The sequence below is a fragment of the Acinetobacter sp. AOR14_HL genome (assembly GCF_027855175.1).
GTDB classification, from domain to species: domain Bacteria; phylum Pseudomonadota; class Gammaproteobacteria; order Pseudomonadales; family Moraxellaceae; genus Acinetobacter; species Acinetobacter calcoaceticus.
This window is the reverse complement of the sequence record NZ_JAKTII010000003.1, coordinates 57,672-173,014: the sequence shown is the minus strand read 5'-3', so window position 1 is coordinate 173,014 and position 115,343 is coordinate 57,672. Positions and strand designations below refer to the sequence as shown.

At 39.0% G+C, this 115,343-nt stretch carries 114 protein-coding genes and 2 pseudogenes (2 of these 116 cut by a window edge); 55 read left to right on the top strand and 61 right to left on the bottom strand.

What is annotated here, in order from left to right:
• From MKL38_RS01795 to ychF, 6 genes are all read left to right on the top strand, one after another.
• Positions 1-131, top strand: the 3' portion of a protein-coding gene (locus tag MKL38_RS01795) for an LLM class flavin-dependent oxidoreductase (RefSeq protein WP_270902325.1). It extends 1,282 nt beyond the left edge of the window; the window shows 131 of its 1,413 coding nt (coding positions 1,283-1,413); the start codon falls outside the window, past its left edge; it ends in the stop codon at positions 129-131.
• Between the two features lie 14 nt (positions 132-145).
• Positions 146-976 carry a MetQ/NlpA family ABC transporter substrate-binding protein gene (locus MKL38_RS01790; RefSeq protein ID WP_005041242.1) on the top strand — a complete coding sequence of 277 codons (831 nt, stop codon included), beginning with the start codon at positions 146-148 and terminating at the stop codon, positions 974-976.
• 13 nt (positions 977-989) lie between these two features.
• Positions 990-1,823, top strand: coding sequence for a MetQ/NlpA family ABC transporter substrate-binding protein (locus tag MKL38_RS01785; RefSeq protein WP_270902578.1), 834 nt, complete (start codon positions 990-992; stop codon positions 1,821-1,823).
• 5 nt (positions 1,824-1,828) lie between these two features.
• A complete protein-coding gene (locus MKL38_RS01780; protein WP_270902324.1) occupies positions 1,829-2,905 on the top strand; it encodes a methionine ABC transporter ATP-binding protein in 1,077 nt (358 codons plus the stop codon).
• Positions 2,886-3,545, top strand: coding sequence for a methionine ABC transporter permease (locus tag MKL38_RS01775; protein WP_056479479.1), 660 nt, complete (start codon positions 2,886-2,888; stop codon positions 3,543-3,545). Before MKL38_RS01780 ends, MKL38_RS01775 begins: the two co-directional genes overlap by 20 nt.
• A 93-nt stretch (positions 3,546-3,638) precedes the next feature.
• A complete protein-coding gene (gene ychF, locus MKL38_RS01770) occupies positions 3,639-4,730 on the top strand; it encodes a redox-regulated ATPase YchF (protein WP_017390507.1) in 1,092 nt (363 codons plus the stop codon).
• A gap of 47 nt (positions 4,731-4,777) precedes the next feature.
• Here ychF and MKL38_RS01765 read toward each other — a convergent pair whose 3' ends face one another.
• Positions 4,778-5,299 carry an Mpo1 family 2-hydroxy fatty acid dioxygenase gene (locus MKL38_RS01765; protein ID WP_270902323.1) on the bottom strand — a complete coding sequence of 174 codons (522 nt, stop codon included), beginning with the start codon at positions 5,297-5,299 and terminating at the stop codon, positions 4,778-4,780.
• Between the two features lie 96 nt (positions 5,300-5,395).
• On the opposite strand from MKL38_RS01765, the gene MKL38_RS01760 reads away from it, so the two are divergent.
• Complete coding sequence (locus MKL38_RS01760) at positions 5,396-6,100, top strand: Crp/Fnr family transcriptional regulator (RefSeq protein WP_270902322.1); 705 nt, start codon at positions 5,396-5,398, stop codon at positions 6,098-6,100.
• 171 nt (positions 6,101-6,271) lie between these two features.
• Positions 6,272-6,568, top strand: coding sequence for a hypothetical protein (locus MKL38_RS01755; protein ID WP_003651320.1), 297 nt, complete (start codon positions 6,272-6,274; stop codon positions 6,566-6,568).
• Between the two features lie 72 nt (positions 6,569-6,640).
• Here MKL38_RS01755 and MKL38_RS01750 read toward each other — a convergent pair whose 3' ends face one another.
• Complete coding sequence (locus MKL38_RS01750) at positions 6,641-7,111, bottom strand: hypothetical protein (protein WP_026056091.1); 471 nt, start codon at positions 7,109-7,111, stop codon at positions 6,641-6,643.
• Positions 7,112-7,232: 121 nt separating this feature from the next.
• Here MKL38_RS01750 and MKL38_RS01745 point away from each other — a divergent pair, with 121 nt between their 5' ends.
• The 6 genes from MKL38_RS01745 (at position 7,233) to dapC (ending at position 14,025) form a co-directional block, all read left to right on the top strand.
• On the top strand, positions 7,233-7,955 hold the full coding sequence (locus MKL38_RS01745; protein WP_017390503.1) for an AzlC family ABC transporter permease: 723 nt from the start codon (positions 7,233-7,235) through the stop codon (positions 7,953-7,955).
• A gap of 1 nt (position 7,956) precedes the next feature.
• Positions 7,957-8,298, top strand: a complete 342-nt coding sequence (gene ygaH, locus MKL38_RS01740) for an L-valine transporter subunit YgaH (protein ID WP_003651314.1) — start codon at positions 7,957-7,959, stop codon at positions 8,296-8,298.
• A 130-nt stretch (positions 8,299-8,428) separates the two neighbouring features.
• Complete coding sequence (locus MKL38_RS01735) at positions 8,429-8,818, top strand: tautomerase family protein (protein WP_005041253.1); 390 nt, start codon at positions 8,429-8,431, stop codon at positions 8,816-8,818.
• Positions 8,819-8,921: 103 nt separating this feature from the next.
• Entirely contained in the window at positions 8,922-10,139 is a 1,218-nt protein-coding gene (gene purT, locus MKL38_RS01730; RefSeq protein ID WP_270902321.1) for a formate-dependent phosphoribosylglycinamide formyltransferase, read from the top strand.
• Positions 10,140-10,166: 27 nt separating this feature from the next.
• A complete protein-coding gene (gene glnD, locus MKL38_RS01725) occupies positions 10,167-12,830 on the top strand; it encodes a [protein-PII] uridylyltransferase (protein ID WP_270902320.1) in 2,664 nt (887 codons plus the stop codon).
• A gap of 25 nt (positions 12,831-12,855) precedes the next feature.
• A complete protein-coding gene (gene dapC / locus MKL38_RS01720) occupies positions 12,856-14,025 on the top strand; it encodes a succinyldiaminopimelate transaminase (RefSeq protein ID WP_270902577.1) in 1,170 nt (389 codons plus the stop codon).
• A gap of 50 nt (positions 14,026-14,075) precedes the next feature.
• Here the strand turns inward: dapC and MKL38_RS01715 are convergent, their stop codons facing one another.
• The 4 genes from MKL38_RS01715 to msrB all read right to left on the bottom strand — a co-directional run bounded on the left by MKL38_RS01715 (position 14,076) and on the right by msrB (position 16,519).
• Positions 14,076-14,708, bottom strand: coding sequence for a LysE family translocator (locus MKL38_RS01715; protein ID WP_270902319.1), 633 nt, complete (start codon positions 14,706-14,708; stop codon positions 14,076-14,078).
• 64 nt (positions 14,709-14,772) lie between these two features.
• Positions 14,773-15,618: an AraC family transcriptional regulator gene (locus tag MKL38_RS01710; protein ID WP_270902318.1), complete on the bottom strand. Its 846-nt coding sequence runs from the start codon at positions 15,616-15,618 to the stop codon at positions 14,773-14,775.
• Positions 15,618-16,103, bottom strand: a complete 486-nt coding sequence (locus tag MKL38_RS01705; protein WP_003651303.1) for a glutathione peroxidase — start codon at positions 16,101-16,103, stop codon at positions 15,618-15,620. The genes MKL38_RS01710 and MKL38_RS01705 overlap by 1 nt, the downstream gene beginning before the upstream one ends.
• The gene (gene msrB / locus MKL38_RS01700) at positions 16,100-16,519 is read right to left on the bottom strand and encodes a peptide-methionine (R)-S-oxide reductase MsrB (RefSeq protein ID WP_004792889.1); all 420 of its coding nucleotides are present in this window, start codon (positions 16,517-16,519) and stop codon (positions 16,100-16,102) included. The genes MKL38_RS01705 and msrB overlap by 4 nt, the downstream gene beginning before the upstream one ends.
• 239 nt (positions 16,520-16,758) lie before the next feature.
• Here msrB and MKL38_RS01695 point away from each other — a divergent pair, with 239 nt between their 5' ends.
• The 8 genes from MKL38_RS01695 to MKL38_RS01660 all read left to right on the top strand — a co-directional run bounded on the left by MKL38_RS01695 (position 16,759) and on the right by MKL38_RS01660 (position 30,315).
• Complete coding sequence (locus tag MKL38_RS01695) at positions 16,759-18,189, top strand: pyridoxal phosphate-dependent aminotransferase (protein ID WP_005047543.1); 1,431 nt, start codon at positions 16,759-16,761, stop codon at positions 18,187-18,189.
• Positions 18,190-18,664: 475 nt separating this feature from the next.
• Positions 18,665-19,972 carry a dicarboxylate/amino acid:cation symporter gene (locus MKL38_RS01690; RefSeq protein WP_127491509.1) on the top strand — a complete coding sequence of 436 codons (1,308 nt, stop codon included), beginning with the start codon at positions 18,665-18,667 and terminating at the stop codon, positions 19,970-19,972.
• Positions 19,973-20,659: 687 nt separating this feature from the next.
• Complete coding sequence (locus MKL38_RS01685) at positions 20,660-21,727, top strand: type II asparaginase (protein WP_003651299.1); 1,068 nt, start codon at positions 20,660-20,662, stop codon at positions 21,725-21,727.
• A gap of 199 nt (positions 21,728-21,926) precedes the next feature.
• Positions 21,927-25,490 carry a DNA polymerase III subunit alpha gene (dnaE, locus tag MKL38_RS01680; RefSeq protein ID WP_270902317.1) on the top strand — a complete coding sequence of 1,188 codons (3,564 nt, stop codon included), beginning with the start codon at positions 21,927-21,929 and terminating at the stop codon, positions 25,488-25,490.
• 14 nt (positions 25,491-25,504) lie between these two features.
• Positions 25,505-26,344 (top strand): RNA methyltransferase, encoded by an 840-nt coding sequence (locus MKL38_RS01675; protein WP_045432883.1) that lies wholly within the window; start codon positions 25,505-25,507, stop codon positions 26,342-26,344.
• On the top strand, positions 26,337-27,146 hold the full coding sequence (gene cysE, locus MKL38_RS01670; protein WP_209830618.1) for a serine O-acetyltransferase: 810 nt from the start codon (positions 26,337-26,339) through the stop codon (positions 27,144-27,146). Before MKL38_RS01675 ends, cysE begins: the two co-directional genes overlap by 8 nt.
• A gap of 105 nt (positions 27,147-27,251) precedes the next feature.
• A complete protein-coding gene (locus tag MKL38_RS01665; protein ID WP_270902316.1) occupies positions 27,252-28,193 on the top strand; it encodes an ABUW_2363 family tetratricopeptide repeat lipoprotein in 942 nt (313 codons plus the stop codon).
• Positions 28,194-28,308: 115 nt separating this feature from the next.
• Positions 28,309-30,315, top strand: coding sequence for an esterase/lipase family protein (locus MKL38_RS01660; protein WP_270902315.1), 2,007 nt, complete (start codon positions 28,309-28,311; stop codon positions 30,313-30,315).
• 56 nt (positions 30,316-30,371) lie between these two features.
• Here MKL38_RS01660 and ahpF read toward each other — a convergent pair whose 3' ends face one another.
• From ahpF to MKL38_RS01645, 3 genes are all read right to left on the bottom strand, one after another.
• A complete protein-coding gene (ahpF, locus tag MKL38_RS01655) occupies positions 30,372-31,937 on the bottom strand; it encodes an alkyl hydroperoxide reductase subunit F (protein ID WP_270902314.1) in 1,566 nt (521 codons plus the stop codon).
• Between the two features lie 179 nt (positions 31,938-32,116).
• Entirely contained in the window at positions 32,117-32,638 is a 522-nt protein-coding gene (locus tag MKL38_RS01650; protein ID WP_003651290.1) for a chromate transporter, read from the bottom strand.
• A complete protein-coding gene (locus MKL38_RS01645) occupies positions 32,638-33,198 on the bottom strand; it encodes a chromate transporter (RefSeq protein WP_270902313.1) in 561 nt (186 codons plus the stop codon). Before MKL38_RS01645 ends, MKL38_RS01650 begins: the two co-directional genes overlap by 1 nt.
• 101 nt (positions 33,199-33,299) lie before the next feature.
• On the opposite strand from MKL38_RS01645, the gene MKL38_RS01640 reads away from it, so the two are divergent.
• Positions 33,300-34,199, top strand: a complete 900-nt coding sequence (locus MKL38_RS01640; RefSeq protein ID WP_198495984.1) for a LysR family transcriptional regulator — start codon at positions 33,300-33,302, stop codon at positions 34,197-34,199.
• 62 nt (positions 34,200-34,261) lie between these two features.
• Here the strand turns inward: MKL38_RS01640 and arsH are convergent, their stop codons facing one another.
• From arsH to MKL38_RS01620, 4 genes are read right to left on the bottom strand one after another with little or no spacing between them, the layout of a single operon-like run.
• Positions 34,262-34,975 carry an arsenical resistance protein ArsH gene (gene arsH, locus MKL38_RS01635; protein ID WP_270902312.1) on the bottom strand — a complete coding sequence of 238 codons (714 nt, stop codon included), beginning with the start codon at positions 34,973-34,975 and terminating at the stop codon, positions 34,262-34,264.
• Positions 34,962-36,008, bottom strand: coding sequence for an ACR3 family arsenite efflux transporter (arsB, locus tag MKL38_RS01630; protein WP_270902311.1), 1,047 nt, complete (start codon positions 36,006-36,008; stop codon positions 34,962-34,964). Before arsB ends, arsH begins: the two co-directional genes overlap by 14 nt.
• Before the next feature lie 10 nt (positions 36,009-36,018).
• Positions 36,019-36,492, bottom strand: coding sequence for an arsenate reductase ArsC (locus tag MKL38_RS01625; RefSeq protein ID WP_231761325.1), 474 nt, complete (start codon positions 36,490-36,492; stop codon positions 36,019-36,021).
• Positions 36,493-36,496: 4 nt separating this feature from the next.
• Positions 36,497-36,826, bottom strand: coding sequence for a metalloregulator ArsR/SmtB family transcription factor (locus tag MKL38_RS01620; protein ID WP_270902310.1), 330 nt, complete (start codon positions 36,824-36,826; stop codon positions 36,497-36,499).
• A gap of 84 nt (positions 36,827-36,910) precedes the next feature.
• Between MKL38_RS01620 and arsC the strand changes: the two genes are divergently transcribed.
• Entirely contained in the window at positions 36,911-37,339 is a 429-nt protein-coding gene (arsC, locus tag MKL38_RS01615; protein WP_270902309.1) for an arsenate reductase (glutaredoxin), read from the top strand.
• A gap of 69 nt (positions 37,340-37,408) precedes the next feature.
• On the opposite strand, the gene MKL38_RS01610 is transcribed toward arsC, so the two are convergent.
• The 3 genes from MKL38_RS01610 to MKL38_RS01600 form a co-directional block, all read right to left on the bottom strand.
• A complete protein-coding gene (locus MKL38_RS01610; RefSeq protein ID WP_000784879.1) occupies positions 37,409-37,570 on the bottom strand; it encodes a DUF1427 family protein in 162 nt (53 codons plus the stop codon).
• A gap of 57 nt (positions 37,571-37,627) precedes the next feature.
• Entirely contained in the window at positions 37,628-39,502 is a 1,875-nt protein-coding gene (locus MKL38_RS01605) for an amidohydrolase (RefSeq protein ID WP_270902308.1), read from the bottom strand.
• A 109-nt stretch (positions 39,503-39,611) separates the two neighbouring features.
• Entirely contained in the window at positions 39,612-40,298 is a 687-nt protein-coding gene (locus tag MKL38_RS01600) for a hydrolase (RefSeq protein ID WP_001043290.1), read from the bottom strand.
• Between the two features lie 198 nt (positions 40,299-40,496).
• Between MKL38_RS01600 and MKL38_RS01595 the strand changes: the two genes are divergently transcribed.
• Entirely contained in the window at positions 40,497-41,387 is an 891-nt protein-coding gene (locus MKL38_RS01595) for a LysR family transcriptional regulator (protein ID WP_270902307.1), read from the top strand.
• Between the two features lie 38 nt (positions 41,388-41,425).
• On the opposite strand, the gene MKL38_RS01590 is transcribed toward MKL38_RS01595, so the two are convergent.
• A complete protein-coding gene (locus tag MKL38_RS01590; RefSeq protein WP_270902306.1) occupies positions 41,426-42,175 on the bottom strand; it encodes a GntR family transcriptional regulator in 750 nt (249 codons plus the stop codon).
• A gap of 396 nt (positions 42,176-42,571) precedes the next feature.
• Here MKL38_RS01590 and MKL38_RS01585 point away from each other — a divergent pair, with 396 nt between their 5' ends.
• Entirely contained in the window at positions 42,572-44,032 is a 1,461-nt protein-coding gene (locus MKL38_RS01585; protein ID WP_270902305.1) for an NCS1 family nucleobase:cation symporter-1, read from the top strand.
• A 5-nt stretch (positions 44,033-44,037) separates the two neighbouring features.
• Positions 44,038-44,772 (top strand): aspartate/glutamate racemase family protein, encoded by a 735-nt coding sequence (locus tag MKL38_RS01580; protein WP_270902304.1) that lies wholly within the window; start codon positions 44,038-44,040, stop codon positions 44,770-44,772.
• A 70-nt stretch (positions 44,773-44,842) separates the two neighbouring features.
• Here MKL38_RS01580 and tauD read toward each other — a convergent pair whose 3' ends face one another.
• Genes tauD through tauA form a run of 4 tightly spaced genes read right to left on the bottom strand, consistent with a single transcriptional unit; the run spans position 44,843 to position 48,443 of the window.
• Complete coding sequence (tauD, locus tag MKL38_RS01575) at positions 44,843-45,724, bottom strand: taurine dioxygenase (RefSeq protein ID WP_270902303.1); 882 nt, start codon at positions 45,722-45,724, stop codon at positions 44,843-44,845.
• 8 nt (positions 45,725-45,732) lie between these two features.
• The gene (gene tauC, locus MKL38_RS01570) at positions 45,733-46,602 is read right to left on the bottom strand and encodes a taurine ABC transporter permease TauC (protein ID WP_270902302.1); all 870 of its coding nucleotides are present in this window, start codon (positions 46,600-46,602) and stop codon (positions 45,733-45,735) included.
• Positions 46,599-47,393: a taurine ABC transporter ATP-binding protein gene (locus MKL38_RS01565; RefSeq protein WP_198495992.1), complete on the bottom strand. Its 795-nt coding sequence runs from the start codon at positions 47,391-47,393 to the stop codon at positions 46,599-46,601. The genes tauC and MKL38_RS01565 overlap by 4 nt, the downstream gene beginning before the upstream one ends.
• Positions 47,394-47,402: 9 nt before the next feature.
• On the bottom strand, positions 47,403-48,443 hold the full coding sequence (gene tauA / locus MKL38_RS01560; protein WP_270902301.1) for a taurine ABC transporter substrate-binding protein: 1,041 nt from the start codon (positions 48,441-48,443) through the stop codon (positions 47,403-47,405).
• Positions 48,444-48,884: 441 nt separating this feature from the next.
• On the opposite strand from tauA, the gene MKL38_RS01555 reads away from it, so the two are divergent.
• Positions 48,885-50,069 (top strand): hypothetical protein, encoded by a 1,185-nt coding sequence (locus MKL38_RS01555; protein ID WP_270902300.1) that lies wholly within the window; start codon positions 48,885-48,887, stop codon positions 50,067-50,069.
• A gap of 60 nt (positions 50,070-50,129) precedes the next feature.
• Here MKL38_RS01555 and MKL38_RS01550 read toward each other — a convergent pair whose 3' ends face one another.
• The 4 genes from MKL38_RS01550 to MKL38_RS01535 form a co-directional block, all read right to left on the bottom strand.
• Complete coding sequence (locus MKL38_RS01550; RefSeq protein WP_270902299.1) at positions 50,130-51,596, bottom strand: MFS transporter; 1,467 nt, start codon at positions 51,594-51,596, stop codon at positions 50,130-50,132.
• Positions 51,597-51,788: 192 nt separating this feature from the next.
• Complete coding sequence (locus tag MKL38_RS01545) at positions 51,789-53,180, bottom strand: LLM class flavin-dependent oxidoreductase (RefSeq protein ID WP_000162425.1); 1,392 nt, start codon at positions 53,178-53,180, stop codon at positions 51,789-51,791.
• Between the two features lie 176 nt (positions 53,181-53,356).
• On the bottom strand, positions 53,357-54,652 hold the full coding sequence (locus tag MKL38_RS01540) for an acyl-CoA dehydrogenase family protein (RefSeq protein ID WP_270902298.1): 1,296 nt from the start codon (positions 54,650-54,652) through the stop codon (positions 53,357-53,359).
• 117 nt (positions 54,653-54,769) lie between these two features.
• Positions 54,770-55,588 carry a hypothetical protein gene (locus MKL38_RS01535; protein ID WP_270902297.1) on the bottom strand — a complete coding sequence of 273 codons (819 nt, stop codon included), beginning with the start codon at positions 55,586-55,588 and terminating at the stop codon, positions 54,770-54,772.
• A gap of 653 nt (positions 55,589-56,241) precedes the next feature.
• Between MKL38_RS01535 and MKL38_RS01530 the strand changes: the two genes are divergently transcribed.
• From MKL38_RS01530 to MKL38_RS01510, 5 genes are all read left to right on the top strand, one after another.
• On the top strand, positions 56,242-57,687 hold the full coding sequence (locus MKL38_RS01530) for a cytochrome ubiquinol oxidase subunit I (protein ID WP_045436368.1): 1,446 nt from the start codon (positions 56,242-56,244) through the stop codon (positions 57,685-57,687).
• The gene (gene cydB / locus MKL38_RS01525; protein WP_017389422.1) at positions 57,680-58,687 is read left to right on the top strand and encodes a cytochrome d ubiquinol oxidase subunit II; all 1,008 of its coding nucleotides are present in this window, start codon (positions 57,680-57,682) and stop codon (positions 58,685-58,687) included. Before MKL38_RS01530 ends, cydB begins: the two co-directional genes overlap by 8 nt.
• 15 nt (positions 58,688-58,702) lie before the next feature.
• Positions 58,703-58,837 (top strand): hypothetical protein, encoded by a 135-nt coding sequence (locus tag MKL38_RS01520; protein WP_003651253.1) that lies wholly within the window; start codon positions 58,703-58,705, stop codon positions 58,835-58,837.
• A 98-nt stretch (positions 58,838-58,935) separates the two neighbouring features.
• A complete protein-coding gene (locus tag MKL38_RS01515; protein ID WP_270902296.1) occupies positions 58,936-60,354 on the top strand; it encodes an aminotransferase-like domain-containing protein in 1,419 nt (472 codons plus the stop codon).
• A 101-nt stretch (positions 60,355-60,455) separates the two neighbouring features.
• Positions 60,456-61,373 carry a LysR family transcriptional regulator gene (locus tag MKL38_RS01510; RefSeq protein WP_003651250.1) on the top strand — a complete coding sequence of 306 codons (918 nt, stop codon included), beginning with the start codon at positions 60,456-60,458 and terminating at the stop codon, positions 61,371-61,373.
• 53 nt (positions 61,374-61,426) lie between these two features.
• Here the strand turns inward: MKL38_RS01510 and madM are convergent, their stop codons facing one another.
• From madM to MKL38_RS01445, 13 genes and pseudogenes are all read right to left on the bottom strand, one after another.
• Positions 61,427-62,188: a malonate transporter subunit MadM gene (gene madM, locus MKL38_RS01505; RefSeq protein ID WP_016801884.1), complete on the bottom strand. Its 762-nt coding sequence runs from the start codon at positions 62,186-62,188 to the stop codon at positions 61,427-61,429.
• Positions 62,189-62,232: 44 nt separating this feature from the next.
• On the bottom strand, positions 62,233-62,634 hold the full coding sequence (madL, locus tag MKL38_RS01500) for a malonate transporter subunit MadL (RefSeq protein WP_231761344.1): 402 nt from the start codon (positions 62,632-62,634) through the stop codon (positions 62,233-62,235).
• A 48-nt stretch (positions 62,635-62,682) separates the two neighbouring features.
• Positions 62,683-63,621: a malonate decarboxylase subunit epsilon gene (mdcH, locus tag MKL38_RS01495; RefSeq protein WP_270902295.1), complete on the bottom strand. Its 939-nt coding sequence runs from the start codon at positions 63,619-63,621 to the stop codon at positions 62,683-62,685.
• A 12-nt stretch (positions 63,622-63,633) separates the two neighbouring features.
• On the bottom strand, positions 63,634-64,242 hold the full coding sequence (locus tag MKL38_RS01490; protein ID WP_270902294.1) for a malonate decarboxylase holo-ACP synthase: 609 nt from the start codon (positions 64,240-64,242) through the stop codon (positions 63,634-63,636).
• Entirely contained in the window at positions 64,233-65,837 is a 1,605-nt protein-coding gene (locus tag MKL38_RS01485) for a biotin-independent malonate decarboxylase subunit beta (protein WP_270902293.1), read from the bottom strand. Before MKL38_RS01485 ends, MKL38_RS01490 begins: the two co-directional genes overlap by 10 nt.
• Positions 65,830-66,129, bottom strand: coding sequence for a malonate decarboxylase subunit delta (locus MKL38_RS01480; RefSeq protein WP_004642485.1), 300 nt, complete (start codon positions 66,127-66,129; stop codon positions 65,830-65,832). The genes MKL38_RS01485 and MKL38_RS01480 overlap by 8 nt, the downstream gene beginning before the upstream one ends.
• Before the next feature lie 2 nt (positions 66,130-66,131).
• Positions 66,132-67,016 carry a triphosphoribosyl-dephospho-CoA synthase gene (locus tag MKL38_RS01475; protein WP_270902292.1) on the bottom strand — a complete coding sequence of 295 codons (885 nt, stop codon included), beginning with the start codon at positions 67,014-67,016 and terminating at the stop codon, positions 66,132-66,134.
• Entirely contained in the window at positions 67,016-68,695 is a 1,680-nt protein-coding gene (gene mdcA, locus MKL38_RS01470) for a malonate decarboxylase subunit alpha (RefSeq protein ID WP_270902291.1), read from the bottom strand. Before mdcA ends, MKL38_RS01475 begins: the two co-directional genes overlap by 1 nt.
• 152 nt (positions 68,696-68,847) lie before the next feature.
• Positions 68,848-68,969 (bottom strand): annotated as a pseudogene (locus tag MKL38_RS01465) (GNAT family N-acetyltransferase); the annotation flags it as partial.
• Positions 68,970-69,002: 33 nt separating this feature from the next.
• Positions 69,003-69,623: a LysE family translocator gene (locus tag MKL38_RS01460; protein WP_270902290.1), complete on the bottom strand. Its 621-nt coding sequence runs from the start codon at positions 69,621-69,623 to the stop codon at positions 69,003-69,005.
• An 80-nt stretch (positions 69,624-69,703) separates the two neighbouring features.
• Complete coding sequence (locus tag MKL38_RS01455; RefSeq protein ID WP_270902289.1) at positions 69,704-70,519, bottom strand: helix-turn-helix transcriptional regulator; 816 nt, start codon at positions 70,517-70,519, stop codon at positions 69,704-69,706.
• Between the two features lie 142 nt (positions 70,520-70,661).
• Positions 70,662-71,261: a GNAT family N-acetyltransferase gene (locus MKL38_RS01450; protein ID WP_003651233.1), complete on the bottom strand. Its 600-nt coding sequence runs from the start codon at positions 71,259-71,261 to the stop codon at positions 70,662-70,664.
• Between the two features lie 42 nt (positions 71,262-71,303).
• On the bottom strand, positions 71,304-71,939 hold the full coding sequence (locus MKL38_RS01445; protein ID WP_127491446.1) for an FMN-binding negative transcriptional regulator: 636 nt from the start codon (positions 71,937-71,939) through the stop codon (positions 71,304-71,306).
• A 115-nt stretch (positions 71,940-72,054) separates the two neighbouring features.
• Between MKL38_RS01445 and pdxR the strand changes: the two genes are divergently transcribed.
• Complete coding sequence (pdxR, locus tag MKL38_RS01440; protein WP_270902288.1) at positions 72,055-73,548, top strand: MocR-like pyridoxine biosynthesis transcription factor PdxR; 1,494 nt, start codon at positions 72,055-72,057, stop codon at positions 73,546-73,548.
• Positions 73,549-73,555: 7 nt separating this feature from the next.
• Here the strand turns inward: pdxR and MKL38_RS01435 are convergent, their stop codons facing one another.
• The gene (locus tag MKL38_RS01435; protein WP_270902287.1) at positions 73,556-74,245 is read right to left on the bottom strand and encodes an LrgB family protein; all 690 of its coding nucleotides are present in this window, start codon (positions 74,243-74,245) and stop codon (positions 73,556-73,558) included.
• Between the two features lie 12 nt (positions 74,246-74,257).
• Positions 74,258-74,689 carry a CidA/LrgA family protein gene (locus MKL38_RS01430; RefSeq protein ID WP_270902286.1) on the bottom strand — a complete coding sequence of 144 codons (432 nt, stop codon included), beginning with the start codon at positions 74,687-74,689 and terminating at the stop codon, positions 74,258-74,260.
• 110 nt (positions 74,690-74,799) lie between these two features.
• On the opposite strand from MKL38_RS01430, the gene MKL38_RS01425 reads away from it, so the two are divergent.
• The 3 genes from MKL38_RS01425 (at position 74,800) to yghU (ending at position 77,332) form a co-directional block, all read left to right on the top strand.
• Positions 74,800-75,705: a LysR family transcriptional regulator gene (locus MKL38_RS01425; RefSeq protein WP_270902285.1), complete on the top strand. Its 906-nt coding sequence runs from the start codon at positions 74,800-74,802 to the stop codon at positions 75,703-75,705.
• A gap of 118 nt (positions 75,706-75,823) precedes the next feature.
• Entirely contained in the window at positions 75,824-76,450 is a 627-nt protein-coding gene (gene yfcF / locus MKL38_RS01420) for a glutathione transferase (RefSeq protein WP_270902284.1), read from the top strand.
• A 33-nt stretch (positions 76,451-76,483) separates the two neighbouring features.
• Positions 76,484-77,332 (top strand): glutathione-dependent disulfide-bond oxidoreductase, encoded by an 849-nt coding sequence (yghU, locus tag MKL38_RS01415; RefSeq protein WP_270902283.1) that lies wholly within the window; start codon positions 76,484-76,486, stop codon positions 77,330-77,332.
• Positions 77,333-77,409: 77 nt separating this feature from the next.
• Here yghU and MKL38_RS01410 read toward each other — a convergent pair whose 3' ends face one another.
• Positions 77,410-77,817: a DUF2000 domain-containing protein gene (locus MKL38_RS01410; protein WP_017389403.1), complete on the bottom strand. Its 408-nt coding sequence runs from the start codon at positions 77,815-77,817 to the stop codon at positions 77,410-77,412.
• Positions 77,818-77,972: 155 nt separating this feature from the next.
• On the opposite strand from MKL38_RS01410, the gene MKL38_RS01405 reads away from it, so the two are divergent.
• Positions 77,973-78,575, top strand: a complete 603-nt coding sequence (locus MKL38_RS01405; RefSeq protein ID WP_209830571.1) for a LysE family translocator — start codon at positions 77,973-77,975, stop codon at positions 78,573-78,575.
• A 47-nt stretch (positions 78,576-78,622) separates the two neighbouring features.
• Here MKL38_RS01405 and MKL38_RS01400 read toward each other — a convergent pair whose 3' ends face one another.
• Complete coding sequence (locus MKL38_RS01400; protein WP_270902282.1) at positions 78,623-79,441, bottom strand: AraC family transcriptional regulator; 819 nt, start codon at positions 79,439-79,441, stop codon at positions 78,623-78,625.
• Positions 79,442-79,780: 339 nt separating this feature from the next.
• Here MKL38_RS01400 and MKL38_RS01395 point away from each other — a divergent pair, with 339 nt between their 5' ends.
• The 4 genes from MKL38_RS01395 (at position 79,781) to MKL38_RS01380 (ending at position 84,370) form a co-directional block, all read left to right on the top strand.
• Positions 79,781-80,290, top strand: coding sequence for a rhodanese-like domain-containing protein (locus MKL38_RS01395; RefSeq protein ID WP_198078722.1), 510 nt, complete (start codon positions 79,781-79,783; stop codon positions 80,288-80,290).
• An 18-nt stretch (positions 80,291-80,308) separates the two neighbouring features.
• Positions 80,309-81,250: a serine O-acetyltransferase EpsC gene (epsC, locus tag MKL38_RS01390; protein WP_080026793.1), complete on the top strand. Its 942-nt coding sequence runs from the start codon at positions 80,309-80,311 to the stop codon at positions 81,248-81,250.
• Positions 81,251-81,501: 251 nt separating this feature from the next.
• On the top strand, positions 81,502-82,434 hold the full coding sequence (locus MKL38_RS01385; protein WP_004642462.1) for a family 2A encapsulin nanocompartment shell protein: 933 nt from the start codon (positions 81,502-81,504) through the stop codon (positions 82,432-82,434).
• On the top strand, positions 82,409-84,370 hold the full coding sequence (locus tag MKL38_RS01380; protein ID WP_270902281.1) for a family 2A encapsulin nanocompartment cargo protein cysteine desulfurase: 1,962 nt from the start codon (positions 82,409-82,411) through the stop codon (positions 84,368-84,370). The genes MKL38_RS01385 and MKL38_RS01380 overlap by 26 nt, the downstream gene beginning before the upstream one ends.
• Before the next feature lie 372 nt (positions 84,371-84,742).
• Here the strand turns inward: MKL38_RS01380 and MKL38_RS01370 are convergent, their stop codons facing one another.
• Together MKL38_RS01370 and MKL38_RS01365 are read right to left on the bottom strand one after the other, a co-directional pair.
• Entirely contained in the window at positions 84,743-85,381 is a 639-nt protein-coding gene (locus MKL38_RS01370) for a LysE family translocator (RefSeq protein WP_005041401.1), read from the bottom strand.
• Positions 85,382-86,023 (bottom strand): alanyl-tRNA editing protein, encoded by a 642-nt coding sequence (locus MKL38_RS01365; RefSeq protein ID WP_270902280.1) that lies wholly within the window; start codon positions 86,021-86,023, stop codon positions 85,382-85,384.
• A gap of 90 nt (positions 86,024-86,113) precedes the next feature.
• Between MKL38_RS01365 and MKL38_RS01360 the strand changes: the two genes are divergently transcribed.
• Complete coding sequence (locus MKL38_RS01360; protein WP_270902279.1) at positions 86,114-87,049, top strand: LysR family transcriptional regulator; 936 nt, start codon at positions 86,114-86,116, stop codon at positions 87,047-87,049.
• A 233-nt stretch (positions 87,050-87,282) separates the two neighbouring features.
• Here the strand turns inward: MKL38_RS01360 and MKL38_RS01350 are convergent, their stop codons facing one another.
• The 5 genes from MKL38_RS01350 to MKL38_RS01330 all read right to left on the bottom strand — a co-directional run bounded on the left by MKL38_RS01350 (position 87,283) and on the right by MKL38_RS01330 (position 91,172).
• On the bottom strand, positions 87,283-88,149 hold the full coding sequence (locus MKL38_RS01350) for a cysteine ABC transporter substrate-binding protein (RefSeq protein ID WP_080026787.1): 867 nt from the start codon (positions 88,147-88,149) through the stop codon (positions 87,283-87,285).
• Between the two features lie 82 nt (positions 88,150-88,231).
• Entirely contained in the window at positions 88,232-89,092 is an 861-nt protein-coding gene (locus MKL38_RS01345; protein ID WP_205469442.1) for a transporter substrate-binding domain-containing protein, read from the bottom strand.
• A 31-nt stretch (positions 89,093-89,123) separates the two neighbouring features.
• Positions 89,124-89,855 carry an amino acid ABC transporter ATP-binding protein gene (locus MKL38_RS01340; protein ID WP_004642454.1) on the bottom strand — a complete coding sequence of 244 codons (732 nt, stop codon included), beginning with the start codon at positions 89,853-89,855 and terminating at the stop codon, positions 89,124-89,126.
• Between the two features lie 2 nt (positions 89,856-89,857).
• Positions 89,858-90,523 (bottom strand): amino acid ABC transporter permease, encoded by a 666-nt coding sequence (locus tag MKL38_RS01335; protein WP_216968882.1) that lies wholly within the window; start codon positions 90,521-90,523, stop codon positions 89,858-89,860.
• Positions 90,513-91,172, bottom strand: a complete 660-nt coding sequence (locus tag MKL38_RS01330) for an amino acid ABC transporter permease (RefSeq protein WP_002114214.1) — start codon at positions 91,170-91,172, stop codon at positions 90,513-90,515. The genes MKL38_RS01335 and MKL38_RS01330 overlap by 11 nt, the downstream gene beginning before the upstream one ends.
• Positions 91,173-91,236: 64 nt before the next feature.
• Between MKL38_RS01330 and MKL38_RS01325 the strand changes: the two genes are divergently transcribed.
• Complete coding sequence (locus MKL38_RS01325) at positions 91,237-91,350, top strand: hypothetical protein (protein WP_080758588.1); 114 nt, start codon at positions 91,237-91,239, stop codon at positions 91,348-91,350.
• Positions 91,351-91,457: 107 nt separating this feature from the next.
• Here the strand turns inward: MKL38_RS01325 and MKL38_RS01320 are convergent, their stop codons facing one another.
• Entirely contained in the window at positions 91,458-91,742 is a 285-nt protein-coding gene (locus tag MKL38_RS01320) for a GNAT family N-acetyltransferase (protein ID WP_017390443.1), read from the bottom strand.
• 261 nt (positions 91,743-92,003) lie between these two features.
• On the opposite strand from MKL38_RS01320, the gene MKL38_RS01315 reads away from it, so the two are divergent.
• Complete coding sequence (locus MKL38_RS01315; RefSeq protein ID WP_270902278.1) at positions 92,004-93,209, top strand: MFS transporter; 1,206 nt, start codon at positions 92,004-92,006, stop codon at positions 93,207-93,209.
• On the opposite strand, the gene MKL38_RS01310 is transcribed toward MKL38_RS01315, so the two are convergent.
• Complete coding sequence (locus MKL38_RS01310; RefSeq protein ID WP_270902277.1) at positions 93,187-94,077, bottom strand: LysR family transcriptional regulator; 891 nt, start codon at positions 94,075-94,077, stop codon at positions 93,187-93,189. The genes MKL38_RS01315 and MKL38_RS01310 overlap by 23 nt on opposite strands.
• Positions 94,078-94,362: 285 nt before the next feature.
• On the opposite strand from MKL38_RS01310, the gene MKL38_RS01305 reads away from it, so the two are divergent.
• Both MKL38_RS01305 and MKL38_RS01300 read left to right on the top strand, forming a co-directional pair.
• Positions 94,363-94,839, top strand: coding sequence for a cyclophilin-like fold protein (locus MKL38_RS01305; RefSeq protein WP_270902276.1), 477 nt, complete (start codon positions 94,363-94,365; stop codon positions 94,837-94,839).
• A gap of 45 nt (positions 94,840-94,884) precedes the next feature.
• Positions 94,885-95,955 carry an alpha/beta hydrolase gene (locus MKL38_RS01300; RefSeq protein ID WP_270902275.1) on the top strand — a complete coding sequence of 357 codons (1,071 nt, stop codon included), beginning with the start codon at positions 94,885-94,887 and terminating at the stop codon, positions 95,953-95,955.
• 45 nt (positions 95,956-96,000) lie between these two features.
• Here the strand turns inward: MKL38_RS01300 and MKL38_RS01295 are convergent, their stop codons facing one another.
• Together MKL38_RS01295 and MKL38_RS01290 are read right to left on the bottom strand one after the other, a co-directional pair.
• Complete coding sequence (locus tag MKL38_RS01295) at positions 96,001-96,960, bottom strand: response regulator transcription factor (RefSeq protein ID WP_270902274.1); 960 nt, start codon at positions 96,958-96,960, stop codon at positions 96,001-96,003.
• Complete coding sequence (locus tag MKL38_RS01290; protein ID WP_270902576.1) at positions 96,957-100,421, bottom strand: hybrid sensor histidine kinase/response regulator; 3,465 nt, start codon at positions 100,419-100,421, stop codon at positions 96,957-96,959. Before MKL38_RS01290 ends, MKL38_RS01295 begins: the two co-directional genes overlap by 4 nt.
• 194 nt (positions 100,422-100,615) lie before the next feature.
• Between MKL38_RS01290 and MKL38_RS01285 the strand changes: the two genes are divergently transcribed.
• Positions 100,616-102,232, top strand: a complete 1,617-nt coding sequence (locus MKL38_RS01285) for a purine-cytosine permease family protein (protein WP_004642440.1) — start codon at positions 100,616-100,618, stop codon at positions 102,230-102,232.
• A 58-nt stretch (positions 102,233-102,290) separates the two neighbouring features.
• Here the strand turns inward: MKL38_RS01285 and MKL38_RS01280 are convergent, their stop codons facing one another.
• A complete protein-coding gene (locus MKL38_RS01280; RefSeq protein WP_000376211.1) occupies positions 102,291-102,746 on the bottom strand; it encodes an Lrp/AsnC family transcriptional regulator in 456 nt (151 codons plus the stop codon).
• 157 nt (positions 102,747-102,903) lie between these two features.
• Here MKL38_RS01280 and MKL38_RS01275 point away from each other — a divergent pair, with 157 nt between their 5' ends.
• Positions 102,904-103,515 carry a LysE family translocator gene (locus tag MKL38_RS01275; protein WP_270902273.1) on the top strand — a complete coding sequence of 204 codons (612 nt, stop codon included), beginning with the start codon at positions 102,904-102,906 and terminating at the stop codon, positions 103,513-103,515.
• A 65-nt stretch (positions 103,516-103,580) separates the two neighbouring features.
• Here the strand turns inward: MKL38_RS01275 and MKL38_RS01270 are convergent, their stop codons facing one another.
• The gene (locus MKL38_RS01270) at positions 103,581-104,192 is read right to left on the bottom strand and encodes a LexA family protein (RefSeq protein ID WP_005041445.1); all 612 of its coding nucleotides are present in this window, start codon (positions 104,190-104,192) and stop codon (positions 103,581-103,583) included.
• Positions 104,193-104,479: 287 nt separating this feature from the next.
• Between MKL38_RS01270 and MKL38_RS01265 the strand changes: the two genes are divergently transcribed.
• Positions 104,480-104,713, top strand: coding sequence for a hypothetical protein (locus tag MKL38_RS01265; protein WP_003651181.1), 234 nt, complete (start codon positions 104,480-104,482; stop codon positions 104,711-104,713).
• A 182-nt stretch (positions 104,714-104,895) separates the two neighbouring features.
• Here MKL38_RS01265 and katE read toward each other — a convergent pair whose 3' ends face one another.
• Together katE and MKL38_RS01255 are read right to left on the bottom strand one after the other, a co-directional pair.
• Positions 104,896-107,040, bottom strand: a complete 2,145-nt coding sequence (gene katE, locus MKL38_RS01260) for a catalase HPII (RefSeq protein WP_270902272.1) — start codon at positions 107,038-107,040, stop codon at positions 104,896-104,898.
• Positions 107,041-107,089: 49 nt separating this feature from the next.
• Positions 107,090-108,502: an iron-containing redox enzyme family protein gene (locus MKL38_RS01255; protein WP_270902271.1), complete on the bottom strand. Its 1,413-nt coding sequence runs from the start codon at positions 108,500-108,502 to the stop codon at positions 107,090-107,092.
• A 307-nt stretch (positions 108,503-108,809) separates the two neighbouring features.
• On the opposite strand from MKL38_RS01255, the pseudogene MKL38_RS01250 reads away from it, so the two are divergent.
• The 3 genes and pseudogenes from MKL38_RS01250 to MKL38_RS01240 all read left to right on the top strand — a co-directional run bounded on the left by MKL38_RS01250 (position 108,810) and on the right by MKL38_RS01240 (position 110,215).
• Positions 108,810-109,270, top strand: a pseudogene (locus MKL38_RS01250) (CinA family protein).
• 281 nt (positions 109,271-109,551) lie between these two features.
• Complete coding sequence (locus tag MKL38_RS01245; protein WP_045436254.1) at positions 109,552-109,782, top strand: hypothetical protein; 231 nt, start codon at positions 109,552-109,554, stop codon at positions 109,780-109,782.
• Between the two features lie 115 nt (positions 109,783-109,897).
• Positions 109,898-110,215 (top strand): hypothetical protein, encoded by a 318-nt coding sequence (locus MKL38_RS01240; RefSeq protein ID WP_005041460.1) that lies wholly within the window; start codon positions 109,898-109,900, stop codon positions 110,213-110,215.
• A 98-nt stretch (positions 110,216-110,313) separates the two neighbouring features.
• Here the strand turns inward: MKL38_RS01240 and MKL38_RS01235 are convergent, their stop codons facing one another.
• Together MKL38_RS01235 and MKL38_RS01230 are read right to left on the bottom strand one after the other, a co-directional pair.
• Positions 110,314-110,742 carry a hypothetical protein gene (locus MKL38_RS01235; protein WP_045436251.1) on the bottom strand — a complete coding sequence of 143 codons (429 nt, stop codon included), beginning with the start codon at positions 110,740-110,742 and terminating at the stop codon, positions 110,314-110,316.
• Positions 110,743-111,008: 266 nt separating this feature from the next.
• Positions 111,009-111,152 carry a hypothetical protein gene (locus tag MKL38_RS01230; RefSeq protein WP_170834025.1) on the bottom strand — a complete coding sequence of 48 codons (144 nt, stop codon included), beginning with the start codon at positions 111,150-111,152 and terminating at the stop codon, positions 111,009-111,011.
• Positions 111,153-112,056: 904 nt separating this feature from the next.
• On the opposite strand from MKL38_RS01230, the gene MKL38_RS01225 reads away from it, so the two are divergent.
• Positions 112,057-112,359, top strand: a complete 303-nt coding sequence (locus tag MKL38_RS01225; RefSeq protein WP_005041466.1) for a hypothetical protein — start codon at positions 112,057-112,059, stop codon at positions 112,357-112,359.
• Here the strand turns inward: MKL38_RS01225 and MKL38_RS01220 are convergent.
• Positions 112,352-113,257: a LysR family transcriptional regulator gene (locus MKL38_RS01220; RefSeq protein WP_270902270.1), complete on the bottom strand. Its 906-nt coding sequence runs from the start codon at positions 113,255-113,257 to the stop codon at positions 112,352-112,354. The genes MKL38_RS01225 and MKL38_RS01220 overlap by 8 nt on opposite strands.
• Positions 113,258-113,367: 110 nt before the next feature.
• Here MKL38_RS01220 and MKL38_RS01215 point away from each other — a divergent pair, with 110 nt between their 5' ends.
• A complete protein-coding gene (locus MKL38_RS01215) occupies positions 113,368-114,606 on the top strand; it encodes an SGNH/GDSL hydrolase family protein (RefSeq protein ID WP_270902269.1) in 1,239 nt (412 codons plus the stop codon).
• Between the two features lie 46 nt (positions 114,607-114,652).
• Here the strand turns inward: MKL38_RS01215 and MKL38_RS01210 are convergent, their stop codons facing one another.
• Positions 114,653-115,343, bottom strand: the 3' portion of a protein-coding gene (locus MKL38_RS01210) for an MFS transporter (RefSeq protein ID WP_270902268.1). Its footprint extends 665 nt past the window's final position; the window shows 691 of its 1,356 coding nt (coding positions 666-1,356); its start codon lies beyond the right edge, outside the window; the stop codon is at positions 114,653-114,655.

Below are 115,343 nucleotides of genomic sequence, written 5' to 3'. Positions count from 1 at the left end.
CGGGTTCACTACGGAACAAAATCTTTAATCGGGGTGATCAATTACCGAAACAGCACCCTGTTCAAGCGTTCCGATGTAGTCCCTCTAACAACAGCAAAAACTTAACAAAAATTGAAGAAATAACTGCTTAAATTTGGAGATAGACATGGCTCAAACAGCCTCTAAAAAATGGCTAGGCGTAGGCTTAGTCGTTGTAGTCCTTTTTGTTGCTTTATTCTTTTGGAATAAGCACCGTCAAAGTGGCTCAAATGAACTTGTAATTGGCATTAGCCCACCATTTGCAAAAACTTTACAAGCTGCTGCCGATGAAGCAAAGCTACAGGGTTTAAATGTGAAACTGGTTGAATTTTCTGACTGGAATACACCAAACATTACTTTAAATCATGGGGATATTGATGCGAACTTTTTCCAGCATCAACCGTTCTTAGACAATGCAATTAAAGAAACTGGCTTTAAATTAAAAGCATTTGCAGTGGGTGCAGCATCACATGTGGGACTTTATTCAAAGAAATATAAAAGCCTTGATGAATTACCACAAAATGCACGTGTAGTCATTCCAAATGATCCAGTGAACCAAGGTCGTGCCCTACTACTTTTACAGCAAGCTAAATTAATTACGCTTAAAGATTCAAACAATCATTTATCTGCACTCAAAGATGTTGTTTCAAACCCTAAAAACTTGCAATTCATCGAGGTTGAAGGACCACAAACTGCTCGTGCAATTGATGATGTTGACTTAGCTTTTGGCTACCCACATTACTTACGCTTAGCAAAAACAGCTGACCCTGAAAGTGCACTTTTACTTGATGACAATACCAATAAACGTTATGCCATCTTGTTTGTAGTGCGTGATGACTATCAGGACAAGGGCGACAAATTGAAGAAATTTGTTGAGATTTATCAGAACTCGCCAAAAGTTAAAGCTGTCTTAGATGCTGAGATTGGACCAACGCTTTGGTTCCCGGGCTGGAAGTAATAACGGAAAGATTATGGCTATTCAGTTCAAACAATATAAGCCTTGGTTACTCGGAATTACGATTTTAATCGTGATTCTGGGTCTCATCGGTTATCGCTATATTAAAAATAAGCAAACCGATGATGTTTTAACGATTGGCATTAGCCCACCTTATGCTGAGCTATTACAAAGCGTTGCCAATGAAGTTGAAAAGCAAGGTGTTCACGTCAAGCTTGTTGAATTTTCTGACTGGCGAGCACCGAATGTTGCCGTACAAAACGGCGATATTGATGCAAACTTTTTCCAGCAAAGTGTATTTCTACGCAATGCCGTTAAAGAAACAGGATATGACTTACACGCATTTGCTGCGGGTTCAGGAAGTCACGTAGGTTTATATTCAAAAAAATATAAAACACTTGATGATTTACCGTTAAAAGCACGTGTTGCTATTCCAAACGATCCAGTCAATTTAGCTCGTGCCTTAATTTTGCTACATCGCGCTGGCTTAATTCAGCTAAAAGACAGCAACAATGAACTTTCGACCACCCAAGACATTATTGCTAATCCTAAACAGCTAAATTTTGTTGAGGTTGAAGGCCCGCAGACAGCACATGCATATAACGATGTCGATTTAATTTTCGGCTTCCCTCACTACTTAAAAATGGCAAAGGTAACCGACCCGCATAGCGCATTATTTTTAGATCCAATTGATAAAAAATATGCAATTTTGTTTGTGACCCGTCGCAATTACCAAGATAAAAACCAAAAACTAGCAACCTTTGTTAAAGCATTCCAGAACTCAAAACAAGCGCAGGATATTCTGGATAAAGACTTTGGCCAAGGTATGTGGTTTCAAGGCTGGAAATAAGGAGAATGACGATGGTGAGTTTTGGATCACAAGTTGATTTTTCTCTACCCCATATCAAAATTCGTGGTTTAAATAAGTTTTACCAATCACAAGGTCAAAAACTCCATGCTTTAAAAGAGATTAACCTTGATGTTCCCCAAGGTAAAATCTTAGGCATTATTGGTAAAAGCGGTGCAGGAAAATCTTCCTTGCTCCGTACTTTAAATGGCTTGGAACAAGTGAATACTGGCAGTATTCATATTCATCAACAAAACATTGCTGAATTGAGTCATGCCGAACTCATTCAAACCCGTCAACGCATTGGAATGATTTTTCAACATTTCAATTTAATGTCTGCAAAAACAGTTTGGGAAAATGTGGCATTGCCCTTAAAAGTTTCCAATTACAACAAAGCAGATATCGACCAACGTGTAAATGAAGTTTTGGCTTTAGTCGGGCTAGCAGATAAATCTAGCTATTATCCATCACAACTTTCTGGTGGGCAAAAGCAACGTGTCGGTATTGCACGTGCACTTGTTCATCACCCTGAAATTTTACTTTGTGATGAAGCAACTTCAGCGCTTGATCCAGAAAGTACAGCCACTATTTTGGCTCTGCTTAGAAAGATTAATCAGGAGCTTGGCTTAACTATTGTATTAATCACTCACGAAATGCAGGTCATTCGAGAAATTTGCGATCAAGTCGTAGTGATTGATCAAGGTGAGATTGTAGAGGCTGGACAAGTTTGGTCTGTATTTTCACGACCAGAGCAACAAATTACTCAAGAATTGCTGAATCTTGAACAGATCACCCTGCCTTTTAAGATCAGTCCGTTACCCGATGAAAATTCGACTCATATTATTATAAAACTTAAATATGAGGCTGAAGCTCATCAGGTTCCTGATATTCAAGAACTACTTGCTAGATTTAAAGCACCGGTCAATTTATATCAAAGTCAGGTCGATACTATTCAAGGACACACTATTGGTTCACTTTTAATCGGTATTCCTAATGTAGAAATTGATATTTCATCCATACGACAAGACGCATTAACAGCAATTGCACAATTTGAGGTACTTGGCTATGCCCGACCAGCTCATTGATCTATTAATTACTGGAACTGTAGATACCTTACTTATGGTGGGTGCATCTGCATTAATTGCTTTTTTAATTGGCTTACCCATTGCTGTTGTTCTAGTGAGTACTTCTGAGCATGGCATTCACCCATCACAAAAGATTAATCAGGCTTTGGGCTGGGTAATCAACATTACTCGCTCTGTACCTTTTCTTATTTTAATGGTTGCACTTATTCCGCTTACTCGCTGGATTGTGGGTACAAGTTACGGTGTATGGGCAGCCGTTGTTCCATTGACGATTGCTGCAATTCCTTTCTTTGCGCGTATTGCAGAAGTTAGCTTACGTGAAGTCGATCAAGGCTTAATTGAAGCTGCACAAGCGATGGGTTGTAACCGTAAACAAATTATTTGGCATGTACTTTTACCAGAGGCTTTGCCAGGTATTGTTGCGGGCTTTACTGTCACAATTGTTACCATGATTAACTCCTCTGCGATTGCTGGTGCTATTGGTGCAGGTGGCTTAGGAGACATCGCTTATCGTTATGGCTATCAACGTTTTGATATGCAAATTATGGTGGCTGTAATTTTAGTGTTGATTGTTTTAGTCATGTTAGTACAAGCAACTGGTGATGCATTAGCCCAGCAACTTGATAAACGTAAAGTTTAAACTCAACAGAACCCTGCTCTAGCCATGACTTTGTCATGGCTTTCATGTAAAATCAGCGACAATTTTTAATTTACACATTTGTGAGTGGTTTTCATGGGTTTTAATTGCGGTATTGTTGGTCTGCCAAACGTAGGGAAATCTACCCTTTTCAATGCATTAACGAAAGCAGCAATTGCAGCGGAAAACTTCCCTTTCTGTACCATTGAACCAAACACAGGTATTGTTCCTGTACCAGATCCACGTTTAGACAAACTTGCTGCGATTGTTAAACCGCAACGTATTTTGCCAACTACAATGGAATTTGTAGATATTGCAGGTCTTGTTGCTGGTGCATCAAAAGGTGAAGGCTTGGGTAACCAATTCCTTGCTAACATTCGTGAAACTGATGCAATTGCTCACGTGGTACGTTGTTTCGAAGATGAAAACGTGATTCACGTAAACGGTAAAATTGATCCGTTAGATGACATCGCAACCATCAATACTGAACTTGCACTTGCAGACCTTGAAACTGTTGCTAAAGCAATTTTACGTTTGACTAAAGTCGCTAAAGGTGGTGACAAAGAAGCTGTTGCAACTAAAGCAGTTTTAGAAAAAATCCAACCATTACTAGACGAAGGTAAACCAGCTCGTGCGGCTGATTTGTCTGATGACGAACGCAAATTAGTACGTGGTTTTGGTTTAATGACTTTAAAACCAACGATGTATATTGCAAACGTTGCTGAAGACGGTTTTGAAAATAACCCGCATTTAGATGCAGTAAAAAAACTTGCTGCGGAAGAAAACGCAATTGTTGTCCCTCTTTGCAACCAGATCGAAGCTGAAATTTCATTATTAGAAGATGAAGATCGTGCTGAGTTCCTAGAAGCAATGGGCATGGAAGAACCAGGCTTAAATGTGGTTATTCGTGCAGGTTATGCGCTTTTAGGTTTACAGACTTATTTCACTGCTGGTGTACAAGAAGTACGTGCATGGACTGTAAAAGTTGGTGCTACCGCTCCTCAAGCAGCTGGTGTTATTCACACTGACTTCGAAAAAGGCTTTATCCGTGCTGAAGTTGTTGCATATGATGACTTCGTACAATACAACGGTGAAAACGGCGCTAAAGAAGCTGGTAAATGGCGTTTAGAAGGTAAAACTTACATCGTTCAAGATGGCGATGTAATGCACTTCCGTTTTAACGTATAAGTTAAAGCTCAAAAAAAGCCCCAATATGTTGGGGCTTTTTTTTATGTTTAATGACTTAAATCCATCATCTCTCGTTTACTACGTGCCTCTTGTAAAATACGCGCATGCAATGGCTTTCTAAAACCCAGCATAAATATAAATTCTGCCAATACAAATAACGGCCCTATCGCAAGTCCAATCACGTCATCAACAAAAGCCGGTTTTTTCTTTTCGAAATAATGCCCAACAAACTGAAAGACCCACCCCACCACAAAGAAGCCAATACTTGCTGCTAACCATTCTCCCCAAGATAATTGAGCAATTTGGCTCGCCAGTGGATAAACAGCGACTAAAAGAATCAGCATGAGTAAACCAAATACTTTATCTAAAGTGAAATAATAGATCGTACTAGCTGCAATCAACACTATAGCTAAAGTAAATTTAAAACTACCAATATCTATCCCAGCTCTTGCTGTTAAACATAAAATTGAAAACACGATGAGTGGAATACCAATAAAATGCGTCAAAATATTTTTATGATTTAAGTGGTAAGCCGCATATTTGCTAAGCTGTTGCTCCAGATTTGACATGAGTTATTCCCTATTAATCAACATATAGTCATACTGTACAAATAAGGAAAACTTAAAGTTGTCAGCTATTTGACAAAGTAATGATTTTTTTCATGGATGGCCCCAATATTGGACATTATTTATATTAACCGATTAAAAGAAAACACATGGTTTAGTGCGCTTCCAGAAGCATTCCAAAACTTTATTCTAGAACATGGTAAGCAAAGAACCTTTGAAAAAAATAGTTATGTTTTCCGTGCCCAAGATGTGTTTGATGGCATTTATACCGTGCTTGAAGGCTCAATTAGCTTAGGTTATGTCGACGTAAATGGTAATGAAGCACTTTCTGCTATTGCTGAGCCAATTATGTGGTTTGGTGAAATATCCCTCATTGACCATGAACCGCGCTCGCACGATGCGATTGCTTTGAAAAAAAGTACGGTTCTACATATTCCTGCGAAGCCCTTAAATAAGCTACTCAAAGAAAATCCCTATTACTGGTACTATTTTGCTCGTTTAACCAGTCAAAAACTTAGGTATGTTTTCTTAGAGCAGATTGCGATACAAACACGCAGTATTTCTCAAAGGCTTGCTCAGCGTCTTCTATTTATTTTAGAGGGTTATGGTAATCATATTCTCATTCAAGATCATCACATTCATATTTCTCAAGAACAATTGGCAAATATGCTAACGACATCTAGACAGACCATCAATCATGAACTAAGCCTGCTCGAAAAACAAAAGATCATCAAAATTGCTTTTAAAAAAATTGAGATTTTAGATATTGAAAAATTGAAAGTAATTGCTCATGCCCATTCGTGATTCTTACTAAGGCAGCTATATAACAAAAACTTAAAATTAAATTAAAAAATTAGATAACGCTGCAAAACAAAACATTGTTCAAACTCTATTTCACAAAATAAATGTTTTAAAGCAGATATTTTCATTTTACACTCAGGCTGAGCAATAATACTCAACAAGGCGCTGATTAACATGAAAAAATTATCAACAATTCTTACAGCAGGCGTATTGGCTATGCTAAGTGTTTCGGCATTTGCATGTCCAAAAGGAACTCAATTACAAGGCGGTACAGGACCAAATCATAAAGGCGGAAAATGTGTTGCTGCACACGGCAAAGCAACTGCTAAGAAAGAAGTAGCAAAAGCAAAACAAGATGTTAAAAAAGATATGACTGAACAAAAGCATGAAGCCATGACGAAATCTATGCATGCTCAGCATGATGCAAATCAAATGAAACATGACGCAATGAAACCAGCAACAAAACCTTAATTAACATTCACTCATTATCGTTTAAAAGCAAAAAAGCGAGATTGATCATCTCGCTTTTTATATGTGTCTGCTTTATTTTGGAGAAGTATTTCCAAGACTTGGCTTCTCAATTGCATCCTTACATTGAGCTTTATCTCGCTCATAATCTGCCTGCTTCTTAGCAACCGAATCATTATTTTCAAGCGTTTCACGAGCCCACACATCTAGACTAGTGAGAGCTTTACGACAAAGCGCGTATTTCCCTTCTGTCACTGAGTCAGTCATTTTCACATTGATACGCCAGTCTGTACTCAATTGACGTAAAGGTTTACGAACTTTGTCATCGATTTGACTTAGTTGCTTTTCATAAACCAAATGCTCAACCGTATTAATTAATGTCCATGCTTTTTGAGCATAAACAGTTGCATCATTGGTTAGTTTCGGTGCTGGTTTAATTTCTACTTTTTTTTCTGCACCCTGATTACCATTGTCACAGCCCTGCAATGTAAAAATACCTGCACTCAACATGGCGATATAAACTAAACGAATCTTTGCGTTGAACATATCAAACTGCCGATTAAACATTTCGGCACTATGCTATTAAATTCGGCTACAATACTCAATCTTTCAAGTATTTTTATCATTTGGTTTATTGCCAAGGTGCATTGTGTCCAAACAACAATTGATGGCTGATCAAACGGCAACTTTTTGGCAAGGTGCCAAAGATAGTCAAGCTATCGTACTCACCTATTTACCCGTTTCTTTTGCCTTCGGTGTTTCTGCATCTCAGTTTGGTTTTACACCATGGGAAGCTTTTTTCCTATCTTGCTCAATGTATGCTGGAGCCAGTCAGTTCTTGGTTGTCGCACTTTTGGCTAGTGGTTCATCTATCTGGTTAACTGCATTAACAGTCATTGCACTAGATATTCGTCATGTGCTTTATGGGCCAGCCCTATATAACCTTATTCCAAGTAAACTCAATCTTAAGAAAACAGCACTTTGGGCTTGGGGATTAACCGATGAAGTTTTTGCAAGTGGCATGATCCAACTTTCACAACGTCGTCAGCAATGGTCTGAGTCTTGGATGTTAGGACTTAGCTTATTTAGTTGGATGGCTTGGGCAACTGGCTCATTGTTAGGGGGATTATTTGCAGATCAGGTCACTCATCTTCCAAAATTTTTACAAGCAGCATTAGACTTTTTACTTCCTGCTTTATTTTTGAGTTTCTTGTTAGCGGCTTTTGAGCGAAAACATAGCCTTGTAGTCGCTGTATCTTTAGTCGTTTCAGCTTTAGCCTGCTATTGGATTAACTTATCTGCTGCCATTTTTATTGGCATTCTTTCAGGCATTTTAGCAGGCCTGTTTAAACATTATGTTTTAAGACAACAAGAAGAGGTCGAAGTTTAAAATGAACCTAGAGATTATTCTGGTCGGCATAATTGTGGGTATTGCTAATTTCGCCTCACGTTTTGGACCATTCTTTGTTATACAAAAGCTACAAGGTACACAGCAAAGACGCGGTTCAGTCTGGTTAAAAATTGCTTTGGGAAGCATTGGTATATCTGCAATTAGCGCCATGCTTGTGGTTGCGACCCTTCCACCACTTCTTGAAAATCCAGATAAGAGCTTCGCCATGCTTATCGGCTTTTTGGTTTTAGCGGGACTTTATTTTAAATTTAAGAAAATTGTTCCAGCAACTTTAACTGCCGCTATTGTTTATGGCCTGATCTATACTTATTTACCTTTATAAATAGATAAACTCATCTTCCTTATATAAACTAAAACCTAGCCAGAAGCGTTTAAGATTGAAACTTCTGGCGTAAAAACTAATTTTTTAAATTGATTAAAAAGATAACTTCATCTACCTATTAGAGATAAAAATGTCACAAGTTAAAATTTACGCAAATGAACAAACGATTATGCAATATCGAGAATTACTTTCTCATGCCATACATCAAGCACTCATTGAAGAATTGAAATATCCGGTTGAGAAAAGATTTCAACGTTTTATTAGCCTTAAACCAGGAAACTTTATTTATCCTTCAGACCGTAGCCAACACTACATCATCATTGAGCTTTCAATGTTTATAGGTCGCAGTACAGAAACAAAAAAGAGACTCATCCAAACGTTATTTCGCAATATTGAAGAACAATGCAAAATAGCGCCTCAAGATATCGAAATTACGATTTTTGAAACACCTAAAGAAAATTGGGGTATTCGTGGTAAAAATGCCGATGAGCTACTTTTAAACTATCAAGTTAATGTCTAAATAAAGTACATTCTTAATTGTCCGACAAAATTCATTTTTTATGCGTTATAAGGCTTAACTCCACCATAAGTTCTGCTATGCTTAAAAAAATAATTTTGTCAGGATGATTCGCATGAGCGTGACACTCGGTACCCCACTTCAATCTTCTGCATTTAAAGTTTTATTGTTAGGTTCAGGAGAGCTTGGCAAAGAAGTTGTAATTTCACTACAACGCCTTGGTGTAGAAGTACATGCAGCCGACCGTTATGATCATGCGCCAGCCATGCAAGTTGCACATTTTTCTTATGTGTTAAATATGGCTGATCCTACTCAATTAAAACAACTCATCGAAAAAATTAAACCGAATTTAATTGTTCCAGAAATTGAAGCCATCGCTACAGAAGTTCTCGTTGAAATTGAAGCGAGCCAAACTGCAACCGTTATTCCTTCTGCTAAAGCTGTAAACCTGACAATGAACCGTGAAGGTATTCGTCGTCTTGCTGCTGAAGAACTTGGTTTACCTACCTCTGCTTATCGCTTTGCTGATTCACTAGAAAGCTTCCGCGCCGCTTCTGATGATATTGGTTATCCAAATTTTGTAAAACCAGTGATGTCATCTTCAGGTAAAGGCCAATCTCGTGTAAAAAGTTTCGATGAAGTCGATGCTGCTTGGGAATATGCGATGCAAGGTGGTCGTGTTAACCAAGGTACGGTCATCATTGAATCTCAAATTGATTTTGATTTTGAAATTACATTACTTACCGTTCGCGCTAAAAACCCTGAAACTGGTGAAATCGAAACTCACTACTGCGACCCAATTGGTCACCGTCAAGATGCAGGTGATTATGTAGAAAGCTGGCAGCCTCAACCAATGACACCAGCTGCACTTGAAGAAGCAAAACGTATTGCAAATAAAGTGACAACAGCACTGGGTGGCTGTGGTATTTTTGGTGTAGAACTGTTTATTAAAGGCGATAAAGTCTGGTTCAGTGAAGTATCACCTCGCCCACATGATACAGGTCTAGTGACTCTAGCATCGCAGTTTCAAAGCGAATTTGAACTGCATGCTCGTGCAATTTTAGGATTACCAGTGAACACAGCTCGCCATAGTGTTGCCGCTAGTGCAGTCATTTATGCGGGGGTAGATGCCAACAACTTAAGCTACAGTGGCTTAAATACGGCGTTAGCCAATCCAAATACTGACCTACGCCTGTTTGGTAAACCAGAAGGTTTCAAACGACGTCGTATGGGTGTGGCAACTGCTCGTGCAGAAAATACTGATCTTGCTCGTACTTTAGTGAAAGAAACCGCTGATCAAGTAAGCGTAAAAACCAACTCTTAATATTTACTTATTGGTAGACCCATTTTCATGATCAATACATCGCCATTGCTGAACTACGTTACAAGCCATCATGATATTAAAGCCATTAATCAATGGCGAACGGATGTAGAAAAGCAATTGCAGGATTCATATGAAAATGGGCAATCGATTCGAGAAGTCATTAAAGCGCGCTCAGACCTCGTTGATGAAGCACTGATCTTTTTATGGAAACATGCTGAACTCGACCAGACAGGATTAGGTCTTTTTGCAGTAGGTGGTTATGGGCGCCGTGAAATGTTGCCCTATTCCGACGTTGATATCATGATTTTGTCAGAACATGAAATTAACGAAGAAAACGAAAAGCGTATTTCTACATTTATTTCCTCTTTATGGGACGTTGGTAATTTTAAACCCGGCATTAGCGTTCGTACCATCCAAAGCTGTGTTGAACAAGCTGCGACAGATCTAACCGTTGCAACGACTTTAATTGAAGCTCGTTTAATTACTGGTAATAGTCAACTTGCAAAATGGCCGCGTCGTATTGTTTCGCAAACGTGGACAGACAAAACCTTTTTTGATGCAAAAATGGCTGAACAAGCCAAGCGTTACCACCAACACAACAATACTGAAAGCAATTTAGAACCCGATATTAAAAATGCACCGGGTGGCATTCGTGACATTAACCAGATTGGCTGGATAGCCAAGCGTCATTTCCGTGTGAACCGCATTTATGACTTAGTACATTTAGGTTTTATTTCAGAGTTTGAATTAACAGTTTTAGAAGAAGCTGAAAGTTTTCTTTGGGAAATTCGCCACCACTTACACCGCTTAGCGAAACGTGATGAAAACCGTCTTCTGTTCGATCATCAAAGAGAAATTGCGGCTCAATTTGGTTATGTCCGTCAAGAAGGTCAGCCTGTAAATTACGGTGTCGAGCAGTTCATGAAACGCTACTACCGTACCGCACAACAGGTTTCTACCCTCAATGAAATGTTGTTGGCCTATTTTAGCGAATCAGTCATTACTCCGCGCTTACCAAATTACGAACGTAAAATTGAAGAAGTTAATAATCATTTTAAAATCGTTGATGACAAGCTTGCAGTACAGCACCACAAAATATTCGCAGAACACCCAAGTGCTATTTTAGAATTATTCTATATTTTGGCTAATCGACCAGATATTGAAGGGATCCGCGCTCGCACTCTACGCTTACTTATTCTTGCTGCAAAACGCATTAATCAAAATTATCGAGATAATCCTGAACATCAAGCGCTATTTATGTCGATTATTCGCTCACCCTATCGTCTATACGATACTTTGGTTGCGATGAAGCGCTATGGTGTTTTAGGAAACTATATTCCAGCATTTGGCCAAATTATGGGTCTTATGCAATATGACCTATTCCACATCTATACAGTCGATGCTCACACATTATTATTGCTGCGCAACTTAAACCGTTTTAAAGAACCTGAGTTTGCTAAAGAGTTTCCAGTTGTAAGCTCTGTTTTCCAACGTCTCGCACGTCAAGATATTGTATTTATCGCTGCATTATTTCATGACATTGCTAAAGGCCGCGGTGGAGACCATAGTGAACTCGGTGCAGAAGATGCAATCGAATTTGGACGTGCACACGGCTTTACAGAGCGTGAATGCAAACTAATTGCATGGCTCATCCACAACCATTTACTCATGTCACTGACTGCTCAGAAAAAGGATATTTCCGATCCAGATGTTGTTAAAGATTTTGCTGAAAAACTTGGCGATATGGAACATCTTGATTATCTATATACCTTAACGGTTGCCGATATTAATGCGACGAATCCAAAACTGTGGAACACATGGCGTGCTTCACTTATGCGTCAACTTTATACGCATGCCCGTGATGTAATTCGTACAGGTTTAAGTCGTCCTGTTGACTATCAAATGCTGATTGAAGACACCAAATTTGCAGCAAGTGAATTACTGGTGAATAACTTCTCATTAGCAGACGTCGAAAAAGTATGGCAAGAGCTAGGTGATGAATACTTCATTAAAGAATCAGCAGATGAAATTGCATGGCACACTCAAGCAATTTTGAAGCACGGTGATAATCCAGAGCCATTAGTACTGTTGCGTGCTCACCGTAAAGCTGCCCAAGATGCAGTGCAAATCTTTATATATACACGTGACCAACCCAACCTTTTTGCCACCACTGTTGCAGTTTTGGACAAAATGAATTTAGACGTTCAAGATGCAAAGATTATCACGGCAAGTACGGCATTTAGCTTGGACACCTATGTTGTACTTGATCGTTTCGGTACATTGCTGACCGACCCTGAACGCGAAGAAACCGTTAAAACTGCATTAGTAAAAGCGCTTAGTCAGCCAGATCAATATCCAGGACTCATGCAACGCCGAATTCCACGTCAACTACGTCATTTTGATATTGAAAATACAGTTGACGTTACATTGAATGAAGCGTTACAGCAAAACATGGTCGAAATTTCAACACTTGATCACCCTGGCCTACTTGCACGCGTAGGTGGCTTATTTATGATGCAAGGTTTAGACATCCATTCAGCTAGAATTGCAACTTTAGGTGAACGTGCCGAAGATATTTTCTTTGTCACGAAAAAAGATGGAAAACCGTTAAATAACGAAGAGGTCAAACTCTTCTCGGAAAAGCTTAAAGCTGCATTAGATGAAGCATCTAATCAAATTTGTCAGCACTGAAACTCAACTAATTGGTAACTGTTTAATGAACTCTAGCTTGTCGTTATTGCACCCGTATCCATTTGAAAAGTTAAACCAGCTTTTTAAGGATATCACTCCTGCTAATCTTCCATTGATTCCACTATCAATTGGTGAACCTAAGCACCCAGCACCAGAGTTTGTTAAACAGGCAATCATTGACAACTTTAATCATCTATCAACTTATCCGAATAGTAAGGGTTTGCCAGAGCTTCGCCAAAGTATTGCAGAGTGGTTAACCAAACGCTTCAAACTGAATAGCATTAGTGCAGAAAATCATATTTTACCCGTATCAGGTACTCGTGAAGGGATTTTCTCATTTGTTCAGGCGCTCATTAACCGTGAAGACGCGCCGTATGTAGTAATGCCGAATCCGTTTTATCAAATTTATGAAGGTGCAGCTCTACTCGCTGGTGCAAAACCTTATTTCATCAATTGCACCGAAGAAAATGGTTATTTAGGTGATTTTGATGCTGTACCAGCAGAAGTATGGGAAAAAACAGCCCTGCTTTTTGTATGTACACCAGGTAACCCAACAGGTACGGTGCTTTCTAAAGAGCAATTCAAAAAGTTAATTGCCTTATCTGATCAATATAATTTTGTTATTGCTTCTGACGAATGCTATTCAGAACTTTGGTTCGATCAAGCACCTACAGGCTTATTAGAAGTTTGTGCAGAACTTGGTCGCGATGATTATAAAAACTGTGTCGTATTCCATTCACTTTCTAAACGCTCAAACTTACCGGGTTTACGCTCAGGTTTTGTTGCTGGTGATGCAGAATTATTAAAACCATATTTGCAGTATCGTACTTATCATGGTGCAGCAATGCCTGTTCAACATCAGCTTGCATCAATTGCAGCATGGAATGATGAAAACCATGTTGAAGAAAACCGTAAGCAATATCGTGCAAAATTTGATTTATTCCAAAACGAATTAGGTCACTTATTACCTCTGCAAAAGCCAGATGCTGGTTTTTATTATTGGTTAAAAGTTGATAATGATGAAACTTTTGCCAAGATGTTAATGGAAAAAGCACATATTAAGGTTTTACCTGGCCGTTATTTATCTCGTGACACAGATCAAGGTAACCCTGGGGAAAATCATGTGCGTATGGCTTTAGTTGCCGATTTAGCGCAATGCGAAGAAGTGGTTAAGCGTTTAAAAGCAATTCTCTAAGCATAAGTAAATTGTACAGCCTTTAGTAATATTAAAGGCTGTACACTACATTAACTATAAATAAACAGCAGTAGTGCGAAAAATATAAAAGCCAAACTAGAGCAATAATATAGGCCCTTAGCAGAACGTTTAATCTGTTCTAGAACCCGATTTTGAAGCAATAAGCGAACCAATAATAAGTTCCAAGCAAGAACCACTCCAGTCATCCACGTACTCATCAGTAATTTTTGAAGCAAATTAAAGTCATGCTGAATGAGCAACATTAAGCTACTATAAAACATAATATTTTTCGGATTAAGAAGACTAGATTGTATTCCTAACACTAAGCTCTTAACTTTATCCTGCTGTTGATGCCCTTGATCCATCAAACCATTTTTTTCAATAGCAAAAGTTAAGGTGCCAGACCGAGCAGCACTAAAACAAAGGTAGCTCAAATAAACCAAATACCCCGCCCCAAGCCATTTAAGTACTAAAAGAATGTTCGTACTCAAATTTCCAAGCACCATAAATCCAAACATACACGCCATCAAAATCAAGGCATTACCAAAAGTAATTCCCACAATGACACCATATGTATAGCGCAAACCTTTTTGCAAAAGGCTGGTGAGAATCAGAAAGAAGTCAGGTCCCGGAGATAACAAAGCTAAAAAATGGGTAAAGGCAATAACTAAAAAAACTTCCATAACGGCTTCATCTGTAAAACAGTATGGAATAGCTTAAAAATAGAGAAAAATAATTTCTTGTAAGTTATTGCGCGGCAACGAGTTGGAACTGACGAGGAGTGATTCCTGTATGGGCTTTGAAAGCTTTATGAAAATGGCTCTGATCACTAAAGCCTAAATTTACAGCTAGCTCTGCGAGTGGAATGCCTTGTTTTAATTGTGCTCTGGCCTGATTAACCTTTAAATTAATTTGAAATGCATGGGGTGTTAAGCCCACATTGGCTTTAAATAGGCGAATGATTGCATATCGACTAAGGCCTACCTGTTGGGCAAGCTCTTCTAAAGAAATAAATCGTTCGGATGATTTAATAATATGAATCAAGTCCAAAAAGCTTTCATACAAATATTGAGTTTTCTTTATTTCCTCTAATATAAAATGAGGTAATAACAACTGTGTAAGGCAATAGATCAGCGACTGTTCTTTTTCGAGAATTAATTTTTGAGAATCAAATAAAGTTTCATTCATATCAGAAAAAGCCTGATATAAATTTTCATCTTTAATAATGAGAGGTCTATGCTGGGGCAAATTTAAATCAAAGCCCTCTTTTTGAAACTCGGCGTACCATTGATTAAGCCAAGATATATCCAGATGCAGCATCTGGTAACTCCAAGCCTGATCAGGCAACGGGTTACAAGAATGTTCAATATGGGCAGGCACAATGACTAATGTGCCGGCAGAAATCTTTTGTGCTGTACCAAATGAGCTTTGAAAAACGCTATTCCCTTCGTCTATAGCTCCAATTGAAAATGTTGGATGACTATGAGACTTATAACATGTTCGGCTAAGACAAGACCTTCTGGTTTCAACATAAGGCATTCGCCCATCTTGCCAAAACTCAAAATCTTGGGGAATAGCGTTCATTGAATTCATTAACTTGCTAATGCTTTTTCAATATCAGCTTCTAAAGCTTCTGGTTTAGTCGTAGGAGCATAGCGATTTAACACAGCGCCATCTCTTCCCACCAAAAATTTGGTAAAGTTCCATTTAATCGTGCTACTCCCTAAAATACCTTTAGCTTCACGTGTTAAATATCTAAAAATCACATGAGCTTCCGGTCCTTTTACATCAACTTTTGCAAACATCGGGAATTTCACCCCATAGTTGCGCTGACAGAACGTACCGATTTCTTTATTGTTACCTGGATCTTGCCCCCCAAACTGGTTGCAGGGAAAACCTAAAACTTCCAAACCTTGATCTTTATATTTCTCATAAAGTTTTTCAAGGCCAGCAAATTGTGGTGTAAAACCACATTTACTCGCAGTATTTACAATTAGTAAAACTTTACCTTTGTAATCAGCTAATTGCTTAACTTCACCCTCTAACAGTTCAGCTTCAAACTGATAAATATTACTCATGGATAGGTTTCCTCATCATTTTTTTCTTGTGATTTCAGTTGTAATGATGCCGAGTTTACACAATAGCGCAAACCAGTCGGCTGTGGTCCATCTTCAAAAACATGCCCTAAATGGGCTTCGCAATCATGACAAACAATTTCAGTTCTGACCATACCATGCGATAAATCGTCATGTTCTTCAATTGCAGTTGGCTCAATCGGTTTAAAGAAGCTAGGCCAACCACAACCACTGTCATATTTAGTATCTGATGAGAACAATTCTGCGCCGCAGCAACGGCAAACATAGGTACCATGTTGCTTAGTATTCCAGTATTGCCCCGTAAATGCAGGTTCGGTGCCCTTTTGTCGTGTAATCCGATACTCTTCTGGTGATAACTCTCTTTGCCATTCCCGGTCTGTTTTATTGACTTTTCCCATGACATGCACCTTTATTCTGATGTAAACATTTCTGATGATTGAGTTTTTATATTTACGCCATTCATCACAAAAACACTAGTCTCTGAACGTAAAATTTGTTGGAATTTAATCATCTAAGCAATAGAAAGCAAAAAGTAAGCAAAACTCAAAAACAAAAGTAAGCAAATTTATGTTTTATTTCCTTCCAAGGAAGCAAAGATGGTGCTATTCTTGTTTGGCACGGTTGTATAGGACAAAACATGTCTCAGAAAAAAAGTGTGCTTTTCCAGCAACTATTACCAGTTATCAAACAGTATCAGCAATCGGGCTTTACCCATGAAAAAATTGTTGAATTACTAAAAGATCAACACGATCTAAATTTGGTAACAGTTAAAACATTTAAAAGTTATTTATACCGATATGCAAAAGTGAATCCAGTTATGTCTAAAAATACTGCTACCATCCATTCCATGCCCTCCACTCGAGAAATTAAAAAATCATCAAAACTTGAGCATGTTTGTTATGACATTCGTGGGCCGGTATTGCGAGCCGCCAATGAAATGGAAGAGCAAGGACATAAAATTATCAAATTAAATATTGGTAACCCTGCTCCATTTGGTTTTGAAGCACCACAAGAAATTATTAATGACGTTGCTTTAAATCTGCCAAATGCAATTGGTTATGTTGATTCAAAAGGTATCTTTCCAGCACGTAAAGCAATTTGTCAGTATTACCAACAAAAAGGCATTCTAAATATGCACGTGAATGACGTGTATATTGGCAATGGCGTATCTGAACTTATTGTCATGGCGATGCAAGGCCTACTTGATGATGGCGATGAAATGTTGATTCCAATGCCAGATTATCCACTTTGGACAGCAGCTGTTAATCTTTCAGGTGGTACTGCAATCCACTATAAATGTGATGAAGAAAATAGCTGGTATCCAGATATTGCTGATATTGAAAGTAAAATTACGCCGAACACACGCGGCATTGTCATTATTAACCCGAACAACCCGACTGGTTCAGTATATCCACGTCATGTGCTTGAACAAATTGTCGCAGTTGCAAAGAAACATGACTTAATTTTATTTGCTGATGAAATTTACGACAAAATTATTTATGACGGCATTGAACATGTTTCAGTGGCATCATTAGCTGGTGACCAGCTATGCGTATCTTTTAATGGCTTGTCAAAAGCTTATCGTATTGCAGGTTTCCGTTCAGGATGGATGGCAATTACTGGTGACAAAAGCCGTGCTGCTGACTATATCGAAGGTTTAGATATGTTGGCATCTATGCGCCTATGTGCAAACGTTCAAGCTCAATATGCGATTCAAACCGCCCTCGGAGGATATCAATCAATCAATGACTTGATTCGCCCAGGTGGCCGTTTATACGAACAGCGTAATATTGCTTGGGAAATGCTAAACGAGATTCCAGGGGTAAGCTGCGTGAAACCAGAGGGAGCAATGTACTGTTTCCCTCGCCTCGATCCGAACATCTATCCAATTGAAGATGATGAAAAGTTAATGCTTGATTTGTTACGTGCAGAAAAAGTGTTATTGGTGCAAGGTACGGGCTTTAATTGGCCAACTCCAGATCATTTCCGCGTGGTTTTCTTACCTGCTGAAAATGAATTACGAGAAGCAATTACTCGTTTAGGTCGTTTCTTAGCCAACCGTCGCTAAAAAAATGCATATCAAAAAAGGCATCTTAAATTGGATGCCTTTTTTGATAATTCTATTTTATTATTTAAAAAAAATAATTATCGCAAATACTTTCACCTTTCTACCCCTTAAAGAACAACACTTTGAAGTTAAATGTTTTTCATTGGAAATTTAGTTCTTTTTATCTTTCAATTCACTTTAATAATTCATTTATATATTTTTTACCATACGTTTAAATTTGTGTGTAATTTCGCATTTCTCTCAATATTCATTATGCAAAAAATGCATGGTTCAATATATTTTTGCATTTCACACTGCTTCAAAATCGAGCAACAATCCCCTTCCATAACAACATCACCATATTCGATTCGGTTAAACAGATACAGATATCTAGGAAGATAAAATCGTTAAAACGACCGGACTGAACTAACAAGGAAAGCTTTCAATTATCCAAATCCCATCAAAGGATGATTGAATCAAATGGATAGAGGTTCATATGAAGCAAAAGAAATTGCTCAAGTATATTGTTGTTGCTATTTTACTTGGCATACTGACAGGTTGGATTTGTCACCACTTCTTTAATGAAGGTGAACAACTGAAGCAAATCGCTTCTTATTTCAGCATTATTTCAGACATCTTTTTACGCTTAATCAAAATGATTATTGCTCCACTGGTATTTGCCACAATTGTTGCAGGCATTGTATCAATGGGGAAATCTACATCAATTGGAAGTATTACACTCAAGTCAATGACTTGGTTTATTACTGCTTCGTTTGTATCGCTTGCAATCGGCATGGGATTAGCTAACTTCTTCCAACCTGGTGCAGCTTTAGATTTAGCATTACCAACAGCACAGCAAATTAGTAGCTCTTCTCTCCCAACTACTACTGGTTTCACCCTACAATCATTCTTAAGTCATGTTTTCCCACGCAGCATTGCAGAAGCAATGGCCAATAATGACATCCTACAAGTACTCGTTTTTTCAATTTTCTTTGGTTCAGCTCTTGCTTTTGTTAATCAAGGCAACGAAAAAGACTCAGTTATTGTTCGTTTGACTGAAGAACTCAGTAAAATCATGTTCCGCATTACCGATTACGTCATGATGTTCGCCCCTTTTGCAGTATTTGCAGCAATGGCTTCTGCAATTACAGTACAAGGTTTAGGCTTAATCGTTGACTACGGTATTTTAATTGCAGAATTCTATTTCGGTCTTCTATTACTTTGGATCATTTTATTCTCTGTCGGTGCGATCGTACTGAAAAAAGATATTTTCCGCTTAGGCAAATTAATTCGTGAACCTGTAACGCTTGCTTTTGCTACAGCTTCAAGTGAATCTGCGTACCCAAAAGTAATGGATGCATTAAATAAATTTGGTGTACCTAAAAAAGTGACTAGCTTTGTATTACCTTTAGGTTATTCATTTAACTTAGATGGTTCAATGATGTATACCACTTTTGCAGTACTGTTTATTGCTCAAGCTTACAACATCGATCTTAGCTTCACTCAACAAATCTTAATTCTGTTAACGCTTATGGTGACAAGTAAAGGTATTGCGGGTGTATCACGAGCTTCTATCGTCGTTATTTCAGCAACACTCACCATGTTCAATTTACCTGAAGCAGGTATTCTATTATTGCTTGGTATCGATCAGTTCCTTGACATGGGTCGTACTGCAACAAACGTAGTAGGCAACAGTATTGCTACTGCCGTAGTTGCTAAACTTGAAGGTGATAAAGTAGCTGATACTGAAGAACTATCAGAGCCTGTATTAATTAAATCAACTCAAGAACAAACGACCGCTTAAGTTTCTCTTTTCTCCCACTCTCCCAACTTAAGAGCAATTTTATATGACCTTATAAAATTGCTCTTCTTTTTATTCTAAAATTAAACAATCAAAATTTATCTGTATTTTTATATTAAATAATGAGCCAAAAAATGCACTTTAACTCCTATTAAATTTTCTTAAAGCAAACCTTAAAAAGAGAATAAAAATCACCCAAACAGAATTTATACTCTGTAGAAATAAACCTCAAGTGGTTAAATTTTAATTCATTTTATTATAACTTAATTATATTAAACTATTCTAACTACTATTTAGTTTCTCTACTAAAAAATTTATATTATTTTATTTGTAAATAATAAATTTTAAAATCAACATTTTATAAATACCAAATGGTAAATAAAACCCCACCCACTCATTATTTTTTAATTTTATAAAGATAAAAAAATCATTTACTTTCTTTATATTAAAAAGTAAACAAATCAAGATAAATTAGAAAAACTTAATAGATTTTTTATTTTATTCATGATATTTATTAACGCTGAATAAAAGCAATGACTAAGTAATTGTTGGTGAAACAAAATGCTATTCAGGGATGCTTCTTATTCAGCAAGTTACGAGTATGTTTTACATGGTATGTATTTTGCTTAGGAAAAGCAGACATATTCGACAAACTTTTTTTACTTTCGTCACTTCATAAGGATATTTTCGATGTTGACTAAAACTGTTAAATCTTTAGGTTTAGCGATGGGCTTATTGGCCTGCTCTCTCCCACTTTACGCAAAAAACAATGTAGTTGTTGTTGCCACTGGCGGTACTATCGCAGGTGCTGGCGCAAGTTCAGCAAATAGCGCAACTTACACTGCTGCAAAAGTTCCAGTTGATACTTTAATCAATGCAGTTCCACAAATTAAAGATTTGGCAAATGTAACTGGTATTCAGGCATTACAGGTCGCTTCTGAAAGTATTACTGACAAGGAATTATTACAAATTGCTCGTCAAGTAAATGAACTTGTTAAAAAGCCTTCTGTAAATGGCGTTGTGATTACTCACGGTACTGATACTTTAGAAGAAACAGCATTTTTCTTAAATCTGGTTGTTCACACTGATAAACCAATTGTGCTTGTTGGTTCAATGCGCCCTTCAACTGCTCTTTCAGCAGATGGCCCACTTAACCTTTATAGTGCAGTTGCTTTAGCAGCTTCTGATGATGCAAAAAATAAAGGCGTTATGGTTCTTATGAACGACTCTATTTTTGCTGCGCGTGATGTAACTAAAGGCATTAACATTCATACAAATGCTTTTGTTAGCCAATGGGGTGCTTTAGGTACTCTTGTTGAAGGCAAGCCATACTGGTTCAGACAGTCTGTAAAACGTTTTACAAATGCTTCTGAATTTAATATCGAGAATATTAAAGGCGATGCACTTCCAACTGTACAGATTGTTTACGGTTCAGGCTCTATGCTTCCAGATGCTTATGAAGCATATGCAAAAGCAGGTGCTAAAGCGATTATCAATGCAGGCACTGGTAACGGTTCGGTACCAAAATATATCGTCCCAACTTTACAAAATCTTCACGACAAGAACGGTATTCAAATTATCCGTTCATCACGTGTTGCACAAGGTTTTGTAGTGCGTGATGCAGAACAACCTGACTCTAAATATGGTTGGGTAGCAGCACATGATTTGAATCCTCAAAAAGCTCGTCTTCTTGCTGCATTAGCGCTTACTAAGACTAATGATACTCAAGAAATTCAGCGTATGTTCTGGCAGTACTAAGTTTTTCAACCAGCTCAAACCTAGATGTTTGGGCTGGTCATATTTTATAAAAATAATGTCTTTTATATTAAATCTGTACAATAGATGTTCAACTCATTCTTCTTAAATAATAAAATCCTTAACAGTTTGCCAAAATATTAACCATTTCCTTTTAACTTTGCGTGTTAAACTATGCTGCGGTCGCATTAAGGATTGGTTTATGCAGTTTGTTCATCTAGGTATTTATACAGAATTTTCGATTACAGAGTCGATAGTTCGCATACCTGACTTGGTCAATGCTGCGGTTAAAGACCAAATGCCTGCGCTGGCATTAACTGACCTCTCTAACCTCCATGCGGCGGTAAAGTTTTATAATTCTTGTTTAAAAAAAGGAATTAAGCCGCTTTTAGGTAGCACAATTCGCCTTGATGATGCTCAACATCGTGTCACCTTACTTGCAATGAGTGATGTTGGGTGGAAAAGTCTTACCGAAATCGTTTCACGCGGCTTTATTGAAGGACAACAGCTCAGTATTCCATGTGTACAAAAAGAATGGGTACTTGAACAGCATCAAGATATTATCGTTTTACTTGGCCAGCATAGTGATGTTGGTCAGATGCTTTGCTCGTCTAACCCTCAAAAAGCTGCTCCCCTTTTAGAAGCATGGCTCGAAAAGTTTGGTAACCGTGTTTATCTTGCTTTAACACGTACTGACCGTCCCGGTGAAGAAGACTTTATTCAAGAAGCAGCTAAGCTTGCTGCACAATATAATGTTGGTGTAGTTGCACATAATGATGTGCACTTTGTCGAAAAAGAAGATTTCGAGGCACACGAAGCTCGTGTTTGTATCGCTGATGGTTATGTATTAGCAGATAATCGCCGTCCACGGACATATAGTCCTGAGCAGCACTTTAAAACCTCAGATGAAATGATCGAATTGTTTTCCGATATTCCTAGTGCTATCGAGAACACCTATCATATTGCCAAACGCTGCAACGTTAAACTACAACTCGGTACTTACTTTTTACCTGACTATCCAATTCCAGATGGTTTTACCATCGACACTTATTTTGAACATTTATCAAAAGTAGGTTTGGAAGAGCGCTTAAATTATCTTTACCCTGTTGAAAAACGTGGCGAGGACTGGGCAGAGATTCGTAAGCCTTACGATGAACGAATTGATTATGAAGTCGGTATTATCCTGAAGATGGGTTTCCCAGGATACTTCCTCATCGTCATGGACTTTATTCAATGGGCAAAAAATAATGGTGTTCCTGTAGGACCAGGTCGTGGTTCAGGTGCGGGTTCATTAGTTGCATATAGCTTAAAAATTACAGACCTTGATCCACTTCGTTACGATCTACTCTTTGAACGTTTCTTAAACCCAGAACGTGTATCGATGCCAGACTTTGATGTCGATTTCTGTATTGCTGGACGTGACCGCGTCATTGATTACGTATCGCGTACTTATGGTCGCGAAGCCGTTTCACAAATTGCAACTTTCGGAACCATGGCTGCAAAAGGTGCAATCCGTGACGTTGCGCGTGTATTAGGTAAATCTTACGGGTTAGCTGACCGTATTTCAAAAATGGTGCCTACCAAACCGCTCGGTGTGGACTTAGCTACCGCTATTGATATGGAACCTCAGCTTAAAGATATTGTGACCAACCCATCAAACCCAGATAACGACGATGCAAGCGAAATCTGGGAAATGGCATTAAAATTAGAAGGCATAACCCGAAATACTGGTAAACATGCCGGAGGTGTAGTCATTGCACCAGGTAAAATTACCGATTTCTCGGCTGTTCTTTGCGATGCAGATGGAACAAACCGTGTTGCTCAATATGATAAAGACGATGTAGAAGCAGCAGGTCTGGTCAAGTTCGACTTCTTGGGTTTACGTAACTTAACCGTTATTGAAGACGCGATCCAAAATATTAATAAAAACCGCGACAGTAATGATCAGCTGAATATCTTGCATGTTCCTCTAGACGACGCTAAAGCATATTCTGTCTTTGCCGATGCAAATACAACAGCGGTATTCCAGTTTGAATCCGTCGGCATGAAACGGATGCTTAAAGAAGCACGCCCAAGTAAATTCGAAGAAATTATTGCGTTCGTATCATTGTATCGTCCAGGTCCAATGGATCTGATCCCTGACTTTATTCACCGTATGCATGGTGGAGATTTTGAATATCTTCACCCCCTTCTTGAAGGTGTATTAGAGCCAACATACGGGATTATGGTTTATCAGGAACAGGTGATGCAGGCTGCACAGATCTGTGCAGGTTACACGTTAGGCGGCGCAGATTTATTACGCCGTGCAATGGGTAAAAAGAAACCTGAGGAAATGGTTAAGCAACGCCAAATTTTCCTAGAAGGTGCTGCTGAAAAAGGTATTGATGAAAGCACAGCCAACCATATCTTTGACTATATGGAAAAGTTTGCAGGCTATGGTTTTAACAAATCTCACGCTGCTGCTTATGCACTCGTTGCCTACCATACAGCATGGTTGAAAGCTCATTACCCTGCTGAGTTTATGGCAGCCGTCATGACATCGGAAATGCAAAACACGGACAGTGTTGTATTCTTGATTGATGACTGTCGAAATAATAATCTTGATGTCTTACCACCATCGGTCAACATGTCGACTTATCACTTCCATGCAAGTAATGATAAAACGATTGTTTACGGCTTAGGTGCAATTAAAGGCGTCGGCGAACAAGCAATGCAGTCAGTTATTGACTCTCGTCGACAATATGGCCCTTATACAGATCTATTCGATTTTTGCCACCGTATTGATTTAAAGAAAATCAATAAGCGTACTCTTGAAGCTTTAATTCGTGCGGGTGCACTCGATTGCTTAGGTATTGAACGTGCAAGCTTAATGGCTCAATTGCCTGAAGCTGTTCAAGCTGCTGAACAAGCTCGAAGTAACCGTGAAAGCGGTATTATGGATTTATTTGGTGAAGTTGAAGAAGTTCAGCGTAAGCCAGCTAAACCTGTAAAACCGTGGAGCGATGAAGTTCGTCTCAAAGGCGAAAAAGATACGCTTGGTTTATATCTAACAGGCCATCCAATTGATGTTTATCGACAAGAACTCAAAGCTTTTATTCCTGTAAAACTAAATGAAATTACAGCTACGCGTCGTGGCGTTACTACGGTTTATGCAGGTTTAGTCATTGATGTCGCAAACTTCCCGAACCGTGTGGTTATTGTACTTGATGATGGTACGGCACGTTTTGAAGTCAGCTGTAATCATGAGCGCTTCCAACGTTTTAAAGATATCGTTCAAGTGGAACGTGTTGTAGTTTTCGAAGGCGAAATCTATGAGCGAGAAGGCTTTGATCGTCCAATGGGACGTTTAACCAAAGCTTTCACCTTAAATGAAATAAGACAAAAACGTGCTAATAGCATTCAAATCAAATTAACAGAAGAGTTCATGCAACCAACATTGGCAAAAGATCTGCAAAACATGATCTTGCCATTTTGCAATGTTGATATGCATCAACATATCGCTCTACAGTTACAGATTGATCAACCCTATGCTCAAGCCGAGCTTCAGTTTGGTCCGCAATGGAAAGTCGCTCCTCTAGATGAATTACTTGCTAAACTTAGAGATTATTTTGGTAAAGATAATATTTATATTGAATATCAAGTAAAGTCGAAAGCGGCTAAAGCAGCAGACCCTGTTCGTCCACATGCTGTTGCCTCTCCTCCTGCAGGTATGTCTATGGACGATGCATTGGATTTATACCAAAGCGAAGTTTCTCAATATTCGTAATTTCTGGAAATCTTATGAGTTCGTTTGACCACACCACCGTGTCAAAACAATTAGCACAAGTGCGTATTGTCATGGTAAATACAACTTTGCCTGCTAATATTGGCAGTGCTTTACGTGCCATGAAAACAATGGGACTAATTAAATTAGTTCTCGTAGCACCCAAAACATATCCTCATCCAGATATACAAGCACTTGCTGCTGGTGCCCAAGATTTATTTGAGCACCTTGAGATTGTAGACACCTTAGAAGATGCGATTAAAGATTGCCATTTGGTTTTTGGAACAAGTGCACGTAGTCGCACCATTCCTTGGCCTTTACTGGATGTGCGACCTGCGGCTAAAGAAGCCATTAAAGCAACTGCTCAAGGACAACAAATTGCGATTGTTTTTGGTCGCGAAGATCGTGGTTTAACTAACGAAGAATTAGCACTGGCAAATTACCATTTAACGATTCCTGTAAATCCGGACTATGGTGTATTAAATGTTGCGCAAGCGATTCAAGTCGTATGTTATGAGCTTCGCATGTCTGCTCTGGAACAAGACAAAGTCGACCAGAATGTAGATGAAATGCCATTAGTGCAAGGCCAAAGCATGCAATGGGATGAACCTTTGGTTACTCAGCAACAAATGGAAGAGTTTTATCCTCATCTAGAAAAAATGCTGACTGAAATTGAATTTTTAGATCCAGAGAATCCACGTTTATTGCCTTTACGCTTGCGTCGTCTGTTTGGTCGTATACAATTAGATCGTATGGAATATCATTTACTTCGCGGTATTTTTAGTCGTGTGCAAGCCCTAACAAGTGGTAAATGGAAAAAAGCATTATCTGACAAGGAGGATCAACCCAATGCTTAAGCAGCTTAAAGAAGATATAAAGGCTGTATTTGCGCGAGATCCTGCTGCCCGCAATACACTCGAAGTTCTTACGACTTATCCTGGCATTCATGCAATTATGATGCATCGTGTTGCACATGAATTATGGCAAAAAGATTGTAAAGGTGCAGCTCGCCTACTTTCTTCATTTAGCCGTTTTGCCACAGGAATCGAAATTCATCCGGGTGCTAAAATCGGTAAGCGTTTTTTTATTGATCATGGCATGGGTGTTGTGATTGGTGAAACTGCTGAAATTGGTGATGATGTTACGCTTTATCATGGTGTTACCTTAGGTGGTACAACATGGAAGACTGGCAAGCGCCATCCAACGTTAGAAGACGGTGTGGTAGTTGGTGCTGGTGCAAAAATTTTGGGGCCATTTACGGTAGGTAAAGGTGCTAAAGTCGGTTCAAATGCTGTAGTGACTAAAGCTGTTCCAGCTGGTGTGACTGCTGTAGGAAACCCTGCTCGCTATATTTATAAAGATGCCGACAAAAATAAAGATGAAGAACGTCGCCGTGATTATGCACAAAGTATTGGATTTGCCCCATATGCGACAACTGCTGATCAGTCAGACCCTATTTTAGAAGGTATGCGCGTTTTGCTTGATCGTATTCAGCACAATGAAACTCGTATGAATAATTTATGTCAGCGTTTATCAGAGCTAGATCCTAGCTTCAAAAAAGAAAGCCAAGATGAACAACCTTTTAGTGATGAAGAGCTAAAAATTCTTGAAGAAGTGCGCCGAGAATGTAGCGCACAAAACGAGATATCAAAAACGTAATATTCTTGATTCATAATGTAACACGCTTACCCTTGCATGTCGGTTTAGCTTTTCCTAGACTTACCAGTACCAAATCTGACTTTACTAAAATGAACGGAAGATCCTATGAATTTTAAGCCTTTGGCATATATCATCCTTGCGACCTCAAGTTTAACAGCTTGTACAATGGCACCTGTAAAACAACAAAAAATTGAGCCTTTTGTTTTCAAGGAACCAGAGCTTACTCCTCCTTTTTACGCACTAAATCCTTTTAACTATGATCAACCGCCAGCATTTGAAGTTGCGTTAAAAGAAGCTGCTGCACAGCCGGTAACGAAAATGGTGGTTAATCGTCAAGATGACCCAACCAAACAGCTTACTCTCGACACCAACAAACTGATTGTTCCGACTGTAAATAATTCACAGCGTTCAATGAAATATGCAGTTTTAGCTGGTGAGAATGAAATTGATGTTACGAGCATTGATGACTTCTTACAGTTAGTGGAAGGCAAAGCACGTCACTATCCACCTCGCTTTACTGACCGCCAAGAACGTAAAGGCTTTGAAAGTAAACTTAAAGAAGTAACTCAGCAACTTGATACACTTGCTGCAAACCCAAATGCATCATTTGATATTTTGCTTCGCGCTTTTAAAGCAAGTGTTCTTGCACGTAACCTTGATTTAGGTACTGCTCATACCACTAGATCTTTAGAATATGCTCAAAGACTTTTAAAAATTAGCCCAGATGATGCGGAAGCAAACTTCTGGTTCGGTTTTGGCTTATCTGAAGGTGGTGGTCAACGCGAAGCGATTCCATATTTAGATAAAGCAATTAAAGGTAATGTTCAAGAAGCATATTTAGCTGCTGCAAATAATTATATTGCGATGGAGCAAAAGAAAAATGCGATCCAGACGCTTAAGAATTATAAAGTTAAATATCCAGATGAATCGGAAATTGCTGATCGTTTAATTCAAGAAATTGAAAAACAAGGTCGTTGGAATGTATGGCAAGTTTTAACTAACCCTGCAATGTCTGCTACTCCCTCTAGCACAACACCTAAAAAATAAGTCTAATTAGATAAAAAAGGCTGTTTTGACAGCCCTTTTTTTTATTTGATCATTTGAAAAATATTTTAAAATTTGTATGATCTACCTACCATTGAGCCACTAAATTTTGACCATAATGTTTTCAATAAAAAGAAGCAAAACAGTATTGACGGTCATACTACTCGGTTCAATTCTGAGTGGTTGTCAGGTCGTTAATGTTAAACAGCAAGCTTTGAATGTAACTATTGCAAATGAACGTAATAGTATTCTTACGCAAGATAAACTCAGCGAAGCAAGTCTGAATGTTTTATCAATGTCTGGTCAGGAAGCTAAAGTTTGTACTGACACACCTGATAACTGTGTAAATCAACTCAAAAAATTACCTCAAATTTTAGATGAACAGTTCTTATCAGCTGCAAGTGAAATGTATCTGGCAAAAGCAATGGCTTTGTCAGATTCATCTAATTGTAAAATTAGTAGATTTACTAAACATAAGTCTGAAGAAGAACAAACCAATATTCAAAGTAAATACGATGATTGTTTAGACCAGCAATTAAATTTACTGGATAAAAGTATTCGTTATAGTTACGCCTATTTGTTTTCAACGAAGCGTCAGCCTACTGACCGTATTTTTGATAATAGACAAGTTCAGATTCGTGACTTCTATAATCAGGCAATTGCCAAAATGGTCGGTGCTTATGATTTACGCTATCCTAAAAAAAATGGTGTTGAGCCCCAAATACATATTGGTAAAAGTGTCTATTCGATTGATTTCGAATTTCACCAGCAGCTTGCTGGGCAAAAATTAGAGAAGTTAATTTCTAGTTATAATTTAAATTTTTCGGGTTTAAGAACAATTAACCGTCGTGATGGTTTTGGATCTGAATTTGTAGCGGTTTTTCCGAGTTCAGGAAAAGAGGATATTAATGAATATATTTTAGACCCACTTAAATACAATTATAAAAATGGCGTTAATCCAAATATTCATCATGCACGCTATTTGGCTGCAACTATTGTAGCTGAACCAAAACATGCGACCACTGTTGAAGAAATTATTAATAATCCTGAATTCGTGATTCGGGTTTACGATCCATACCGGACCGACAATATTAGTGTAGCAGGCAAACAATATCCTCTAGCAGCCAACTTTTCCGCGCCTTACGGCCTATGGTTAGCCGAGAACAATTTAGGTGTCGCGGCTTATTTAAGTCTGATTGATCGTGATCAGCACTTGACCATGCCACACCTATATATGCTTGAACCATACAATCCAAATAAAAAAATTATTGTATTAGTCCATGGGCTAGCAAGTAGTCCTGAGGCATGGATTGCTTTAACTAATGATGTTATGGGTGACACGGTTTTAAGAGATAATTATCAAGTTTGGCAAGTTTTCTATTCGACTAATATGCCGATTCTGGAAAGCCGTTTCCAAACTTATGCCCTTCTTAAGCAAGCTTTTGGTTCTTTGAACCCTAATGATCCTGCTGCACATGATGCTGTACTGGTTGGACATAGTATGGGAGGTATTATTAGCCGTTTACTGGTAAGTGATGGCGATATTACCAAGCCTGCTTTAGAGCTAATGACGACACGTCAGCAAAATCGCTTTAAGAAACATCCAATGGTTACTGAACGATTGCAAATGCATTCAATCAATAATTTTGATCGTGCAATTTTCTTGGCTTCTCCTCATCGAGGTACAGATTATGCAGATCGCTGGTTTACATTAGCAGCGCGTAAAGTTATTCGTCTACCTGGTGCTTTTTTATCAGCTGTAGCAACTTCACTCACCACCGAAAATTTAGATGTTAAAGATTTCTTGAGTAATATTGATAGTGGTTTGATTCAAAATGGTCCAAGCGATTTGAGTCATCAATCTAAATTTATGGAGCTCACAGAAAATATTAATCCTCATAAAGGCTTGGTTTTCCACTCAATTATGGGAAATATCACCAAGAGCGATGATCCAAACGTAATTACAGATGGTATTGTTCCGTATAAAAGTGCTCACTTAGAAGGTGCCAAATCTGAGAAGGTTCTTCCAGGTGGGCATTCAATTCAGTTAACGCCGCAAGCCGTTTTAGAACTGCGTCGTATTTTACGAGAGCATTTAGTCGAACATGGTTTATATAAACCATAAAAAAATAAAAAGAGCCAAAGGATAACCTTTGGCTCTTTTGTTTCTGGATCTAAATTTTATTGCCCGGAACGGATGATGTAATCAAATGCAGAGAGTGATGCTTTAGCACCTTCACCTGTAGCAATAATGATTTGTTTGTACGGAACCGTAGTACAGTCACCCGCAGCAAATACACCCTTTACATTGGTTTCGTTGCGGTCATTTACAATGATCTCGCCACGATTGGTTAACTCAAGTTCACTGTCTTTCAAGAAATCAGTGTTTGGCAATAAACCAATCTGTACAAAGATCCCTGCAAGCTCTACCACATGCTCTTCATCAGTGGCACGGTCTTTATATTTAAGACCTGTCACTTGTGAACCATCGCCTAACACTTCAGTACTTAAGGCATTCATAATCACAGTGGTGTTTGGCAAGCTATGCAGTTTGTTTTGCAAAACTTGGTCAGCACGGAGTTTAGTGTCGAACTCTACCAAAGTGACATGCTCAACAATCCCTGCAAGGTCAATTGCAGCTTCAACACCTGAGTTACCGCCACCAATCACCGCAACACGTTTGCCTTTAAATAATGGACCATCACAGTGTGGGCAGTACGCGACACCACGGGTACGGTATTCAGCTTCACCCGGTACATTCATTTCTCTCCAACGTGCACCTGTTGAAAGGATTACTGTTTTTGATTCAAGCTTTGCACCGTTTTCAAGTTCAACTTCGACCAAGCCATTTGCGGTTTGATCTGCACCAACGATTTTGCTGACACGTTGCAGGTTCATGATATCAACATCGTATTCACGAACATGTGCTTCTATTTCGGCAGCAAACTTAGGACCTTGAGTCTTTTGCACAGAAGTGAAGTTTTCAATGTCCATGGTGTCCATGACCTGACCACCAAAGCGTTCAGCCACGATACCTGTGTTAATGCCTTTACGTGCCGCATAGATTGCAGCAGTTGCACCTGCAGGTCCACCACCAATCACCAATACATCAAACGCATCTTTGGCATTAAGCGCTGCTGCATCTTTTTCAGCAGAGTTGGTGTCGAGTTTTGCTACGATTTCTTCAAGGGTCATACGACCTTGACCAATGTGTTCATTGTTCTGGAATACCATTGGAACCGCCATGATTTTGCGTTGTTCGACTTCGTCTTGGAAGAATGAACCATCAATCATGGTTGCCGTTGTGTTCGGATTATAAATCGCAATCAGGTTAAGCGCCTGTACCACGTCCGGACAGTTATGACAGCTTAGTGATACAAACACATCAAAGTCAGCTTTAAGGTTTAAACCTTTAATCTGGTTCAATACTTCATCAGACACTTTAGGAGCATAGCCAGACACCTGTAACAGTGCCAAGATCAAAGATGTAAACTCATGGCCCATCGGTAAGCCGGCAAAGAACACACGAGGTTGTTCGCCTGCTTTAGCCACACCAAAGCTTGGACGGCGTGTATTATTGCCATCAAAACGTGCAATGACCTTGTCAGAAAGCTCAGCAATTTCGGTAACCAGCTCTTTAATTTGGGCAGCTTTATCTGATTCATCCAAAGCAGCAACTAATTCGATTGGACTTTCTAAACGTTCTAAGTAAGCTTTTAATTGAGTTTTAATGTTTTGATCTAACATCTGTTTTTACTCCAATGCATCCAAATTCTTTCAATAGATGCATAGTACGTTAAAACATAAAATAGGTGAAACAGTATGTTTTTATAGATTCGATCGGTTTTTTAGATTTAATTATTATTCACTTCAATCAAAAAAAGCCAACCTGAACTCATCCAGCGCAGGTCGGCAAACTGGTTAAACTAGAGTAACACCACGCCAAATACAGCCCCAGCAATCAGGACATGTAAGGGATGAACCTTTTTAATTAAAGATAATAAAGTTGCAATGACTACCATAATGACAAGTAAAGTATTTATTGCAGCCGCCTCTGAAATAATCCACGCACTGGCAAGTACTGTTCCCACAGTGACGGGTTGTAAAGCAAGCTGTAAAACACGGCGCCATTTCTTATCTTTAAATTTTGACCAACCTCTCATTACAAATACAGTAATAATAGATGAAGGTAGAAATTTGGCGGTTGATGTCACAAGTAAACCCGATAGCCCTGCTACATGCCAACCAACGAGCGGTACAATCATCATGTTTGGACCAGGGGCAGCTTGGGCTATTGCGAATAAGGCACTAAATTCTTGTGCAGTCATCCAGTGATGAATATCAACGACTTGACGTTGCATTTCAGGCAAAATTGTATTGCCGCCACCAAAAGCAATAAGTGATAACTGAGTAAAAATGATGGCTAAAGTAAGTAGAACTGCGCCCATTACACACGTCTCCAAATAACAGCTGAATAAAATGACAACAAAACCAGCATGGTCAAAAGCAAGGAGATTTTCAGAAAAGCGATACTGATAATTGCCACTACAACTACACACATCGCTAATGGATTACGTAATAAAGGCTTGAGCATTTTCAACCCTGTTGCAACCAGTAGTCCAGCTGCTGCTGCCGCCAATCCTTCAAAAAGATGCTTAACCATGAGGTTGTCTTGGAACTGCTCATAGACATAATGTAAAAGTACAACAATTACCGTCGGTGCAAAGATTAAGCCAATCAGTGAGCTTACTGCACCGCGAATGCCACGAAACTCCATGCCAATCGCAACAGATAAATTAATAATATTGCCACCCGGTAAAAATTGACACAGACCAAGTAACTCAGTGAATTTTTCAGGACTTAGCCACTGTCTCTGCTCTACAACGACTTTTCGTGCTAAAGGCAACACGCCGCCAAATCCAATTAAACCTAATGTTAAAAAACCTAAAAATAGTTCTGTGCAGCTCGGTACACTCTCCTTCTGCACGGCAATCTCAACATGGTTCATTTTCGTTACTTTTCACTTTATCTGACCAAGATAGAATGATACTTTTATGACATATCTACAAATGCTTTTATTTTCTTTAACCATACCCTAAAGGTATTCCTATGCTAGATTTGCACAAGCTTCATGCCTTTGTTGTGGTTGTTGAAGAAAGAAACATTACCCACGCGGCAAACCGATTATTTATTCAACAGCCGCCATTAACACGTTTACTCAAAAAACTGGAAGAAGAACTCGGTACACAATTGCTTGTTCGTCAACCACGAGGGATTGAACCGACCGAAGCAGGTTTGGCATTATTTAAAGAAGCACAAATTTTATTAGAGCATGCCAAACATATTCCTAAATTAGTTCAAGATGTCAGCCAAGGTAAAACAGGACAACTCAATATTGGTTTTACAAGTTCGGCAGGCTTGCATCCACTGATTTCATTAGTATTGCGCTCCTATCGGGAAATATATCCAGGGGTACAAACCAAACTTGAAGAAGCAGGCAGCCAAAAGCAATTAGATCGGTTAATCTCGGAAAAACTTGATATCGCCTTTTTAAGAGCCCCGATTAGTCGTGATATTGGGTTAAAACATCTTCATATATTAGATGAGCCCATGATGGTGGCATTGCCTATAGGACATCCACTTACGCAAAAAGAAAAAATTAGTTCAAGTGACTTGTCAGATGAAAATTTTGTTTTATACCGTCGTTCTTCAGGACAAGGTTTATATGACAACATTTTATATAGCTGCTACCAAGCGGGTTTTAGCCCACGTATTATTCAGGAAGCGCCTCGACCTACCGCAACATTAAATTTAGTTGCTGCTGGAATTGGTATAACTATTGTACCAGCCTCAATGCATAACTTCTGGGACCATGAAATTATTTATCGCGAATTTGATAGTTCAATAAAACTTAATGCTCCTCTTTACTTGATTACAAGAGAAAATGAAAATTCAGCCAAAGTGGCAAATTTTATTGACCTCTTACAAACATTATTGCCTACCATCTAAATTCGCATTAAGTATCAATAAAAAGTGCTCTAATGTGAGCACTTTTTATTGAGTAAAACAGTCTATTTTTGGTTCACTCGTTTTGATAACTCTTCTGCCGATTCTTTACGTTCCGAATAGCGATCTGTCAGATATTGTTTTTGTCCACGTGTTAATAAAGTGAACTTATAGAGTTCCTCCATTACATCGACAATTCGGTCATAGTAAGAGGATGGTTTCATACTTCCATCTTCTTCAAACTCTAAAAAAGCTTTAGCAACCGAAGACTGATTCGGGATCGTAATCATACGCATCCAGCGCCCTAAAATGCGCATTTGATTCACAGCATTGAAAGATTGAGAACCTCCACTAACCTGCATAACGGCTAAGGTTTTACCTTGAGTTGCACGAATTGCTCCGCCAGCTAAGGGAATCCAATCAATCTGAGCTTTTAAAATCGAACTCATTGCACCATGACGTTCTGGTGAACACCAAACCATACCTTCTGCCCAAGCCAAAAGCTCATGCAACTCTTGCACTTTTGGATGATCTGTTTCTGCATCTTCTGGTAAAGGTAAACCTTTAGGATGAAAGATTTTGACCTCGGCGCCTAAATATTCAAGAATTCGTCCAGCCGTCAACACAGCAAAACGGCTATAAGAGCGCTCACGATTTGACCCATATAGCAATAAAATGCGTGGTGGATGTTCAAGTTGCTGTGCTTGCACTTGTTCAAAAGTAGGTTTATCAAGAAGATCTAATGCTACATTGGATAAATCATTGTTAAGACTGTTCATGGGAGAAATACTTTTTCTTGAGCCAAAGAGAAACTGAAACAAGTGAAATTAAAACAGGGACTTCAACCAATGGTCCAATCACTGTAGTAAATGCTACAGGTGACGCTAAACCAAATGTTGCAATCGCAACGGCTAAAGCGAGCTCAAAGTTGTTACCCGCAGCGGTAAATGAAATAGCAGTTGTACGTGGGTAGTTATTCCCCATACGTTTACTCATAAAGAAGCTAATGAAGAACATCACCACAAAGTAAATCGTCAGTGGAATCGCAATTCGCAGTACATCTAAAGGTAAGCTCACCACATCGCCACCTTTTAAGCTGAACATCGCCACAATGGTAAAAAGTAATGCAATCAAACTAATTGGACTAATTTTTGGCAAGAATTTAGTTTGATACCAATCTAATCCTTTTGCTTTCACTAAAATGAGTCGCGTGAGGAAACCCATTAAAAATGGAATACCTAAATACACCAATACAGCATGGGTAATGGTCCAGAAATTCACATCAATGACTTGACCAGCCACACCAAAATACGGCGGCAATAAAGTTAAGAAAAGCCATGCATAAGTACTAAAGAATAAAATTTGGAAAATACTGTTAAAAGCAACTAAAGCAGCAACATATTGGTTATCCCCACAGGCCAAACCGTTCCAGACCAATACCATTGCAATGCAACGTGCCAAGCCTATCAAGATTAGACCTGTCATATATTCCGGATAGTTATGCAGAAAAATAATCGCTAAAGCAAACATCAAAATTGGAGCAATTAACCAGTTTTGGACTAAAGACAAAGCCAACGTTTTTTTATCTTTAAATACTTCCGGTAAAGCTGCGTAATCCACCTTTGCCAAAGGTGGATACATCATTAAAATTAAACCAATTGCAATCGGAATATTGACGTTATCTACACTGAGTTGATTCAAAGAAACCGAGGCTTGAGGAAAGAAAACACCTATGGCCACCCCTAAACCCATGGCAATAAAAATCCATAGCGTCAGATTCCGGTCTAAAAAAGAAAGCTTTTGCTTAGTCATCTCGGCTCTCTTACTCAATATGAGAGATTTTATTAATCTCAGCAATCAAATGTGAACGGTTTAAGTTTGCAACATCAAGTGCAAACAATGCATCTAAACGACGGTTGATATGATCTACAGTCTCTTGGAAAGCTTTGAGTTTTTCTTCTTTTGGCAAGTCCAAATGAGATGGATCACTTAAGCCCCAGTGTGCTTTGATTGCACCACCTAAATAAAGTGGGCATGCTTCTTGTGCAGCAGAATCACAGACTGTAATCACAACATCTGGTTGATACTGCTCGCAGTCATCAATGGTTTTGCTCCATAGCCCATCTGTTGAAAGACCTAAGTTTTCAAGTGTTTCAATGGTTAATGGATGCACCTGCCCTGATGGTTTACTTCCTGCGCTATACGCTTTCCAATTTTCTGGTGCACGACTATTAAATAAAACTTCTGACAAAATGCTACGGCAACTGTTTCCAGTACATAAAAATAAGAATTTCATGGTGTTACTCACAATAGGTAGAAATAGAAGAAAACTGTGAAGATGATTGATTCACGAAACTTTCATCTTGGTTTCCTATAATTTTCAAAACTTCAACGGCCCAACTTGGTAAATCTGGGTTAACGCTGTAATACACCCATTGCCCTTGTCTTGAGTCAAGTAAAATGCCATGAGTACGTAATAGCGCTAAATGTCGGGAAATTTTCGGTTGGCTTAAGTCAAGTTGCTCGGTCAGTTCACAAACACATATGTTTTGTTTTCTTAAAACTAATTTAAGAATGCTTAACCGAGTAAGGTCCGAAAGACATTTAAAAAAATCGACTTGAGTGATCATGTCAGTAACAATTCATATTCGTTATTGCAAATATACGGATATCCATATATAAATGCAATATCTTAATTCGGCGATAAATTTGTCATGACTGAGCTAGTGAAGATTTACCATAACCCTGCTTGCGGCACCTCACGTAATACGCTTGCACTTATTCGTCACGCTGGGATTGAACCCATTGTTATTGAATATTTACAGACACCTCCTAGTAAAGATGAGCTTACTCAACTCATTTCACAAGCTGGATTAACTGTTCGTGATGCAATTCGAAAAAATGTTGATCCATATAAAGATTTAGATTTGGAACAAGACCGCTGGACAGATGAACAGTTAATTGATTTTATGGTTCAGTACCCAATTTTAATCAATCGTCCCTTTGTGGTGACTTCAAAAGGTACACGTCTGTGCCGCCCTTCGGAAATTGTTTTAGACATTTTAGATTTAGAAAACTTAGGCTTTTTTGCAAAAGAAGATGGTGAAGTAATCATTAATGAACAAGGTCAACGAGTAAAATAATTTAAGATCCTTATAGAGAAAAAGCTAAACGGCGCAATGCCATTTAGCTTTTTTGTTAAATGAAAACGGTTAAAAGTAGGACTTAATAAAAGGAAGGAGTTGTTCTCCTATCACCATGCCTAATAAACCAACTAATGCAACAAGAGGTGGAGCTGGCGACTTCACATTTAAAACGTAATATAAGACACCAACGAGCAACCCTACAGCCAAAGATAATAAGTACATTTTCATGGTACATACCTTAGAGAACCAAGCCATTTAAAGCGGCAGGTTCCCATACTGTTTTATTTAAAATGCAAAACACGAACAACCCAGTGCGCCCCAGAAAGATTTTTTATCTTTATCATTTACAGGAACATCAAGCATCCATGAGTGGCTATGTCCATGCATACCGCAACTGCTAGCACATGCACAAAGCGCACTTTCTGACTGTAAAGACTGATTTGAAGGTGCATTACGGTTTTCAGATAATCTCCATTGTCCACCAAAGCGTTTTACTGGCGACCATGTTGGTGATGCTGGTGGTAACGGTGGATCGTCTTGCTTAAACTCTGCACCTGCATATACCACTTTTCCGCCTAAAACAGTGAGCACAGACTCAATCCACTGAATATCATCTGCTTCAACTTTGAAGTAGTCATCAGACAATACAACTAAATCAGCAAGTTCCCCTGCTGTTAATGAGCCTTTGACATCTTTTTCACCTGAAAACCAAGCCGAACCTTTGGTCCAGAGCATAAGTGCTGTTTGGCGATCTAACAGATTTTTTTCATCATACAAAGGTAAACCACCCACTGTTTTACCTGTGCTCAACCAATATAAGCAAACCCAAGGGTTATAAGACGCAACACGTGTTGCATCTGTTCCCGCACCGACAGGAACACCGAGTTCTAGCATTTTCTTAACTGGTGGTGTTGCTTGAGCAGCTTCGGCTCCATAGCGTTTTACGAAAATCTCACCTTGATATGCCATACGGTGTTGAATGGCTATACCGCCACCCAATGCACCAATACGCTCAATATTACGTTCAGATACGGTTTCGGCATGGTCAATAATAAATCGGGTTGCAAATGGCTGTTTTGAATTTACTTTTTCAAATACATTGAGCAAACGATTAATACTTTCATCATAGGTTGCATGAATACGGAATGGCCATTTCTTTTCAGCCAAGTGCTCTACAATGGCTTCGAGTTCACCTTCCATCTTTTCTGGTAAATCCGGACGTGGCTCATAGAAATCTTCGAAGTCACCCGCCGACCATGTCAGGTTCTCACCTGCTCCATTCATTCTAAATAGTTCATCGCCATCGCCTGGGAATGTCATTTCTGTCCAACGGCGATAGTCATCAAGTTCTTGGCCTGCCTTTTGAGCAAATAGATTGTAAGCAATTCGCACTGTCATTTGGTTTTGGTCATGCAATTGCTTAATCACATCATAATCTTCAGGATAGTTTTGCCCGCCACCACCTGCATCAATTGCTGAAGTAATACCTAATCGGTTCAATTCACGCATGAAATGACGAGTTGAATTGACTTGATCTTCAACTGGCAATTTCGGCGCTTTACCTAAGGTCGAATATAAAATCATAGCGGATGGAGTTGCGAGCAATAGACCTGTTGGCTCACCCTTTTCATCTCGTACAATCTTGCCGCCGGGCGGGTCTGGCGTGTCTTTGTTAAAGCCCAATACATCAAGCGCAGCTCGGTTCAACAAGGCGCTAGCATATAAATGTAAAACAAATACTGGAGTATCAGGAGCGGCTTTATTAATTTCTTCTAAAGTCGGTAAACGCTTTTCGGCAAACTGGAATTCAGTCCAACCACCAACCACACGTACCCATTGTGGAGCTGGAGTATTATCGGCTTGTTCCTTGAGTAAGCGTAGTGCATCCGCTACAGATGGCACACCTTCCCAACGCAGTTCCATATTGTAATTTAGGCCACCACGAATAATATGCAGATGACTGTCATTTAGACCGGGGATAACGCGACGACCATTTAAATCTACAACTTTGCTCGTCGCTGATGCCAGCTTCATGATCTCATCATTTGTGCCGGTGCGTACGACTTTACCATCTGCTATGGCAATTGCTTGTACTTCTGGATTTTTAGGATCTAGTGTGGTGATTTTACCGTTTTTAAGTATGAGGTTTATTTCGGTCATTCTGAACTCCATTCTTGTGAATTATCGTTCTAAAAAATAAAGGCATATCCGTATTAATATCACTTCAATATTGAATACTAGATATGCCTTTACCTAAATAAGTACTATTTTATTTTGCAGGAACTGGTGCAAGTACTTCATGTTTTGATGTGGTACGTTCAGGTGCCTTATGTACCATCGTATAAGCATAATCAACGCCCATACCATAAGCACCAGAATGCTCACGTACAATTGCCATGACTGCATCATAAGTATCACGGTGTGCCCAATCACGTTGCCATTCAAGTAATACTTGTTGCCAAGTTACTGGAACAACACCTGCTTGAATCATACGTTGCATGGCATAGTCATGTGCTTCTTTCGATGTGCCACCAGAAGCATCCGCAACCATATAAATTTCATAATCACCTTCAAGCATGGCACCAAAAGCAAAAGTGTTATTGCACACTTCAGTCCACAAACCTGAAACAATCACTTTCTTACGATTATTTTTTGCAAGTGAATCACGTACTTTTTGGTCATCCCATGAATTCATTGAAGTACGTTCTAATAATGGAGCATCGGGAAATACATCTAAAAGCTCAGGATAGGTATGACCAGAGAAGCTTTCCGTTTCAACCGTAGTAATGGTGACAGGAATATTGAACGTTTTAGCTGCTTTTGCTAACCCTACAGTATTATTTTTTAATACTTGGCGGTCTATTGACTGTACACCAAAAGCCATTTGTGGCTGGTGATCAATAAAAATAACCTGACAATTCGTTGGTGATAGTTGTTCTAAAAGTGACTTATTCATGGGTAAACTCCATTATTCCTTATGAGTAATGCATTAAAATTGCTTACTGGTCATTATCAAAACAGATAAAAATGTAAAAGCATAGACAGCAAATCAGCACGAATCTGTATCCTGCACGAATACAATAAAAACAATGATTGCTTTTTAATTTTTATAGTTTAATCATTGATATATATTTTTTTTAACTTTCGCTTATCCATGGATCGATTAGACTGTATTTCCACTTTTGTAAGTGTCGTAGAACATGGTAATTTTAGTAGTGCAGCCAGAGCACTCGATATCTCTCGTGACTTGGTTGCTAAACGCGTTTGCTACCTCGAAAATGACCTAAAAACTACACTATTAACCAGAACCACAAGACAGATGAACCTCACCTCTTGTGGAGAAAAGTTTTATCAACATAGCAAAGTCATTTTAAGTGAGTTTGAATGGGCTGCCTATGAAATTAACTACAATCAGCAGTACCCTGAAGGTGAACTCAAGCTCAATACCCCCATGTCTTTTAGCAATATTTTTCTTCAAAATATAATTTCAGACTTTATTGAAAAATACCCTAGTATCAAAATTGATTTGTTCATGACAGATCAGTTATTAGACATGAATAATAATAAATTTGATTTAACAATTCGTGTTGATGGCTCTCCTCCAAATTTGGCAAATAGTAAAATATTAAATACTTATCAACGTTACTTATACGCAACGCCTGAGTATTTTAATCAGCATGGATTACCCGCCTCTTTAGAGGAACTCAAAGATCATAAATTTTTAATTTATTATCAAGATAGCCGTCATAAGAAGTTGATTTTCCAAAAAGATCAAAAAGAAGTGTCCTTTAATTGTTTCCCTGTGATGACCTGTAATAATGGTGAATTATTATTAGATATGTGTCTAAAAGATCACGGTATTGTCTTTCTTCCAGAGTTTATTGCAGAGCCTTACTACCAGGAAGGTAAATTACAGAAATGTTTGGAGGACTACACCAGTCAGCCACTTCATTTATATGTGACATGGCCAAACCGTAAAATTTTGTCGAAGAAAGTAAAACTCTTTATCGATTTTTTAACACATCAAATCGTTCCTATAAAATAAGTGGTCTGGGCCTTTCCTATAAGAATTGGCCCACTTTTTTAGTTGGTTTGAGTAGCTTCAATCTTCTTATTTTTAAATAAATTTAATAAATTTTGTTCTGCTGAAGTTGTGCTGTTTTCTTCAATAAATGTCGTCGCGTAGTGTTCTAAATGTTCTTCCATCAGTTGAGTGGCTCGTTTTTCATCACCCTGCTCAATTGCATCTAAAATCGCGCGATGTTCATCTGCCGAGCAATTATTATGTTTTGGAATTTCATACAAACCAATTAACAATGATGTTCTCGCAATAAGTGTCTGCAAATAGCTGGTCATAATCGTGTTTTGATTAGCTTCAACAAGCTTTAGATGAAATTTACCTGATAGCTTAATCCACTCGGCCCAATTCCCAGCTAAACGCTCATGAGACTCTTGATCGACTAAAGCTCTAAGCTCACTAAAATCTAAGCTTTGAGACTTTTGTGTTAGTTTTTTCACAGTGGCAATTTCAAGCATACTCCGTGCTTCAAAGACCTCTTTTGTTTCATCAAGGCTATGTTTTGCTATGAGTGCTCCACGATTGGGCTGAATTTCGATGACTCTATCATGGGCGAGTTTAACAAAAACGCGTCTTAAGACTCCCCGAGTCACACCAAATGCCTCGCATAATGGCGCTTCAACCAAGCGTGCTCCAGATGTAAGTTGCCTATTTAAAATGGCATCTACAATTGCGTTATATATATGGTCATCAATTTCATCATTGCTCATTTCTACGGCTTTTTTTGGTGCATTCGATGGCATTGATTTCTCCATTTTTATTAACGCCCCCTCTTTTTTAAAACATCATTTAATTTGAGCAGTGTAGTCCAACTTAACCAGTTGGAAATATTTCTCTCATAAGAACAATATCTATGCTGGAAGACCTATTCAAGATTTAACATTATAAGATTCTTTCATTCCTTTAAATTTACTCATTTTTTATAACAGATTAAGCAGACCAACTTTCATTAATTTACCTCTAAATACACAAACTATTAGTTGAACGGAAAAATTCACAAGCTTTGATTTCTGAATTTGGCATAACTTTTGCTCAATTAAGATTGTGCACAATTTAAATATCAAATTGCGCACAATCTTAATTTTATTCTTTTAGACAGAAGTCCAAAGCTGCTGAAAGTACCTACCATCTTAGGGAAGTGAGCGTTCAAGATGAATAATAGCGAAGCAATAATTAAACCTTCTTATGATGCAAAATTGACAAATCAAGACTTAGCCCCTTTAAAAAAGCAAACATGGGGTGCTTATAATATTTTTGCCTTCTGGATGTCTGACGTTCATAGTGTGGGCGGTTATGTTATGGCTGGAAGCCTTTTTGCACTAGGGCTGAATAGCTGGCAGGTACTTTTATCTTTACTCATCGGTATTGCAATTGTTCAGTTTTTTACAAATCTGATTGCCAAGTCTAGCCAACAAACTGGTACTCCCTATCCTGTTATTTGCCGTGCAACTTTCGGTGTGCTTGGTGCAAATATTCCTGCCATTATTCGTGGTCTGATTGCTGTCGCATGGTATGGCATTCAAACCTATTTGGCATCAAGTGCATTCTTATTAGTCATTTTAAAGTTCTTTCCAGAATGGTCGGTCTATGCCGATGTTTCAACTTATGGCTTTCTTGGGCTTTCCTTTTTAGGATGGATCGGCTTCATGCTGCTTTGGCTACTACAAGCTATTGTTTTTTGGTCTGGCATGGACAGCATTCGTAAGTTCATCGACTGGGCTGGCCCCGCAGTCTACGTTGTGATGTTTGTCATGGCAGTATGGCTCATCTGGAAAGCTGGATGGCAAAATATTGATTTAAACTTGAGTGGTGTTCAATATGACGGTTTTGCGGTTGTACCTGTCATGATCGGTGCTATTGCTCTTGTGGTCTCATATTTTTCAGGGCCTATGCTGAACTTTGGCGACTTCGCTCGTTACGGCAAAAGTTTTAGTGCCATTAAAATGGGCAACTTTCTTGGTTTACCCATTAACTTTCTAGGCTTTTCTTTACTTACCGTGGTTTGTATTGCAGCAACGCTACCTGTTTACGGCAAACTCATTACCGACCCAGTCGAAATGGTTGGCAAATTGGATAACACTTTTGTAGTCATTTTAGGGAGCCTAACCTTAATGATTGCGACCATCGGGATTAATATTGTCGCTAACTTTGTTTCGCCTGCCTTTGATTTTTCGAATGTTTCACCGAGCAAAATTAGCTGGCGTATGGGTGGAATGATTGCAGCAGTAGGTTCGATTTTCATCACACCATGGAATCTGTTTAATAATCCTCAAGTGATTCACTACACCATTGATATTTTAGGTGCATTTATCGGCCCACTTTTTGGCGTGCTTCTAGCTGATTTTTACCTCGTTAAAAAACAAAAAATTATGGTGGATGATTTATATACATTAGACCCTAAGGGTTTGTATTGGTACAGAAATGGTTATAACCGTTCTGCCTTCTATGCCTTAATTCCAGCTTCATTAATTCCTGTTTCATGCGTGCTTTTACCGCAATTGTCTGCCCTTGCTAATTTCACTTGGTTTATTGGTATGGGATTTGGTTTCGTGATCTACCGATTTCTTAACCAACCGCTTACTCATGCAAAATCTGTAATGACTAAGGTATAAGTACAATGAAAATTAAAATTATTAACCCCAATACCACTCAAAGCATGACAGACAAAATTGCTGCTTCTGCAAAGATAGTCGCGGGGGCTGGTAGTCAAATTATTGCAGTGAGTCCTCAAATGGGCCCTGCAACGATTGAAAGTTATTATGATGAATCCTTAAGTGCTGTAGGTGTGCTGGAGGAAATACAACAAGGCGAAAAGCTAAATGTAGATGCCTATATTATTGCCTGTTTTGGTGACCCTGCGCTTTATGCTGCCCGTGAAATTACGTCAGCACCTGTAATTGGAATTGCCGAAGCAGCCATGCGAACTGCAAGTTATGTAAGTACTGGGTTTACTGTAGTTACCACATTACAGCGGACAGTAAATATGAGCTGGCATCTGGCTCATCGCTATGGCGCTACACCATTTTGCAAAAATGTTCGAGCTTGTGATATCGCAGTTGAAGAGTTGGAGCTTCCTGACTCAAACGCTTATCGAACCATACGAGATGAATGCGCAAAAGCACTCGCTGAAGATAAAAGCGATGCGATTGTTTTGGGCTGTGCAGGTATGAGTGATTTGTGCCTAAAACTACAAAACGAGTTGGGAGTGATTGTTATTGACGGCGTTGCAGCAGCAGTTAAGCAAGCAGAACTGTTGGTTCAGTTAAATTTAAAAACCAGCAAAGTTGGTGATTGGGCCTTACCACCTGCAAAGAACTACACAGGCATATTGTCAGATTTTGGAACACACTAGAGATGAGTTACTGTTTCAATTCCAACTCAAAACACTGCGTTGGAATTGAAACAAAGAGAAATTAAAAGAATTAAACCTCGGCTAATTCTGGCTGTTGTTCCTTTTTATAAAATGGCACATCACCATTAATGGTTGCACGGTGCATGATGCGATGAGCATCGCCATAATCAAATAATGCTTTATGTTGCGTACAACGGTTATCCCAAATCGCGATATCACCATCTTGCCACTTCCAACGCAAATGAAATTGCTCTTGAGTCGCATGTTCAAACAAGGAATCAAGTAATTGCTCGCTTTCTTGCTCGGGTAACTCATTAATGCGAGTGGTAAAGCCCTCACTTACAAACAACAAAGGCTCACCTGTAACCGGATGGGTACGCACCACTGGGTGAACCACTGGTGGGTTACGCTTAAATGTTTGCAAAAGCTTTTCACGCTCTTCTTCGTTATGGGCAAAACGTTCAAGTGGAAAAGACTTACGAATATCGTGTGTTGCAGTTAAGCCACGTAATTTTTGCTGTAGTTCGAGCGGAAGGTCTTTAAAAGCTGCTGTATTACTTGACCACAAGGTGTCACCGCCTACAGGTGGAATTTTAATGGCTTGCAACACACAGCCCAATGGCGGATTTTTGCTAAAAGTTACGTCTGTGTGCCAAAGTTCATTGTCACGCAAATCTTGTTTCCAACTATCGAGCACCATCACTTCAGGTACATCTTCAATTGAAGGATAAATCGGGTGCACATGTAAGCTGCCAAAACTACGTGCCAAGTCTGCTTGTGCTTGCGGTGCTAATTGTTGCTTTCGAAAAAAAATGACCTGATGATCAAGCAAAGCCTGCTGGATTTGTTGCGTCGTCTGTTCATTTAACGCATTCAAATCAATATCGTGAATAATTGCGCCAATGGTAGGCTTGATCACTTCAATATTTAAGTTTGCTACTACTGTATTCATCTTCTTTACTACAACTGCTGACCATACCAAGGAGAAAACTGTTTTTGTAACCAACGTAAAAACAGCTCAAAACTAACTGCGACAATCGCAATCACAATAATGCCCAGAATCACCGTATCGGTAATTAAGAACTGTGCTGCCGATTGCACCATAAAACCAATACCACGGTCCGCTGCAACCAACTCCGCTGCAACCAATGTTGACCAACCTACCCCAAGACCAATACGAATACCGGTAATAATATGAGGTAAAGCTGTTGGTAAAATGACATGCCAAAATACTTGTGCCTGACTTGCCCCTAGCGACAGTGCAGCACGTTCACGATTAAGCTGATGGCTTAACACACCATGCGCACTACTAATAATGACAGGCGCCAAAATCGAGAAGAAAATCAAAAGTACTTTTGTGGTTTCGCCAATACCGAACCAAATTACGAGTAATGGCAAATAAGCTAACGGTGGGATTGGACGTAATAATTCAACCAAAGGATCTAGAACAGCACGAACCCATTTGTTTAGCCCCATCCATAAACCTAAGGGAACACCAATGACCACAGCAGCAATCAAAGCTAAAAATACACGAGAGATACTGGCTGCCAAGTGTTGCCACAAAGTAGCCTTCATAAAGCCTTCTTGGCTAACCGATATAAATTTCTGCCAGACAGCCTGTGGACTCGGTAAAAACAGTTCAGGTACGACATGCAAAGCAGTAATGAGAAACCAGAGTGCAATAACACTTCCCACACTGATTATGCTGACCGCCAAAGTTCGATGCTTCTCAAAAAATGACGATAGAAATGAAGCATTTTCTATTTTCACATTTAACTCAGGTTTAAGCTCTGCTTTGTCATATTCATAGACGTTATCTTTAGTACTCATGTGGTTAACGCCTCCTTACCGCTTTGTTTTTGTGCCCTTAAACTTTCAAATAGCTGTTCTCTAAGCTGAATAAATTGAGGGTCAGATTTAATTGAGCGAATAGACTCACCCTGACGATATCGCTTCGCAAAATCGAGATGTAGAGTTTCTACAATTTTGCCTGGATGAGCTGTCATCAGAACTAACTGATTGCTGAGCAACAATGCTTCTTCAATGTCATGAGTAATTAAAAAGAAGCTTTTATTTTGCTGAATCCATAAATCAAGCACTAACTGCTGCATGTTTTCACGGGTAAAAGCATCGAGTGCTGCAAAAGGTTCATCTAACAAAATAAATGGCGCGTGACTAATCAAAGCTCTCGCAATGCCAACACGTTGTTTCATACCACCGGAAAGCTCCCAGATATTGGCTTTTTCAACGTGACTTAAACCCACAATTTTTAAAATTGCGTTCACTTGTGCTTCGATATCTGCGCGCTTTAAACCTTTTAACTGCAAAGCGAAGCCAACATTATCTGCAACATTCAACCAAGGAAGTAATGCATGATCCTGAAACACGACTGCGCGGGTTACATCTGGTCCATTTACCACTTCATGATTTACAAGCACATCGCCTGAACTCGGCTTTTGAAAACCTGCCAAGATATTAAGCAAAGTTGTTTTACCACAACCCGACTCACCTAAAATGACAGTTAAAGAACCTTCTTCAATCGTTAGGTTAATGTCTTGTAAAACTGGCTTTTGCTGTTTAGGAAAAGTCAGATGAATATGTTTGGCTTCTAATACACTCATGACAACTCCTTAAGGCTGTAAAAATGAAGAGTTCACATTGCCTTTATAATCGGCTTTAAGTTGGTCGACTTTGCCCTGACCTTTTAAGAATTTCGCTGTATCAAAAATATTTTGCGCAAATTCACCATCTAAAGTTTGTTTTTGCTGAGCATGATCTAGGTAAATATTTCCACTTAATAAAAGCGGGATATCTTTTGGATCAGAACCTGTTAACTGAGCAATTTTCTCAACGTTATCGGCATTTTTAACGTAAGCAGCTGGGTCTTGATTATATTTTTCGAGTTGCTCAAGTGTGGTTTTAACAAAAGCTTTTAAGAAATCAGGATTTTTCTCTGCAAAGTCTTTACGTACCACCCATAAGTCGTAGGTTGGAGCACCCCATTCACCCACTTGTTTTGAATCAGTTAAAACCGTGCCAGATGCTTTAGCTTTACTTAAAGCTGGTTCCCATACATAGGCAGCATCAATATCACCACGTTCCCAAGCAGCTGAAATTTCAGGTGGACGCAAGTTAATAATTTTTACTTTGTCTTCTGGAATGTTCCAATGTTTAAGCGCAGACAATAGGCTGTAATGCGTAGTTGAAACAAAAGGTACTGCGATGGTTTTACCAATTAAATCTTGAGGGCTTTTAATGCCTGATTTATTACTTACTACCAATGCTTCAGATGCACCAAGTTTTGAGGTAATTAAAAATACTTCAATCGGTAAATCACGGCTTGCCGCAGCTGCAAGTGGGCTTGATCCAATATTGCCAAGCACAACATCACCTGAAGCCAGAGCGTTTACAACGTCTGAGCCGGCATCAAATTTTTTCCATTGAATATTACGTTGACTATGCTTTTCATATTCCCCATTTGCTTGCGCTACTTTGCTTGGGTCAACCCCTGTTTGATAAGCAATGATGACTGGTTTGCTGTCACCAACTGAAGCACTTGTATTATTGTCTTTCTTATTTTGCCATACGATAAATGCAACAATTGCTACAACCACAATTGCCGTGATAATCAACGGTTTGGTCTTTGTGCTCATAATTTCATGATCTTTCAATAATATAAGCTCATGGTATGCAGCCGGCTTTATAATGAAAAATAAAAAAATATGAGTTGCTTATCAGGTTTTTATAAATAACTTTTCCTTATAAGTTTTTATCTTTTGGTAAAAAGCAAATATCAAACAAACTTACAGATTAGAGGTAAAATTAAAATACTTATATATCAATAATTAAAAACGATATTCAAAAAATACATGATGATGAACACCTGACACACACCCTCTAATTATTTTATCCTACCCATTTCATCATTTTTGTTTTTGCTTATCGCAACCAGAGTTTTGCATCTAATTAATTTTCATTCTTTTATATAAAGTACAGATTTTATTATCTTTTTATCTTTAATCTTCTGCAAATATTGAGATTTGGACAAATCTTTTTCTGGTTTATACATGAGGCAAATTTAATTTTTATTTTTTAAGAGGAGAAAGAATCTTTTGTTTAAACATCCCAAAACTTTCAAAAAAATATTTATCGCGACAACTTTAATTACATTCAGCCTCTCAAGTCATGCAGCCCTTACCTTTGGTAATGCTGAAGAAGGCCAACTTAAAGTGAGTGGTACTGTTCGGGCTAAATATGTTTATGATTTTGACTCTGAACCTTCTACGAGTAAATTTTCCTTTAACGACGCAGTATTATGGTTAGATTACAACTCCCCGAAATGGATTGGCCGTTTAGATTATCGGGTTTATGAGTATTATGGACGTTTAGGCGATGCCAATTGGCTGACCGATGCATGGATGGGTTATAAAATTAATGACAACAGTAAAATTATTGCTGGCTTAAACCCCGTTCCTTTTGGCTTGGGTCGCTTTTGGGGAAATACTTATTATTTAGGGATTGCCAATAGTGCAGGTTGGGAAGATGTACACAACCTTGGGGTGAAATATGATTTCAATGATGGAATCAATGAAGCACAACTCGCCTTTTATCCTACCGATGGCGGTACCTATAGAGGTAAAAGCAAAGACTCAAGTCGATTTAGTATTAACCCTGTCAATGCGGATGACTCTGTACCGCAAGGCACCAATATCAAAGAAAAGAACTCCATTGTTGTTCGCGGTGCTCACACCTTTAAAAATGTTTTAGGGCAAGAAAATTTCTCTACCCAACTTGGTGCCTCTGCGTGGTATTCCACCATTGAAAACAAACGTTCAGGACAAGATGGCGATCGCCAAGTCTATTCAATTTTTAGCAATACCAATTATAACCAATGGAATTTACAGCTTTTGGCTGGTTATCAAGACATTGATAATGCCGACACTGAATATAAAGACCACCTGACTTTAGGCGGTTTCGATTATTCATTTAACTCTGCAACCAAAGGTCAGATTTATTCAGCCGAACTCAGCTATTTATTTCCTCAGCAGTTTGGCCCAATTACCTCTGTTCGTCCTTACCTAAACTATAGTTCTTATCGAAAAGAACAAGATGGCTTTAAAGACTCCACCCGTTTTATACCCGGCATTGCGTTTAACTATCAAAAATTGACGGTACAAGCCGAGTTGCTGATGGGCAAACATGACCCATACTTAGGAGATAGTGAAGGCCTTGCAGCTGGTGGAACCAATGATAAATGGAACAAAAAAGCGTTTGTGATTTTTGCTTATTACTTCTAATTCTTAAAACAAAGGCCAACAGGTGTTGGCCTTTGTTTTTATCTAAAAATTTAGATTTAACTAATCAATTACAGGTGAATTATTAAGTGGAAGTTCTGGACTGTTTTCATCAATCACATCGACATCTTGAGCGGTAGGCTCAAACTTAATCAGTAGTCCAATCACAATTAAAGGAATAAACGCAAAGATAGAAATAATCAGATAAACATCGGTTTTATATCCCGCCATCCAAATTGGTAAAACAAACAAAGCAATTGCTTGAGCCACTCCAGTTACGGCACGGTTAAATCCGACCCCTACGCCACGAATCGAAGCCGGATAAGCCATGGTCGGATAGACCATCATTTGCGCACCCGGTCCAAAACCTTCAGCAAAGAGCCACAAACCGAGCATGCCAATGGCAGTGTAGAGTAAAAAGCTATTACTAGGTTCACCAATTAATGCCAATGCAATGAGGGCAATAAACTGAAGTAAAAAACCTGTGAGAAGCACATGACGAGATTTGAATCTGCTGGCGACAAACACACCTAATAGCCCACCCGTAAATGCAAACAGTAAATTAAGCCCAAGTGTGGTGGTAATGGTCGTCAAAACATCTGTATGAAAGAACCGTGTCAAAATCGAAGGTAAAAAGAAGGCAATGGTGGTGTACTGAAATGCCACCGAAATGTGAATCACAATGGCCACAATCGTTCTTGGCAAATAAGTTTTATTAAATAAAACCGCAAAACCCTCACGCTTTTTCTTTTCAGCAGTTCTTTCTACTTTTTCGACTGTGGCGACTGCATTAATTGCATAGGACTCTTGTAAAACTTTAGCTGCCCCTTTTAAATCACCTTGGTTGGCAAGCCAGATTGGTGATTCAGTTAAATATTTACCGCGAATAAAAATAATGAGTAACGCTGGCACTGCTCCAAAAATTAAAGATGCTCGCCATAACCAATTGCTGTGCTCAGGTGGTAAAAGAAAATAAAGCGCCAGAACTAGACCAAAACAGACAGAAGAAGCCGCATACCACATTGGGCACCATGCCGCTAAACGGGCAGCTTTATTGCTATTGCCGTTAAATTTGGAAAATTCAGATAAGTAGGACATTGCAACGGGTAAATCGATCCCGACACTAATTCCCATAATAAATCTGGCTAAAATTAAAACCCAAACATTTGGTGCAAAGCCTGCGACAATTGCCGCAATGACAAAGAGCACCATGTCAGCCATAAATACTCGATAACGGCCGATTTTATCCGTTAGCCAACCGCCAATTAAATTACCAACAATGGTTCCACAGACAATTGCTGAAGCCACCACACCCGTCATAACGGGACTTAAAGAAAACTCTGATATGACTTGCTCAATACCAAATGAGAGCGTTGTTAAATCATAGGCATCAATAAACACACCAATGAGTGCCAACCAAATGACTTTATTAGACTTGCCCTTCCCTGCAAACTTGGAAATTAATTGTGAAACATCATCGGGAGATTTAATTTCATAACGCTGGTTATGATCGAGTTCTTGTGTGCTCACTTAATAATTCCTGTATTTTAATCACAGAAACAAAATAATGATTATTCACATAATACAAAAACAAATTAATCTGATGTTTTAATCTAAATTATAGAATTATCTTTTCATTATTAACTCAGCAATAAAACCGATATAAAAGATAAAATAAAAGCTGGTATTTAACCAGCTTTTATTTAAAGGTTTTCCAAAAGATTAACTCGCCTCAGCAAGTTTTAACTCTTTTAGATTACGATATTTTGCACCGCGGTGATTTTCAGGTAAATAAGGACCTGCACCAAATAATTTTTCTCTTAATGTCCCTTGTGCGTACGAAGTTTGATATACCCCTCGTTTTTGTAACTCTGGAACAATAAACTCAACTACATCGGCAAAGGTTTGATGAGCCAAAATATAGGCTAGATTAAAGCCATCAACATCGGTATCTTCAACCCACTGCTGTAGGGCATCGGAAACTGTTTCTGCCGAACCCACCAATACTGGGCCATTACCACCTAAGCTGTTCCAGTTTGCAATTTCCTCAATCGTCCATACACGCTCTGGATCTGCATTTACATAAGAGTCTAATAAAGATTGAATCGCATTGGTTTGAATATATTCAACTTTGTCAGTTGGTTGATATTGTGAAAAATCGACACCAGACCAGCCAGACAGCAATGTTAAAGCGCCATCATAGCTTCCATAGCTTTGATATTCTTTAAACTTAGCCTGTGCTTTTGCATCGGTTTCATCAGTGACAATCGACAAAAGTGCATAAATTTTGACAGAGTACGGGTCGCGACCTTCTTGAGCCAGTTTTTGACGAATGCCTTGCACGACTTTTTTAGTGGCAATTTTAGACGGCGCTGCAATAAATACACACTCAGCATTTTGACTAGCAAATTTCTGCCCGCGTGAGGAAGCACCTGCTTGGTAGAGTACTGGTGTTCGCTGCGGTGATGGCTCACAAATGTGGATGCCCGGTACAGTAAAGTATTTACCTTCATGCTGAATTGGATGCACTTTTTTATGGTCAGCAAAGATACCGCTTTCACGATCACGAAGTACCGAACCTTCTTCCCAAGAACCTTCCCAAAGTTTGTAAAGGACTTCTAAATATTCATCAGCAATATCATAACGATTGTCATGATTGACCTGAGTTTTTAGGCCTAAGTTTTTCGAGCCACTTTCCAAATAAGAAGTCACGATATTCCATCCAACCCGCCCTTTGGTTAAATGGTCTAGGGTACTAATACGTCTAGCAAAAGGATAAGGATGCTCAAAGGAAATGGAAGTCGTTACACCAAAGCCCAAGTGCTTTGTGACTGCCGCCATCGCTGGTACAATCTGCAAAGGATCATTGACCGGAACCTGCACTGCGCCTGTTAAGGCATGTTCAGCACTCTGATGGTAAACGTCATAAATCCCCAACACATCTGCAATAAAAATACCGTCAAAAAAACCGCGTTCCAAAATTTGTGCTAAATCTGTCCAATATTCTAAATCTTTATATTCAACAGAGCGATCTTGGGGATGTCGCCATAATCCAGGAGATTGATGCGCAATACAATTCATTTCAAAAGCATTAAAACTAATCTTCTTAGTCATAAAATATCAACCAGCATTTTAATTAATTTTATACTAAAACAATTTTTATCTATTCTTTATAATATAAACCCCAAACAAAATATGATTTTATTCTAATAGGTTTTTATAAATTATTTTAAAAACAAAAAATAATATTAAGCCGCTAAAACTAGCAGCTTAATATCTAAAATTTTAAATTATTGTTTAGCAACGTTACCAATTCGCCACTGATAAGGCGGTAATGTTCCATTCACACTAAAATCACCTACTATTCGATTTTTAAACACTCTTGGGTTATGTGAAGATAAAGTTCGTACATTTCGCCAGTATCGATCTAGACCTAAATCTTTGTCTGTCGCCGAGGCACCTAATGCATCAAATAAAATGGTAGATGCGTTTAAGATTAAATCGGTAATAACTGTTTGAGACTGTGCACTTTCAAGCTCGGCAAGTGCATTTTGCTCTTCTTCAAGCTGCTCATTATTTTGAAATGCAGCTAAGTAAGCACGTTGTAAGCTTTGTGCGACTTTTTCAACAATCGCCCCTGCACTGTAAGCCGCGCCACGGATTTGGCCTACTACTTGTAAAATTTGCGGGTCCTGTTTTACAAATTGAGCATTCGCATGAGTGTAGTTTCGGGTACGTTTAGCAACAGCTTGTGAAACCTCATATGTCGCAGCTCGTCCTAAACCAGTAATGATTGCCAGTTGCACAAGTTGATAATAAGCAGCCGAATATTTAAAACGATCATCATCAGGTAAGATTTCAGCTTCATCGACTAATACATTATGGAAATATGCTGTACCACTTGCAGTGAGTTGCTGACCAAAGCCATTCCAGTCATCAACAATTTCGACACCTTCATCTTCACGGCGCACAACGACTGAGCCAGATTCCCCATTTAAATCTGTCACACCAACGTCAACCCAGTCCGCATATAGGCTACCTGTGGTGTAGTATTTTTGACCTTTAACTCGAATTTTTCCGTCAGCATCCCGATACAAATGAGTTTCGAATTGGTCGATTGATTCTTTCCCACCTTCAGACCAAGCACTGCCAACGGTTTCACCATTTGCAATCCGACTTAACCAGCGCTGTTGAAACTCTTTATTTTTGCTGACTAACACATCTTCAGTGAAACCGAAGTGCACCCGCAACGCTTGCGGTAAATTTGAGTCTGCTTCTGCAAGTTCAATTAACAATGCAAATAATTCAGGAATAGTTGCCTCAAAGCCACCATGGGCTTTAGGAAGGCGTAACCGTGTAAAACCAATATCTTTGAGCCACTGAAGTTGTTCATATGGCAAAATATGCTGTTGCTCACGGATTAAAGCCCCTTCTTTAATACGGGCAAAAGTTGGTCTGAAATTTTTTGCCAATTCATCATAACGTTCAGAAGGCCCTTCACCCCATACCCGAGAAATGATTGAGGCCTGACTAAGTGCTGCATGCGTTAGTGAACCGAGATGATGCTCAAAATTTAGATTTGTCATGTAAGTAAAACCAATATTGCTTTGCTTTTACCATAAAATATTTATTTCACATGAAAACGATTATTTTTTTATAACAGTATTCATTCTTCATATAACGCCAGAAAATGCCTACCAACATTAAGCGATCTCTTTCTTTTGAAGACTATGCTGACTTTGCAATAAGGTTTGCATATATTCTGAATAGACAGATAACTTCTCAAAAATATGTTCCGAATAAAACATATCATCAATTAAATGGGTCATTTGAGAGGCGGTGAAAGTATCGCATAAGCCTACAAGCTGTGCATTTAGCTGGGCAAATTGGGCACACAATTTCACATAGGTTTCATCTTTATTTTTAAATAATAATTGACGCATATCTAAATCATTTAGATCGTTTAAACTAGTATTTTGTTGAGGATTAATCCAATAAATTTTGACTTTTAAAAACAATGCAAGCTCTTCTAAATGCTCTAGGTCTATATCTAAATTTGTAATTAAAAAAATGGTGGAGATATCACTTCGGCACAGCGCTTTGATTAAGCTTAAATAAATAAACCCAACTTCACTCAACTGTGATAATTCTAAATCTAGATATATTTTTAGACTTTCAAGAACTTCATCTACTTTAAACAAAACTTTCTTTTCGGCTTGATAATATTTATTGAGAATAGCAAGAACGGGCTTTGTCGCTGGTGTTGTATAAATAGCAGGCTTATTGAGGTTAGCAAAAACAAAAGGTGAAAATAGATAAGCCAAACTGCTTTGCTGTGGATGAATATGTGATTGAATTAAATAAACAGTTTGAGATTTAGAAAAGTCTCTTAAGACTTTTGCTCTTAATAAGGTTGCTTCAAGATTAACATAGGCCTGCTCTAATTGAGCCATTATAGGTGATGGAATAGCCTGATTTTTAATAATTTTATTTAGGATATTGAGTTGAGAAGTGATAAACATTTTTTAACATCCAAGCTATTTTAGAAGAGCTACACTTAAACCAAGGTCTTTAATAACCTACGTAACAACCAGACCTCATACAAAACAACAAGGGAATAGACAAGAAGAAATTTATCCTGTGCTCATATGTAACCCCAAAGTCGCATTCATAGTATTTTTGAAGATTGATTTTGGTTAGCCATAAATCTTGTTCATTTTTATTTTGGACTTTAGATGAATGGATATATAGCTACAGATAATTGAAAAAAAACTATAGCACCCATAATAATGACTTCGGACTGTTATAGTTTTATAAAAAATTTCTGTATCTACATATACAAAATGAGTGAGTGCATGATTAAGAAAACTTCTTAAGGTAGGTAGTTTTCATGAAACGATCTATGGTTCATCGTCAGATATTTCATCAATGTTTCAATGCAACATGCATTTTTACAAATGCAACATCAAGCATGAGCTTTGTTAACAGATTGAGAACAATCAATCGGTCTATTCTATTGAAATATCAAGCAATTATATTACTTCGCCCTTCTGGCATTTTACTTGCTAAGAACATTTATCACAGAAGTAAGTTCAATCGTCAGAATACTTTATTGCCTGAAAATAAGTATTTAACACAATCAATCATCATCAGCTAGTTCACAGGGGGAATGTATATGAGCCTCGGTCTAACCGCTTTAGAATTAGCACGAATACAATTTGCTTTCACAGTATCCTTTCATATTATTTTTCCAGCCACCTCCATTGGTCTTGCCTGCTTTTTAGCAGTTTTAGAGTGGAAGTGGTTAAGAACCCAAAACCCGATTTATAAAGATCTATTTAAATATTGGATCAAGATCTTTGCCGTTGCCTTTGGTATGGGTGTGGTCTCGGGCGTGGTCATGAGTTATCAGTTCGGTACCAACTGGAGTGAGTTTTCTCGTATTGCAGGAAGTATTACCGGTCCTTTACTTACCTATGAAGTCTTGAGTGCCTTCTTTTTAGAAGCTGGTTTCTTAGGCATTATGTTATTTGGTTGGGGACGTGTCGGTCCCAGAGCCCATTTCTTTGCCACACTTATGGTTGCGATTGGTACCTGTATTTCCATGTTCTGGATTTTATCATCCAATAGCTGGATGCAGACCCCTCAAGGCTTCGCTATAGAAAATGGCATTATTGTGCCAAAAGACTGGTTTGCAATTGTCTTTAACCCATCCTTCCCTTACCGCTTTGCCCATATGGGTGCAGCAGCCTTTTTAGTTTCTTCTTTATTAGTCGTAGGAACTTCTGCATGGCACTTAGTGAAAGGCCGTCGTGATGAATTGGTAAAAAAATCGTTCTCGATGGGTCTATGGATGGTGCTTGTGACTTCATGTTTGCAAGTCGTAATTGGTGATAATCATGGTTTAAATACCCGTGAGCATCAACCAGCCAAACTAGCAGCGATGGAAGGTCATTGGGAAACGAATCACAATGAACCTATGCCACTGTTACTCTTTGCAATTCCAGATATGAAAGAAGAACGAAACCATTTTGAAGTGGGTGTTCCATATTTAGGTAGTTTAATTTTAACTCACAGTTTAGATGGCCAAGTTACAGGTTTAAAAGATTTCGCCCCTGAAGATCGACCAAACTCAACTATCGTTTTCTGGAGCTTCCGTGTGATGGTCGGGCTTGGCGTACTCATGGTCACGCTGTCTTTAATAGCCCTTTGGTTACGTAAGCGTGGAAAACTCTATGAAACTTCATGGTTCCATAAGTTTGCTTTAGTGATGGGGCCATCTGGTTATATCGCCATGCTTGCAGGTTGGGTGACTACTGAAGTCGGCCGTCAACCATGGGTGGTATATGGCATCCTAAGAACTAAAGATGGTTTATCTCATACTGTATCGGCAGAACAAGTCGGCCTTAGCCTATTTATTTTTGTAGTGGTATATACCATCGTTTTTGGTAGCGGTATCTACTACACCTTAAAATTGATTAATAAAGGCCCTGTATTTATCGATACGCCAAATATGGAAGCAGGCGGTGTTGGACACTTTAAAACACCAATGCGCCCACTCAGTGCTGTCGATGAAAACATTGACAGTAAACAAAATTCTGGGGAGAACCGTCATGATTGATCTTTCTTTAATATGGGTCGGTATTATCGGTTTAGGTGTCCTGATTTATGTCGTAATGGATGGCTTTGACTTAGGAATCGGGATCATGTTCCCTTTCATTAAGAACAGCCAAGAACGTGACGTGATGATGAATACCGTAGCCCCTGTCTGGGATGGCAACGAGACATGGATGGTACTCGGCGGAGCTGGTCTATATGCTGCATTTCCACTAGTTTACTCAACGGTTTTATCGGCACTGTATTTACCTATTATTTTTATGGTAATTGCCTTAATTTTCCGTGGAGTCGCATTTGAATTCCGCTTTAAAGCTCATCGCACCAAATACCTTTGGGACTTAGCTTTTATTTGGGGTTCAGTTTTAACTAGCTTCCTTCAAGGCATCATCTTGGGTGCCTATATTCAAGGCATTAAAACCACCAATGGTATTTTTTCTGGCGGATCACTTGATTGGTTGACACCATTTACCTTCTTTACTGGTATTGGTGTAGTTGCCATGTATGCCACTTTAGGATGTGGATGGCTTATTTTAAAAACCGAAAAAGGCCTACAGCAACGTATGTATGAGCTTATGCCAAAGCTGATTATTGCATTGCTCATTATTTTTGGTGGAGTGAGTTTATATACTCCGTTGACTCATCCTGAAATCGCAGATCGCTGGTTCTCTTTACCGAATCTGTTCTATTTTAGTCCTGTACCTATTTTGGTTTTATTGTTTGTTGGCCTGATTTTATCGGCGTGTAAAAAGCAGCAACATGACCTTAAACCATTTATATATACGCTAGCCCTCGTTTTCCTTGCATTTACAGGTTTTGTGATTAGTTTGTGGCCTTATATTATTCCGCCATCAGTCACCATCTGGCAAGCCGCAGCTCCTCATTCAAGCCAACTGTTTGCTTTGGTCGGTGCGCTCATTCTGATTCCAATCATTATTGCTTACACTATTGTGTCTTACTGGGTATTCCGAGACAAAGTACGTGTAGGTGATGAAGGCTATCATTAAAGTTAGGAGGGTTTTATGAAAAATTTATCTTCTAAACTGTCTCAAACCCAATGGTTTATTTTGCTATGGCTAGGTGGTTTTTTAGCATTAGCTGTTATTGCTGGTTTGTTTAAAGTGATATTGATTTATGCAGCCCCTTACCTAAAGTAAACTTATTTTCATAAGCAAATGCCGTTTGTAGATTCTACAAACGGCATTTATTATTGATTAAGCGCATCTTTCATTTTGTCATTTCGTGCAGCCAATACATGTATAAATCAGAACAACTTGCCCATAGCATTCGCCAACTCATTGAGAGCGGCACTTTAAATGCACACGAGAAATTACCTTCTTTAAGAGATCAGGTGCAACGCTCTGGTTTTAGTTTAATGACGGTAATGAATGCTTACCAAGAGCTTGAATCACAAGGTTTGATCTATTCCAAAGAAAAATCGGGATACTTCGTTGCCGAGCAAATTACGCTTAAACCTTTAGAACAATATTCTGTTGTTTCACTCAATTCTAAAATTGAAATTAACTCTTTAGTTTTTAAATATCTTAAATCGATTCAACATGAGTCTGTCATCCCTTTTGGTTCGGCCTTTCCCGATAGTCAGCTTTTATATGCACCAAAACTCATTCAAATTATGGGGCAACTTGCCCGCCAGAAACAAAGTTATGACCAGACTACGAGCCTACCTCCGGGTAATTTAGCTTTACGAAAACTCATTGCTCAACGCTACTGTATGCAAGGGATTCAAACCGACCCAGATGACATTGTCATTACATCTGGAGGATTGGATGCGCTCAATCTTTCTTTACAAGCAGTTGCTCAGCCAGGCGACTATATTTTATTACAGCAAAACGTATTTTATGGCGCTTGGCAGGCAGCAGAACGTTTAGGGCTAAAAGTTATTACCATTCCTGAACATCCTCAACATGGTTTTGATCTAGAAGCTTTTGAACAGGTCATTAACAATTATCCAATTAAAGTATGTTGGCTCATGCTCAATAGCCATAATCCAATTGGGTTTACAGTCAGCGATGACATTAAATATAAAATTGCCAAATTGCTTCATGAGCACCAGATTTATTTAATTGAAGATGATGTCTACGAAGAGCTGTTTTATGGCGGACAAAAGCCTCTTTCAATGAAGTATTTTGATCAACAAAATCTGGTGCTTCACTGCTCTTCGTTTTCTAAAACTCTAGGTGCAGGTTTTCGGGTCGGTTGGGTCTATGCGGGGAAGTTTTCAGACCATATTCAACACTTACAACTCATGAGTACCATTTCAGTAAATGCACTCATTCAAAATGCATTGGTCGAGTTTTTGTCTCATCATCACTATGAAAAGCACTTACGTACTCTCAGGCTTTCACTTGAGCGTTATAAAAAGCAGTTTTATCATTATTTGAAACAACACTTACCTAGCTCTTGTGAAGTGTATTATTACCCAAGTGGTTATTTTCTTTGGGTAAAGCTGCCGAATAGTTTAGATAGTATGCAAATTTATGAAGAGTTAATTCAACAAAACATTGGGGTAGCTCCAAGCCCATTGTTTAGTGTTTTACCCGCGCAGCAGCATTATTTAAGAATCAACTGCTCTTTTGAATCAACACCAAAAATCCAAAGTGCGTTAGAACAAATCATTAAGACAATTCAACAACGGGGTGAAGCTGTTTCTTAAATAAAGTACTTCGACCTAAGCACAATTTTATAGTGGCGGTTTTGTGGTAACTTTATAGCTTAAATCTATATTTTTAAAGGAAACAGGTTCAAGGAATTAATATGGAAATTGATGAAGAACTCACCCTTAAAAAGATACAGATTTTTTTAGCATTTATGCGCTGTGGCAATTTATCTAAAACAGCGACAGAAATGGAGCTTAGTAATGTCAGTGTTCACAAAGCATTGCACTCTTTAGAAAGTGCTTTGCGTTGCCCACTTTTTAAAAATGAAGGACGTAATCTAATTCCTTTAAAAAGTGCCTATGTATTTGAAGAACGCGCACAAAAAATCGTACAGGACATTTTTATAACCGTTAATAAAACCAGAGAAGCTGCTGGCTTTGCGGCAAAAGTTTTACATTTAGGTTCTCTTTATTCTTTGACTGTCAAAACAATTCCAAATGTGATTAGTGGTCTTAAGCTCAGACGTAGTGAACTAGATATTCAACTGTTACTCAGCTCAAATCAGGATTTAGTTAAAAAGCTTAAAGCAACGGAACTTGATGCGATTATTGTGGCTTTAAATGAAACCACTCAAGATGATGACTTTGAAATTTTGCCGATGTTTTCAGATGATATTTTTCTGGCGGTAAACAAAGATTCTAAATATGCAGAGTTTAAAGACATTGATTTAAGTTTATTAAAAGAAGAGACCTTCCTCACTTTAACCAAAGGCTTTGCGACCCATAACGATAGCGATATTATTTTTAAGAAAGCAGGTTTTTCACCTAAAGTTGCTTTGCAAGTGAACGATATTTTTACCTTAATTAGTATGGTCAGTTCAGGTGTTGGCTTTGCCCTTTTACCGGGTCGTATTTCTGCGGTTTATGAAAGCTCAGTTAAGCTTATTCCCCTAAAACAGCAATATCATATGCAACAAGAAATTGGTTTGGTCTTTCTAAAAAGTAAAGAACGAGATCCAAACTTACTCGCACTGATTGCTGAGTGTCGTATGTTTGCTTCTAATTTTAAAAGATAAATATCGGCAACTTATTAAATCTAATAAGTTGCCAGTATATTGGACTCGCTTAACTATGCAAAGATTGCATTAACTGTTAAGAAAAATAGGGATGGCCCAAGTAAACAACCAAGTCCTGTGTAGAAGGTTGCAACTAAAGCACCATAAGGGACAAGTCTTACATCTGTTCCAGCTAAACCGGCTGCCGTACCGCTTGTTGTTCCAGCTAAACCGCCAAATACCATGGCTGAACGCGGGCTTTTTAGGTACATGAACTTTGCAAGAAGTGGTGTGCCAACCATAAAAAATACAGACTTGATTAATCCAATCGCAATAGAAAGTGCGATTACATCTGAACTTGCACCAATCGCTGTTCCTGTAATTGGACCAACAATATAAGTCATTGCGCCTGCACCAATAGTCGTCATTGATATTGGATCTCGATATCCCATCACCCATGCGACCATTACACCAATAGCAAATGGTACAACGCAACCAAGCACTAATGCGATTAAACCAATTTTTCCTGCTTTTTTAACCTCTTTTACATCAACTTCAAATGCAGTTGAAGCAATAGCTAAATCTCGGATCATTGCTCCACCAAGCAATGCAAACCCAGAAAAAATCGTGATGTCAGAAATGCCCTTCGTTCCTTGCGTATAAACTCCTGCAAAATAGGCAACAACCAAACCTAAAGTAATCGCAATTGCAGAGCTTTGCAGTTTTCCTTTCGTCAAATATTTTGAGAGTAAATGGGAAACAAACATCATTAAACCAGTGACTGCAAGTGCAGTGACTAATGCATTTTTAGATAACACAGCAATTATAGCGTCCATCATTTAAATCCTTTTTGATTGAACTTTTTATAGTTTATATATGCTTAGGCTATTTTCTCATTGGTTTCTATAGTCCATTCATAGGTTTCATAATCGCCACTAATTCTATTTAAATAACGGATGACTAGAACCGTACCAATTAAAGAAGCAATAGAAACAATTAGTCCTAGCATTCCTCCAGATAGGGCAGCAACGACATTTTGACCTGCCGACATCGCAACCACGATTGGAATATACATACCTGACCAATATAAAATGCCAAATTGTGTGACTTGAGGTAAGTAACCTTTTTTTGCCAATAATTCTTTAGATAAAATCAAAAAAATCATTGAAATAGCAACTCCACCCACATTGGCTTTCACACCTAATAAGATGCCTAAGGTATTACCCAGATAATCGCCTAGTAAGTGGCAGATCGCTAATATTGCTGTTCCATATATAATCATGACAATCCCTCATATCCTTGGATCATTTATGCTTTTGTAAAATCAGATTCAAAAAGAAAAACTATTGTCTTGTTCTTTTTGCATTGCCATCTGAATGCTATCTATGCGTGTTCCTTGAAAAGACAACACGGTTCCTTCTTTAAATGTTCGACGTGCAAGTGTAGTAAGTACCGTTCCCGGTAAAGCTTCGATCTGCAACCTCACACCTCGCTCCCATGCAGCTTGGATGGTACTTTCCCAATCTACAGTTCGACTCATATTAAAAGCTAAGTCATCACCAATCTGTTCTGGTCTGCTAAGCGTACGAGCCGTTGTACCACTTAAATAACGTATTTTAGGCTGCTTTAAAGTCACTCCCTCCATAGACACTGCAAGTTGCTCTGCTTGCTGACTTAATAATTCACAGTGCGATGGCACCGATACATCTAATTTTTTTGCCACCACGCCTTGTTGCTTTGCCAAAACAGCAACTTGATTCATGGCTTCAAAACTTCCTGAAATAACGATCTGGTTATGTGCATTAATATTGGCGACAAACACCTCTGGCGTTATTTCATAAATTTGTTTTACCCATGCTTCTACAGTTGAACGATCTGTACCAATTAAGGCAGTCATGCCATATCCAGTTGGATATGCGTTTTGCATGAGCTCCCCGCGATAGGCAACTAAGCGAATGGCATCTTCATAGGTTAAAACCCCTGCCACAACCGCTGCCGACCATGCGCCAATCGATAGACCCGCTACATAATCAGGTTTTAAGTTCTCGGCAGCTAATAAAGCTGAACTTACTACCCCTGAAATGAGTAAACAAAGCTGTACGGCTCGCGTCGATTGCAATGCAGCCGAACTGTCTAGCATCAAGACATCTTCTTTGAGTGCATCCGATGCACGCTCAAGATATTCTTTGACCAGAGCGCTTTGTGGTAGGTCGTGCAACATATTGCTTCGTTGCACACCTTGTCCCGGATATACCCAAAGTGAAGCCATGATATCTATTCCCTAATTCCATGGGTTTTCTACTAAAACCGCACCATCTGCACGTTTTAATAGAACTTTTCCGCTATTTCTAGCCCATTCTTTTAAAGCCAAACCACCTTGTGGTAGTTGTAGCTGTATATCCACATTCAGCCCCGCTTGCTGAAAATTTTCGAGTAGCTCGACTGCTTGCTTTTTGGCAAAAGGCTGCTCAGCTCGAATCAACAAATCTATGTCACTTTGTTGGGTGACTGTTTCAATACCAGTTGCCAGTTCAAACCCGAAACTTCCTGTATAACCCCAACATCCTGAAAAACTTTTCATGATGTTAGAAATGCTCTGCAAACGTTCTGCCAAATGCTCAAACTGCTGTGTATTAACGTAAGTTAGTGCTTCGGGTTTAAGTTGTTTGGTAATAGCAGATCGTGGCATTTGAGCTGCATATCGTTGATAACGTAATTGTCCTCTTACGCCCACAGCCACCTGATCTACAGGAGTGATTGCCCGCCGAACCACAACAGGATCGCCTCGTAGTAACACCTCTTTCACCCAATGCGGAGCATCATCAGCCAAGCAGTTGGCTGTCATGCCCCACAGTAAATCATGGGCTTCGAGCTTAAGTTTCATGACCATTGATCACGCAATAATTCACGGACCTTTTTAGACATCTGACGATTTTGGCCGTGAAGTCTTTGTTCCAGTCCTCTAGACTGCTCAGCATTAATTTCTTTAAATGCTTGAGCAACCACCTGCTTCGCTAATGAAAGATCAGCATTTGTCGGTTGTTCCGGATTTTCAACCGATAACAGTTCCGACAACAATCCAAGCGTTGCATAACTTTCGATGTCATAAGCCATTGGAGGAATGCTTGCAGCCAATTGCTCTAACTCATCAACCGACCGTTGGGTCACGCGTGCAGCAGATTCTTTGCCCATTGCATGCACCATAACACCTGAATCTTTTAAGGCAATAATACGATTGGCTTGGTAACCATGCGCTAAGAAAGCACCTGACATCGACTTACCGACCAATAAACTGACAATAGGATGGCCTGCCAATCTAGCTCTAGCGTAGCTGTCTACTGCACCCGCTAAAGCTTGATGAATACCTAGTAATTCTTCACGGCGACCATAGGCCTGACTAGGTACATCAACCAGACATAAAATGCCGCGTTTAGTTTCTGAATGAACATCGGCTTGAATCACGTCATCTACAGCCTTTGCCAAGCTCCAACCTTCCAAAAGGCCAACTTCACCTTGTCTCGCTCGCGGGAACAGATTATTGCTGTCTTGAACAACAGCAATCACGCGTACTGCTTGCTGATCAATCTGACCATCTGCCACCCAAACAGAAGCTGGAAAACCTTCAACTGTGTTAAAGCCCTTCGTGAGTGCTTTAAACCAGTGTGCACCTCGCGTAGATGCTTTTTCTGCAGTATCGACTTGTTGTAGCTGCGCTAAATAAAACGAGTAATTTGAACTACGATGCTGATTGGGCACGCCTTGGGCTAAATAGTCGATCACTTGCTGACGGATTTTCTGGCGATCATCGTCAACATAGGCATCTGCCAAACCACTGGCAAAACGCTGATTTCCCCCAGTTATGCTCCAAATAAATGGGCGATCTTTGGCGTCATATTCTTGTACACCAGCTTCTTGTTCAATCACTTGCGGGCCATTTAAGCCTAAACGTCCTTCTTGTGTCATTACAATATAGCTACATAGTCCAGCTGCAATTGACATACCGCCGAAGCACCCTACACTGCCTGCAACCACAGCAACGACGGGTTGATACTGACGTAAGTTCACAATTGCAGCCTGAATTTCAGCAATTGCAGCCAAACCCAGATTTGCTTCTTGTAAGCGAACCCCACCAGTTTCTAGTAATAAGATTGCAGCCGTTGGAATACCTTTAAGATTGTCTTCAACCGCAAGCTCTAATGCACCAGCAATTTTGGCACCACCAACCTCGCCTAAGCTTCCACCCTGAAATAAGCCTTCAATTGAAATCAAAACTACTGGTCGTTCTTCAATAGTTCCTTTTGCAATCACCACGCCATCATCTGCTTGCGGCACAATATTTTGCTTAACAAGCCAAGGCGACATGACACGTGCAAATGGATCGAGTAACTCGCGAAAAGTCCCTTCATCCAATAATGCCTTGGCACGTTCTCTTGCACTGAGTTCAATAAAATCTTGTTTATTTAATAAACTTTGGATATCAGTCATGGGCAATCTCCTCCAAGGCTTGTTCCAGACGTAAGCGAACAACACCTGGGGTTGCACCAAAGTCATGAATATCAATATTGACGGCTGGTGGTATTTGCGCTGTAAAAATCCTTTCAAAAAGATTTTTCCAACGTGCAACACTACCATCCACCGAAGTCACCACCTGAATAGTAGTTTTTCCCGCCTCGCCGGGTTCCATCAAAATTTCTAAATCACCTGAACCCACACATCCGACTAATGCCTTTTTTACAGGTGGCTCTGTCGCCAAAAACTCAAAATGAAGTGTTTCCATAATCAAGATCCCTCTTTATTTTTTGAAGATGACTGCTCAACACGATCTATAAACAATGTTGCTGCCAACAAATCTGCAGCACCACCAGCTGAAGCTTTCATCCGAAGCAGGTCAATCTCTAAAAGATGCAAAGCGCGACGGCCTTCTAAGCTTGAGCTGCCACCCAAATCCAGTACTTGCTGAGCACCTTGTTGCATACGCTTTAAACCAGATGTTCCAGAGCGATAAAGCACGCAGGTATCGGTCAGGTTCGTCATCAAGGCAAGCAAAGCATCTAAACGAGCGAACTCTTCTTTCATCGGTTTACTGCGACTTTGATAAAGCTGCTTTAAACCAAAATTCACAATGGTTGGGAAACCTTGTTGCGCCTGTTCTTTTGCACCTAAGACAGCTATTTTTTTCTGTACTTGCTGACCATGACTCAAAGCCTGTTTGGGAATAAAACGATCTTCTAGCTGGGCAATCTGACCTGCCAGCTGACACAACTCAACAGCCGATAAATATTGTTGATTTGCGTGTGCAAGTGCCGCTGCCGTGACCATTAAACCCAAGGCCCAAATTGCACCGCGGTGTGTGTTGACTCCATCTGTTGCCAACATCATGACCTTTTCACCTTGGCGACCAATTTCACCAATGTCTTCACGCAAGGCCTGACACACTGTTCCGTGCTGGATTGCTGCTTGCGCCATTGCATCAAACATTGGGCCTAGACTTTTCGCAGAACGCTCCATTAATTCCAAAGTCAGATCATCATGTGCGCCACTGCCACGACGGTCGACCAAGGCTGGCTTTGGTGTCAGATTCACTTCATCAATTAAAGCCTCGATCGACATGTCTGCCAAAAGCTGACTATGGCTGAGTGTTTGATATTTAATTTGAGCCATCATTACCAACTCCTGAATTTTGCAGGGGGTTGATATAAACCATCTGACCATGTCACCAAGTCGGCAATATTTTTTGCAGCTAAAAGTTCACGTGTAGCATCGGTACGGCGAATGCCTAAATCTTCTGGGAACACCACTAAACCTTCACGTCGTAAACGTGCTGTGGTTTTAGAATCTTGGCTTAAACCAATACTGGTCACTCCTGCCACTGCAGCAATCATGGCTTGACGCTCTTCTTGGCTACTTGCTTTATATAGATAAGCAATGCCTTCTTCGGTAAGTAAATGGGTAACGTCATCGCCATAAATCATGATCGGTGCTAAAGGCAGACCTGCTGTTTTAGCAACATCAATCGCATCAAGACGTTCTACAAAAGTCGGCTTACCACCTTCTTGAAAGGTTTCCACCATTTGCACAACTAGTTTTTTACCGCGGGCCAAATAGGTTTCTGTTTCATTGGCACCTTGCAAGCGCATATCCAGCCATGCTGGCGTATCATGGCGGCGTCCGCGCGGATCATGCCCCATGTTCGGTGCACCACCGAAACCCGCTAAACGGCCTTTGGTAACAGTCGAAGAATGCCCCATGCCATCAACTTGCAAAGTTGCACCAATAAACAGATCAACGGCGTACTGACCTGCAAGCTGACACATCATGCGGTTAGAACGTAGTGCCCCATCACGACCTGTAAAGAAAACATCAGGACGAGCTGCAACATATTTTTCCATACCGAGTTCAGTACCAAAACAATGCACACTTTCTACCCAACCTGTCTCAATGGCAGGAATTAAGGTTGGGTGTGGGTTAAGAGTCCAGTTTCTGCAAATTTTTCCTTTTAAACCTAAAGACTCGCCATAGGTCGGTAAAATCAACTCAATTGCCGCAGTATTAAAACCAATCCCATGGTTTAACGATTGCACATTATGCTTTTCATAAATTCCGCGAATTGCCATCATGGCCATAAGCACATGAACAGGTTTGATATGTTTCGGGTCGCGAGTAAATAAAGGTTCAATATAAAAAGGCTGGTCTGCCACAACCACAAAATCAACCCAAGAAGCAGGAATATCAACACGTGGTAAATCAGTTACGTCATCGACCAATTCATTAACCTGAACAATCACAATGCCGTCACTAAAAGCCGCAGGTTCAATAAGTGCAGGAGAATCTTCAGTACTTGGACCTGTATAGATATTGCCTTGGCGGTCTGCCATAAAACCGGCCGAAAGCACAACATTTGGAATAAGGTCGACCACCAAACGTGAATATAGTTCGATATAAGTATGAATAGCGCCAATTTCTAATAATCCATCTTCAATCAACTGGCTAATACGCAAACTTTGAGGGCCAGCAAAAGAGAAATCGAGTTTACGTGCAATGCCTTTTTCGAACAGATCAAGATGTTCTGAACGTCCTACACTCGGCATAATCATATGTAAATCATGCAAAACATCTGGATTGGTTTGTGCCAAAGATCGAGATAAGAAATCTGCTTGCTTTTGGTTATTCCCTTCGAGTACGACTCTGTCACCCGGTGTAATCAGCGTTTCTAAGACTTTAATAATGTCTTGAGTTGGAATGACTACACCATCGGTATATTGGTTTGCCATCTCCAGTTTTAGCTGTTTAGCTTGACGCCGCTTTGTCCATAATCGTTCTTTATTTTGAACTGATCCTTCCATGTGCTTACCTATATAGATCGCAGTTTTGTTCTGAATCTATAAAAACGCTTTATGGAATTTTGATCAATCAACCTACATCAGCAGTGATTAACCTGAAGTTAATGGTTGAAATAAAGAATAGCTATTGATGAAAGAGTTTTAGGACTTTTAACCTACGACTTATTTCTAACGCGGTTTTTTAACAGCCATTCCAAGTTTGACGAACCGCAGGCCATTCATGTTTTAAAATGCTATAAACATGGGTAACTCGCAAAATATCATCTTTGACAATTTGAAATTAACTGCCCTTAGAACCTTACCTTTTCATTCATGATTTGGAACTAAATAATAATTTCATACCCAATCCAACAAAACCTAAAGCAAAACTGCGCCTAAGCCACTTTAATACAACAGGTTTGCCTACTACATGTTGACGCATCATTGCCGCAAAAGTGCCGTAAAACATAAAAACCACTAGTGTAATGAGCATAAAGATTGCACCCAATAGCAACATATCCAATGTAGGTGTTGTCGTATCAGTTCTAACAAACTGAGGTAAGAAGGCCAAGAAAAACAATGGTAATTTGGGGTTAAATAAATTTATAAATACAGCATAATTTATAATTTCGAAGGCTGAATGTTCTTTATTTTCTTGTTCAAAATGAAATGTTCCATTCTCCTTAAGTGATGACCAAGCCATATACAATAAATAGGAAACTCCTAGAAATTTTAAAATAGTAAATAGATATGGACTAGTGACAAACACTAAAGCAAGACCGGCAATCGCCAGCACCATGTGTGGAATAATACCAAGAGTACAACCCACCGCCGCAAACAGACTGGCTTTTCCCCCTCGGGTTAAACCTGTGGCAATGGTATAAATTGCGCCTGAACCCGGCGAGATAACCACAATAAGTGATGTAACTAAAAATTCGATACTGATCTGCATAAGCCACTCCAAACATGGATTTTGGCTGAGTATTACAGAGATACAAAATAGTGGTCTTGAACAAAATTGCAGAAGTTTTTCTAAGATAAAATAGCTTTTTGATAACGACTCGGAGTAATGCCTAACTGGCGGACAAACGCTCTTGTCATATGGCTTTGATCAGCAAAACCTGCCCGCAAGGCTGCTTCAATTATAGTATTTCCCTCTAATAGATAACGGCGTGCATGGCATACTCGTCGTTGTAGTAAATATGCATGTGGTGTAATACCGATCTCACGAGAAAAGCTTCGCAATAACTGAAAGCGGCTCAGATCACATAAACTAGCCAACTCACCGAGTGTAACCGCGTGCTCCGACATATCATCAAGATATTCTTTGGCACGTTGAGCAGAAGAACAACGGGCGTGTTGATAACGTTCAGATAGCATGTGGTAACGACTTACATGCATCAAGCTAAATAAAAGCATTTCCTCCAATGCTGTATTTTCAGCAACGGGCAATGACATTTCATTAAATAATCGCAATAAGCACTGGCCTAAAAGCCTATCACGTACCAAAGGCTGCAATACGGCATCGGCACTACGCCCTTCAGCAGCCAATTCTTGTTTTAATATTTCTGGCTGAATATAAACCATTTGCCATGCACGAGGACCATCAAGCGGTATACCATCATGAATTTCACCAGGGTTTACAATAATGACATCACCCGGTCCTGCCTCAACATGACCAACCAAACTCCATGAACGTTGTGCACCGCTGGTAATGATTCCAATACCGAGATAATCATGTGAGTGACGTGGAAAACTATGCTCGGTCAATAATGATAGAGCCTCCGTTCCAACCATTCGAGAACACAGTGGATCAACCTGATGGACTAGTCTAGACAATGGACTCATCCTGTAATAATAGTTATTTATTCTAATGCTTTTTCAAGAGTAGTAGAAATTGTGATCAAAGCATTAATTTTGCATAATTCATCTCATTCAGCAATCCTCTCTCAGGTAGAGAGGATACTTTTAGAAGAAATGAATTGTTAAATCATTTTACTCTTGGCTTACATAGTAACCATTCCAAGTTTTGACGAACCGCAGGCCATTCATGTTTTAAAATGCTATAAACATGAGTGTCCCGTAAAATATCATCTTTGACAATTTGATGGCTTCTGAGCACGCCATCGAGCTTTGCACCTAAACGTACAATTGCGGCTTGGCTTTGCACATTTAAAGAAGATGTCCGTAACTCAACCGCAATGCAGTCTAAAGACTCAAATGCATGAGCCAACAATAGTTTTTTACACTCAGTGTTCACAGGCGTGCGCTGTGCAGATTTACGATACCAAGTCGAACCAATCTCTGCACGGCGATGAGCTGCTTCAATATGCATTAAGGTCGTCATACCCACCGCTTGCCCGGTTTTTCGGTCTTCAATATAAAATGGCAACATGCTTCCTGATTGCTGCAAACCAAGACGTCTTTCAATTTCAGCAGTCATCTGTTCAGGTCTTGGAACACGGGTATACCAAAGATTGTAGAGCTCACCATCGCAAACTGCTTCTGCGAGCGATTCAGCTTGAGTTACATCTAGCGGCTTTAAAATAACGTGTTCGCCTACCAACTCAACAGGTGTAGTCCAAGACATGTTTTTCTCCTTAATGAATACTAAAATTTTATATTTTCAAAACTATTTGTTTAACTCAGCCACACTGTACATAGCATCCGCTATAGTTTTATGACCAGATTTCGCTAGACCATCCGCCGCACCTAAAATATCTCGACGATCTTTGTTTTGCCCAAGTTTTGATTTTCCTTGAAGCTTGGTAATTTCAATTTCTATACCGACAATAGCTTTTAGCATGGGTTCTAGATAGTCTTTTGGTGCATCAGACATTTTCCATGGTTCAGGTTGAGATGCTTCATGTGTACGGGTTAAACGAGCCACCACACCGCGAACATAACGCTCATCATCTCGAATCGTCACTTTACCGTAAGCATGTACAACTCTATAGTTCCATGTTGGCACTTGTTTGTGCTGTTCATGTTTGGATGGATACCAGTTTGGAGAAATATAAGCATCACCCGCCTGAAACACGACTAGCACTTCATCTCCATTTTTAACGTCCTGCCAGACAGGATTAATTCTAGATACATGCGCATGCAATACCCCTAAGTTCCCTTCATTTGTCTGTAACTCAAACGGAAGATGATTTGCATCTAAACCATTGCCCCCATGAGTAAAAAGCACACCAAACGGATGCTCCAAAATAAGAGAATGCAATACGTCCAAACGGTTTTCTGCAAAATCATCAGGGATATACATGGCTAAGAACCTCGTTGTAAATATCAGGGTTATTTATATTTTGTGTTATAAATTTTCTGGTTTATGTGGTTTATTAAAAAGAACCACTTTGTATTTTTTTAAGTAGACCAGAATTATGGCAAGAATGGCAAAAGTTGTTGAACTTCCGTCTATTGCAAAGATTGATAAAAGCCAAGGAAAGATTAGTGCTCAATTGACCCAAGCCTTACGCGAAGCTGTGCAAAGTGGTGATTTGCAGCCGGGAGACCCTTTGCCATCTTCCCGAGAACTGGCTCAAACCCTTGATGTGGCTCGCGGAACCATTATTGAAGCTTACGACCAGCTTTTAGCTGAAGGTGTTTTTGATTCTCAAGCAAGAACTGGAACTTATGTATCTCATGCTTTGGTTAAAACATCTGCGCAGCAACATTTTAAAAAAGAATCGATTAAACCAAGCTCAATACCTTTAACCAAATCTGCACTTTCTTATGCCCAAGTGCTCAAGGAATTTAAACCACTTCCCCATGTTCCATTTGCTGTATCTGTACCCGTCGGTCGCACTCAACCGAGTGATATTTGGCGTAAGTTTGGTAATAAATTTAGATCACGCGGCGCAGGTGCACCTTCGGGATATAGCGAGCCTCAAGGTGTATTATCACTAAGAATTGCAATAGCAGACTACGTGCGTCGTTCGCGCTCTGTACACTGTGAACCTGAACAAATCGTGATTACACCTGGCATTCAACAAGCACTTTATATTTGCAGCCAGATCTTATTTGAAGCCAAACATGAGGTCTGGATTGAAGATCCAGCTTATCGTGGGACCACAGCTATTTTTGAACATACCGTACAAAACATTGGTATGGTGCGTGTTCCGGTTGATGAAGAAGGTATTCAGGTTGAAGCTGGAATTAAACTTTCTCCAAATGCCCGTGCAGCTTTTGTAACCCCTTCTCATCAATATCCACTTGGCATGCCTATGAGCTTGGCAAGACGGACTGCGTTATTAGCTTGGGCCAAGCAGCAAAATGCATGGATCATTGAAGATGACTATGACAGTGAACTCCGTTATAACGGACAGCCCTTTCCATCTTTGCAAGGCATGGCACCCGATCAAGTGATTTATCTCGGTACTTTCAGCAAAGTATTATTTCCGTCACTTAGACTTGGCTATGCAGTGTTACCTAAGGAACTGGTGGCACCTTTTTGTGGACTCAGGGTGTTAATTGATAGACATCCACCTACAGCCGACCAACATGTTTTGGCTGCTTTTATTCAAGAAGGCTATTTGGAGCGGCATATTCGACGTATTCGGAATGTTTACTCAGAAGTTCGAGAACACATTATTGGTTTGATTGAAAAATACATACCTCAAGAACTGGCTTGGTTACAACCGGGCGATCAAGGCATGCATATGGTGTTATGGCTTGATCAACATATTAATGACGTTGAAGTCGCAAGCACAGCAGTCAATGCAGGCATTGCCATTAAAGCAATTTCACCGACATTTTCAAAAGAACAGCAACGTTCGGGTTTAATTGTTGGCTTGGGTGACTTTGAGCCCGAACTGATGCAACAAGCTATCAAAAAATTATCAAAGATTATTCAACAACATGACAAATCAAGTTAGATAAAACCTACAACAGCAACCATAGATGAATCGCAAATGGTCCAATCAGTACCATTAAAATACCGGCAATAACCATGGTTAAACTGGCAATTACCCCTTCTTCACTATTGCGCTGCTGTGCTCTAACTGTACCAAAACCGTGGGCTGCATTACCAAAGGCCGCCCCATTTGCTACGTTAGAACGGATTTTAGTAATCGCTAAAATCGCATCGCCGCAAATCATACCGACCAAACCAGTAATAACGGTAAATAGTGAAACCAATGCTGCCGAACCGTGAATATCTTCCGCTAAAATCATGGCAAATGGTGTGGAAATAGAACGTGCCATCAAACTATTGGTCACTTCAGGACTAAAGTGGAACCACTGTGCCATTTCGTAGGCAGACATTACGCCCACACTCATGCCCACAATAATCGCAATCGAAAGGACTCCAAGGTTTTTACGAATCGTTTCCCGATAGCGATAAATCGGCACAGCAAAAGCAACCGTTGCTGGTCCTAATAAATTAACAATCCACTGCGTATCTTCAGCATAAGTTTGATATGAAATGCCAAAAATCGTCATCAAAATGATGGTGAGTACAGGCACACTAATGGCGGGAGACAACCAAAGTTTTGGATTTTTCTGATAGATTCGCTTTGCTACAATATAAGCGACCAAAGTCCAGATGAGACAAAGAATTGACCAAATATTCATGTCGTTTGCTCTTTAGATATGCTTATGTTGAAGACGTTTGCGGGCCTGTAAATAAGCTTTCAAACGATTGTAATAATGAATGGTCAAACACGTACTGAGCATGACCGAAATGGTCCCAACCGCAATGCTCAAGACAATTTGCCAACCTTCGGTCATAAACAAAGTTTTATACTGAACTACGGCAACTACAACAGGCACAAAGAACAGTAACAGCTCACCTAAAACAACGTTTGCTCCCATTGCCACCTGATCCATTTTGATAATTTTAAAGAACAGGCATAAAAGCAATAAAAACATACCTAAAATGCCTGCTGAGACAGGTACGCCAAGTTTTTGATGTAAAAGATATCCCACCCACCAAAATCCAGCCAAAATCAGAATTTGTTTAATTAAAGCTAAAAGCGAAGGTTGTGTTGGTGTTGCAGAAGCAGATTCAGTACTCATTTTGCGAAATTAAATGGTTAACTACACCATTATGCTATCTTGGTTAAACCTGCTAAATATGAATTATTCATGTTAATATTATTCCAAAATGGAATAATCTATTCTTCACTATGCTCTCTTTAAAATCATTACAGTGTTTCGTTACCTTGGTAAAAACAAAAAGCTTTACCCGTACCGCTGAAGAGTTGTATTTGACTCAACCCACCATTAGTAAAATCTTACAACAGCTTGAAGAGCAGCTTCAGGTACAGCTTTTAGTTAAACCGGATCATGGACGCAAAAGACAAATTGAATTAACTGCAATTGGAGAGCGTATTTATCAACATGCGATTGAACTTCTTCAGGCAGAACAGAACATATTTCTTGAAATTGAAAACTATCAACAATTAAAAACAGGTACTTTAAAACTTGGCGTACCGCCTTTAGGTTCGCAGCTCCTAACGACTGCCCTGTTTGATTATCATCAACAATGGCCAGATATTGAATTGGCTTTTATGGAGGTTGGTTCGCGTGGTATTGAACAAGCTTTACTCAACAACGAACTAGACGTTGGCGTTTTATTACAGCCCTTTGATGAGCAAATCTTTAATAGCATTGAGTTATGTAATTACCCTTTAATGGTTCTTTTACGTCGCGATGCGACTTGGGCAACTCGCAAAAAAATAAATCTAGAAGAACTACAACATCAGTCGTTTTTAATGTTTCCAGAAAACTTCTCTCTAAATAGTATTATTCTCGATGCTTGTAAACAGCGTGGATTTTATCCCTCTATCGCTTGTCGTACCAGTCAATGGCACCTCTTGGCAGATATGGTTTTACAACGTATGGGAATTGCTCTACTGCCACAATATTATACCGACATGCTGGACCCTACTTTATTTGCAGCAGTACCGCTTGAAAAACCAAATATTCAATGGCACTTAGTCATGGCTTGGAAAAAGAATCTTCCTGTCTCACCAGCGGTACAAGCGTGGCTGAGCATTGTTCGTCAGCATTTTCAGCACATTAAACCCTAATGAACAATGAAATTGCTTAATTCAGAAATCGATAAAGCTTTTCCACAAAAAAGCTACCCAATCTTGGAACAGCTCACTTAGACTAGATGCCATCCGTTTTATGACATGGACAATAACAATGAATAATGAACATTTTAAGCTGTACACAGATTCACAATTTCTAAGCCCCTACGCATTTACAGTTTTTGTCGGGCTACATGAAAAACAAATTCCATTTGAAATAGCGACCATCAACTTAGGCCAACAAGACCAGTTTGAGAAATCTTTTGTAGCAAAGTCATTAACAGCAAAAGTTCCTGTACTTGAACACAATGATTTTGCTCTATCAGAATCATCTGCCATTTTGGAATATTTAGAAGAGCTCTATCCAAACACACCAATTTATCCAACAGATATTCAGGCTCGGGCAAGAGCAAGACAACTACAAGCATGGCTCAGATCAGACTTGGTAGCATTAAGAACTGAACGCCCAACTGATGTTATTTTTATTGAACCCACATCTACCCCACTTTCAGAAGAAGGTCAAAAGGCAGCCGAGAAACTGTTTTTTGTTGCAGAAAAACTTTTAGCGCCTGATGCCGAATTTCTGTTTGATTCATGGAGCATTGTGGATGCTGAACTCGCACTAATGTTACAACGCCTCATCCAAAATGGTGACGCTGTACCAGATCGATTAAAAAATTATGCACTGCAACAATGGCAACGCCCGAGCGTTCAAAAATGGCTTGCCTTGCGACATAACTAAACCCTATATTTCAACCAAACATGAGATAAAAAAATGAGTGATTCAAACTATATTCCTCCACAAGTTTGGCAATGGACTGGAGAAAAAACCGATTTAAACCAGCCCACTTCAGGCGCTCGATACGAACACACACTCCCTGTTGGGAAACACCCGCTCCAACTCTATTCTTTAGCAACACCTAATGGTCAAAAAGTCACTATTTTGCTTGAAGAGCTTTTAGCATTAGGGCATCAAGATGCTGAATATGATGCTTGGCTCATTAAAATTGGTGAAGGCCAACAATTTGGCAGTGGCTTTGTAGAAGTTAACCCTAACTCTAAAATTCCAGCATTGGTTGACCATAGTCAAAATCCACCATTAAGAGTTTTCGAGTCTGGTTCAATTTTGCTTTATTTAGCTGAAAAGTTTAAAGCTTTCATTCCGACCGATATTGCTGCACGTACTGAATGTCTCAATTGGTTATTCTGGCAAATGGGCAGCGCGCCATATTTAGGTGGTGGTTTTGGACATTTTTATGCCTATGCGCCCGTTAAAATTGAATATGCGGTTAACCGCTTTGCTATGGAAACAAAACGATTACTTGATGTGTTAGATCAACATCTAGCAAAGCATGAATATTTAGCTGGTTCTGAATATACCATCGCTGATATTGCTGCATTTCCTTGGTATGGTGGTCTAGTTAAAAACTGGGTCTATAACGGCGCGGAGTTTTTAGGTGTTGATGAATATAAACACGTAAAACGCTGGGCAGATGCAATTTTGGCACGCCCTGCTGTTCAACGTGGTCGTATGGTCAACCGTACCTTTGGTGATTTAGAAACACAGTTACATGAACGTCATGACGCCAGTGATTTCGAGACTAAAACACAAGATAAAGTTTAATCGTTATTTTTTAAATAAAACCCACTTTTGCTCAAATAGTGGGTTTTATTAATCTTCAATATTAAAAATTATTTAACCTATTGATGTAATGAAAGTCCTTTAATTGCCTTATCAACTGCTTTTTTAGGTCCTCTTAACGCAACCCCAACCAAATTTAATTGATTTGCATCGTCGGCCAAAAAAGCCGCTCGATTATCCTCATCATTGCCTGTAGAAAACATGGCATGTACATATGGAATAATCGTTAGATCTTGCTCAATTCCCTTACGATGCGCTTTTTGTAGTCCTGATAAATCCCCCTCAAATACCAACATTGGCTGCCCTAGCATATTGCCATATTCATAACCATTTGCATCGATATAAGGTTTACCCAACATTTCAGGTACAGCCGACGCAACTCCCGTTGCCAAAAAAGCCACAACATTTAGTCTTTGCCAAGTCGCAAGATCATTACGGACAATCAACGCAATTTTTGTGTCAAACATAAACCTCTATCCTGAATCATTTATCTCAAGTCAGTCATCATGCCTAATCCAGATTTTTCTCGTCTTGTACGTTTGTGCAAGCGCAATCACAAACGTACAAGACCCTAAATTTACGAGTCAGTATGCTGGGTTGTTTTTGATTCAGTAGATGCATTATGGAAATCTTTCTTTATACCTTAAGTGTGATGTATAGCCCTGGCCCAGTAAATTTTATGGGTTTGAATGCGGGACTTACAGGACAGTTTAAAAAAACGATTTATTTTTTTATGGGTGTCGGCTGTGCGATGCTGATGTTATTCATGATTTTTGGATATGCAGGTGCGGCTATTATTCCACAAAATGCCCTGCACTATATTGCCTTGCTCGGCGCATGTTATACATTTTATCTTGCGTTTCAGATGTTAAAGGCGGATATCGATATTAATGATGAAACCACTGAAATTCAGACACTTTCTTTCTGGAATGGCTTTTGGATACAAACATTAAATCCAAAAGGGATTTTGGTTATTTTGCCTGTTACAACGATTATGTACCCGACAGCGCACATTACTGGCATTCAAATCTTCTTAGTATCGTTGCTCATTTCGATGGGTGCAGCAGGCGCACCCTGTCTTTATTCGTGGGCTGGTGCAGTGTTAGGCAAAAAAATTAAAAATAAAATTTGGTTTAATCGCTTAAATAAAACCATGGCAATGATGCTAATCATTTCTGGCATATTTATGCTTTACGACTTCTTGAAAGGCATGAATCTAATTTAAGACCAAGTTTATGTCAGTCTAAACAGGCTGACTTTTAAATAACCTGTTTAAGAAGATAACTTATTGATCATTCGCCATCTGGCTGGAGTCAATCCAAATGCTTTTAGAAAATGACGAGTCATGTGACTCTGATCAAAAAATCCTGCAATTAAGGAAGCTTGAGTCAATGACTCTCCATACATTAGACAAGACTTCACAACCTCTAACCTACGCATGGTCATATATCGATGTGGACTTGTACCAAATAGCAGTCGAAAGTCGCGTGAAAGACTCCAACGGTCACGCCCAATATTTTTTTCAATATCATCTAAAGAAATATTCTCAAATAAAGATGCATGTATAAACTCTCTGGCACGTTCCGCTGCGACATAGTCATAAGAATGAGAAGTTCGCTGTTTTTTATCAGAAATCTCGTAAAGAGTAGTTGCCAAATCATATAAAGCATCTTGCTTTTCTAAAGGGTCGATATGCTGGTCTATCCCTTGCAATAAAACATCTGTTGCTTTAAATAATCGGATATCTTGGCTTAGTCCATTCTCAAAAAATGGTAAAGGTTTACCCTTCATAATTTCCTGTAGGGTTGCAGGTTCTACATATGCCATCCGATATCTAAAACCATCTCGTGTACCGGACTCTCCATCATGTTTTTCATCAGGATGTAACACCATGGTCATTCCTGGCAAGCTATGTTTCATCTCTCCCCGATAATGAAAACTTTGAACACCAGTTAATGTCCGACCAATTGCAAATGTATCATGACGATGCGACTCATAAGCATGATCATTAAAAAATGCTTCGATTCGCTCCAGACTATTTGGATCAGAATTTCTAACAATCCAATCATTTGCATTGGGCAGTTCAATCACATAGTCACCAAAATCTTATATTTCTAAACAACATTGAGTATACAAGTTATGGCTTAAACTCTAAGCATTTATTTTACAAAGCAACCAGTTATTCTCTTTAGCAGTGAATTCTCTGATTGCTAAATATGATGTGACATTAAACAACGAGTTTATTTAATTTTTATACTTATCTAATTTTAATAATAGTTAATAAGATTAATTAATAATATTTCCAAAAAATACCTACATGCTCTATTTATAAAAAAATATATATAAATAGATATTCATTATTTCTGCTTATATTTAAATCAGCGTAAATTCAACAATAACAATCTAGATAGAAGATAAAGGATATTTTTAATGAATGCCAAATTAAATACAGAAAACCGTTCTGGTTTTATTTCATCGGGTTCAAATACATCCTTGTCAAATGAAGAGATTCTTTCTAAAGCACAACAATATGCCCAAGACCATGAGCTTAATTTTAGTGGAAGTTTATCACCCACCGATGCATGGCATCTCGTACAACAAGGACAGGCCGTTTTAGTTGATGTACGCACTAACGAAGAGCGCAAATTTGTAGGATATGTTCCTGAAAGTATTCATGTTGCATGGGCAACAGGCACCTCTTTCAATCGCAACCCACGTTTTTTAAAAGAACTCGAAACCAAGACGGGTAAAGATAAAACCATTCTTTTGTTATGTCGTAGCGGAAACCGCTCAGCATTAGCAGCCGAAGCCGCATTTAATGCGGGTTTTGAGCACATTTATAACGTTCTTGAAGGCTTCGAAGGTGACTTAGATGACAAACAGCAGCGCAATCAAAAAAATGGCTGGCGTATTCATCAACTCCCTTGGCAACAAGACTAAAACTTCAACACATTTTCAGTGAATCAAGGAAAGCTTGTGACTCAATGGAACATTAATGCTGTTGTACAGGGTTTACAACAAGCAAGGCATGACTGGCGTCAGCAACAGCACAGAATCAAAGAATTTGGGGGCCGTGAACTTCCATCTAAAGAAGCTTTAAAAGCCATTTTAGATGACCTCTGCGGCATTTTATTTCCAATGCGTTTAGGCCCTGCCGACTTACGTCAGGAAACTGAAGATTCTTATATTGCCTATACTTTAAATCGGGTACTCACAGCCTTACATGCTCAAGTACAACTGGCTTTAAATTATGAGGCAAAGCGTCATTTGGGTCATTCAAGCACAGCCCAACAGCCGCAAGAGCTTGCCCAAAATATTGTTCAGGATTTTGCTAATACCTTGCCTTCTATACGTCGTCTTTTAGATGGCGATGTGCGTGCGGCCTACGAAGGCGATCCGGCGGCACATAGTGTGGATGAGGTACTACTCTGCTATCCGGGCATATTTGCGATTATTCATCACCGAATTGCGCATCAGTTATATGCCCAAGTACCTCTACTGTCTCGCATTATTTCTGAGTTAGCCCACTCTGCAACGGGGATTGATATTCATCCGGGTGCACAAATTGGTAAAGGATTTTTTATCGATCATGGGACTGGCGTAGTGATTGGTGAAACCAGTGTCATTGGGGAACGTGTCCGTATTTATCAGGCAGTAACACTCGGAGCAAAACGCTTTGAAACCAATGATGATGGTGCTTTGAAAAAAGATTATACACGCCATCCAATTGTTGAAGATGACGTTGTGATCTATGCAGGTGCCACTATTTTAGGCCGTATTACGATTGGTCGAGGGTCCATTATTGGGGGAAATGTCTGGCTGACACATAGTATTGCCGCCGGTAGCCAGATTTTACAGTCACCAAATGAGTCTTATCAAAAAAATCATATTCCCGGTTAAAAACTATAGATGTGAAATAAATAGATAAGGAGACAAATAAATAGTAAGAGCTGAATTAAATTAATTTAATGCTTATTTCTCATTTAAATATATTTTTATTTTAAAGATAGATTTTTAATTAATAAGCCACCTATTCAAAGTTTATAAAACCTTTTTATTTTTTAAAACCAGAACTAATTCTAGTTTATAGCAATACTAGAGTTTTTAATTTTTTGATTTTACCAAGCCACTGTAATAAGGAAAAATGATTCATGGCGAAAAATACTGATAAAGCCCAACTTGCGCTTGGGGACCATGCTGCCCGCCAACTGGCCAATGCAACCAAGACAGCTCCTCAACTTTCTACAATTACTCCCCGATGGCTGACTCACTTACTTCAATGGCTTCCTGTTGAAGCAGGTATTTATCGCCTAAACCGTGTAAATAATACCGATGATATTCAGGTGGCTTGCACACAACGTGATGAAGCAACTTTACCCCAAACTTTTGTTGATTATGACCCAGAGCCACGCGAATACTTTTTGAATGGTGTATCGACTGTTCTGGATGTACATACACGTGTTGCTGACCTTTACAGCAGCCCCCACGATCAAATTAAGGAACAGCTACGTTTAACGATTGAAACCATTAAAGAACGTCAAGAAAGTGAGCTCATCAATAACCCTGAATATGGCTTATTGGCGAGTGTGACAGATGACCAACGTATACCAACTTTAAATGGCCCACCAACTCCAGATGATTTAGATGATTTGCTACGTAAAGTCTGGAAAGAACCAGGATTTTTCCTAGCACATCCAGATGCGATTGCAGCATTTGGCCGTGAATGTACACGTCGTGGTGTACCGCCTCCAACAGTGAGTTTATTCGGTTCGCAATTTATTACATGGCGCGGGATTCCCCTCATTCCATCTAATAAAATTCCAGTAGAAGATGGCAAAACTAAAATCTTGCTGCTTCGTGTAGGTGAAAAGCGTCAAGGGATTGTTGGTTTGTTCCAACCGGGTCTTGCTGGTGAACAGTCACCAGGGCTTTCAGTACGCTTTATGGGAATCAACCGTAACGCGATTGCGTCGTATCTCATCTCGTTATATTGCTCACTTGCAGTACTCACTGATGATGCGTTGGCAGTATTAGATGATGTGGAGGTGGACAAATATCATGACTACCCAGTTAACTACAAGTAATCTGCAAGGTAGTCCAACGGGGCCTGAAGTGACTGGTGTTAACCCACCAGCCAACTTCCCTGATGAGTCCACTATTGCTCGACTTGCTAATGAGTTTTTTTCAGCATTGCCAAGTTCAAGCAGTTCAGCTTCTCCATCGGGCCTTAACTTGGATTTACCTGTCGGAGCGCCACCGCACCCACCACAACCAGGTGAACCATTTTCTGCACTGAGTGGTCGTGCGCCCAATATCGCGTTTCAGAAAAGTCTCAATCCAGAATATCCTGAGCATATTCCAAATTTGCCAGACTACCCGGAACGCCGAATTGTAGCGTCTGCGCCTGTGGTTGGTGGAGCTAATTTACCACGCCCACCATTTGAACCACATTTGCCACAAGCTGTTCATAGTGAGCCGAATGTGCCTCGTATTGAACCAAACTTACCGACAGGTGCTGGTGAATCACCTTATTATTTTTTAAATGATTTTTCTGCTCCAAATGCAGCAGAACCTTCTGTTACTGGTGTTGAAGATAACTATTCAATTGCGCAGTCTTTTCAGTTACCACATGGCGACCAGTTGAAATCCTTGCTCGTTGAAGATCGTTTTGCAGCTGATACACCAGCAAAAACCTCACCAAGCTCTGGATTTTATTTCTTAGACTTACCACCAAGCGGGCAAAGTTATAGTCACTATCAACCATCTCAACCTACCTTTGTAGCAAGCAGTGCTCAGCCCTTAGATGTGCATGCCATTCGTCGTGATTTTCCAATTTTGCAGGAACGCGTCAATGGTCGCCCGCTAGTCTGGCTTGACAATGCTGCTACTACGCAAAAACCACAGCGTGTGATTGATCGAATTGCTTATTTTTATCAGCATGAAAACTCGAACATTCACCGTGCTGCACATGAGTTAGCAGCTCGTGCAACCGACGCCTATGAACATGCAAGAAATGTGGTTGCCCGTTTTATTGGTGCACCCTCTTCCAAAGAAATTATCTTTGTTCGAGGAACCACTGAAGGCATTAACCTAATTGCAAAAACATGGGGCGAACAAAATATTGGTGAAGGTGATGAAATTATTGTTTCTCACTTAGAACACCATGCCAATATTGTACCTTGGTATCAACTCACTAAAAAAACTGGAGCAAAATTACGAGTCATTCCTGTTGATGATACGGGTCAAATTATTTTAGAAGAGCTGCCAAAACTGATTAATGAACGCACTAAACTGCTGTCTATTACTCAAGTGTCTAATGCTTTGGGAACAGTTACCCCTGTTGCTGAAGTCATTAAAATTGCCCATGCCAAAGGGGTACGTGTATTGGTTGACGGCGCTCAATCTGTTTCGCATATACCAACCGATGTTCAAGCCCTCGATGCAGACTTTTTTGTGTTCTCTGGGCATAAAGTGTTTGGTCCAACAGGCATTGGTGCAGTCTATGCGAAACCAGAACTGTTAGATACCATGCCAGTTTGGGAAGGTGGCGGCAACATGATTCAGGACGTCACCTTCGAACAGGTGGTTTACCAACCTGCACCAAACAAGTTTGAAGCTGGAACTGGGAACATTGCCGATGCAGTCGGTTTAGGTGCGGCTCTTGAATATGTCGAAAGTTTAGGTATTCATAACATCGCGCGCTATGAACATGATTTACTTGAATATGGTCAAAATGCGCTTAGCAGTGTGTCTGGTTTACGTTTGATTGGAACTGCACATCACAAAGCCAGTGTTATGTCCTTTACCTTACAAGGCTATTCAACCGAACAGGTCGGTAAAGCTTTAAACCAACATGGCATTGCTGTACGTTCAGGTCACCATTGCGCACAGCCAATTTTACGTCGTTTTGGTGTGGAACAAACTGTGCGCCCGTCTTTAGCTTTTTATAATACGACTGAAGAAATTGATTTATTGGTGTCTGTTTTACACCAGTTAACACGTAACAAGCGTAGTGTTTAAATCTATTTTGGGAAAAGACTGCTTTCGAGTGGTCTTTTTTATAAATAGTTTTACTGAAATTTTTTGAGCTAAACGTCGTCTAGAACAAGAATAATTCAAAGTAGTTATCACAGCGGAGTCTTATTATTTTAAATTCAATTTCTGAATTAGCCTTCGGCTCGAGCTAAGAGTCATCTACAGCCTGCCCATAATTTATAAAAATAATGTTTTTGCAACATTTCCTCATAGATGGAAACAGTTAACAGGTTCTGTAGATGACAAAGTTTTTTGGTTACTTTTTCCAAAAAAAGTAACAGAATTAGCTACGTTCTTCTGATGTATAAACGGTAAGACTCCGTCGCGACAGTCCATCCACTTACAAATAAAACCAACTTAAACAAACAATCCCCAAATCAATCTCAATGCAATCCCAATTAACAACAGCCCCATCACCCTCTCAAAATAAACACCAAACTCCAAAAATCGTTTACGTACTATTGGATGAGCAAACATTACACTCACGACCATAAACCAGATCGCATTAACCATACACATCCATACGCCATAAAAGATCTGAACTTTCATGGGGGTTGTTACACTCACAATAGTTGTGAAAATTGCCAGAAAAAAGATTGTGGCTTTAGGATTCAATGCATTGGTGAGAAAACCCATCGTAAAAGCTTTAAATAAACTCGGAGTATCACTGTCTGCTTGGTCATTAATCTCAATATTGCTATTCGGCTGACTACGCAAACATTGCCATCCTAAATAAAGCAAATAAGCTGCTCCCGCTGTTCTGATGAGTGACATGAGCCATTCGCTTTGTTGAATCAAAAAGCCAATGCCAACAAGTGTATAAAACACATGAACCGAAATTCCAACACCAATACCAATCGCAGTCAGACATCCAATTAAGTAGCCATAACGTACACTTTGTCTTACCGTAACCACAAAATCTGGTCCCGGTAAAATGACTGCCAAAAAGTGAATGAGTGCCAGTGTTAAAAACTCATGCCCATACAACTGCCACATTTATTCAGCCTCCTTGGCAACGCTATAGCTGACACTGAGCTTTCCTTTCTTAATCTGATAGGACTGAATTTCTATAAAACCAATATCCCCTAATGCTGCAACATGAGTCCCGCCACAGGGAAATGCAGAAAACTCACCAAAACCGATTTCACGAAAACCATCTGCATGTTGCTGAAGATTGGCTGGTAAATTAGCCTGAATATATTGTAAACAATGCTGTTCAAGCATTTGAGCATCTAACTGCTGAGCTGTATCCAAAGCAATGAACTGAACTCGTGCATCATGTGGCCAGTGTTGTGCTTTTACAGCTTGCCAGCCAAATAGATGCATTACATGTCCAAGCAAATGCCCTGCTGAATGTAAGCGGCTATGATAACGACGTCCTGCTTCATCCACTTGTGCAAAAGCCACTCCCAACTCAACAGGTTGTGTGCAGTAATGAATGATTTCCCCTTGTTCAATCGCTACATGCACTACATCAACTTCTGCGATTTTGCCCGTATCACTCGGTTGACCGCCACCTTGAGGATGAAATGGTGTTGCCGATAAATGCACAGCAAAACGCCCATCTTCACAAGGATTACACGCTAGAACTTCAATCTCAGCGGCAAAAACACCTGTTAAATACAATGCTTGCGTCATACTTTTCTACATACACGTTAAGATGAAAAAGATTGTATTGCGATTTCTTAAACGCGATAATCCACTCAAAATCCAAATAACTTTTGCCTCATGAGCACAAATCAAAGTTTAGTTCTGTTAAATGAAATGGCGACTTTCGTTAAAGTAGTCGAGTCAGGAAGTTTTTCTGAAACGGCTCGACAACTCGGTACTACACCCTCTGCGATAAGCCGTGCAATTGCTCGCTTAGAACGTGCTTTAGGAACCCGCTTACTTTATCGAACCACACGAAAGCTTCGCTTGAGTGAAAGTGGTCAACAGGTCTATCAACGTTGTTTAGATATGGTCAATGCGGCACAGGCAGTGATGGAAAGTTCGGGCCAATTTCATGTTGAACCGCAAGGAATCATTCGCCTGAGTGTTCCAAAAGCCGTTGGACATTTTATGATTCACCCACATTTACCAGAGTTTTTAGAACGTTATCCAAAAATTGATATTCAAATGCTTTTAGAAGACCGTTACGTTGACTTAATTGATGATGAAGTTGATTTAGCACTTCGAATTACCGAGCAACCCTCTGGCGGCCTGATGGGACGAAAACTCATTGATATCGATCACTTGATTTGTGCTACACCTGAATATTTAGAAAAACATGGCATACCAACCCATCCTCATGACTTAAAACAGCATGAATGTATCTATTTGGGTGAACAAACCAGTGATTCAAAATGGAAATTTCAACAAGGGAATAAGTCGATTAGTGTTACTGTGCGGGGTCGTTATGCTGCAAATCATACAGGTGTACGTTTAAGCGCAGCCCTACAGCATTTAGGAGTAGCCAGCTTACCCTACTTTGTTGCGCGCCATGCTTTACAACAACAGACTTTGGTTCAAGTTTTACCCGACTGGGATTTTAAGACCTATTACAGTGGTGGGCTGTGGCTACTCTATCCGCCAACACGCCACGTACCGCCTAAATTAAGTGTGTTTATTCAATATTTGGCAGATAAATTGGCAGCAGAGCCGACTTTATTTAAGTTCAAATAATATAGAATCGAGGAATTAACACGATAGAATCCTACCTTTCTATCTCTAAAGCAATCAGCTAATTCTGTTACTTTTTTTGAAAAAAGTAACCAAAAAACTTTGTCATCTACAGAACCTGACCACTGTTTCCATCTATAAAAAATATTGCAAAAACATTATCTTTATAAATTATGGGCAGGCTGTAGATGAATACTAGCTCAAGCAAATACTATCTAGAGTCCTCTTTATTAGAATTATTCAACCAATAAATCTTTTGGATTAATCGTATCGCCATACACTGGTTTTAAAGTTTTTTCATAGGCCTGATGAATTACGCCTTCTTTTGCCAATTTTTCTAGATCTTGGTTCAACCAGTCCAATAACTCTTTATCACCCTTTTTCACAGCTGGGGCGATTAAGTCCTGCTCACCTAAGTTTGTGATGCCTACTGTGTAATTTGGATTTTCTTTAGCCCAAGCTAAAACCAGCAAGTTGTCATGTGCTAAAGCAGCACCACGGCCGTCTTTTAAAGCATCAAAGGTTTCAGTGTTTTGCTCATACTTTTGCAGTTTAATTTCAGGATGAGTCTTAGTGAAGAATGAATCAGCCGTAGTGCCTTTGTTCACCAACAAAGTTTTGTCTTTGAGTTGAGCAATATCTGTAATTGGATGAGTTTTAGGAGACACCACACCCAAAGCAACTTTTAAATAAGGTTTAGCAAAATCGACTACTTCTTTACGTTCTGGTGTAACTGTAAAGTTGGCAAAAATAATATCGACTTTATTGGCTTTTAAATATTCGACACGATTTGCAGCTTCAGTTAAAACAAACTCTACCTTGTTTTCATCACCCAATAAGTCTTTAGCAACATGCTTGGCAATCTCAACATCGAAGCCCTGATTTTTACCTTGAGCATCTAAATATCCAAACGGCGGTTTATCGCTAAATACACCAATACGCACGACTCCATTCTTTTTAATCTGCTCAATACTCGACACAGTTTGAGTGCTGTCAGCTGTTTTTTCATTAGATTGCGTGCCTTTATCACATGCAACCAAACCTAAACTCAGCAAAGATGCAGCGAGGACATGCTTTATATTTTGTAAAGTTAGTGTTGTCATTATTTCACCCTATCGTTCTTGTAAAAGTCTTATTTAAAATCACAGTGCCTACTTTTAGACACTGCTCTAGCGATATCGAAAATTATTGGCCTACATCTAAAAACACATTAGGATTAACCGATTCACCATAAATTGGTTTTAAGGTTTCATCATAAATTTTCTTAATTTCACCGCTTGTTCTTAGCTGCTTAATTTCAGTATTGAGCCAATTCAATAATTGGGTATTACCCTTTTTAACTGCTGGGGCAATAAACTCTTGATCACCAATAGACTGGATACCCGCCACATAACTTGGGTTCTTCGCGGCCCATGCCAAAGCGTATGTACTATCTTGTGAAATTGCGTCGCCGCGACCGTCGGTTAAGGCTTTGAAGGCATCCGAGTTTCTTTCAAACTTCAGTAAATTCACTTTCGGATAGTGCTTAGTAAAATAGGTATCCGAACTGGTGCCTTTATTTACAATTAACGTTTTACCTTCCAATTGAGCAATGTCAGTAATTGGTTTGGCTTTAGGAGAGACGATCCCGAAAGCACCTTTTAAATAAGGCTCGGCAAAATCTACAACTTCCTTACGTTCAGGCGTTACTGTAAATGTCGCAAATACAACATCAGCACGGTTTGATTTTAAAAACTCCACCCGATTGGAAGCTTCCGTCACAATAAACTCAACTTTCTTTTCATCGCCGAGCAGATCTTTAGTGACTCGTTTTGCTAAAGCCACATCAAAGCCCTGATTATTGCCAGCACTATCTACATAACCAAACGGTGGATCATCAGCAAAAACAGCAACTCGTAACACCCCATTTTTTTTGACTTGCTCTAAAGACTGGTCTTTTTGAGTATTACTTGCTTGCTCAGTTGATGGCGTTTTACTACATGCCGTTAATAACACCCCAGCAACAGCAATACTGCTTAATATTTTTATTGAATTACGTTTAAACATTCACTTCCTCATGATTCAAATAATAAAAGACTTAATACGACAAGATATTTAAAAAGGTTTTAGCTCGTTCTGTTTTGGGCTGTTCAAAAAATTCTTCAGGTGGTGCCTGTTCAATAATTTTGCCCTTATCCATAAAAATAATGCGGTCGGCAACCTTACGGGCAAAGGACATTTCATGAGTCACAATCAACATGGTCATTCCTTCATTCGCTAACTTGAGTACTACATCAAGCACCTCTCTGACCATTTCTGGGTCAAGCGCAGCGGTAATTTCATCGAGCAAAATGACTTTAGGTTGCATGACCAGTGAACGGACAATGGCGATACGCTGCTTTTGTCCACCGGAAAGTTGTCGCGGATAATCGAGTTTTCGTTCAAATAGCCCCACTCGCTTTAACAACTCATCTGCAACTTGTTCAGCTTCATCACGTCGGCGTTTTTGCACTTTGAGTGGTCCAAGCAAAATATTGTCAATGACATTCATATGCCCAAACAGCTCATAGTTTTGAAAAACCATGCCAATTTTTTGACGAGCATTAGTCCAGTCAACATCTTTACCCAACACACCCGAACCTGTTAATCGAATCTCACCACCTTGAATTGGTTCTAATCCATTAATACAGCGCAGTAAGGTACTTTTACCGCAGCCCGATGGGCCTAAAATAACAACCACCTCTCCTTGTTCTACATCCAGATCAATGCCCTGTAAAATATGACTTTGTGCAAATGATTTCTGTAATTGTTGTATCGATAACAAAGGCATAATTACTCCCAGACCTTTTCTAAATGTGCCGCCAAACGAGATAAGGGATAGCAAATCAGAAAATACAAAATAAAAATAAAGCCATAAATCCAAAGCGAGGCGCTCGGCACAGTCAGAAGCGAATTTTCAATAATTTGCTGGCCCACTTTAATGACCTCAACCACCCCAATCAGAACTGCCAAAGAGCTTGTTTTCACCATTCGGGTAAATAAATTAATCGCGCCTGGTGTTACTCGTTTTAGACTTTGTGGAAAAATAACGTAGACCAATGCTTGAACATGAGTCAGTCCAAGCGCATAGGCCGAATCGCGTTGATGCTGATCAATTGAGGTAATTGCCGCGCGAACCAAATCACCCATTTCAGCCGTACCCCATAAAACAAACACCACAACGCAAACCCACATTGCGGAAAACTGCCAGTTAAACCATGTGGCAAAACCGAAATAAAAGACAAACAGCAAAACTAAAATTGGAATGATTCGAATCGCTTCTAAATACAGGCGGCACAGCGCTTTCACGACTATGTTTTTAGAAGTCATAATGACACCTAAAACCGTGCCTAAAATTGCAGAAAAAAATACCGAAATAAACGCAATTTTTGCGGTTGCCCAGAGTCCCCACATTAATCGTTCGAGATGACTCGCCTGAAATAAATAATCAAGTTCCATGGCTCACCTTCCGACTTCTGTGTTCCAAATAACTGGTTAAAATAGACACGGGCAATAAAATAATCAGATAAGCCATGATTAATAAAAACAAAGCTTCCGTGGTTTTATAGTCCATGCCAATTAAGTCTTTGGTAACAAAAAGCAGCTCAACGACAGCAATCGCACTTACAACAGAACTTTCTTTAATTAAAAATAGACAATTTGCTCCAATTGCTGGAATTGAAATAGCAAGCGCTTGAGGAAAAATGACATATCTAAAAATTTGAATCGGTTGCAGACCAATACTTTTTGCAGAGTCAATCTGTCCTTTTGCAACAGACTGTAGACCCGCTCGAAAAGCTTCTGCCATATAGCTTCCGCCTAAAAATGTGAGTCCAATCACACCACAAGCAAAACCATCGATTTTGATGCCGAGCTTTGGCAAACCGTAATACAAAAAGAATAGTTGAATTAATAAAGGGGTATTTCGAGATAACTCAATATAGAACTGGGCAATTCTATTTAGTACCCGCACGCGATATGTGATTAAAATGCTGCAAATCAGTCCTACAATAATGGCCAGAATAATGCTGATGATTGAAATTTTCAGCGTGGTCAAAGTTGCAGAGAAAAATTGCGGCAACACACTATGGATATACTGCCAGTTCAAGGAAAATTCCAAAAAATAATATTAAAACGTTATAAATATTTAGCTCTAATCAGCGATCAAATATTTGTGTACCGAGTTTATTTTTTTCCCAATTGGTCTAAAACTATTTTTATTAGATAAGCTTTTCTATAACTTTGATAAATTCGATTTGGCAATCGAAAACATTCAAATCAGTTGAATACAACCGCTTAAAACATGTTCATCACAGTCCATATATAATAAAAACCCATAAAAAAAATCGGACACCAACGTCCGATTTTTATGAAATAACTCTCAGTGTATAGCTTATTTTCTGAGGACATCACCAATGCTTGGATCTTTATCAAATACCGATTTTGCATATGGACAAAGCGGAATCACTTTCACTTCTTTTTCGCGAACAAAAGCAACTAAAGCATCAAGTAATTGGCGACCTACACCTTGTCCCCGATAATTTTCATTCACATCTGTGGCATCAATAATCAGCATGCCTTCGCCTGCCCATGTATAAGTCATTTCACCTGCAACGGTTTCACCATCAAGTAAACTAAAGCTACCGTGTTTTGTATCATCTTTTTGTTGAATATTCACAATAAATTCCTCTTCTTACGACTCATATTTATTTAAAAATGACTTTGTATATCTTGAACTATAAGAACAAATCTAAGTGTAAAAAAATAGCCTGTTTTTAGCAGTGAGTCTGTATGCTTTTTAAAGACAATTCATGCATAAAAATCATAATTCTATTCGTAATTCTAGGCCTAATCCTTTCAAACCCTTGCTGATAAGCTCTGCAACCAGATTTGTTCATTTCTTTTATGAACATTTAACGGTTTTAAAGTCGGAACTTTTATGTCTTCTTTTCATCAAATTGAGCAAGATACACATCAGAATAGCACACCTGCATGGGGTGCTGTATTTGTAATGTCACTATGCTGTGCAGTATTAATTGCCTCAGAGTTCATGCCCGTAAGTTTACTCACACCAATCTCTTCAGATTTAAATATGAGTGAAGGCCAAGTCGGTCAAGCGATCGCAATTTCAGGCATTTTCGCTGTTATTACCAGCTTAACTATTAGCCGTGTATTTAAGACATGGGATCGCCGTCATATCATGCTGTTACTTACCTTACTCATGATCGTTTCTGGCATGCTGATTACATTTGCTCACTCTGCTGCTTTATTCATGGTGGGTCGTGCAATTTTAGGTGTAGTGATTGGTGGTTTTTGGGCCATGTCGACTTCGATTGTGATGAGACTTGTTCCACCTCTGTCAGTACCTAAAGCACTCGGTCTGTTGAATGGTGGCAATGCTCTAGCAACCACAATAGCCGCACCTTTAGGAAGTTTTCTAGGTTCAATCATTGGCTGGCGCGGTGCTTTTTTCTGTATCGTTCCTATCGCGATTATTGCGCTTGTATGGCAATTTAAAAGTATGCCCGCTCTTCCAGCAATGATGTCTGTTGAAAAGTCAAAAAATCCCTTTGGACTACTGAAACGTCCGATCGTGTTTTATGGCATGACAGGGATTTTATTGTTATTTATGGGGCAATTTGCGCTATTTACCTACTTACGCCCATTTCTAGAAACCGTCAGTCATGTCGATGCGGCCATGTTATCCATTTTATTACTCATATTAGGTATCGCGGGTTTAGTTGGCACATTCGTGATTAGTTTTATTCTTCATCAACATGTCTATCGCTACCTCATCCTTATTCCTTTAATGATGGCAAGCATTGCTTATGCCTTCGTGCTTGGTGGTCAGCACTTGTGGTTGGTCGCAATATTGATGGGTTTATGGGGATTCATTGGAACTTCGGCACCTGTCGCATGGAACACATGGCTTGCACAGACGTTGCATCAAGATACTGAGGTTGGCGGCGGTTTGATGGTGGCGATTATCCAATTTGCAATTACTTTAGGTGCAACTTTGGGAGGCTTGTTATATGACTCACAAGGCTATAGTGCTACGTTTTATATGAGCGCTATTGTGTTGTTATTGGGTGCTATTACTGCTTTTATTACTTGGCGAAGTGCTACTCACGCAACATATCAATAACCAACCTTAATGCAGGCGAAAGCTGTCTACGATGTGGATAGTACAGGTGGTATCCCGGAAACTGGATACTGTACTCTTCCAATACCTGAACAAGTTTGCCTTGATCGAGATCTTGTTGGATCAGTTCTTGCGGAATGTAAGCCAATCCAAATCCCGCTCTAACTGCCTCGACAATGTCGTAGCTTTCATTAAATATCCATTGTCCCTGAATTTTGATTTTTGTTTCTTGTCCATCCTTCAAAAATTCCCATGCATACACACTGCCTTGAGTGGTTAAACGAAAGCCAATACATTGATGATTGATTAAATCTTTGGGGGTTGCAGGAATTCCATATTTCTCAAAATATTGTGGCGTTGCAATCACTGCCATTTTGACATCTGCGCTAATACGTACCGCAATCATGCCATCTGCTACACGACTTCCAAAGCGAACTCCTGCATCAAATCGTTCCGCAACAATATCCACCATACCGCTATTGGCAGCTAGCTCAACTTGTACATCAGGATAATCACCAGCAATCTTTTCAAGTTTTGGAATCAGCACTTCCCGTATCGCATGGCTACTGGCATTAATACGAACCGTACCAGCGGGCTGATCCCGAAATGATGTTAAAAGCGATAATTCATTATCAATCTGGTCAAAGCTGGCGCTAATGGTTTGCTTTAATCTTTCACCCGCGGCTGTCGGTGAAACGCTTCGTGTGGTACGGGTCAGAAGTAGCATTCCTAAACGCTCTTCTAAACCGCGAATGGTATGGCTTAGCGCAGACTGCGAAATTCCCATTTTTCCTGCGGCCTTCGTAAAACTCCCTTCTCGAGCCACCATTAAAAAAGCATAAAGATCATTATAGTTTTCTTTGTTTATCATCTGCTTTTATCTCTTTTCACGGTTTAATTTAATTATAAATGATAAAACTATTTATGAATATTGCTCATAAGTCAATGTTTGTTTTTTAGGCTAATTATTATAAAGAAGATTCATTAAACTCTATATCAAGCAGTGAGCATCAAGATTTAGATGATCTCAAGCATAAAAAGTACCTGATTTTATTATTATCAAAAATTAATAAATTCAGCTCATACCTTTACGCTAGAAATTGAATAACTTCACTGTATTTAAGTTCATTCTCTTAAAGAAATGAGGTTCTTCGATATGGCTACTCAGAAGTTTTTTCTCGCTTTACTCAGCATCTTTTTCTCGTTTTCAGCCATATCTATCTCTTATGCCACAAGGCCTACGGGCGACAATCAACAAAGGTTATCGATGATGAAAATCCGTATTGATATTGAGGGATCAAAGCAACCACTATTTGCAACATTACCCATGACACCGACTGTTCAAGATTTTGCCAAGCAGCTTCCGTTGACATTAACCCTTAAAGATTATGACTCTACTGAAAAAATAGCCAACCTACATACCAAGCTAACTACACAGAATGCACCCAATGGCTATGCAGGACAAGCTGGTGATCTTACCTATTATGCTCCTTGGGGCAATCTGGCTTTTTTCTATAAAGACTCAACTGTTGGGTACGCAAATGGTCTTATTTTGCTTGGGAAACTTGAGGCTATTCCCCAAGAGTTCAAGCAAAAACAACCCATCAAAATTTCAATTTCCCAAATGAAATAAGCATGAGCAAATTCACCCATTCAAATTATTTAAATTGAGGTATCCATGACTACATCTCCCCTATTTAAAAAGCTTAAAACCCATACGGCGGCTGCAATTTGTGCAGCAACTATTGGATTATTTTCTTCAACTTCAGCTATGGCGGCCGATATGTCTAATGGCGCAAATAACTTTTATCAAAGTCAGCAAGTGACTATTCAGAAAGTCACTTTTAAAAATCAATACAACATGGATATAGTCGGTAATCTGGTTATTCCCAAGAACTTAAATAAAAAACTAAAAGCCCCCGCTATTGTAATTGGTCACCCAATGGGAGCCGTGAAAGAACAAAGCTCTATGCTTTATGCGCAGAAACTGGCTGAACAAGCTTTTGTAACATTGGCGATTGATCAATCATTTTGGGGTGAAAGCGCAGGCCAATCCAGAAATGTAGTTGCACCTGACATTTACGCAGAAGCATTTAGTGCGGCTGTAGATTATTTAGGAACACAATCCTTTATTAACCGTGAACGTATTGGCGTACTCGGCATTTGCGGAAGTGGAAGTTTCGTTATTAGCGCAGCAAAAATTGACCCTCGTATGAAGGCCATTGCCACTGTCAGCATGTATGATATGGGAGCTGCAAACCGTAATGGCTTACGTCACTCACAAACCTTAGAGCAAAGAAAGCAAATTATTGCTGAAGCGGCTGCGCAACGTTATGTCGAGTTCACAGGCGGTGAAACAAAATATACCAGCGGGACTACACATGAGTTAACGGCAGATACACATCCGATCCAACGTGAATTTTATGACTTTTATCGTACCCCACGCGGAGAATATACGCCGAAAAGTTCATCACAAGACCTTACAACGCATCCAACACTAACAAGTAATGTCAAATTTTTAAACTTCTATCCATTTAACGATATTGAAACCATCTCACCACGCCCAATGCTGTTTATTACAGGTGATCAAGCTCATTCAAAAGAGTTTAGTGAAGAAGCTTATAAACTCGCAGGCCAACCTAAAGAACTTTACTATGTTAAAGGTGCGGGACATGTTGATTTATACGATCGTGTCGATCTCATTCCATTTGATAAATTAACTAGTTTCTTTAAACAAAACTTGAAATAAGAGGCATGATAGAGGCTCCCAAGGCCTCTATTTTTTTAAATTTATTTAATGAAACTCTTGCACCAGACTATTAATATGCGCCACTGCCGCAGTTCGATTTTCAACACAAAGCTTTTCAAAAACATGTTCTAAATGTTTGTTTACCGTCCGCGGGCTCAGCTCCAAAATTTCCGCAATATCTTTATTGGTTTTACCTAACAATAACCAGTGCATGACTTCTGCTTCACGCTGAGTCAACTGTGGGCAATATTTTAAGATATCAGCGACATCTAATGCAGGCGTAGAGGTCTTAATCTGTATAAGATAATTTTTCGCCACACTTGTGTCAGATTGCCACGGCGTTAATAGTAAAAGCTGTAATTGCTGAGATGGCGTTGAATAAGAACAGCTGGTTAATTTTTTTGGGTCTTTTTCATGTTCTAAGTCTGAAAACCAAGCTTTTAAACCTGCCTCAAAACCATCAATTTCAGGCAAATATTGATTCAATAAATCACTGGCTTTTTGGGTTTTCCAAACAATTTTTCCTTGAACATCTAGAGCAAGAATGGCAGTTTCAGTTGCATCAATCACTTGTTTTTGTTGCTGCAATAGTTTGGCATGTGCCAAATGCGTTTTTACTCTTGCCAGTACTTCTTCAATATTCAGTGGCTTGGTTACATAGTCCACCCCACCGACCTGAAAACCACGCACAATATGCTCTGTCTCCGACAAACCTGTCATAAAAATGACGGGAATAAACTGAGTAATTGGACTTGCTTTAAGCTGTATACAACTTTCAAAACCGTCCATATGTGGCATATTGCCATCGAGCAAAATCATATCAGGTAAGCATCGATGTGCAATTTCAATTGCGCTTAATCCATCTGTCGTAACAAGCACACGATACCCTGCCTGATCCAGACTTTCATGTAACAAGCCCAAATTTTCCGGTACATCATCCACAATCAGAATAACAGCCTGCTCAGTTGTTGAAGCCTGCTGAAAAGAAACATGTTGCGTACTCATTGCTTATCCTGAATTAATCGTTGCGCGTGTTTTAAATCAAATTTTTGAATAGCCTGTTCAAGCTGTTCCCATAACTCGTCATGCTCCGGAAAATTTTGACAACAATGCGTTAAAGCATGTTGAATGCCTCGAATATAGCCTTGTCCAATCAAATCATTTAACTGCTGCAAGGCTTGCGTTAAATCTTGTGGACCATTGTTTTCTGGTTGTCTTGTTGGTGTATAAACAGTGACTTTTTCTTGCTTATACGTCTTTACATGAAGTGCTTGAACCACATTATTTTCTTCGGTTAATGTTGACTTAGAATCAGCCCACACTAGCCCTAACTTGTCTCCAATTTTACTCAGCAACAAATTGAGGTCGATTGGTTTTAGCATAAAGTCTTCACTTAACACCGCATCTTGTGGATTGACCTCACGTTCGCCTGCATTGGCTGAAATAATTAAGATGGGCACATTGGTAATATTATTTTGACGCAATAATCGTGCTGTTTCCCAGCCACCCATCAAGGGCATATTCAAATCCATTAAAATCAGGTTAGGTTGAAAAATAGGTACACGTCTTAAACAGTCAATGCCCGACTCGGCTTCTTCAATAATAAAACCCAAAGGTTTTAGAAAATTAGCAACTAAGCCGCGGTCAACCGCTTCATTATCGACAACCAAAATTCGTTTTCGCTCGCCTTGATAGCCCGTAATCTGGTTGGAATAAACATTAGAAATTGGATGAACCACCTCTTTTGAAGGCAAATAAAACTTAATTTTAAACTGTGAACCCTGATTGAGCTTGCTACTCACAGATAGCTGCCCGCCAAGTAAATCGACCAATAATTTTACAATCGGTAGTCCAAGCCCTGTGCCGGTAAATCCACCTTGAACCACATTACTGCCCCGTTCAAACGGATTAAAGATTCGCTCTAAATCTGCCTCAGCAATACCACAGCCCGTATCTCTAATTTCAAAATAAGCCGTTTGGAAACGATATTCGACTTTCAAAGTAATTGTGCCGCTCGTCGTAAATTTTAAAGCATTACCCAGCAAATTAATGAGTACCTGCTCTAAGCGCTTTTTGTCGGTACGGACATAGTGCGGCAGGTTATCTCCAATTTCATAGATAAACTGTAAATTCTTCTGTTCAAACTGTGGCTGAAACATTTGAATAATCTGTTCTATAAAATTTGGGAAGTGAACATCCACCACATTTAAAGAAATTTTACCTGTTTCAATTCGTGCTAAATCCAGTAAACCGTCAATCAGTGAAGTTAAATGCTGCCCGCTACGGCTAATCACCCCAAGCGCCATTTTGCCTTGTTCCGAAAGCTGCTCTTGTTTTTGAAGTAATTGGCTATAGCCCAAAATACTATTTAGAGGTGTTCGTAGTTCGTGACTAATCCCAATGACATAACGGCTTTTTGCATCATTTGCCCGTTCTGCTGAAATTCTGGCATATTGCAAGTCTTTTGAAGTGACTTCATGCGCAGCAATTTCATCAATCAATAAAGCTGTTTGTTGATGTGTCTCAATTTCAGCATTACGACGGCTTTCATCGTTTAGCACTAACCACCATGCTGCAACGCTCATTAATAAAAATAAGATGGTGTAAATTTTGACAAACAGCGTAAATAACTGAGGAACTCCTTCAGCATTAATCGTTTCTAAATAAGCTTTTTCTTGGATATAAACCAGACTTAAACTCACCGCCAAAACAATAGAAAGTCCTAAAGTCAGTAATAAATATAAACTGACCCGACTATTTAAACGACTGGCCCAACGCTCTGGTAAATAATGCCAGATGGCTTTTTTAAGCTGTACTGACCAACGTCCATCGGGTTTACACAAATCGTGACAGCGTGCTTCAAGTGAACAGCATAGTGAGCAAATCGTACCGTTATAGGCCGGGCAACCTGCCATATCAGCAAGTTCATAGTCCCTTTCACATACAACACAGTTTGCAACCGAAGTTGCCTGAATTTTTTCAGGCTGGCGTGCAATGTAATATTTGCCTTTGGTTAAGTAAGCAATGATAGGAACACATAACATCGCACTTCCCAGCGCAATAAAACTCGCCAAGCCTTTCGCCATTAATCCGAAAAAGCCCAAATAGCTAAGCATCGATAACACTGAAGCAATCAGTAAGGTACCCACACCTACGGGGTTAATGTCATATAAATAAGCACGGCGAAATTCAATTCCCTTCGGACTTAAACCTAAAGGTTTACAGATAATTAAATCGGCAACAACAGCACCAATCCATGCCAAAGCGACATTGCTATATAGCCCCAAAATGCGCTCTACCGCATGGCTAATACCCATTTCCATCAAAACAATGGCAATAAAAACGTTAAAAAGAAGCCAAACAATTCGCCCTGGATGGCTATGAGTCAAACGGGCAAAAAAGTTTGACCATGCCAATGAGCCAGCATAGGCATTGGTCATATTAATTTTAATTTGTGCCAAACAGACCAGTGCTAGAGTCAAAATTAAAGCAAGCTGCGGATTTGGAATAAATTGTTGATAGGCAACCCAATACAGATACGTCGGATTGTCTAGTTCAGAGACAGGAATCAACAGCTGAAAGGCTAAAACCATCAGCAACATGCCCATCAAAACTTTGAGAAAACCAAAAATAATCCAAGATGGACCACCTAAAAAAACGGCAAAACGCCACGCAGTTCTATTTTTTTCCTGTTGTGGTAAAAAGCGTAAATAGTCAGCTTGCTCACCAATTTGGATCACAAATGAAAAAATAAGGGTGCACGCCGCACCAAAGTAATACAGATTAAAATCGGTCGAGTTTGAAACCGCACCAACAAAATGCAGACTACTACTTAAAATTTGTGGCTGTTTCCAAAGTACAAAAAACCAAGGTAACAACAGCAACAAGAGCCAGATTGGCTGAGTAATTGCCTGAACTTTATTAATAAAACCAATACCTTTGACCACTAAAGGTAAAATCACCAATGCAGAAATCAAGTAACCAACAACTTGAGGAATGCCAAGGGCAAGCTCAAGTGCCATCGCCATAATTGCGGCTTCAAACGCAAGCAAAATAAAGGTAAAGCTGGCATAAATCAGTGAAGTAATGGTCGAGCCAATGTAGCCAAAACCTGCACCACGGGTGAGCAGATCGACATCTACATTATATTTTGCAGCGTAGTAACTAATCGGCCAACTGGTTAAGAATATGATGGTACATACGACAATTGCTGCCCACAGCGCGTTGCTAAAGCCATACTGCCAAAGCATGGTTGCCCCAATGGCTTCCATAGCCAAGAAGCTAACTGTCGAGATTGCGGTATTGGTAACGGTCCAAGGCGACCATTTACGTACTGATGTAGGCGCATAACGGAGCGCATAATCTTCGATACTTTCATCTGCCACCCAAATATTATATTCACGGCGCGTTTTAATCACACGTTGTGGCGCTTGTTGGGGGCGTGAAGAATCTGGCATAACACTCATGTTTGGCATGTGGCTGCATTAAACCCAGCAATCCTTATGCCAAAAGTCATTTATCATCGCGATTTTCTCGAATACGCACATATACGCAAAATAACGTATTTTCAATTTTCCCCAAAAATCACACACTCAAATTCATCAAAAACAATGATCAATATTTGTGTTGATTGACCGAAAACGATTGGGAGATTGATGTTATGAGTGTATCTGAACATCCAAATCTGGACACTGTGCAAGGTACAGATTCACAAAAAGCAGTGAATGAAACCTTAGAAGATTATACTTTACGTTATGCTCCACATAGCTTTCGGCGCTGGAGCCCCAAAGTTGTTGCTATTACTGCACTTGGTGGTATTGCCTATCTTGCTGACTTTTCTATTGGCGCCAGTATTGGTATGTCTTATGGAACAACCAATGCGGTTTTCTCCATTTTATTTGCAGCAATTATTATCTTCTTAACTGGAATTCCTTTAGCCTACTACGCGGCACGTTATAACATCGACCTTGACTTGATTACCCGTGGCGCAGGTTTCGGTTATATCGGCTCAGTCCTCACCAGTATCATTTTCGCCAGTTTCACATTTATTTTCTTTGCCCTTGAAGGTTCAATCATGGCGCAAGGCTTATTACTCGGTTTAGGTATTCCGCTTTGGGCAGGCTACCTCATCTCGACCGTTATGGTGATTCCGCTGGTGATTTACGGCATGAAAGCCTTAAGTAAATTACAAGTATGGACAACTCCGCTTTGGCTCATTCTCATGATTGGTCCTGTGGCCTATCTGATTTACCAAGAACCAACTTTAGTCAGCCAATTTGCTACTTTTACAGGCAAAGAAGGTTTTGCAACTGTAGATATGGCAGCCATCATGTTAGGTGCTGGTATATGCCTATCTTTGATTATGCAAATCGGTGAGCAAATTGACTACTTGCGCTTCATGCCTGCTAAAACAAAAGAAAATAGTAAAGCATGGTGGGCAGCCGTAATTTCAGCAGGTCCAGGTTGGGTAATTTTAGGGGCAATCAAACAAATTATTGGAGCATTTTTAGGTTTCTACTTATTAACAAAATTACCGGGTGTAAACAGTACTGAGCCTGTTCAACAATTTAATGCAGCGTTTCATGACATGCTTCCGGGCTGGGCTGCTCTAACACTTGCGGTTATTTTGGTGGTCATTTCTCAAATTAAAATTAACGTGACCAATGCTTACTCTGGTTCCCTTGCTTGGACAAGTGCCTACACTCGTATTAGCAAACATTATCCGGGCCGTATTGTCTTTGTGATGGTGAACTTGGCAATTGCCCTTGCCTTAATGGAAGGCAACATGTTTGCAGTACTCGGTAAAATCTTAGGGTTCTATTCAAACTTTGCGATTGCGTGGGTTGTGGTCGTTGCAACAGATATTTCAATCAACAAATATGTTTTAAAGCTTTCACCAAAAGAACCAGAATATCGTCGTGACATGCTATACAACGTAAATCCTGTGGGTATGGTTGCGTTCCTTGTATCAGCAGGACTATCGATTGCCGCATTCTTCGGATTACTTGGTAGCTTCTTGGCTCCTTACTCACCGCTTATCGCGCTTGTACTTGCCTTTGTATTAACACCAATCATGGGTTTATTAACCAAAGGAAAATACTACATCAAGTCACATGATGACGGCATTAAAGAACCACGTTTTGACGCTGAAGGTACACCAGTTGCAACAGTTTACCACTGCCGTGTATGTGAAGAAGGTTACGAGCGTCCAGATATTATGTTCTCTCATAAACATAACGGTACGATCTGCTCTTTGTGTAAAACACTAGATACCTAAACATCCTTAAGACTAAAAAAGAAGCTTTTTAAAGCTTCTTTTTTTATATCTAATGATTTTAGCCAATCGGAAATAAACGTTCAGGTACGACATCTTTCATCACAATGGTTGAGATGAGCCGTTGCACACTTGGAATAGCCGATAATTTTTCATCATATAGCCGCTGAAAAGCGGGTAAATCTTTTGCTACCACGTGCAGCAAATAATCTGGCTCACCAAATAAGCGCTGGGCCTGAATGATTTGCGGAATATCAATTACGGCATTTTCAAACTTCTCAACTGCCTGCTTATCACCTTCTTTAAGCGTAATAAAAACAATCGCTGAAAACTCAAAACCTACTAAATTCGGATCGAGTTCTGCCCGATAGCCTTTGATGGCTCCTGACTCTTCTAAAGCCTTCACTCGTCGATGACATGGTGAAATGCTTAAGCCTACTTTTTCTGCCAATTCAGTAATAGATAATCGGCCATTTAATTGCAATTCAGCAAGAATCTTTTTATCTGTGCGATCCATTTAGAAAAATTTACCCCAAATGAGTGTGATATGAGCAAACATTTAAAAGCACATTCTAAATACATGAGCATATTATTTTCAACAAGTTCGAATGAATAGGAATTTTTTCTAAAACACCGAACGAAACCTTTGGAAAATAGTTTGCCGAGATAAGCATATGGCTTTTAACATTTTTATTGCATTTTGGAGTGTCTCCATTCTTTTTATTATTACTCCAGGGGCAGATTGGGCGTATGCCATCTCGGCAGGAATTAAAGGCAAAGTCGTCGTACCTGCCGTTGCAGGTATGCTATTGGGGCACTTTATTACGATTTTATTGGTCGCGGCTGGTGTTGGTCTGCTTGTAGCAAATAACCCGACGGCTCTAATGATTCTGACTGTTGCTGGTTCTGCTTATTTATTATGGATGGGAATAAATTTATTACTTACCCCTCCTACTCCAAATCAGTCTGAGTCTGAAAAAGCGCAATCATGGTTGAACTGGGCAACAAAAGGCGTTTATGTGAGTGGCTTAAACCCGAAAGTTTTTTTACTCTTTTTAGCCTTGCTTCCTCAATTTATTGACACCACTGCTTCATGGTCGGTGACGACGCAAATTGTTGCTTTTGGTGTTGTCCACATGATTAGCTGTGCCATTATTTACTTAATGGTAGGTTATGGTTCACAAGCTATTCTAAAAAGCAGACCACAGGCAGCACGCTTAGTAGGACGGTTTTCAGGTGGTCTTATGGTAATTATCGCTACATGTTTATTGATTGGGCAAATTTAAAAATATTACTTGGCTTAGAGTTACTGGTCCCTATTTTGGATCAGTAACTAAAGCAAAGTAACGCCTTATCTCATTCGTTTGAGGTTATAAGTCACGACTCCCCAAATAACCAGTTCTTGCCCTTCTTCAATATAAATATTCTGATAATCAGAGTTTTCAGCTTTTAGCCAAATTTTAGGTGGGTGGTAATTATTATCAATCATTAAGCGCTTAACAGTGAAATCATTGTCAATAAGCGCAATTACGATATCCCCAGATTTAGCGGGAAGACTACGGTCCACAATAAGTGGATCATCAATATCAATTCCAGCGTCTAGCATTGACAAAGAATTTGCTTTGACAATAAACGTGGCATTTTCATTTCTAATTAAATATTCATTTAAATCGAGTGCTTGCTCAATATCATCTTGCGCTGGCGAAGGAAAACCCGCAGCAACACGTTCGGTAGCTAAAGGAATATGGTAAATTTTATCGTTGTTTGCATGAACCTGTTGAACCTTCAATTTTGAGCTAAAATCTGTCCGGTTGTCGGTTTTGACATTATTCAGTAACCAATTTTTGATAAAGTTCACTTGAGACTCAGGAACACGAATCACTTTTGTGGGTTCATTGAACTGTGCTTTACGACCAGCATTTTCACGGGCACCGCCATGCTCAAACTCGTTTTTCTTTGACATCTCGCCTCCATTTCACCGTTCAAATCCTACACAGACAATGTAACTTGAAAAAGTTACATTTTCAAGTTGACGAAATATTTTTTTTGCATAACAATAAATCCCATGATCAGATTTTAATCCATTTTGCTTTTAACAGGGATGTTTAAATCAAAATGGCAATTTGAAGAAAATCAAAACCTATTATGGGATAGTCCTGATTACTGACTGTTTTATGATTTTTATCAAATGAGATTCTGAACATTTAACATTCTGGTTAAATTCAGTTTTTTGGTATGGAGACATGCGAAATGAAAAATCAACGTGATGCAGTTTTAGGTTATGCAAATGAGCAACATGCTTACTATATCCGTCTCATTGAAAATGATGCGGTATTAGGCGAAAGCTATGGAATTTTCTGTGAAAATCCGGAAAGTGAAGCAGCAGAAAGTATTATGACCACCCTATTTTTAAAAAAATCTTTTTGGTTAAACGGTTCTGAATATCTTGATATTGTAAAAGGGCTACAACCTCTCCCCCAATAAAATATTAAAACAAAGGAGGCTAAACCTCCTTTGTTTTAAAGCGCGATGCTTAAGACGTAAACCGTCCAGAGGCACCGCGTTTCTGATCTCGAGAGTTTTATCCACGGTCATCATAATCATCGTCACGACTGCGGCCACGATATAAAAAAGCCCTGAAAGTTTTAACCTTCAGGACTTTTACTTTAAGCTGGAACGTGCTGAGCTATTTTCTCTCGCGACCAAACGCGATGAGCTTTAAGCAAGTTTTTAAGCTTCTCTGAAATATGCTTAAATTCATCTTCTATTAGTGTTCCTTCATCTGCAACCAAATTAAGTGGTTCAAGTAGGTCAGATTTATTACCTAAAAAGACGACTGGTTTTAAATGTTTATAGGCTTCTAATATGTAATGACGAGTTACCCCATCTTGTATCACCGCATTTAAATTATCACCATCGGGAATAATCACCGCATCATAAGCAATTGATGGTTCTGCCATTTGCATACCATCAGCCGCAATAACTTTGTCTTGATGATCTTTAACTGGTGCTAAACTCGGTGCTAATAAATGCACAATAGCCCCTTCCTTAATTGCCCAGTTTTTAATGGTTTCTAATGCATCAGACTTCACCAGATTATGGATGAGTACGGCTATTTTTCGGCCTTTAATATCGGCTGGCGGGAAAGCGAGCATGGATAACTTAGCCGATTTTTCAACAGTTTGAGGTTTAAAATCGAGGCTAAGATCAGGTACTTCTATTCCTAGATTTGCTCCCACTTGACGTGCTAAATCAAGGTCGATATTCGCCAAAATTTGTTGGACCTGACGTTCACGAATATGTTTTCTTTTTACCTTACTGAGCTCAAAGGTATACGCATCGACCACATGTTTTTGCTCATGAGGTGCAAGGCTCTTGTAGTAAAGACGCGGCTGAGAAAAATGATCTGAAAAAGATTCACTTCTTTCACGAATCTTTTGACCACTCACTCTTTCATAGTAACTTTCAAATCCACCATTTTCTGCCGCTGGAGGTGTTTCAACTGGCCAGTTCCCATCAATTGAATTGGGTTGATAAGAAGCTTGTCCTTTATGAATGGTATGCTGATGAATACCATCGCGTTGATTGTTATGGAATGGGCATACAGGTTTATTAATCGGTATTTGATGGAAATTCGGTCCGCCTAAACGACTTAACTGTGTATCGGTATATGAAAATAGTCGTGCCTGTAATAGTGGATCATTCGTAAAATCAATACCCGGTACAATATGCCCCGGACAGAAAGCAACCTGCTCTGTTTCAGCAAAGAAATTATCAACATTTCGATTTAAAACAAAACGGCCAATAGGTGTGACAGGAACTAATTCTTCAGGAATAATTTTTGTTGGGTCAAGTAAGTCGAAATCGAACTTCATTTCATCTTCTTCTGCGACAATTTGCACCCCTAATTCCCATTCAGGATATACGCCTTGCTCAATGGCTTCGTAAAGATCTCGACGATGGAAATCAGGATCTTTACCTGCAAGTTTTTGTGCCTCATCCCAAACCAGAGCACTTAAGCCTTGTTTAGGGGTCCAGTGAAACTTAACAAAATGAGCTTTACCTTCAGCATTAATTAAACGGAAGGTGTGCACACCAAAGCCTTGAATTGAACGTAAATTACGAGGAATAGCACGATCAGACATGGCCCAAATCACAGCATGTGCTGACTCTGGTACTAAAGACACAAAGTCCCAAAATGTATCATGGGCGCTCCCTCCCGTAGGCATTTCAGTATCTGGTTCAGGTTTTACCGCATGTACAAAATCAGGGAACTTAATACCATCTTGCACAAAGAAAACTGGAGCATTATTGCCGACCAAATCGAAGTTGCCTTCTTGCGTGTAAAATTTAATAGCAAATCCACGTATATCACGAACGGTGTCGGCTGAACCACGTGGCCCTTGTACGGTCGAGAAACGTACAAAAATTGGAGTCTGAATAGATGGGTCCGTCAAAAAACCTGCTTTCGTTAGACGCTCATTTCCTTCATAAGCTTGAAAATAACCGTGAGATCCTACGCCACGAGCATGCACAATACGCTCTGGAATTCGTTCATGGTCAAAATGGGTAATCTTTTCTCGTAAGATAAAATCTTCTAATAACGTTGATCCGCGCGTTCCTGCTTTTAGACTATTTTGGTTATCAGCAATTTTAACCCCCTGATTTGTGGTTAAAGCCTGATTTGTAGCATCATCTCTTACTGTGTCTAACTGTTCAGTTTTTTGAGTAGTATTGGCTTTGTTTGCCTCATCAGCGCCAGCCATTTCACTTGTTTTATTTGTTAATTTAACGTTATCAGTCATGTTCATTACCTATGTTTTAAAGTTAAACCTTGGGTGAAGTAGAAAAATTAAAGAACTAATTTTTGTTAAAGGAACTTAAATATGGAAAAAGAAGCTCGACATATTTGCGCGTGCTCCAAAGTCCAATACTCTTATGGTGTGAGTCGGGTGCTAAAAATGGGGTTAATTTGCATATTTTTATAGCAAGATCATGCGACTGACGTATGCGTTCTTGCAAAGCATCAAGTTCGCCATCAGAGATATAGCTAAATAGATAGTCTTGAATACGCTGGCTGCTGTTGAGTACCTTGCTGTAAGTCAAGAAATTAGAAGAATGGTCATCTCCTGCAATCCAATCATGAATGATCTGGCGCTCTACAGGAGTAAACACTCCAAACATTTTTCCATTCTCATCATTAATTAATCTCCAAAAAATACTTTGTTCAGGATTGCTATTAAATTTAATCCATTTATGGTCGATTAAATGCGATACCAGCCCTTCAACATCGTCTGGGTTAGATAACCATTGATTAATCGTTTTGCACCCAAATTCTCTGGTTTCGTTATGAATTAATTGCCCTACGAGCGCCTTTCTTTTTAAAATTTTAAGAACAAAATCTTCAAGATTTAAATTTTTTATAATGCTAGAAGAGCCTACGCCATGATTGTTTAGCGCAAAACCACGTTTTAATTTAGTAAGAAAAAGTTCTTTATCTTTGTATTTATCAAAAATATTTTCGATAACTTTGATTGCTTTATTTGCATGCCCATTATCAATGTTGTCAATGGTGATGTGCAGATTGAAATACTTAGAATCGATGCCCAGTTCAGCTAGTTCGTAATTGGTAATCAATAGATGAAGAGGCAGCTGTTCATAGCCCAGATTAAAACCAATAATCTCGGGAATAAACTCAGCTGGAGCATAACCCAGAGCCAACTGAACCACGGCATGATGATAGTATTCATCTTCTAAAAGCAGATCAAAACTATCGATTCCCAAACTACGTAGTAAATCATCATAAATACATACGTGGTTTGCTTTCGGTTCACCTAACCCGAGTTCTTCCAAATACGTAATAATTAGTTCATGAAAAACTGGATCATTCCAGTAGTGAACACAACTATATAGCCATGCACCATCTACTTTTTTTGTAGGAGAGACTTTAATTAAAAATTCAAATGCTTGACTGACATTTTTGAAATACTCTCTCTCACTACCCGCTTGCCGACGATTTAAATAAGCCTGAAATACCTCACAATTTTCTTTATTATTTTTCTGACACCATTCTTTAATCGTATTTATATTTGAAGGGAAATCAATTTCTATCTGATCTACCTTTTCTATTTCATGTGCAAGAAAATCTCTTGCTTTTTTTTCTTTCTCAAAACTAGAAATATCAGGATCAAGGAAAAAAACAAATAATTCGTAATAGTTCTGTTGATTATCTTGTAATAGGTCTAATAATCTTTCTTTCACTACAACAGGCATTTCTATTCTCCTTTTGTGAGATATAAAATACCATACTTTACTCACCATATTATCCCAGCTTATCTTTGTTATATTGCGTTATTAAAAACAATTATTTCCGTATAAATCCCTTCAAATTCAAATGTGTAACACCTAACACAAAATTACATTCTCATCTTTAGAATAACTTAACTGGCTATTTTTATAAAAAAATATAAAATTTAAATTACATTATAGTTACCTTTAAAATCATAAAGATTAAAAAATTAACATAAAGCAATTAAAAATAATTCTATAAATAACTTAAAAACATAGCCAAGGATAGAAAATGTTTAACTCATGTTGCAAATTATTAGCAGAAGAAAAAATTAAAATTGCATTTTTTGAAAGTGCTTCTGCGGGCTATTTAGCTTACCGCTTTTCTTTAAGCCTCTATTCTGGCGATATTTTTATTGGAAGCTTAGTCAGCTATGACTTACGGGTTAAAGAAAATACCCTTCATATTTCTTCATAACTTATTGAAAAATATACACCTAAATCCATGCAAGTCACTGTAGAGATGATCAAAAAAGGGAAAAACCTTATAAAAGCAGATCTTTATGTTGCTTGTACGGGATTATTAAAAAAGGCGGGTCAGAAACAAAAGAAAAACCAGTAGGCACCTTCTTTTATTCTATTTTTTATAATTTCCGTCGTATATTTAAGGGTTTTCCTTATTTTAAACTTAGACAACTTGTTTATTACATTACTCAAGATATAGAATTCATAATATTAGATAATAAAAAATAGGACCTCACTAATAAAAAAATAACAAATACACATTTAGAAATAATCATTGTGTTTCTTTAACACCAATGTACTTAAATGTAATTTTATCCATCTTCATATTAATTATGTTTATCAATAAAATCTTCATTATATAAAAATCAAGGTTTTAGTTAGTTTCTAAAGTTACAGTTAAATATAGGGTAACACCCTCAGACTACACATTTAAAATTTTCATGTTTAAATAAACCTATCTGAAGCTCTCAGATAAAACACACATCATAAATGATATGAGGTAATTAAAGATGAGCACTACTAATAATCAAAGCAATCAACCTAATAATCAGCAGCAACAACAGCAGCAAAATGACAACCGTAATAACCAGCAACAGCCAAATGGCAATCAACAGCAAAAAGATCAACAGCAACAAAACAATCAGCAACAACAGCAAAATGACAACCGCCGCCCACAACAAGGCTCTAATCAAAAAGATCCAAGCCAACAAAACCCAAATAACAATAATCAGCAACGTTAATTCATTGCCGATTTAATTGTTATTTGATGCGGTCATTCATTTTATTTAGGAAGGTGCACTCACCTTCCTAAATTCAACATAAGCATAAAATTTAATAATAGATGAGGAAAAACTGATGACAGATCAAAATAGCGATCACGCACGACTGCCAGCTGGCGACCATAACTATTCTGATACCTATTGGCGCGAAAGTTACGTTACTCGTCCTTATTATCAAGAAGCTCAACTTACTACTCCAGATCTAGATTATGATCGAGATTTCTCGACAGCCTATGAGTTAGGTCATCGTGCCCGCACCGAATCTGAAGAAGGTGCTCAATTTGAAGATGTCGAAGGTAGCCTTCAACAAAAATGGGAAGAGCTGAAAGCTGAATCCCGCTTAAAATGGGAACATGCTAAACAGGCAATTAAAGATGCATGGAACGATAGATAGTATTTGTAATGTAGTATCTTCTATTTATTTATTAATTTAAAAATATGAGCTTATTTCCTATTGGCCCCTGGAAATAAGCTCTTTTTATAGCATCTTATTTAATTATCTTTTTTCTTAAAATATTCAATAATTTCTTCACCGTTATTTACTGGATGTTGCACTGAACGATAATTTTCTTCGTAATCATATGAAGATAAAGTAACCTTAGCTCGGATTGGCGGTAATTTTTCTTGTCCACCCGTGGTAATCCGTTCAATAAAACTCGCAAGCCACAATACAAATTCTTGAGTATTCTTACTCTGCGGAATAATACTTAAATCCAATTTAATTTTAGATTCCTGTAGAGGTTTAATCAGTAATTCAGCAAAATCAATATAATTATATAAAAGCTTAAGCTTTGTCCCCTTCAGCTCATGTCTGAGTTCAATCATCAAATTGTTAAGATCTTCCATATGATCATCTGTAAAGCCTTTTTTTTCTTTAACATTTTGATATATTTTCTCAGCTATTCTTAAGTACTGGGGCATATCCTTACCTTTATAAAACTGTCATGACTACAATGAATTTAGGATGAATATAAGTAATTTATTGTGTTTATTTTATTAATTTTTTGAAACTATAACTCATTATAGAAACACTTCAGTAACAACAAATTTATAGAAAGATAATAACTTACTAATTTATTGATTAATTTTATATTTTCATATAATTATCATTTTTATTATGTTACATATTTTATAGAAAATAACGATAAGAAAACTCACCTAAAAATGAGTTTTCTTAGAAAAAATAGTTATGAGTTTTTATCCATTTTGTGAGGGGTTGTGGGGTCATTAACGCCATGAGTTCCGTCATCTCTTGAATTTCTATCTTGGCAAGCGCTCATACCCATTGCAATTGCAACGACCATGCTAACTGCACAAAAAACTCTTAACATTGAAGTCACCCTTATTAATTTTAAGATGTCGGCTTATGAATAGCATTATCTTCTGTTGGCCTACCACTGTGGTTCTCTTAACTTTTGTAGATTATGCAAGCTTTTGTAAAAATCTAAATTAAATAAATGATTAAAAAATACCATTCTTGCAATTGATATTTTAATTAAATTTTGGCATTAGCTAATTATTTAAGATTGCCATATTCATAAAACTAAAATTGCTCATCCTTTATGAGTTTGTGTCTTATTAAGCCAATGATTGCAAACAATATATAAATAAACAATTAATAAATCTTTGATATATAAACATTAAAACTCAATTATAGAAATTAGGTTTACTAATTATTCAATTGTTTAAATTCTAAATAACTTGTTATTTTATTAATGAAAATTTAAAAATATTAATATTTGTTTATATAAACCAATCTTTTATTTTTGCAATTGACCCGCTTTAAGGCTCAGCTTATGATGCTCCGGCTGACCTATTTTGTCAGTCGGTTTTAGCAGATCGTCTACCTAAGTGCACTAAAAACAAGTTTTTTGGTGTGGAGCCCCTCGTGCCTTTGACGGAGGAACGGGAGTGGGACACCTTCGGGTGTGCTGGTTTCTTAGGTATCAGTCTGCTAACCCCCTTTCGTTTCACCACCATAATTAATAGCAGTGATTGGGCACAACTTCTTTTATCAAGGAGTCTCTAATGACTATTATTTTATATCATTTTATTTTTATTACTCTTCATTATCTTATTGTTCAGCTTAAAACACGTTTAAAGAATTCTTCCCATCTTTTTACCTATCCCTACTTTTATCTTTTTAGGGAAAAGATCTCACTATTTAACGCCAGTTAAAGATGAACGCATCTATAAGCATAACTTAACGATAACAACAACCAACGAAGAGCAATAATGATGTTTTTTTCATATCGTATTGTTTTAGTGTGCACTCTATTAATAATTTCTATAAGTTTATTAGGGTGCAGACCTATCAGTAAAAATGAATTCAATACACATTGTGTGTGGTCAGGCCATGCGCTCTCACAATGCAATTGTATTTATAACGCTTTAGAAGAACATTATTCGCCACAATTTGTAGAAGATCTAGAAAAAGTAAGCTTACAAAATATTGATGCGAACATGAACTTTGTGGAAACAATGAATGAAACAATTCACCAGTGTCAGTTAAGTGCAAGAAAAGACCCAATTAACTGATATTTGCATGTTCCACCAAGAAATCTAGAAAGACTCTTACACGTTTAGGAACGTATTTATCATGCCCGATCCAGACAGCATGAAATTCTTCAGAAGCATTAACATTCCAGTCTTCAAGAATTTTAACTAACTGCTTTTGTTCTAGCGCTTTTCGAACTTGAAACTCATTGAGTTGTGCAATGCCTGCATCGGCAAGTGCTAACTGCAAAATCGCTTCCCCATGATTTACTCTTAAAACCTGAGTAGATACGAGCGTGATTTCTTGATTCTCTTTTTTAAATAACCATGTCTTATTCTGGCGTTGATAGCTGACGTCTAAAAGCTGATGTTCAGATAGTTCATCTGGATGCTGTGGACAACCACACTGTGTAATATATGCAGGTGAGCAGACATAATGTTTACGAGTGCTCCCCAATGAGCGAGCCACCAAATTTGAGCTTTTTAAAGGTCCAGTTCGAATCGCGACATCAATTCTTTGTTCAACTAAATTAATGACTTCATCACTTAAATGAGCCTCTAATTCAATTTGTGGATAGCGTTGATTAAATAAAGAAATACACGGCACCAAAAAATGGGTCCAATATGAAAAACTGGTATGTATTCTGATTCGGCCTTTAGGTGTGTGATTTGCAGTAACAGATTGTTCCAGTTCATCTAGCTCACTGAGTATTTGAAGACCTTGCTCATAGAACTGACAGCCTTCACTTGTGAGCTGAAACTGGCGTGTTGAACGATTCAGTAACCGGACTCCTAGTCGTTTTTCGAGCCGAGCAATTAATTTACTGACAGCAGACGGCGTCATGTCGCATGCTCTCGCTACTGCTGAAAAACTTCCTAATTCGACCACTCGAATAAAAATTGCCAGCTCGCCAGATCGATTAATATCAAAATATGACATAACGAAATCTATTTATGAATCTAATTCACAAATCTTATTCCGCTTAGACCGCTATAACAAGCCACTAATTTGTTTCAAGATGACTCTAATTCGTTTTAAGGATTCATGAGATGAAACTTTATAAATCTACCCTTTTCTCTTTAGTTTTATTGTCTACCGTAACGCAAGCAGAAGTACAAAAAAGCCAATGGATCACCAGTTGGTCTGCCAGCCCACAAAAGGTTTGGAATAAGGATTTTATTTTTCCAACCCATATTCCAGAGCAAATATCCGATCAAACGATCAGACAAGTTAGTCAAATTAGTTTAGGTGGTGAAGCAGTTCGACTCGTTTTCACCAATCAATATGGCGAACAGCCGCTTTACATTGATAAAACCACCGTAGGCTTAATTAATTCAAAAAGTCTTAAGTCTAAGAGTGCTTATCCTGTTTACTTTTCGGGTAAGCTCAAAGCACAAATTTTACCGGGTAAACAATTGATTAGTGACCCAATTCATCTCTTTGTTCCTGATCATGCACAATTAATGGTAAATAGTTTTATTCAAAAACCAACGACATTTAAAACTTTTCATTGGGATGCTAAACAAACCAGTTGGCTGATTACGGGTAACCAGACCACAAATTTAAATATTCCGACCAATGCCAAAACAACCACTGCAAGATTATTACTCTCTGCGATAGAGGTAAAACCAAAACATAAAGCCCATGTTGTTGCGGTTATTGGAGACTCAATTACTGATGGAGCAACTGCAACTCTAGATGCAAACACGAGATGGACCGACTTTTTAGCTAAGCGTTTATCGCCACATCAAGTAGCGGTGATTAATAGCGGAATTTCTGGAAATCGACTACTCACAGACGGTATGGGCGACAGTGCTTTAGAACGCTTGAAAAAAGAAGTATTCCAATATTCTGGGGTGAAAACGTTAATTGTTCTGGTGGGTATTAATGATATTTCATGGCCAGGTACAGCTTTTGCTCCTAAACAAGAAATACCGTCTTTTGAAGCATTAACTCAAGGTTATAAACGTGTCGTAGATGAAGCACATAAACAAGGCATTCAAGTGATTGGGGCAACCTTACCTCCATTTTCGGGTGCTTTACCCAATACCCCTTTAGATAACTACTACCAACCGAACAAAGATCAATTACGGAAAAAAATTAATGATTGGATAAGAACCAGTCAGACATTTGATGGAGTACTTGATCTTGATCAAGGTTTAAAAGATTCAAAACATCCCGAACGATTAAACCCGATTTATGACTCAGGTGATCATTTACATCCCAATGATCGCGGTAATCAACAAATGGCAAATCTGGTTCATTTAAACCAGTTACTCAAAAAATAAATGTGGGTACAGGTAGGAATTTTTCCCCTACCTGTATCAATATTGATTAGTTACCTTCTAATTCAGCGGTAAGTTTCGGTGCAATCGGCTGTTTTTCAACTGCAGGTCGTCGAAGCATCATGACTGCTAAAAAAGCAAGAATTGCAGGAATTGCGATCATTACGAAATTCATTTTATGAGGTAATTCCAAGCCTAATAACATGCCGGTTAAGATTGGCCCAACAATTGCTCCAATTCGACCAACACCGGAAGCACAGCCAATTCCAGTAGAACGTACACTTAATGGATAATATTGAGCAACGTAACTATAAAGAAGAATTGAAGTACCAATGGTTGCGGCTCCTGCCACAGTCACCAAACCATATAAAACATAGGCTGGTGAGTTAAAGCCTAAACCGACTAATGCCATAACACCCGCCAGCAGCATTGCCATAATTACAGGTTTTAAATGGAATTTATCAGAAAGAATACCACCACCGATTGAACCAATCATTGCGCCGACATTTAAGGCAAACAAGAATAAAATACTCTTTCCGAGTGAATACCCTGCTGCAAGCATGAGTTTTGGTAACCAGCTGCTTAAGGCATACACCATGAGTAAGCACATAAAGAACACTAACCAGAACATCAGTGTATTGAATGCGCGGCCTTGTTGAAATAATCCCTTTACAGAGCTGCCTGTTGGAACATTCTCGTCATTAAGCACTAACTGCGTATTGATCGTTAGGTTTTGTTCA

Excerpts from the sequence above, each read along its gene's own strand:
- MKL38_RS01685 (WP_003651299.1), top strand. The coding sequence starts at position 20,660 with ATGTTGACTAAAACTGTTAAATCTTTAGGTTTAGCGATGGGCTTATTG.
- arsC (WP_270902309.1), top strand. The coding sequence starts at position 36,911 with ATGACTGAGCTAGTGAAGATTTACCATAACCCTGCTTGCGGCACCTCA.
- mdcA (WP_270902291.1), bottom strand. The coding sequence starts at position 68,695 with ATGGAAGGATCAGTTCAAAATAAAGAACGATTATGGACAAAGCGGCGT.
- MKL38_RS01410 (WP_017389403.1), bottom strand. The coding sequence starts at position 77,817 with ATGTTTGACACAAAAATTGCGTTGATTGTCCGTAATGATCTTGCGACT.
- MKL38_RS01460 (WP_270902290.1), bottom strand. The coding sequence starts at position 69,623 with ATGCAGATCAGTATCGAATTTTTAGTTACATCACTTATTGTGGTTATC.
- purT (WP_270902321.1), top strand. The coding sequence starts at position 8,922 with ATGATTCGCATGAGCGTGACACTCGGTACCCCACTTCAATCTTCTGCA.
- MKL38_RS01520 (WP_003651253.1), top strand. The coding sequence starts at position 58,703 with ATGAAAAATTTATCTTCTAAACTGTCTCAAACCCAATGGTTTATTTTG.
- MKL38_RS01590 (WP_270902306.1), bottom strand. The coding sequence starts at position 42,175 with ATGGAGAAATCAATGCCATCGAATGCACCAAAAAAAGCCGTAGAAATG.
- MKL38_RS01455 (WP_270902289.1), bottom strand. The coding sequence starts at position 70,519 with ATGAGTCCATTGTCTAGACTAGTCCATCAGGTTGATCCACTGTGTTCT.
- dapC (WP_270902577.1), top strand. The coding sequence starts at position 12,856 with ATGAACTCTAGCTTGTCGTTATTGCACCCGTATCCATTTGAAAAGTTA.
- MKL38_RS01490 (WP_270902294.1), bottom strand. The coding sequence starts at position 64,242 with ATGGTCATGAAACTTAAGCTCGAAGCCCATGATTTACTGTGGGGCATG.
- ychF (WP_017390507.1), top strand. The coding sequence starts at position 3,639 with ATGGGTTTTAATTGCGGTATTGTTGGTCTGCCAAACGTAGGGAAATCT.
- MKL38_RS01290 (WP_270902576.1), bottom strand. The coding sequence starts at position 100,421 with ATGAGTGTTATGCCAGATTCTTCACGCCCCCAACAAGCGCCACAACGT.
- MKL38_RS01715 (WP_270902319.1), bottom strand. The coding sequence starts at position 14,708 with ATGGAAGTTTTTTTAGTTATTGCCTTTACCCATTTTTTAGCTTTGTTA.
- MKL38_RS01775 (WP_056479479.1), top strand. The coding sequence starts at position 2,886 with ATGCCCGACCAGCTCATTGATCTATTAATTACTGGAACTGTAGATACC.
- yghU (WP_270902283.1), top strand. The coding sequence starts at position 76,484 with ATGAGTGATTCAAACTATATTCCTCCACAAGTTTGGCAATGGACTGGA.
- MKL38_RS01695 (WP_005047543.1), top strand. The coding sequence starts at position 16,759 with ATGTCTCAGAAAAAAAGTGTGCTTTTCCAGCAACTATTACCAGTTATC.
- MKL38_RS01225 (WP_005041466.1), top strand. The coding sequence starts at position 112,057 with ATGATGTTTTTTTCATATCGTATTGTTTTAGTGTGCACTCTATTAATA.
- MKL38_RS01640 (WP_198495984.1), top strand. The coding sequence starts at position 33,300 with ATGCTAGATTTGCACAAGCTTCATGCCTTTGTTGTGGTTGTTGAAGAA.
- dnaE (WP_270902317.1), top strand. The coding sequence starts at position 21,927 with ATGCAGTTTGTTCATCTAGGTATTTATACAGAATTTTCGATTACAGAG.
- MKL38_RS01475 (WP_270902292.1), bottom strand. The coding sequence starts at position 67,016 with ATGATGGCTCAAATTAAATATCAAACACTCAGCCATAGTCAGCTTTTG.
- MKL38_RS01515 (WP_270902296.1), top strand. The coding sequence starts at position 58,936 with ATGTATAAATCAGAACAACTTGCCCATAGCATTCGCCAACTCATTGAG.
- ygaH (WP_003651314.1), top strand. The coding sequence starts at position 7,957 with ATGAACCTAGAGATTATTCTGGTCGGCATAATTGTGGGTATTGCTAAT.
- MKL38_RS01565 (WP_198495992.1), bottom strand. The coding sequence starts at position 47,393 with ATGAGTGTATTAGAAGCCAAACATATTCATCTGACTTTTCCTAAACAG.
- MKL38_RS01690 (WP_127491509.1), top strand. The coding sequence starts at position 18,665 with ATGAAGCAAAAGAAATTGCTCAAGTATATTGTTGTTGCTATTTTACTT.
- MKL38_RS01380 (WP_270902281.1), top strand. The coding sequence starts at position 82,409 with ATGACTACCCAGTTAACTACAAGTAATCTGCAAGGTAGTCCAACGGGG.
- MKL38_RS01430 (WP_270902286.1), bottom strand. The coding sequence starts at position 74,689 with ATGAGTACTGAATCTGCTTCTGCAACACCAACACAACCTTCGCTTTTA.
- MKL38_RS01750 (WP_026056091.1), bottom strand. The coding sequence starts at position 7,111 with ATGTTCAACGCAAAGATTCGTTTAGTTTATATCGCCATGTTGAGTGCA.
- MKL38_RS01265 (WP_003651181.1), top strand. The coding sequence starts at position 104,480 with ATGAAAAATCAACGTGATGCAGTTTTAGGTTATGCAAATGAGCAACAT.
- MKL38_RS01270 (WP_005041445.1), bottom strand. The coding sequence starts at position 104,192 with ATGTCAAAGAAAAACGAGTTTGAGCATGGCGGTGCCCGTGAAAATGCT.
- MKL38_RS01580 (WP_270902304.1), top strand. The coding sequence starts at position 44,038 with ATGAAAATTAAAATTATTAACCCCAATACCACTCAAAGCATGACAGAC.
- MKL38_RS01605 (WP_270902308.1), bottom strand. The coding sequence starts at position 39,502 with ATGACCGAAATAAACCTCATACTTAAAAACGGTAAAATCACCACACTA.
- MKL38_RS01760 (WP_270902322.1), top strand. The coding sequence starts at position 5,396 with ATGGCCCCAATATTGGACATTATTTATATTAACCGATTAAAAGAAAAC.
- MKL38_RS01735 (WP_005041253.1), top strand. The coding sequence starts at position 8,429 with ATGTCACAAGTTAAAATTTACGCAAATGAACAAACGATTATGCAATAT.
- pdxR (WP_270902288.1), top strand. The coding sequence starts at position 72,055 with ATGGCAAGAATGGCAAAAGTTGTTGAACTTCCGTCTATTGCAAAGATT.
- MKL38_RS01595 (WP_270902307.1), top strand. The coding sequence starts at position 40,497 with ATGGATCGATTAGACTGTATTTCCACTTTTGTAAGTGTCGTAGAACAT.
- MKL38_RS01220 (WP_270902270.1), bottom strand. The coding sequence starts at position 113,257 with ATGTCATATTTTGATATTAATCGATCTGGCGAGCTGGCAATTTTTATT.
- MKL38_RS01645 (WP_270902313.1), bottom strand. The coding sequence starts at position 33,198 with ATGAACCATGTTGAGATTGCCGTGCAGAAGGAGAGTGTACCGAGCTGC.
- MKL38_RS01610 (WP_000784879.1), bottom strand. The coding sequence starts at position 37,570 with ATGAAAATGTACTTATTATCTTTGGCTGTAGGGTTGCTCGTTGGTGTC.
- msrB (WP_004792889.1), bottom strand. The coding sequence starts at position 16,519 with ATGGGAAAAGTCAATAAAACAGACCGGGAATGGCAAAGAGAGTTATCA.
- MKL38_RS01620 (WP_270902310.1), bottom strand. The coding sequence starts at position 36,826 with ATGATCACTCAAGTCGATTTTTTTAAATGTCTTTCGGACCTTACTCGG.
- MKL38_RS01765 (WP_270902323.1), bottom strand. The coding sequence starts at position 5,299 with ATGTCAAATCTGGAGCAACAGCTTAGCAAATATGCGGCTTACCACTTA.
- arsH (WP_270902312.1), bottom strand. The coding sequence starts at position 34,975 with ATGAACAGTCTTAACAATGATTTATCCAATGTAGCATTAGATCTTCTT.
- madM (WP_016801884.1), bottom strand. The coding sequence starts at position 62,188 with ATGGACGCTATAATTGCTGTGTTATCTAAAAATGCATTAGTCACTGCA.
- MKL38_RS01240 (WP_005041460.1), top strand. The coding sequence starts at position 109,898 with ATGACAGATCAAAATAGCGATCACGCACGACTGCCAGCTGGCGACCAT.
- MKL38_RS01365 (WP_270902280.1), bottom strand. The coding sequence starts at position 86,023 with ATGACGCAAGCATTGTATTTAACAGGTGTTTTTGCCGCTGAGATTGAA.
- MKL38_RS01395 (WP_198078722.1), top strand. The coding sequence starts at position 79,781 with ATGAATGCCAAATTAAATACAGAAAACCGTTCTGGTTTTATTTCATCG.
- MKL38_RS01300 (WP_270902275.1), top strand. The coding sequence starts at position 94,885 with ATGACTACATCTCCCCTATTTAAAAAGCTTAAAACCCATACGGCGGCT.
- katE (WP_270902272.1), bottom strand. The coding sequence starts at position 107,040 with ATGAACATGACTGATAACGTTAAATTAACAAATAAAACAAGTGAAATG.
- MKL38_RS01510 (WP_003651250.1), top strand. The coding sequence starts at position 60,456 with ATGGAAATTGATGAAGAACTCACCCTTAAAAAGATACAGATTTTTTTA.
- MKL38_RS01350 (WP_080026787.1), bottom strand. The coding sequence starts at position 88,149 with ATGACAACACTAACTTTACAAAATATAAAGCATGTCCTCGCTGCATCT.
- MKL38_RS01450 (WP_003651233.1), bottom strand. The coding sequence starts at position 71,261 with ATGTCTTGGACTACACCTGTTGAGTTGGTAGGCGAACACGTTATTTTA.
- MKL38_RS01745 (WP_017390503.1), top strand. The coding sequence starts at position 7,233 with ATGGCTGATCAAACGGCAACTTTTTGGCAAGGTGCCAAAGATAGTCAA.
- MKL38_RS01445 (WP_127491446.1), bottom strand. The coding sequence starts at position 71,939 with ATGTATATCCCTGATGATTTTGCAGAAAACCGTTTGGACGTATTGCAT.
- MKL38_RS01335 (WP_216968882.1), bottom strand. The coding sequence starts at position 90,523 with ATGGAACTTGATTATTTATTTCAGGCGAGTCATCTCGAACGATTAATG.
- MKL38_RS01540 (WP_270902298.1), bottom strand. The coding sequence starts at position 54,652 with ATGACAAATCTAAATTTTGAGCATCATCTCGGTTCACTAACGCATGCA.
- MKL38_RS01790 (WP_005041242.1), top strand. The coding sequence starts at position 146 with ATGGCTCAAACAGCCTCTAAAAAATGGCTAGGCGTAGGCTTAGTCGTT.
- MKL38_RS01295 (WP_270902274.1), bottom strand. The coding sequence starts at position 96,960 with ATGAGTACGCAACATGTTTCTTTTCAGCAGGCTTCAACAACTGAGCAG.
- MKL38_RS01710 (WP_270902318.1), bottom strand. The coding sequence starts at position 15,618 with ATGAATTCAATGAACGCTATTCCCCAAGATTTTGAGTTTTGGCAAGAT.
- arsB (WP_270902311.1), bottom strand. The coding sequence starts at position 36,008 with ATGACTAAGCAAAAGCTTTCTTTTTTAGACCGGAATCTGACGCTATGG.
- MKL38_RS01480 (WP_004642485.1), bottom strand. The coding sequence starts at position 66,129 with ATGGAAACACTTCATTTTGAGTTTTTGGCGACAGAGCCACCTGTAAAA.
- MKL38_RS01530 (WP_045436368.1), top strand. The coding sequence starts at position 56,242 with ATGAGCCTCGGTCTAACCGCTTTAGAATTAGCACGAATACAATTTGCT.
- MKL38_RS01315 (WP_270902278.1), top strand. The coding sequence starts at position 92,004 with ATGTCTTCTTTTCATCAAATTGAGCAAGATACACATCAGAATAGCACA.
- MKL38_RS01385 (WP_004642462.1), top strand. The coding sequence starts at position 81,502 with ATGGCGAAAAATACTGATAAAGCCCAACTTGCGCTTGGGGACCATGCT.
- MKL38_RS01405 (WP_209830571.1), top strand. The coding sequence starts at position 77,973 with ATGGAAATCTTTCTTTATACCTTAAGTGTGATGTATAGCCCTGGCCCA.
- MKL38_RS01435 (WP_270902287.1), bottom strand. The coding sequence starts at position 74,245 with ATGAATATTTGGTCAATTCTTTGTCTCATCTGGACTTTGGTCGCTTAT.
- cysE (WP_209830618.1), top strand. The coding sequence starts at position 26,337 with ATGCTTAAGCAGCTTAAAGAAGATATAAAGGCTGTATTTGCGCGAGAT.
- MKL38_RS01230 (WP_170834025.1), bottom strand. The coding sequence starts at position 111,152 with ATGTTAAGAGTTTTTTGTGCAGTTAGCATGGTCGTTGCAATTGCAATG.
- MKL38_RS01310 (WP_270902277.1), bottom strand. The coding sequence starts at position 94,077 with ATGATAAACAAAGAAAACTATAATGATCTTTATGCTTTTTTAATGGTG.
- MKL38_RS01665 (WP_270902316.1), top strand. The coding sequence starts at position 27,252 with ATGAATTTTAAGCCTTTGGCATATATCATCCTTGCGACCTCAAGTTTA.
- MKL38_RS01305 (WP_270902276.1), top strand. The coding sequence starts at position 94,363 with ATGGCTACTCAGAAGTTTTTTCTCGCTTTACTCAGCATCTTTTTCTCG.
- MKL38_RS01755 (WP_003651320.1), top strand. The coding sequence starts at position 6,272 with ATGAAAAAATTATCAACAATTCTTACAGCAGGCGTATTGGCTATGCTA.
- MKL38_RS01485 (WP_270902293.1), bottom strand. The coding sequence starts at position 65,837 with ATGACTGATATCCAAAGTTTATTAAATAAACAAGATTTTATTGAACTC.
- MKL38_RS01780 (WP_270902324.1), top strand. The coding sequence starts at position 1,829 with ATGACGATGGTGAGTTTTGGATCACAAGTTGATTTTTCTCTACCCCAT.
- MKL38_RS01245 (WP_045436254.1), top strand. The coding sequence starts at position 109,552 with ATGAGCACTACTAATAATCAAAGCAATCAACCTAATAATCAGCAGCAA.
- MKL38_RS01280 (WP_000376211.1), bottom strand. The coding sequence starts at position 102,746 with ATGGATCGCACAGATAAAAAGATTCTTGCTGAATTGCAATTAAATGGC.
- tauD (WP_270902303.1), bottom strand. The coding sequence starts at position 45,724 with ATGAATACAGTAGTAGCAAACTTAAATATTGAAGTGATCAAGCCTACC.
- MKL38_RS01370 (WP_005041401.1), bottom strand. The coding sequence starts at position 85,381 with ATGTGGCAGTTGTATGGGCATGAGTTTTTAACACTGGCACTCATTCAC.
- MKL38_RS01285 (WP_004642440.1), top strand. The coding sequence starts at position 100,616 with ATGAGTGTATCTGAACATCCAAATCTGGACACTGTGCAAGGTACAGAT.
- cydB (WP_017389422.1), top strand. The coding sequence starts at position 57,680 with ATGATTGATCTTTCTTTAATATGGGTCGGTATTATCGGTTTAGGTGTC.
- mdcH (WP_270902295.1), bottom strand. The coding sequence starts at position 63,621 with ATGGCTTCACTTTGGGTATATCCGGGACAAGGTGTGCAACGAAGCAAT.
- MKL38_RS01675 (WP_045432883.1), top strand. The coding sequence starts at position 25,505 with ATGAGTTCGTTTGACCACACCACCGTGTCAAAACAATTAGCACAAGTG.
- MKL38_RS01340 (WP_004642454.1), bottom strand. The coding sequence starts at position 89,855 with ATGCCTTTGTTATCGATACAACAATTACAGAAATCATTTGCACAAAGT.
- MKL38_RS01535 (WP_270902297.1), bottom strand. The coding sequence starts at position 55,588 with ATGTTTATCACTTCTCAACTCAATATCCTAAATAAAATTATTAAAAAT.
- MKL38_RS01660 (WP_270902315.1), top strand. The coding sequence starts at position 28,309 with ATGTTTTCAATAAAAAGAAGCAAAACAGTATTGACGGTCATACTACTC.
- MKL38_RS01705 (WP_003651303.1), bottom strand. The coding sequence starts at position 16,103 with ATGAGTAATATTTATCAGTTTGAAGCTGAACTGTTAGAGGGTGAAGTT.
- MKL38_RS01255 (WP_270902271.1), bottom strand. The coding sequence starts at position 108,502 with ATGCCTGTTGTAGTGAAAGAAAGATTATTAGACCTATTACAAGATAAT.
- MKL38_RS01215 (WP_270902269.1), top strand. The coding sequence starts at position 113,368 with ATGAAACTTTATAAATCTACCCTTTTCTCTTTAGTTTTATTGTCTACC.
- MKL38_RS01650 (WP_003651290.1), bottom strand. The coding sequence starts at position 32,638 with ATGGGCGCAGTTCTACTTACTTTAGCCATCATTTTTACTCAGTTATCA.
- MKL38_RS01625 (WP_231761325.1), bottom strand. The coding sequence starts at position 36,492 with ATGAAATTCTTATTTTTATGTACTGGAAACAGTTGCCGTAGCATTTTG.
- yfcF (WP_270902284.1), top strand. The coding sequence starts at position 75,824 with ATGAATAATGAACATTTTAAGCTGTACACAGATTCACAATTTCTAAGC.
- MKL38_RS01585 (WP_270902305.1), top strand. The coding sequence starts at position 42,572 with ATGAATAATAGCGAAGCAATAATTAAACCTTCTTATGATGCAAAATTG.
- ahpF (WP_270902314.1), bottom strand. The coding sequence starts at position 31,937 with ATGTTAGATCAAAACATTAAAACTCAATTAAAAGCTTACTTAGAACGT.
- MKL38_RS01785 (WP_270902578.1), top strand. The coding sequence starts at position 990 with ATGGCTATTCAGTTCAAACAATATAAGCCTTGGTTACTCGGAATTACG.
- MKL38_RS01425 (WP_270902285.1), top strand. The coding sequence starts at position 74,800 with ATGCTCTCTTTAAAATCATTACAGTGTTTCGTTACCTTGGTAAAAACA.
- tauC (WP_270902302.1), bottom strand. The coding sequence starts at position 46,602 with ATGAGTACTAAAGATAACGTCTATGAATATGACAAAGCAGAGCTTAAA.
- MKL38_RS01345 (WP_205469442.1), bottom strand. The coding sequence starts at position 89,092 with ATGTTTAAACGTAATTCAATAAAAATATTAAGCAGTATTGCTGTTGCT.
- MKL38_RS01235 (WP_045436251.1), bottom strand. The coding sequence starts at position 110,742 with ATGCCCCAGTACTTAAGAATAGCTGAGAAAATATATCAAAATGTTAAA.
- madL (WP_231761344.1), bottom strand. The coding sequence starts at position 62,634 with ATGATTATATATGGAACAGCAATATTAGCGATCTGCCACTTACTAGGC.
- MKL38_RS01600 (WP_001043290.1), bottom strand. The coding sequence starts at position 40,298 with ATGAATAAGTCACTTTTAGAACAACTATCACCAACGAATTGTCAGGTT.
- MKL38_RS01545 (WP_000162425.1), bottom strand. The coding sequence starts at position 53,180 with ATGACTAAGAAGATTAGTTTTAATGCTTTTGAAATGAATTGTATTGCG.
- glnD (WP_270902320.1), top strand. The coding sequence starts at position 10,167 with ATGATCAATACATCGCCATTGCTGAACTACGTTACAAGCCATCATGAT.
- MKL38_RS01360 (WP_270902279.1), top strand. The coding sequence starts at position 86,114 with ATGAGCACAAATCAAAGTTTAGTTCTGTTAAATGAAATGGCGACTTTC.
- MKL38_RS01275 (WP_270902273.1), top strand. The coding sequence starts at position 102,904 with ATGGCTTTTAACATTTTTATTGCATTTTGGAGTGTCTCCATTCTTTTT.